The following is a 114,410-nucleotide window of genomic DNA, read 5'->3' as shown; positions in this document are numbered from 1 at the left end:
CCTGCTGGGGCTTCATCAGCGAGAAGCTGCGCTTCATCATGTTCGGGATGTTCCCGTGGGATGAGCAGTGGCGCCCGCTGGTGACGATCTGCATCATCATCGCGCTGCTGGTCGTCAGCTGCGACCGCCGCTTCTGGAAGCCGTGGCTGGGGTTGGTCTGGGCCGCAGGGCTGGCGCTGGTCGCCGTGCTGATGTGGGGCGGCGTCCTCGGCCTGACCTATGTCGAGAACACGCTGTGGGGCGGCCTGCCGCTGACCCTGATCCTGTCGGTGATCGGTCTGGCCGTGGCCTTCCCGGTGGCGATCCTGCTGGCGCTGGGTCGCCGGTCGAACATGCCCGCGGTCAAGGTGCTGTGCGTCACCTATATCGAGCTGATCCGCGGCGTGCCGCTGATCAGCTTGCTGTTCATGGCGTCGGTGATGCTACCGCTGTTCCTGCCCAACGGCGTGTCGATCGACAAGCTGCTGCGCGCGCAGATCGCCTTCATCATGTTCGCCGCCGCCTATATGGCCGAAGCCATCCGCGGCGGCCTGCAGGCGATCCCCAAGGGCCAGTACGAGGCCGCGGACGGGCTGGGGCTGTCCTACTGGCAGAAGATGCGCAAGATCATCCTGCCGCAGGCGCTGGCCATCGCCATTCCGCCGCTGGTGAACACCTTCATCAGCTTCTTCAAGGACACCTCGCTGGTCATCATCATCGGCCTGTACGACCTGCTCGGCACCGCGAAGGCCGCGCTGTCCGATCCGTCCTGGCGCGGTTTCTACCGCGAGGCCTATCTGTTCATCGGCGTGATCTACTGGGTCTTCTGCTACAGCATGTCCAAGTACAGCCAGAAGCTGGAACGCGATCTCAATCGCGGCCACCGTCGCTAGATCCACGCCGTCAAGGGAGACCACGTCACATGTCCCAGGCCATGTCCCAGGGCAACGCCAAGGCCAAGCACGTTCTCAGCGGCGAGGAAATCATCCGCTGCACGGGCGTCAACAAGTGGTACGGCGAGTTCCACGTCCTGAAGAACATCGACCTCAACGTCCAGAAGGGCGAGCGCATCGTCGTCTGCGGCCCCTCGGGCTCCGGCAAATCGACGATGATCCGTTGCCTGAACCGGCTTGAGGAGCATCAGAAGGGCACCATCGTCATCGATGGGATCGAGTTGACCAACAACCTGAAGAACATCGAACTGGTCCGGCGCGAGGTCGGCATGGTGTTCCAGCACTTCAACCTGTTCCCGCACCTGACCGTGCTGGAGAACTGCACGCTCGCCCCGATCTGGGTCCGCAAGAAGCCGAAGGCGGAAGCGGAGGAGATCGCGATGAGCTACCTGAAGCGGGTGCGCATCGCCGAGCAGGCCTACAAGTATCCCGGCCAGCTGTCGGGCGGACAGCAGCAGCGCGTCGCCATTGCGCGGTCGCTGTGCATGAGCCCGAAGGTGATGCTGTTCGACGAGCCGACCTCGGCCCTCGACCCCGAAATGGTGAAGGAAGTTCTGGATGTCATGATCGGTCTGGCCGAGGACGGCATGACCATGCTGTGCGTGACGCACGAGATGGGGTTTGCCAAGTCGGTCGCCGACCGGGTGATCTTCATGGACCGCGGCGAGATCGTTGAGCAGGACACGCCGGACAATTTCTTCTCGAATCCGAAGTCGGAGCGCACGCGTCTCTTCCTCAGCCAAATTCTAAACCACTGATCCCGGCTGCGGACCGGCGGTTACGTCCGGTCCGTCATTCGGAAACAAAACACCTCGGATCACCGTGCGCGGCGCAATGTCCTGTAGCGCTGCGCACCGGTTTGCGGTTCAATCGGTCGCCTGACGTGCTGCTCGACCGAATCGCTCACGGAGACCGAGGTTATGGACCTGCTCAGCCCCCGTCCCAGCGTTGGCCAGATCAAGCCGTACCGTCCCGTTCGCCCGCCCCGCGACGGCCGCCGGTGGATCGACCTGTCCCTGACCCACAACCCGCTTGGACCCAGCCCGCTGGCCCTCGATGCCTATTGCGAGGCGGCAACCCGCATCCACTGCTATCCCGACTGGGACCAGGATCCGCTGCGCCATGCCATCGCGCGCCGCCATTCCATCGACGCCGACCACATCGTCTGCACCGCCGGATCGGAGGAACTGATCCATTTGGTCGCCCAGGCCTTCGCCGGCCCCGGTGACGAGGTGCTGTGCCACGAGCGCGGCTATCGCGGTTTCATCAAGGCGATCCGCGCCACCGGCGCCACCGCTGTCGTCGCGGCGGAGCGCGACATGGTCGTGGATGTTGAGGCGATGATTGACCGCGCGACGGAGCGCACGCGGATCTGCTTCCTCGCCAACCCGAACAACCCGACCGGCACCTACATCCCGGCCGAGGCGGTGCAACGGCTGCGCGCCGGCTTGCCGTCGCACACGCTGCTGGTTCTGGATTCCGCCTATGCCGATTATTGCCGGATGCCGGACTACAGCGACGGAACGGAGATCGTCGAAAACTCCGACAATGTCCTGCTGATCCGCACCTTCTCCAAGATGCACGGGCTGGCCGGCTTGCGGGTGGGCTGGGGCTATGGTCCCTCCACGGTCATCGAGGCGGTGAACGCCATCCGCGGCGCCTTCAACGTCTCGCTCCCCGCCCAATTGACCGCCGCCGCCGCACTGAGCGACGCGGAGCATGAGGAGGCGACCTTCGCCCACAATGCGCAGTGGCTGCCCTGGCTGTCGCGCGAGTTGGAGCGGGTGGGGCTGCGCGTCTATCCCAGCGTCTGCAACTTCGTGCTGGCCCGCGTTCCGACCGACCCGTCGCTGGGCACCCAGGCGGTGATCGACCATCTCGCCCGCCGCGGCATCCTGGTGAAGCCGGTGGCCGACTATGGCCTGCCTGACTGCCTGCGCATCACCGTTGGCCGCGAGGAGGAGAACAAGGCGCTGGTCGTGGCGCTGGCCGAAATTCTCGGTTGAGGGCCGAGGGTTTCGAGGCGATCGGGAGACAGAGATTTTCACCGCTTTTGATGCAGATCAACGAAGCGCATATCCGTTTCCGGATAAGGTCCGTGTTGTCTCTAACCCTCCCTGTATCACTGAACCGGAGCATCCGCATGGATGTCTCCGGTTTTTCTTTGCCGGGAGGGCCGCCGGTGAAAAGCGCCGTTCCGTTGACATGCATCAACGCGGCAGGCGGGATGAGGGCGTAGACCTATGACTGTCTCTAACCCTCCCTGTTTCACAGGAGGCTCCGGTTCCGGTGCCTCCTGTTTTTTTGTCCGCGATCAGGCTGGTTTCAGGACGGCGGACGGGAGCGGTTCCAGCGCAGGATCAGCCCGAGCAGCGACAACGGCACCACCACCACGGCGCCGATCAGGATATAGGGCAAGGCCCAGCCGCCGGCTTCGACCAACAGCGCTGCGATGTCCTGTATCGTTTGCCAACTGTTGGTCAGGATGCTGGCCGGGTTGATGTTCAGAAACGACAGCACGAAGCCGACGACGAAGCACAGCACCAGCGTCCGAATGATCCAGCCCACCAAGGCCCCATCTCCCCATCGTCACGGCGGAGCTTCCGCCTCGCCCGAAGGAACGCACCGGCCCGCAAATGGGTTCCGGCATCCCGCGGTAGATGGGGCGGGGTGGCTGGGGTGGTCAAGGGGGAGGCGCGTTGACGGACGATGCCCCAGCCTCACCCCGCCAGCGGAATATGCTCCCCCGCGCTGCGCGGCAGAACGCCGTCCAGCCGGGGGTCGCGCACCTCGCGGGCGACATGGCGGGTGGGGACGAAGCCCATGCTCTGGTATAGCGGCAGCGCCTTCGGATGGTCGAAGGTGCAGGTGTTGACGAGCAGCTTCTTCGCGCCGCCTTCCCACGCCTTGCGGATGATGCTGTCGAGCACCCAGGGGCCGAGCTTGTGGCCGATGAAGTCGGGGATCAGCCCGAAATAAGCCAAGTCGGTCTCGCTGGTCCGCCGGTCCAGTTCCGCGAAGCCGGCGGGCGTGCCGTCGACATAAAGCACCCAGACCTCCACCAGTGGGTCGAGGATTGAGCGCTCCAACTCCTTGCGCGGCATGCGGCGGCGTTCGTGCCACAGCCAGGGCTCGCCCACCGTGTCGTAGAGATAGCGGTAGAAGGACCAGGTCGGCGGATTCGCCCGCAGCAGCGACAGGTTGCCTTTCGGCTGGCGCACCGGCTCGTGGGCCGGCGGCGCGGTCATCTGCAGATAGGTGACGATCACCGGCAGATGGCCCGGCCGGCTGGCGGCGGGAACGGCGGGGCGGGTCAGGGAGAAGGGTTGGTCAGCCATTTCTGCATCATCGTGACGGGCGATCTGGCATAGCCGAGACGTTCGTAGAAGGCCAGCACCCGTTGGTTGGTCTCGCGGACGAGGAGTTGGACCTTGGGCATGCCGGCGGCACCCAGCCAGCCTTCCGCCTCCGCCACCATACGGCGGCCGAGGCCGCGGCCCTGCCGGGCTGGGTCCACCGCGACGTAATAGATCCAGCCGCGGTGTCCATCCTGCCCGACCATGGCGGTGGCGACGATCCTGCCGCCGTCGACTGCGGCAAGCACCGTCGAACTGGACTTCGACAGCGCCAGCGCGAAGTCCGCCGCCGGATCGTTCCAGGGCACCACCAGCCCGCAGGCGGTCCACAGTGCCACGACGGCATCGCAGTCTTCCGCGCTGCAGGGCCGGACGGTGACGGGATCGGTCACGGTCGCCGCGCTTCGGCTTCCCGCGGTCCGGTCTCCAGCGGCAGATCCTCCCGCAGACCCCATTCGGCCCAGGAGCCGTCATAGATCGCCACGTCCGGCTTGCCGGCGGCGGCAAGGCCCAGCGCGAGGACGCAGGCGGTGATGCCGCTGCCGCAGGAGGCGACCACCGGCCGGTCGAGGTCGAGACCGGCGGCACGCGCCTTGGCAGCGATGGCGTCCGGCGGAAGCAGGGTCTTGGTTTCAGGATCGATCAGGTCGGTGTGGGGCAGGTTGAAGCTGCCGGGAATGCGGCCGCTGCGCCGTCCGGGCCAGGGCTCCGCTACCGCGCCTTCGAATCGCGGCTGGGCGCGGGCATCGGTGATCTGGTCGGCCCTCGCATCGATGTTGGCGAGAACCTGATCGGCGCTGCGGATCAGCTCCGGACGCCTGCGCGCAGTGAAGCTCGCCTGCTGTGCCGGGGCCGGCTCACCTGCTTCCGTCGGGCGTCCTTCCGCCAGCCATTTCGGCAGACCGCCGTCCAGAACCGCCACACGGTCGAAGCCGAACAGGCGGAACAGCCACCAGACGCGCGCCGCGGCGGTCGCCATGCCCGCGGTGTCATAGACCACCACCGTGTCGCCGTCGCCGATGCCCAGCGCGCCGATCTTCGCGGCGAAGGTCGCCTCGTCGGGGGCCATGTGCGGCAGCGGATGGGTGTCCGGCGCCGCCACCTCGTCGACGTCGCACAGGCGGGCGCCGGGGATGTGGCTGGCGGCGAACTCCGCCCGGATGTCGCGCTTCAGGGCCGGCATGTGCCAGGACCCGTCGAGCAGCTTCAGGCCCGGCCGGCCGAGGTTGCGGGCAAGCCAGTCGGTGGAGACGACGGGGCCGGTCAGCGGGTCAACGGTGCTGTCGCTCATGCTGCGCGTCCTTCAAGAAGCTCGGTGAATGGGCTCAGTCCTTCAGCGCGATGACGACGCGCCGGTTCTGCTTGCCCTTGTTTTCGATCTTCGTCACCTCGATTCCGCCGATCTCGCCGGTGCGGGCGACATGGGTGCCCCCGCAAGGCTGCAGATCGACGCCCTCCACGCTCAGCAGACGGACGCGGCCGCTGCCTGTCGGCGGCTTCACCGACATGGTCCGGACCAGTTCCGGCTTCGCCGCCATTTCCTCGTCGGTGATCCACTGGGTGCCGACGGGCGTGTCGGCGGCGATCAGCCTGTTCACCGCCTCGGCGATGGCATCCTTGTCCAGCGATTCGGCCGGTACGTTGAAGTCGAGCCGGCTCTTGTCCGCGCCGATCTGTCCGCCGGTGACCGATCCCGGAACGACGGCGCACAGCAGGTGCAGGGCGGTGTGCATCCGCATGTGGCGGTGGCGACGCTCCCAATCGATCACCGCCTCCACCGCGGTGCCGGGGGTGGGCAGCTCCTGCCCGTCCTCCGGCACATGGATGACGTCGTCGGCGCCGCCGTCGCCCTTCACCGTGTCCTTGATGCGGACTTCCAGCCCGTCGAAGCGCAAGGTCCCGCTGTCGCCCGGCTGCCCGCCGCCGGTCGGATAGAAGACGGTGCGGTCGAGCCGGATGCCGCGCTCGTCCACCGCCGTGACGGTGGCGACGCAGTTGCGGGCGTAGGCGTCCTCACGGAATAGCGCGTCCATGTCTCCCTGGGGCTCCCTTGGAAGGACTCAGGCCAGCCAGTCTGGCACCGGAAGATTCTTCTCACGGAGGAAGTCAGGATTGAAGAGCTTCGATTGGTAACGCTGCCCCCCGTCGCACAGGATGGTCACCACCGTGTGGCCGGGGCCGAGGTCGCGCGCCACCCGCATCGCCGCGGCGATGTTGATGCCCGAAGAGCCGCCCAGAACCAGGCCCTGCGTCTTGATCAGGTCGAAGATGATCGGCAGCGCTTCCTCATCCGGGATCTGCACTGCGTCGTCGATCGGTGCGTCTTCCAGGTTGGCGGTGATGCGGCCCTGGCCGATGCCTTCGGTGATGGAACTGCCTTCCGACTTCAGCTCGCCTTTGGTGTAGTAGCTGAACAGCGCCGCACCCATCGGGTCGGCGAGCGTGATGCGGATGTTCGGGTTCCGCTCCTTCAGCGCCAGGGCGATGCCGGCCAGCGTGCCGCCGCTGCCCACCGCGCAGGTGAAGGCGTCGATTTTGCCGCCGGTCTGCTCCCAGATCTCCGGTCCGGTGGTGGTGCGGTGCCCCTCGCGGTTGGCGGTGTTGTCGAACTGGTTTGCCCAGACGACGCCGTTCGGCTCGGTCTTCGCCAGTTCCTCGGCGAGCCGGCCGGAATAGCGGACGTAATTGTCGGGGTTGGAATAGGGGACTGCCGGGACGAGGCGCAGGTCGGCGCCGATCAGCCGCAGCATGTCCTTCTTTTCCTGGCTTTGTGTTTCCGGCATCACGATGACGGTGCGATAGCCCAACGCATTGCCGACAAGGGCCAGCCCGATGCCGGTGTTGCCGGCGGTGCCCTCGACGATGGTGCCGCCGGGGCGCAGCAGCCCGCGCTGTTCCGCGTCGCGGACGATGGCGAGGGCGGCGCGGTCCTTCACCGACCCGCCCGGGTTCAGGAACTCCGCCTTGCCCAGAATCTCGCAGCCCGTCGCCTTCGATGGCCCTTCCAGGCGAATCAGCGGCGTGTTGCCGATGGCGCCGATGAAGCCGTTGCGGATGTCCAAGACGGGTACTCCCAAGGTCTGATGTGGAATGCTGCCGATACTATCAGGGCTGCGGTCACCGGTTTCAAGATGAGGGTGTGAAATGCTGCATTGAACGCAGTTTGAATGTGAAAATTGATCGAGTGCAGGCTTCGAATGCCCCCTCCCTAACCCTCCCCCACCTTCGGTGGGAGAGGGGACTGCCGCCTTGCAAACTCTCCCCTCTACCGCCGAAGGCGGGGGAGGGAAGGGACCCATGCGCAGCATGAGAAGGGAGGGGGCAAGCACCTAGCGCACTCACCCCTGACCCAGCCAGCGCTTGCGCAGGGACTCGCGATGGCGGGCGAGCCAGCCGATGGCGATGATGGCGACGGAGTTGCGCAGGCGGTTCTCGTCCATCATGCGGATCACCTCATCCGCCGGCAGGGCCATGATGCGGATGTCCTCGTGCTCCTCCTCCAGCCCGCCGGAGGCTGCGAGGTTGCGGCTGTCGACTCGGCCGCAGAAGACGGTGACCAATTCGGTGAAGGCGCCGGGGCTGACGTAATAGTCGCAAATCTGCTCGATCTCGCGGATTTCGCAGCCGGCCTCCTCCAGCGATTCGCGGCGTGCCACCTCTTCCGGAGTTTCGCCTTCACCGACCATGCCGGCGACGATCTCGGTCATCCAGGCCGGGCCGCCCGCCGCGGCGGAGCCGACGCGGAACTGTTCGATCATCACCACGGTATCGCGATCGGGGTCGTACAGCAGGACGCCCACGGCCTCGCCGCGGTCGCAGACCTCGCGCGGCGGCAGCACGTCGGTCCAGGTTCCATCGAACTTCTTGTGGCGCAGGCGGTACACGTCGATGGTCAGGAAGCCCTTGTAGGGAGTCTTCTTGTCGAGAATCTCGATATCGGGATGGTTCATGGTCGGCACGGTCCCAGGGGATGGCTGTTGCCGGCAGGGTGCACCGCCGGAACGGAGCCGACAAGCACGCGGCCGGGTGGTGCGGTCAAAGGGTCGGATTCAGCCGCAGGAACCTCACGCGGTCGGCCGAGGGCACAGGCACCGGGGTCAAGGTGGCGCCGCGCATCACCTCCAGCGGCACGACCACGCCCGCCGGTCCCAGGCCCCAGAGCTTGCGGTAGAAGTCGGCCAGTCCGGTAAAGCGCTGACCGCCGACTCCTACGATCCGGTCACCGGGGCGCAGGCCCGCCGAGTCGGCCGGGCTGCGCGGCGACACCTTCTCCACCATCAGCTGGCCCATCTCCTCCCGCAGGGTGACGCCCAGCCAGGGCCGCGCCGGCTCCTGCCGCCGGCCGTAGGCGAGCAGGTCGGCCAGGATTGGTTCAAGGGCGGAGACGGGGACGAACATGTTGCCGGGAAGGCCGCGCCCTTCCATCGCCTCCATCACCAGAAGCGAGCCGATGCCGACCAGCCGGCCTTCGCGGTTCACCAGGGCGGCGCCGTTGAAGGCGCGGATCGGCGGGAAGGTGAACAGCGCCTCCTCCAGCAGATACTCCCAATAGCCGGCGAACTCCCGCTTGCTGACCACCTTCACGGCGGCGGCACCGCGGCCGTCGCCGCCGCTCAGCGCCAGCAGCGTGTCACCCTCCTTCACCGCCGCCGAATCGGCCAGCCGCAGCCAGGGCGCCTGGAATCCCAATTCCGCCCGCAGCAGGCCGAACCCGCTGACGGGATCGTAGGCGATCATGTTGGCGGGATGGCTGCGCCCATCGGCGGCGGTGACCTGGATCTGCGAGGCCTCCATCACCGTGTATCCGATGGTCAGGATCAGGCCGGAGCCGTCGATGACGACGCCGCTGCCCTCGCGCTCCGTTCCCAGGCTGCGGGCGCTCTGGCTGTCGGGCGGCACGACGGCGCGGATGCCGACGATGGAGCGGACGACGCGCTCCGGGTCCAGCTGCTCCGGTTCGGCCGCCAAGGCCGGGCCGAAGGCCAGAGCGAAGGCAAGGAACAGAAAGCCGGCCGCCCAGCGCGGCGCGACCGGTGTTGAGAGGACCCGCATGACACCGAACTCCCGCGCTATGGCAGGGCCAGAGGGCACCCCCGCCGCCGCGCGGCCCTGTCCGTCGCGACTCGGGTGACTCAGTTATGACATTGCGTGCGAGTCGCGGCTCATCAAGCCGTCATTCGTCTTGAGCCCGGCAGGAGGTGCGGAAACATACCGGGGCCGCCCGCTGTTGTCCTGTGCGACCCAAGAGTCATACGGAAAGGCGATATCATGCCCATCAACAGCGATCAGGACCTGGAGCGGGCGGTGCAGGAGTTCCAGCGCCTGAGCGACGCGCCGGACGAGTCGGAGGAGGGACGCCGCCGCAGCGTTCTGGACGCGGACATCAAGGCGTACTACGCCAAGTGCGCCAACACGCTCCGGCCGGGAAAGCCGCCCTCCACCGGTTGAGGGGAGGAAATGCGGCAACCGTGGCGACCGGGCGGGGCGGCCGGCAATGAGGCCGGCCATCAGAAGGAGACCGGTCCGCGATGAAGCGACTCGACACCTGCTACACCTGCCGATTCTGGGAGGGGCAGGGGCTCCGCCAGCGCGGGCCCAAGGGGACCTGCCGGCGCTATCCGCCGGTGGTTACCCCGCGCAGCCCGGAAGGCGATTTCCCCATCACCCTGTCCACCGACTGGTGCGGGGAGTGGAAACGGGTCGCCGTCGCGGCCGGCGCCGATCCGTCCGACCCCGACGGGACCATATACGACGATCTGATCGAATAGTCCGGGCGTCACCGCGGATGGGGCGGGATGACCAGGACCGGCGTGTTCTCGTAGGCCTGCGGCCTGCTGTCGGTCGCCGTCCCGTCCCAATCGGCGCTGAAGGCCAGCAGGGCCAGCAGCACCGCCGCGACGAACAGCAGGATGGCTGTCACGCAGTCGATGGTCCGTACCGGCTGTTCGCCGTTGTCGGGCGATCGACGATGGCCGGAGCCGTCGACCGGGGGGGCGGTGCGGAAGCGTTCGGACTGGAATGGCAGAAGCACGGCGAACCTCCATCGTCTGGAGACGCCCGGCCCACGACTTAGGTCCGGAATTGTTATCAAGTCTAACGCCGTGCGGCTTCGCGCGGCATTTCGCTTCCGGCAAGTCTGGATCGTCTTTTGGGTCTAGTTCTGAGTAGAGCGGACGGCCGTCGGACCTAGACCGGCCGCTTTAAACCGAATTCGGGTACTGAAGGGCCACAGTCAAGCAGCAATAGCCTGGAAACAGAAAAAGCCGGATGCGCTGGGCATCCGGCTTTTTCAATCTGGCTCCCGGTGCTGGACTCGAACCAGCGACAAGCGGATTAACAGTCCGCTGCTCTACCAACTGAGCTAACCGGGATCGGTGACCGGCCTTTCGGCGGCCGCCGTTGTTGGCGTGGCGGGTGTATAGCCGAACCGTTCGGCCCTGCCAAGCCAATTCCGACAGAAAAGCGAATTTATTTTCGGAAGGGGGTGAGCGGCCATTCCACCAGCGAAAACAAGGCCCAAACGCAAAAAGCCCCGCCGGAGCGGGGCTGTGTTCGGGCCGTTGCCTGGGGCTTTGGCTGTCGCCTGTCACTGTATCGTCAAGTTGTCAGGTATGGAGGCACGGGCGGGAATCGAACCCACGTACACGGATTTGCAGTCCGCTGCATCACCACTCTGCCACCGCGCCATCCTGACCGGCACCGGCGCGCCGTTTCCGGTGCGCCCTCGGTGTGGAGCGGTGGTATAGCGGCACGGAACGGAGCGGTCAAGGCGAATGGTGACGATTTTTGAACATCGTTGAACGTCCCGTGCGAACCTGTCCGCCGGCTCAATCCGATGCGGTCGTCCGGGGTCGGTTTTTTCCGGTTCCCGGCAAAGGCCCTACACAGCCGTGGCCTGAATCCCTGTGGCGTTGTGTTCGCCCGGCCTTTGCGGCTATATACCGCCATGGCAGGAAGCCGTCCGCTGTTCGGCTTGGTGCCGGTGTCGTCACAACACATTAATAAGCGACCGCCATGACCGATTTCGCCGCCGCACGCTATTTCATGGTCGAGGGACAGATCCGCCCCAACAAGGTGACCGATCATCGTCTCGTCGATGTCCTGTCGGAGCTTCCGCGCGAAGCCTTCGTACCTGAGTCGGCGCGCGGCGTCGCTTATGTCGACGACGATCTTCCCATCGGCAAGGGCCGCTTCCTGCTGGAGCCGATGGTGTTCGCCCGCATGCTGCAGGCGGTCGCCGTGCAGGAGACCGACCGGGTGCTCGACGTCGGCGCGGCCGGCGGCTATTCCACCGCCGTGCTGGGCCGTCTGGCCGCCTCGGTGATCGGGCTCGACTGCGACGAGGGGCTGACCGCCGCCGCGACCGCGGCGCTGGCCGGGCAGGGCATCACCAATGCCAAGGCCGTCACCGGCCCGCTGGCGGAGGGGTACGCCCAAAACGCCCCTTACGATGTCATCGTCGTCGAAGGTACCGTTCCGGAGGTGCCGGCCGCGCTGACCGAACAGCTGGCCGAAGGCGGACGCCTCGTCGCCGTGGTTCAGGGCAGCAGCAGCGTCGGAGAGGTCCGCCTGTTCCAGCGCACCGCCGGCGTCGTGTCCAGCCGCATCCTGTTCGAAGCCAAGCCGCACGCGCTGCCCGGCTTCGAAAAGAAGGCGTCTTTCGTGTTCTGACCGGTTTAGCCGGTTGGAGAGGTCTTTGAACTGAACCGTGCAGTTTACCTCTGCGCGGTTCTGCGCTACCGTCGCCGCCATCCTTGCACGAAAGTGAACACCCATGGCCGCACCGTTTGAGATCGAGGTGGAAGAGCTGGACCGTCGCCGGAAGGCCGGCGACGCGATGGTCGTCCTCGACGTGCGCGAGCCGTGGGAGTTTGCGCTGTGCGCCATCGACGGCAGCCTGCACATCCCGATGAACGGGCTTCCCGGCCGGGTGGACGAGCTGCCGACGGACCGCGACGTCGTCGTCGTGTGTCATCACGGTGGGCGCAGCGCGCAGGTCACCATGTGGCTGCGTTCCAAGGGTTTCGACCGTGCCATCAACCTCGATGGCGGCGTCGATGCCTGGGCGCGCCGAATCGACCCGAACATGAAGGTCTACTGAACATGACCGTGCGAAGCCGTTTTGCGCGCCGCTGGCTGCTGGCGACGGCCCTGACCCTGACCGCCACCATGGGCACAGCAGTGACCGGCGATGGTACGGCCCAGGCGCAGTCCCTCGAACAGGCCCTCGCCCAGGCCTATGCGAACAACCCGACGATCGGCGCCCAGCGCGCCCGCTTGCGCGCCGTCGATGAAGGCGTGCCCCAGGCGTTGTCCGGCTACCGGCCGACGGCGCGGGTCACCGCCGGCATCACGCGTTCGATGGGCGAATCGAAATTCGACGGCGGTTCGACGGGGTCCGAGGCCAATGCGAAAAGCGTCGGCGTGACCGCGACCCAGCCGGTCTACGATGCCACTGTGGCTCCGGCCGTCCGCCGCGCCGAACGGCTGGTCGAGGCGCAGCGCGCCACCCTGATCGCGTCGGAACAGTCGGTGCTGCTCGCCGCTGCTCAGGCCTATCTGGACATCGTCCAGAACCAGGCCATCCTGCAACTGCAGACCAACAACGAGCAGGTGCTGCGCCGACAGCTGGACGCCGCCCGCGACCGTTTCCGCGTCGGTGAATACACCCGCACCGACGTCAGCCAGTCCGAGTCGCGCCTGTCGGCCGCCATCGCGTCGAAGATCTCGGCCGAAGGCACGCTCCGCGCCTCCCGCGCGACCTACGAGCGTCTGGTGGGCTCGGCCCCCGGCGAGTTGAAGGCACCCAAGCCGGCCTTCCGCCTGCCGAAGAACCTGGACGAGCTGGTCGAACTGGCCCGTGCCAACAACCCCAACATCCTGTCGGCTTCCTACTCCGAGGCGGCCCAGCGCGAGGCGGTGGACCAGCAGTACGGCCGCCTGCTGCCGTCGGTGAACCTGTCGGCCAGCGGCACCCGCACCTATGATCCGGGCCGCACGTCCGGCGTCGAGCTGAACCGCTCAGACAGCGCGCAGATCACCGCCCAGGTGACCATCCCGCTCTATCAGGCCGGCCAGCCCGAAGCACTGGTCCGCGAGGCCAAGCAGACGGCCAACCAGGCTCGCCTGCAGATCGAGGAGAGCCGCCGTCAGGTGACCGAGTCGGCTGTCAGCGCCTGGCAGGCCCTGCAGACCGCGCGCGCCAGCATCGAATCCTATTCGGCGCAGATCAAGGCGGCGCAGATCGCCCTGGAAGGCGTCCGTCAGGAGGCGCAGGTCGGGTCGCGCACCGTGCTCGATGTGCTGAACCAGGAACAGGAACTGTTGAACGCCCGCGTCTTCCTAGTCCGTGCCCAGCACGACGAGATGGTCGCGGCCTTCAATGTTCTGGCGGCCAGCGGACAGTTGACCGCCGACCGGCTCAACCTGCCGGTCCAGAAATACGACCCGCAGGCGAATTACGATAAGACGCGGGGCAAGTGGTTCGGAACTTCGGTAACCGAATGAACGAAGCGGCCCGCGAAAGCGGGCCGTTTTTGTATTATGGCTTTTTTGTCATCCCTGCCCTAGGTTTGGGTCGGATTGACGTCTCGGGTTGCCACGATGAGCGATAAGGGCCAGCAAGAACCTTCGATGGAGGAAATCCTCGCCTCCATCCGGCGGATCATTTCCGAGGACGGTGAGCCGGCCAAGTCGGAAACCCAGGCGCCTTCGCCGCCTCCTCCGCCGCCACCCCCTCCGCCGCCTCCGCCGCCCCCGCCGGTGGATGAGGACGACGACGTCCTGGAACTGACCCAGATGGTGGAGGACGAGCCGGACGAGCGCCCGGACTTCGGTCAGCCGGACCCCGATCCCTGGCCCGACGAGCCGGCGTTTCCGGAGCCTTCTCCACCCCCGCCGCCTCCTCCGCCCCGTTGGGAGGAGCCGGAACCCGAACCCATGCCGCCGCCGCGCCCGGCGCGCCGGCCGATGCCGGCCTTCGACGAGTTCGAGGATGACGAGCCGCCGCCCCCGCCGCGTCCGCGCCGCCGGCCGGTCGAGGTGGATGACGGGCTGATCTCCCGCCGGACGGCGGAGGATGCCTCGCATCACCTGACCCATTTGGCGCGCGAGTTGGGCGACGACCTGTCCATCGGCCCGATGCCCATCGGCATCCGCACGGTGGAGGAGGTGGTGCGCGAACTGCTGAAGCCGCTGTTGAAGGAGTGGCTGGACGAGAATCTGCCGACGGTCGTCGAGCGGCTCGTACAGCAGGAGATCGACCGGATGATCCGGCGGTCGCAGAAGTTCTGATCCTGCCTTTCTTGAGCCCCGCCTTTCTGATCCCCGGTTGAGACGTTTCTAGCGAAAGTTCGTGGTGATGTTGGAAAAGACGTACCGGCCCGCCGAGGTCGAGGAGAAGCACTACCGCCTGTGGGAAGAGTCGGGCGCCTTTGCCGCCCAGCCGCAGGGGAACGGCAAGCCCTACACCATCATGATGCCGCCGCCGAACGTAACCGGCAGCCTGCACATGGGCCATGCGCTGACCTTCACCATCCAGGACGTGCTGACCCGCTACAACCGCATGCGCGGCCGCGACGCCCTGTGGCAGCCGGGGACCGACCATGCCGGCATCGCCACCCAGATGGTGGTGGAGCGCAATCTGGCGAAGGACGGCAAGACCCGCCACGATTTCGGCCGCGACGCCTTCATCGACAAGGTGTGGGAATGGAAGGCCGAATCGGGCGGCACCATCACCCGCCAGCTGCGCCGCCTGGGCGCTTCGCCGGACTGGCCGCGCGAGCGCTTCACCATGGACGAGGGGCTGAGCCGTGCCGTCCGCAAGGTGTTCGTGGAGCTGCACCGCCAGGGGCTGATCTACAAGGACAAGCGGCTGGTCAACTGGGACCCGAAGCTGCACACGGCCATCTCCGACCTGGAGGTCGAGCAGAAAGAGATCAAGGGCAACCTCTGGCACTTCCGCTATCCCATCGACGGGGAGGAGGGCCGCTTCATCGTGGTCGCCACCACCCGTCCGGAAACCATGCTGGGCGACACCGGCGTCGCGGTGCATCCGGAGGATGAGCGGTACAAGGACCTGATCGGCAAGATGGTCCGCCTGCCGCTGGTCGGCCGCCTGATCCCGATCGTCGGCGACGAGTATGCCGATCCGGAAACCGGGTCGGGCGCGGTGAAGATCACGCCGGCCCACGACTTCAACGACTTCGAGGTCGGGAAGCGCTGCGGCCTCGAACAGATCAACATCATGGATCGCGACGCCCGGCTGAACGACAACGTTCCCGAGGCCTATCGCGGGCTCGACCGCTACGAGGCGCGCAAGAAGGTTGTCGCCGAACTGGAAGCGCTGGAGCTTCTGGAGAAGATCGAACCGCACACCCACATGGTCCCGCACGGCGACCGCTCCGGTGTCGCCATCGAGCCGTGGCTCACCGACCAATGGTATGTCGACGCCGCGACGCTGGCCAAGCCGGCCATCGAGGCGGTGGAGACCGGCAAGACGGTGTTCGTGCCCAAGCAGTGGGAGAACACCTATTTCGAATGGATGCGCAACATCCAGCCCTGGTGCATCAGCCGCCAGATCTGGTGGGGCCATCAGATTCCGGCCTGGTACGGTCCGGACGGCACCTTCTTCGTCGAGGAGACGGAGGAGGAGGCGCGCGCTGCAGCAGCGAAGCATTACGGCAAGGACGTCGAACTGACCCGCGACGCCGACGTGCTCGACACCTGGTTCTCGTCGGCGCTGTGGCCGTTCTCGACGCTCGGCTGGCCCGACCAGACGCCGGAGTTGGACCGCTATTACCCGACCGACGTGCTGGTGACCGGCTTCGACATCATCTTCTTCTGGGTCGCCCGGATGATGATGATGGGCCTGCACTTCATGAAGGATGTGCCCTTCCGCACCGTCTACATCCATGCCCTCGTCCGTGACGAGAAGGGGCAGAAGATGTCGAAGTCGAAGGGCAACGTCATCGACCCGCTGGAGATCATCGACCAGTACGGCACCGACGCGCTGCGCTTCACCCTGTCGGCTATGGCGGCGCAGGGCCGCGACATCAAGCTGGCGGTGAACCGGGTCGAGGGCTATCGCAACTTCGCCACCAAGCTGTGGAACGCCGCTCGCTATTGCCAGATGAACGGCTGCGAGCCGGTCGCCGGCTACAAGCCGGTCGGCTTGACCCAGACGGTCAACCGCTGGATCGTCGGCGCGCTGGCCGATGCGGCGAAGAAGGTCGCCGAGTCGATCGACGCCTACAAGTTCAACGAGGCCGCCGGTGCCGCCTACCAGTTCACCTGGGGCACCTTCTGCGATTGGTACATGGAGTTCACCAAGCCGATCCTGGCCGGGTCGGACGAAGCGGCGAAGGCCGAGACTCGGGCGACGACCGCCTGGGTGCTCGACCAGATCCTGCACATCCTGCACCCGCTGATGCCCTTCATCACCGAAGAGCTGTGGGAGCAGCTGTCGCCTGCCCGCGCCAACCGCCTGATTTCGGCGGAATGGCCGGAATTCGCCGCCGACATGGTCGATCCGGCCGCGCGCGACGAGATGGATTGGGTGGTGCGACTGATCACCTCGGTCCGCTCCATGCGGTCGGAGATGAACGTCCCGCCGGCGGCGCAGATCGAGCTGAAGCTGAAGGACCCGAACGCGGTCAGCCTGCAACGGTTGGACACCCACCGCGACCTGATCCTGCGCATGGCCCGCCTGTCCAGCGTCGAGCCGCTGCAGGGCGACTTTCCGAAGAGCAGCGTGCAGGCGGTGCTGGACGAGACCACCCTGGTGCTGCCGCTGGAAGGCATCGTCGATCTCGACAAGGAGAAGGCGCGCCTGTCCAAGGAGATCGACAAGCTTGCGGGCGAGATCAAGAAGATCGACGCCAAGCTGTCGAACGAGCAGTTCGTCGCCAAGGCTCCGGAAGAGGTGATCGAGGAGCAGCGCGACCGCCGCGAGGCTGCCGACCAGGCTCGCGACAAGCTGCAGAAGGCGCTGGAGATGCTGGCCGGCTGATCGTCGGCGAGCGGTAAAGGAAAAGCCCCTCCCTCGCGACTGCGGGGGAGGGGCTTTTTGTTTTCGGCGTCCGGTGCCGGCGAGCGGGGCAGGGGCTTTGGCTCAGTGCCGCAGCAGCCCGCGCAGGCGGTAAAGCTCATCCAGGGCTTGGCGCGGCGTCAGGCTGTCGGGGTCGATTCCCGCCAAGGCCTCCTCCACCGGCGACGGTCCCGCAGGCGCCTCGGCCACCGGTTCCGCCTTCGGCGCCGGCCGCTTCAACGCGGCGCTGAACAACGGCAGGTCTTCGGCCAGCCGGTGGATCGTCGCGTTCTGGTCGCCCGATTCCAGCAGCTTCAGCACCTCGTCGGCCCGTCCGACCACGGCGGGCGGCAGGCCGGCCAGCTTGGCGACATGGATGCCGTAACTGCGGTCGGCGGCACCGGCCGTCACCTCGTGCAGGAACACCACGTCGCCCTGCCATTCTTTGATCCGCATGGTGTGGCAGGACAGCGCCGGCAGCTTGGAGGCCAGCATCGTCAGTTCGTGATAGTGCGTGGCGAACAGCGCGCGGCAGCGGTTGACGTCGTGCAGATGCTCGACGCAGGCCCAGGCGATGGACAGGCCGTCGAAGGTCGCGGTGCCGCGGCCGATCTCGTCCAGGATCACCAGGGCGCGGGACCCGGACTGGTTCAGGATCGCCGCCGTCTCCACCATCTCCACCATGAAGGTGGACCGCCCACGGGCGAGGTCGTCGGCGGCGCCGACGCGGCTGTAGAGCCGGTCGACCACGCCGATATGCGCCCGCTCCGCCGGCACGAAGCTGCCCATCTGGGCCAGCACGGCGATCAGCGCGTTCTGGCGCAGGAAGGTCGATTTACCGGCCATGTTCGGACCGGTCAGCAGCCAAAGCCGGTTGTCGGGCGCAAGGTCGCAGTCGTTGGCGACGAACGGCCCGCCATGGGCGGCGTCCAACACCGCCTCGACCACCGGATGCCGGCCGCCCTTGATGGCGAAGGCGAGGCTGTCGTCCACCAGCGGCCGGCTGTAGCGCCGCTCTTCCGCGAGTTCTGCCAGCGAGGTGGCGACGTCCAGCGCCGCCAGCGCATGCGCCGCCTGGGCGATGGCATCGGCGCGGGCGGCCACCGCGTCCACCAGCCCGGCGAACAGCTCCAACTCCACCGCCAGCGCCTTGTCGGCGGCCTCGGAGATGCGGCGTTCCAGATCCGACAGTTCCACCGTGCCGAACCGCACGGCGTTCGCCATGGTCTGGCGGTGCATGAACACCTCGCGCGCCCGGTCCGACATCAGCTTGTCGGCATGGGCGGCGGTGACCTCGATGTGATAGCCCAGCACGTTGTTGTGCTTGACTTTCAGCGACGGCACCCCGGCGATCTCGGCGTATTTGGCCTGCAGCCCGGCGATCAGCCGCCGGCTCTCGTCGCGCAAGGTCACCAGCTCGTCCAGCGCATAGCTGTAGTCGCGGGCGATGAAGCCGCCATCGCGGGCCAGCAGCGGCAGCTCCGACGCCAGCGCCTGGGTCAGCTGGTCGACCAGTTCCGAATGGGCGCCCAGCCGCTTGTCAAGCGCCGCCAGCCCGTCCGGCAGCGGCATGGCCCCGGCCAGTAGTTCGCGGATCGATCCCGCCTGCCGCAGCCCGTCGCGGATGGCGGCCAGATCGCGCGGACCGCCGCGGCCCAGCGTCAGGCGCGACAGCGCGCGTTCCAGGTCGGGGCAACTGCGCAGGGACTGGCGCAGGTCGCCGCGCAGCCGCTCCTCCGTCAGCGCAAACTCCACCATGTCGAGCCGGCGGCCGATGGCGGCGGGATCGGTCAGCGGGGCGGCGAGATGGGCGCAGAGCAGCCGCGCGCCCGCCCCCGTCACGGTACGGTCGATGGTGGCGAGCAGGCTGCCGCGCCGCTCTCCGGTCAACGTCCGGGTCAGTTCCAGGTTGCGGGCGGTGGAAGCGTCGATCTCCATCACCGCGCCCGGCCCGACGCGCCGCGGCGGCGACAGCCGGGGCACCCGGCCCTTCTGCGTCAGCTCGACATAACCGACCAGCGCACCGGCCGCCGCGACCTCCGCCCTGGTGAAGCTGCCGAAGGCGTCCAGCGTGCCGACTCCATACTGGGTCAGCAGGCGTTGCTTGCCGTTCTCGCTGTCGAAACGGGGGGTGGGCTGCACGGTCAGCCGCGACTTCCATTCTCCCCAAAGCTCGAACAGCTCCGGCGTCTGCGACAGCTTTTCGGAGATCAGCACTTCCTGCGGGTCGAGCCGGCCGAGCGCGGCACCCAGCCCGGTCCGCTCCACCGGCTGCACCACCAGTTCGCCGGTCGACATCTCCAGCCAGGCCAGCCCCAGCCCCCCGGCCGTCTCCGCCACCGCCGCCAGCCAGTTGGAGGAGCGGGAATCGAGCAGGCTGTCCTCGGTCAGGGTGCCGGGGGTGACGATGCGGATGACGCCGCGCTTCACCACCGATTTGGAGCCGCGCTTCTTCGCCTCCGCCGGGTCTTCCATCTGTTCGCAGATGGCGACGCGGAAACCCTGGCGGATCAGGCGCTGCAGGTAATTCTCGTGACTGTGCACCGGCACGCCGCACATGGGGATGTCTTCGCCCAGATGCTGGCCGCGCTTGGTCAGCGCAATGTCCAGCGCCGCGGCGGCATTCACCGCGTCGTCAAAGAACATCTCGTAGAAGTCGCCCATCCGGTAGAACAGCAGGCAATCGGGATGCGCCTGCTTGATCTCCAGATACTGCGCCATCATCGGCGTGGCGTCGGGCGGGATGACGATTTCTGCGGTGTCGGACACGGGAACCATGCGGCGGTGGATGGGTGTTGTTTCAGGGGTGCACCCTATCACGGGATATGCAGCCGCGGGATAGGCGGGATGGCCGGTGTTGGGGCAATCTGGCGCGGATGACCGGCCCCGGCTGCGTCCCCATGGCGGTTGACTGGCGCTCGCCGCCGGTCGCTACAATAGGGCAGGGCCCCGCCGGGACGCTTGCGGGGGAACCCGCGCGATCGGACGGAGCTCCGACCATGAAAATAGGGAGACGGCCATCATGACGCAAACGACCCAGGATACGGCACCCGCCGAGGTGCGGGAGGTCGTTGCCCTCTTTTCCACCCGCGCCGGCTTCAACCAAGCGGTCGACGCGCTGCTGGCCGCCGGTTTCGACCGCGCCGACCTGTCGGTCCTGGCCAGCCATGCCTCGCTGGATGCGGCCGATCAGAAGGGCAAGCCGCGGGATGAGGCGCTGACCGGTCTGGTGGGTGAGCTGAAATACGCCTTTCCCCTGACCACCGCCGGCCTGATCGCCATCGTCGGCGGCCCGATCGAAGCGGCGCTGGCCGCCCTGGTCGCTGCGGGCGTGGGCGGGGCGGCGATCAAGGATTATCTGGACGAGCTGACCAGCCACCCCAAGCCCGACGAGTTCACCCGCGCCCTGGAGGCCGGCGGCGTCATCCTGTGGGTGCGCGTCGAGACGCCCGAGCAGGAACGGGAAGCCTCCGCCCTGCTGGACCGCGAGGGCGGCGGGAATGTCCATGTGTCGGTGCGGGAGGCGTGAAGCGGCCTTTCGGCCGTCAGGCCCGCCAATAGCCCCAGACGGATGCGGGCGGCAGGTTCCGCAGGGTGAAGCCCAGCCTGCGGCCCTGCAGACCCAGCGCCGCCCGGTCCAGGGGTGAGTGTGGCATGAAGCTGTAGAGCAGGAAGCGCCCGCCGGGACGCAGGATGCGGAAGGTTGCGTCCAGCACCTCGCGCTGGAAGGCGAGCGGAAAGGTGATCATCGGGATGCCGATCACCACCGTTCCCACCTTGCCGCACAGCGATTCGCCCAACAGGTCCGGCGCCTTGCGGCAATCGTCGGCGAAGACGGTGACGGCAGGGCAGCGCTTCCGCAGATGGCCGGCAAGGTCCCGGTCGATCTCGAAGCTGAACAGCCGGTCCGCCGGGATGCCGGAGTCGAGGATCGCGGCGGTGATGGGACCGGTGCCGCCGCCGAACTCCACCACCACCTCGTCCGCGTCGCAGCGGATCTCGCGGGTGATGCGGCGGCGCAGGGACCGGGAGGATGGGGCGATCGATCCCATCGCCCAGGGATCGGCCAGCCAGCGGCGGAAGAACAGCCAGGATTCGGAAAGCGGGGCGGGTGCCGTTTGGGTCATCGGAGCCTCCCTGTGTCGGGACGGCCCGTCGGCGACCGCCCTGCTACAGCGTTGCTGCCAGAAGTTGGTGACCTGCGTATGACAGGCTGCTCGCCACCAGCGTCAGAAACACCAGTGCGCCCACCGTCAGCCCCAACCCGACTCCGATGGCGCCGCCGTCGCGCTCGATCAGGCCCAGGGAGATCAGCACCAGCGCGAAGCCCGGCAGCCAGCCGGTCAGCGGCAGCGGGATGATGCAGGTCAGCGTCAGGATGAACAGCAGCAGCCCGAACCAGCGCTCCTGGTCGATGCGGGCGAGGCGATGGAGCCGCGGCTTCAGCATCCGTTCGATCCACACCAGCCGCGGCATGGCGGCATCCAGCGTGCGGGCGGCCAGACCGGTGCCGATGGAGCGGCGCAGAAGCCAGTCGGGCAACCCCGCCCCGCGCCGGCCGAAGGCGAGTTGGGCGGTGTAGAGCACGATGGGCAGGTCGAACAGGCAGGACACGCCCAGCGGCACCGGGGCGATGGTGGGCAGCGACAGGGCAAGCAGGATGGTACCGAGCGACCGGTCGCCCAGTGCCCGGATCAGGTCGCCCAAAGTGACCCGTCCCGGCGGCAAATTGGCGCGGAAGCGGGCCAGCACGTCGGAGGTGCGTTCCTCCTCCACCTCGGCGCAGGCCGCGGGCAGGGCGATGGCGCCGTCCGGCTGCGCGTCGCGTTCCAGCGCCTCGCTTTCGAACGTGCCGCTGTCGGCGTCGTCGATGTGCCGGCGGGCGTTCAAACGCCGGCCTCCGCCGCGGCACTCTCGTAGGCTTCGAGCGCCTCCAGCCAGCTTTCCTCGGCGGTCGCCAGCTTCTTCTCCACCGTGCCGAGATCGATCTGCAGCTTCGTCAGCTTGTCCGACGGGCCGGTGTAGAGGGTCGGATCGGCCATCTTCGCCTCGATCTTGCGCTTTTCCTCGCTCAGCTTGGTCACCAGGGCTTCCGCGTCGGTCGCCTTGCGCTTCAGCGGGGCGAGGGCGGTGCGCGCCTCGGCGGCGGCGCGGCGCTGGTCCTTCTTGTTCGGGCCGGCATCGCGGTCCAGGCCGCCCTTCGCGACCGCACGGTCCGCCTTGGCGCGGTCCAGCAGGTAGCGGCGGTAATCGTCCAGGTCGCCGTCATAGGCCTGCACCGTGCCGTCGGCGACCAGCAGAAGCCTGTCGACGGTCATCTCGATCAGGTGCGGGTCGTGGCTGATGATGATGACCGCGCCGGGGAAGTCGTTGATCGCCTCGATCAGGGCTTCGCGGCTGTCGATGTCCAGATGGTTGGTCGGTTCGTCCAGCATCAGGATGTGCGGGACTTCCCGGCTCATCAGCGCCAACAGGAGGCGTGCCTTCTCGCCGCCCGACAGGCTGGCGATCTTGGTCTCCGCCTTCGCCTGGGGGAAGCCGAAGCGGCCCAGATGGGCGCGGACCTTCTCCTCCAGCGCCAGCGGCATGATGCGCTGGGTCTGCTGGATCGGCGTCAGCGACAGGTCCAGCTCCTCGGCCTGATGCTGGGCGAAATAGCCGATGCGCAGCTTGGACGACCGCCGCATCTCGCCGGCCATCGGGGCCAAGCGGTTGGCCAGCAGCTTGACCAGAGTCGACTTGCCGTTGCCGTTGGCACCCAAGAGGCCGATGCGGTCCTCCATGTCGATGCGCAGGTTGACGCGGCGCAGGATCACCTTGTCGCCATAGCCGATGCTGACCCCCTCCAGCGCGATCAGCGGCGGCGCCAGCTCGTCGGGCGGCGGGAAGTTGAAGACGACCTCGGGATCGTCCTCCATCAGCGTGATCGACTCCATCCTCTCCAGCAGCTTCAGGCGGCTCTGCGCCTGTCGGGCCTTGCTGGCCTTGAAGCGGAAGCGGTCGACGTAGGACATCATGTGTTTGCGGCGCGCCTCCTGCTTGGCGGCCATGGAGGCGAGACGCTCCTGGTTGGCGCGGCGCTGGGCCAGGAACTGGTCGTAATTGCCGCTGTAGGTGACGAGCTTGCCCTGGTCGATGTGGATCGTCGTGGTGGGCACCGCGTTCAGCAACTCGCGGTCGTGGCTGACCAGCAGGATGGTGTGCGGGTAGTTCTTCAGATAGCCCTCGAGCCAGATGGTGGCTTCGAGGTCGAGGTGGTTGGTCGGCTCGTCGAGTAGCAGCAGGTCGGGGCGGGAGAACAGAACGCCGGCCAGCGCCACGCGCATCCGCCAGCCACCGGAGAAGTCGGAGCAGGGCCGTTGCTGCGCCTCGGCGTCGAAACCCAGGCCGGAGAGAACCTGTGCCGCGCGCGACGGGGCGGAATGCGCTTCGATGTCGGCGAGGCGCGCGTGGATCTCGCCGATGCGCATCGGGTCGGTCGCCGTTTCCGCTTCCGCGAGCAGGGCGGTGCGCTCGGTGTCGGCGGCCAGGACGGCATCGATCAGGGTCGTGGGGCCGCTGGGGGCCTCCTGCGCCACCATGCCCATCCGCATGCCGGCCGGCAGCGTGACCGCGCCGGCATCGGTCTGCAGCTGGCCCGAGATCAGCTTCAGCAGGGTTGATTTGCCGGTGCCGTTGCGGCCGACCAGCGCAACGCGGTGCCCCTTGGGCACGACCGCGGTCGCGTGGTCGAACAACACTCGGCCGCCGAAGCGGAAGGTCAGGTCATTGATGTGCAGCATAGCGGCGAGGATGTAGCACGGGGACCCGCGGAATTGAAGCGGGCCCCGCCGGTTGGCACGGCTTTGTCCTCAGCGTTCCATCGTCATCGCCGGCATGCGGGCCTGGACGCCGTCGCCCTGGACGGCCGCGATCAGCGGGCGCAGCTGGGCCAGCAGGGGGCGCAGTTCCGCCACCGCGGCCAGGGCGCCGACCAGTTCGCCGCGGCCGGACATCAGCTCCATCAGCTGGTCGGTGACGGACTTCGGCGGCGGGAAGGGGGTCAGCGTCACCGCGGCGTCCGGGGACAGGCCGGCGGCGGTGCGGGCAAGCGTCAAAGCCTGTTCCTGCCCGCCCAACTCGTCGACGAGGCCGAGCTCGCGCGCCTGCGCACCTGTCCACACCCGCCCCTTGGCGACGTTGCGCGCCTGGTCCGGCGACATCCGGCGGGCTTCCGCAACCCGCTGCAGGAAATTGGCGTAGGTGTCGTCGATGATGGCGTTCAGCCGCTCTGTCCCGCTGTCGTCGAAGGGGCGCACGGGCGACCACAGGCCGGCGTTGCGGGCGCCCTGCACGCGGTCCCAATGGACGCCCAGCTTGTCGGACAGGCCGGCGACACCGAACTTGCCGGCGACGACGCCGATCGAGCCGGTGACGGTGGCGGGCGATGCGACGATGCGGTCGGCCGCCAGCGCGATCCAATAGCCGCCCGATGCGGCGGCGTCGCCCATGCTGGCGATCACCGGCTTGCCGTTCTGGCGCGCCTTGACCAGCGCCCGCCGGATCGCCTCCGACGCCGAGACGGAACCGCCGCCGCTGTCGATGCGGAACAGGATGGCGCGCACTTCCGGATCGTCGGCCGCCTCCTCGATGGCTTCCACGATGGTCTCCGACCCGGCGGCGACCTCGCCCAGCGCCGGCTTTTCGCTCTTGCCGCCGGTGATGGTGCCGACGGCGTGGATCAGCGCGATGGTCGGGCCGCTGTCGTGGGGACCCCCGGCCACAGACAGGTAATCGAACGGCTCCACCAGCTCCGCCCCGGCACCGGCACGCTTCAGCGCCGCGTCACGCGCCTCGTCGGCATAGCCGAGCCGGTCGACGAGCTTCTGGTCCAGTGCCTCGCGGCTGAGCAACGGGGCATTGTCCATGGCGGTCCGCACCGCGGCGGGGGCGAGGCGCCTGCTGGTGGCGATGCCCTCGACCATCTGGTTGGTGAGGTCGGCGACCAGCGCCTCCATCATCTGGCGGTTGGCCGGGGTCATGCCGGACTTGGTGAATGTCTCGGCGAAGCTCTTGTATTCCTCGCGCTGGGCGAATTGCGGCTGCACGCCCAACTGGTCGAAGGCGTCACGGGCGAAGGGCAGTTCCGCCGACAGGCCGGTGATACCCAGCGTGCCCAGCGGCTGCAGCCACACCTCGTCGAAGGCGCTGGCCAGCAGGTAGGAGCGGTTGCCCGGCCCACCCCCGCCATACTCCTCCGCGAAGGCGACGGCGAAGCGGCCGGAGGCGCGGAAACGCTCGATGGCCGCCCGCAGTTCCTGGGTCTGGGCGAAACCGATGCTGTCGTCGCTGAAGCGGGCCAGCACGCCCTTCACCTTGGGATCGCGCCGGCCGCCGTCCAGCGCGTCGAGCACCTCGCGCAGGGTCGTCTTGTGTTCGAAGAAGCTGCCGATCCTGCCGCTTTCGCTCTCGGCCAACGGCTTGGTCAGGTCGAGTTCCAGCACCACCGCGTCTGGCAGGGCGGGTTCGTGGCGGACGGCCAGCACCACCACCGCCACCGCCCCGGCCACCAGCAGGAAGCCGATGACGGCGAACAGTCGCACGAAGAAGCGGACGATCCTCATGATTCCAACCCTGTGTGGCCTCGGTGGTGCCGGACGAACGACGCTGGAAACCCAGCGTTAACGGTCCTGGCTGTGGTACTCGCGGTTGGGGATCATGTCCACCGCGGTCGCGACACGGTTGGACATGTTGTAGAAGCCGACCGTATCGGCAATGTCGAAGATGTCCTCCGCGCTGAATCCGACGGCGCGCAGGGCCTCGCGGTCCGGCTCGCCCACCGCCATCGGCTCCTTCGTCAGCTTCCAGGCGAAGTCGAGCATGGCGCGCTGGCGCGGTTCCAGCGTGGCGACGCGATAATTCGCGACCAGCACCTCGCCCAACTCCGGGTCGCCCGACAGCTTGCGCACAGCCTGCCCGTGGGCTACGAGGCAGTAATAGCAATGGTTGGCCGAAGACACGACGACCGCGATCATCTCGCGCTCCAGCTTGCTGAGGCCGCTCTCGCCCAGCATCAGCTCGTTGTAGAGCATGGCGAAGTTGCGCAGCTTCTTTGGCCGCAGGCTGTAGGCCTGGAGCACGTTGGGAACGAAGCCCAGCTTTTCCACGCATTTGTCGAACAGCGCCTGCATGTCGGGGTCGAGGTCCGGCTTTTCCGGCAGGGGCAGGGCCATGACGTGATCGGGCTGCGGCATCGGGCGATTCCTCTCGTTGTTGGTTGGTGCGTCTGTTTGCCCGGCGGAGGGTAACCGCCGCCGCGCCTTCTGTCTCGTGCGGCCTGAATCCGGCGGGTTGTCCTGTGCGCTTGTCTCTCGCCAACGCTGCGTGGCTGTGCAAGAAGAAGGGGTACTGAATGCGGGGATATGGCCCGCTCTACCAAGCAGATGGCGCCAACCAGATGGCGATGACCCAGCCGAAGCTCGATCTTCTGTCCGTCCTTGTGGTGGAGGACAGCAGCTTCATCCGCGCGGTCCTGACCGCCACCCTGCGCACCATCGGCATCGGCCGGGTGGAAGGGGTGGCGAGCGGCGCCGACGCCATTCGCTGGCTTGAGGAACGGCGCGCCGCCCTGCCGCCGGGGACCGCCCCGGTCGACCTGATCCTGTCCGATCTGGTGATGCCCGAGGTCAACGGGCTGATGCTGCTGCGCTGGATCCGCTACAGCCCGAAAAGCCCCGACAAGTTCCTGCCGGTCCTGATGCTGTCGGGCGCGGCCGACCGCCAGTATGTGGAACAGGCCCGCGACCTTGGCGCCACCGACTTCATCGCCAAGCCCTTCTCCGCGCACATCATCGCCAGCCGGTTGCTGTTCGCCATAGCCCGGCCGCGCCGCTTCGTTCTGGCCAAGGGGTATTTCGGACCGGACCGCCGCCGCGCCGACAAGCCGGTCGCCATGGATTGCCGGACGACTGCGCCGTCGGACATCCTGGTGGTGCACAGTGCGTCGAAGGCGCGCGGGATCGACCGCTTCCCGGTCATCTATTTCGACCTGCCCAACCGGCTGGGCGCCAAGGTCGGCATCGCCCCGCGCGACCCGGTGCCCACCCTGCCGCCGGAAGTGCTGGCCGCCGCGGAGGAGGAAATCCTTAACCGGGCCGGCGATTATGCCGTCTGGATCGGGGCGGAGGTTGAGGAGATGGGCCGTCGCGTCGACCGTCTGCCGCGGGAACCGGATGCCGTGTCCGGCCTGCTGGCCCAGGTCAACCGCTCGGCCCACGAGATGCGCGGCCAGGGCGGCATCTTCGGCTATCCGCTGATCACCCACATCGCCAAGTCGCTCTACGAGGCCACCCGCGGCGGCCTGACCGCGGTGACCGCCAACGAGCACCTGCTGTTCAAGGCCCATGTGGACGCGATCAAGGCGGTGATGACCGGCCGCGTCAGTGGCGACGGCGGCGCGACCGGGCAGCAGCTTCTGGCGTCGCTGGAGGTGGCGAAGCGGAAATACGCCAAGGCGACGGAGGTGGGGCGGGGGTGAGATCGTCCGTCAGCGACGAGCCTTCACCATGGTCGCCCAACCCCGCCCATCCCCTCACGCCGTCCGGATCTGCCCGATGAAGTTCGTCACGTCGCTGCGCAGGCTGTCGGCGTTCTGCTTGAGGGCGTCGGCCATCGCCAGAACCTCCTTCGCCATGCTTCCGGCGCGGCCGGCCTCGGTGCTGACCAGGGCGGCGTTGTGGGAGACCTGGTCGGTGCCGTCTGCCGCCTGACGGACGTTGCGGCCGATTTCCGCGGTTGCGGCGTTCTGTTCCTCCACCGCGGCGGCGACGGCGGAGATGTTCTCCTCGATGCGGGTGACGATGGTGCCGATGCCGCCGATGGCCTGCACGGTCTGGCTGGTGGCGGACTGGATCTCGGCGACCTTCGCGGTGATGTCGTCCGTCGCCTTGGCCGTCTGGCTGGCGAGTTGCTTCACCTCGCTCGCCACGACGGCGAAGCCCTTGCCGGCCTCGCCGGCCCGTGCCGCCTCGATGGTGGCATTGAGGGCGAGAAGATTGGTCTGGCTGGCGATGTCGGTGATCATCCGCACGATCTCGCCCACCTGCTGCGCGGCGTCGCTGAGATCGGCGATCACGCCGGCGGTGTGGCGCACGTCGGTGACCGCGCGTTCCGCCATATCGGTGGAACCCGCCATCTGGCGCCCGATCTCGGCGATGGAGGCGGTCAGCTCCTCCGTCGCGGCGGCCACGGCTTGGACGTTGCTGGACGCCCCTTCGGACGCGCGGGCGACCGACAGCACGTGATCTTCGGTGTCGGAGGCGATGCGGCTCATCTGCTCGGCGTTTCCGCGGAGGCCGCTGGCCGCGCCGGCCAGCCGTTCGGCCACCGATTCGATGTGGCGGTCGAACTCCTCCACCAGCCGTTCCAGCCGCTCCGCCTCGCGCAGGCGCTCGTCCTGTTGCCGCTGCTGTTCCGCGGCGAGCCGGTCGGCCTCGGCGAGGCTGAGACGGAACTGGTCCAGGCGGCGGGCCATGGCGCCCAACTCGTCGGCGCGTTCGGCCCCGGCGATGGTCAGCTCGCGCTCGCCCGCCTCCATTCGCGCCATGTCCGAGTTCAGGCGGGCGATCGGACGGGTGATGTTGCGGGCGACCAGAATGGCGATCAGCGTCATCGCCACCAGCAGCACGGCCACCCCGATGATGACGCCGGTGAGGCGGGCCATCGAGTCCCGCACGTCCCGGTTGGCAAGGACGATCAGGTTGTCGGCCACCCGCGTTTCAACGGTGCGCAGCATGTCGATGGTAACGGTGATGGTGTCGAACCACTTGCCGGCATCCACCCCCTGGTTTCCGGCGCCATAGGCGGAGGCGACGCCGATGCGGCGCATCCGTTCCACCTCTTCAACGACGCCGCCGGTGAAGGTGCGGTCGAAGAAGGCGGCTTCTTCCGCCGTCAGCTTGGCCTTCAGGCCGGACATCAACGCCTTGTATTCGCCGTTCAGTTCGATGAAGCGTTCATGCGCGTCGGCCGGGAACCGGTCCTTGCGGAAGGCGGCGCCGCCGACCGCCCGCTGCTGGCCCAAGCGTTCCTTCGCCTCCGACAGGGAGACCATGGCGTCGGCGGCGCGCAGCTGGTCGCCGTCGTTGGACATGCTGCGGGCTTGGCTGGCGGCGTCCAGCAGCTTGCGGATCATGACGGTGTAGCTCGCCACGGTCTCCAAGGGTGACTGGGTCATGGCGTTCACGCCGCTGCGCAGGCCAGTCAGCTGCGACAATGCGTCGCGGGCGGTGTTCATCGCCGCAGCCACATGGGGATCGCGGATGCGCACGGCGGCGAATTGCGGCATCAGGTTCGCCAGCTTGCCGTCCGATGCGGTCCGCACCGTCTCCATCCGCCGGCGGTCCTCGTCCAGCTTTCCGCTGAGGAACACCGACGACGACCCGCGCTCCTTCTGCAGTTCGTGCACGAGGCTGGTCATGCCGACCGACAGGCGGGTGACGGACGCCAGATCGTCGGCGCGTCGGCTCGCCTGCAACTGGTCCCACACCAGCAGCGACGATGTCACGACCACGCCCGCCATCGGAATGGACAGGGCGAGCGCCAGCTTCCGCATGACGCGCATATTGCCGAGGAGGCCGTCGGCGGCCTTCAAAAGCGAAACCATCTCACATCTCCAGCAGACGGGACCGTCTGGTCGCGTTTGGGCGCTTCTGCGACGCACCCGACCTTAGTAATATGAAGGCTAATGAGTTAAGGCACAGTTAGGTTTAACCACGACATAGTTGAGGGAATTGATTGGTCGCTCTTCCGTGCCGCCTTTCCGGCGCTTGCGCGGCGGCTTGCGGCGAAAGCACCGTCCCTGCCGCGCATCCCGCGAAATTTGCCTCGCTTCCGTCGCGTCAGGGCGGTAGAACGTCAGTCCCGGTCCGCAGGTCTCTTGGGTTCGTGGCGTGACCGGAGCGGTCTTCCGGAGCGTCCATGTCGAACAACGAATTCCATCGCATCAAGCGCCTGCCGCCCTACGTCTTCGCCGAAGTGAACGCGATGAAGGCGCGAGCTAGGGCCAACGGCGCCGACATCATCGACCTCGGCATGGGCAATCCCGACCAGGCGACCCCGCAGCACATCGTCGACAAGCTGGTCGAGGCCGTGCGCGATCCGAAGACGCACCGCTACTCGAACTCCCGCGGCATCCCCGGCCTGCGCAAGGCCCATGCCGCATATTACAAGCGCCGCTTCAACGTCGACATCGACCCCGAGACCGAGTGCATCGTCACCATCGGCTCGAAGGAAGGGTTGGCGAACCTCGCCCAGGCGATCACCAGCCCGGGCGACATCATCCTGGTGCCGAACCCCAGCTATCCGATCCATCCCTTCGGCTTCATCCTGGCCGGCGCCTCGGTGCGCCACCTGCCGGTGGGCATGGAGAATGGGGCGTCGACCGACATCGACAGCTTCATGATCATGCTGGAGCGCGCCGTGCGCCACAGCGTGCCGAAGCCGCTGGCGCTGGTGCTGAACTACCCGTCGAATCCGACGGCCGAGGTGGTCGGGCTGGACTTCTACCGCCCGATCGTGGAGTTCTGCCGCAAGCACGGCATCTACATCCTGTCCGATCTGGCCTATGCCGAGATCTTCTTCGACAACGACCCGCCGCCGTCGATCCTGGAGATCCCGGAAGCGCGCGAGATCGCGGTCGAGTTCACCTCGATGTCGAAGACCTATTCGATGGCCGGCTGGCGCATCGGCTTTGCGACCGGCAACAAGACGCTGATCACCGCGCTGGCCCGCATCAAGTCGTATCTCGACTACGGTGCCTTCACGCCGATCCAGGTCGCCGCCGCCGCCGCGCTGAACGGTCCGCAGGACTGCGTGCAGCAGGTCCGCGACATGTACAAGCAGCGCCGCGACGTGATGATCGAGGGGCTGGCCGCCGCCGGCTGGGAGGTTCCCAGCCCGAAGGCGTCGATGTTCGCCTGGGCGCCGATCCCGCCGCAGTTCGCCCATCTGGGCTCGCTGGAATTCTCCAAGCTGCTGCTGCAGCAGGCGGAGGTCGCGGTGGCGCCCGGCATCGGTTTCGGCGAATACGGCGACGGCCATGTCCGTCTGGCGATGGTGGAGAACGTCCACCGCATCCGTCAGGCGACCCGCAACATCAAGGAGTTCTTCCGTTCCAACGCCGGCGGCGTTGCGGCGAGCAAGGACCCGGCGGCCCGCGCCGCCCTTTTGGAATCCGAGAAAGCGAAAGCCTGATGCCGAACGCCCAGCAAGCCCCCCTGAAAATCGCCGTCGCCGGCCTTGGTACGGTCGGCGCCGGTGTCCTGAAGCTGCTGGACACGCAAGGTTCGCTGATCGAACAGCGCTGCGGCCGCCGGATCGAGGTGGTCGCGGTCAGCGCGCGGTCCAAGGGCAAGGACCGCGGCGTCGACCTGTCGCGCGTCCAGTGGTTCGACGATCCCGTCGCCATGGCCGCCCAGGCCGGTGCCGATCTGGTGGTGGAGTTGATCGGCGGGTCGGAAGGCCCGGCGCGCGACACCGTCGCCACCGCGCTGGAGACCGGCAAGCATGTGGTCACCGCGAACAAGGCTCTGCTGGCGGTCCATGGCACCGAGATCGCGCAGAAGGCCGAATCGCGCGGCCTGACCGTCGCCTTCGAGGCGGCGGTGGCCGGCGGTATCCCGATCATCAAGGGACTGCGCGAGGGTCTGGCCGCCAATGCCGTGTCGGAAATCCACGGCATCCTGAACGGCACCTGCAACTACATCCTGACGGAGATGCGGACCACCGGCCGCGACTTCGCCGACGTGCTGGCCGATGCCCAGGCCCTGGGTTATGCCGAGGCCGATCCCAGCTTCGACATCGACGGTGTCGATGCCGCCCACAAGCTGGCGATCCTCGCCTCCGTCGCCTTCGGCACGCCGGTCGATTTCTCCTCCGTCTACATCGAAGGCATCCGGCAGGTCTCGGCGGTCGATTTCGACTATGCCGACCAGTTGGGCTTCCGCATCAAGCTGCTGGGCATCGCACGTCGCACCGATGCGGGCGTCGAGCAGCGCGTCCATCCCTGCATGGTGCCGAAGACCGCGCCGATCGCGTCGGTCGACGGCGTGTTCAACGCCGTGGTTGCCCAGGCGGATTTCGCCGACCGCGTTCTGTTCGTCGGCCGCGGGGCCGGTGCCGGGCCGACCGCGTCGGCGGTGGTCGCCGACCTGATCGACATCGCCCGCGGGCGGTCTACGCCCACTTTCGGCGTTCCGGCCGATCGGCTGGGCGCGGCAACCCCCTCGCCGATGGAAGCCCGCCGCGGGTCGTACTACGTCCGCCTGATGGTGGTGGACCGCCCCGGTGTGATAGCGGATATCGCAGCGGCGATGCGTGACCAGAACGTCTCCATGGAGCAGTTCCTGCAGCGCGGCCGCTCGCCGGGCGAAGGCGTTCCGGTGGTCCTCACCACCCATGACACCGACGAGGCGGCCATGCAGCGCGCGCTTGCGACCATCGCGGCCAGCGACAACGTGCTGGAGCCGCCGCGGATGATCCGGATCGAGCAGTTCTAAGCCCTTCCCAAACAGGACAGTCCTGACCTGCCCCGTTTCCCAGAATAACCGAACACAGCCTTATACGACCGAAGAGTCGGGGGGAGCACACGATGTCTACGCCGTCTACGCATGTCGATCTGTCCCACATGGACCGCAACCTCGCGCTGGAGGCCGTCCGCGTGACCGAGGCCGCCGCCCTGTCGGCCTCGCTGCTGATGGGTCGCGGCGACGAGAAGCTGGCCGACCAGGCCGCGGTCGACGCCATGCGCCAGGCGCTCAACACGCTCTACATCGACGGCACCGTCGTGATCGGCGAGGGTGAGCGCGACGAGGCCCCGATGCTCTACATCGGCGAGAAGGTCGGTGCCGGCATCGGTTCCGGTCCGAAGGTCGACATCGCGCTCGACCCGCTGGAAGGCACCACCATCTGCGCCACCGGCGGTCCGAATTCGCTGGCCGTGATCGCCATGGCGGAGGAGGGCGGCTTCCTGAACGCCCCCGACGTGTACATGGACAAGATCGCCGTCGGCGCCGGCCTGCCGGACAACATCGTCGACCTGGACGAGACGCCGGCCAACAACCTGAAGGCGCTGGCCGCCGCCAAGGGCACCGAGGTGCAGGAGCTGCTGGTTTGCATCCTGAACCGTCCGCGCCATGCCGAGCTGATCGCCCGCGTCCGCGAAGCCGGCGCCCGCATCATGCTGATCAACGACGGCGACGTGTCGGGCGTCATCGCTACCAGCCAAGCCGGCACCGGTGTGGACATGTATGTCGGCTCCGGCGGTGCCCCGGAAGGCGTGCTTGCCGCCGCGGCCCTGCGCTGCATCGGCGGCCAGTTCCAGGGCCGTCTGCTGTTCCGCAACGACGACGAGCGCGCCCGTGCCGCCAAGTGGGGCGTCACCGACCTGGACAAGAAGTACAGCCTGCACGAGCTGGCGCGTGGCAATGTCATGTTCGCCGCGACCGGTGTCACCGACGGCGCCATGCTGAAGGGTGTCCGCCGCGTTCCGGGCGGCGCCTACACCCACTCGGTCATCATGCGCTCCAAGTCGGGTACGGTCCGCTACATCGAGGCGCACCACAACCTGTCGCGCAAGCCGGCCGTCAAGTAAGCCTGACAGCATCAAGCTTTTGTTTTCGAAGACGCGCGGAGGGAAACCCCCGCGCGTTTTTTTGTGCCCGCTTTGATCTGGCTCCATTTGCCTACGAAGGTTCTATCGAATTCGCGCAGGTCTGCCGCCGCCGCGCCGCAGAGGCCCTGCCATTGATTTCGCGGGTGCGGAAGGCAAAATAGCCTCATGTAATAGAGCGCCAAGCGCAGGAGATCATCATGGCCTACTCTTCGATGCAGTCAACGTCCTGTGAATTGTTTGATGTCGGAACAAAGGGAAGCACTGTCTTTCAACGTGTCGTTCATTGGGTTCGCGAACGAATTGAACTTCGTCGCGCGGAAAGTGAGCTGAACCACATGTCCGACGCCGAACTGTCCGACATCGGTCTGACCCGGGGCGAGATCCACAACGCGGTTCGTCGCGGCTATTGATAGCCGGACTATCGAAGGGCTTGCCCAAAGCGTCTGGCGCCCGGCGGTCCATCCGAGTCCCGAATGCGGAAAGCCCCGGGAAATTGCCGGGGCTTTCGCATATGCACAGGCATTAACCTTTTCTTCATCGACCCTGCCCATGCGGCACATATGCCTGGGAGGGGTTGCGCGCTGCAGCAGAGTTATGGTTAATGCAGTTTAACATTAACCCCGGTTCTGTTCTAAAATGGAAACGGGGCGCCTTCGGGAACCCCAATACTCCGTGAGAGCCGTGGTCGCATGAGTCTCATTCATCGCCTTCAGTCGCTGGAAGCGGAGCGCGACGCCGCCCGGGAGGAGGCCGAGCGCGCCAATCTCGCCAAGTCGAAGTTCCTCGCCGCGGCCAGCCACGATCTCCGCCAACCCCTGCAAGCCCTGTTCTTCCTGTCCGCGGCCCTGGCCCGCCATGTCGGCGACCACAACGGGCGCGACCTGCTGTCCCGGCTCGACCAGGGGCTGGATACCATGAAAGGGCTGCTGGACGGCTTGCTGGAGGTTTCCCGGCTGGAGGCGGGCGTGGTCACGCCGGTGCTGGACACGTTTGCCGCCAGCGAGATCACAGACGCGCTCGATTCCGCCTATGCCGAGCAGGCCACCGCCAAGGGGCTGGTCTGGCGGGTGGAGGGCTGCGAGGCCGTTCTGCGGACGGACCGCGGATTGCTGATGCAGCTGTTGCGCAATCTGGTCGACAACGCCCTGCGCTATACCGAGGCCGGCGCCATCCGCATCCGCTGCCGGGTCGATGGCGAGAGGCTGGCCATCGAGGTGCAGGACACCGGTATCGGCATCCCGCCCGAACATCTCGACCGCATCTTCGAGGAGTTTCATCAGGTCGGCAATCCGGAGCGCGACCGGCTGCGCGGCCTTGGGCTGGGGCTTGCCATCGTGCGGCGGCTGTCGCAGCTGCTCGACCATCCGGTACAGGTGCGCTCGGTGCAGGGGCAGGGCTCCGCCTTCCGGGTGCTGGTGCCGCTGGCTCCGGCCCGCCTGATCCCCACCCGCGCGGGCGGGGTGGATCGCCGGCCGGTGATCGACCGGCCGCGGCTGGCGGTGCTGGTGGACGACGACGCCGTGGTGCTGCTGGGGCTGCAAACGGTGCTGACCGAGTGGGGATTCCGCGTGGTCGCGGCGGACGGCCCCGACCGGGCGATGGACCGGCTGGAGGCTCTGGACCGGGCGCCGGACATCGTCATCGCCGATTACCGGCTGCGCGAGGGGCGTGTCGGCACGGAAGTGATCCGCCGCGTCCGTGAACGTTATGGGGAGGAGATCCCCGCCATGATCCTGACCGGCGAGACCGGCATCGACACGCTGGCCGACGTCTCCGCCCATGGCGTGGCCGTGCTGCACAAGCCCGTGACCCCGCGCCAACTGCAGGCCGAGGTCGACAGGCTGCTTCGGATCAAGCGCGTCGACGGCGTCGCCCAAATCGCCCAGTGACAGGGTCGCCCAGTAACGGGGGCGTCCGATAAGGGCGGAGGCGGTCGTGCCGCCGCACCACCAATCGATCTCAGATCAGCGCACCTTGGCGCGCCTCATCCTCCGCCCCATCGGCGGGGGCTTCTTCGTTTCCGCCATGTCCATTCAGCGCAACCTGCCCGGCTTCGGTCAGGCGGCAGACCAACCAGTCCGGCTTCAGCGGATTGTCGAACCAGCGTTCCGCCCAGCCGGCCTTCAGGCAGGCCTCGACGGTCGCCTTCTTCACGCGCTGGCCCCGTTCGTCGAACAGCGGCAGCTTGCCGCCCGGCTGGTTCAGACCGCGGCGCAGCCAAGCCCCCTGAACGTCTGACGGGGCGCTGCGGGACGGGGAACGGCGGGGCTTGGCCATGGATGGGCAACTCTTGCGGAAGCGGGATGGGGCGGGGGGTGCCGGCCCCGGCGGGGGCTGTGGCAAAGTGGGGGCATCCTACGCGAAAGCGCATCGCAGGTGCATCGAAAAGGAGGAACCCTTCCATGCCCGAAACCGGCACAGACCATCTCGTCTTCGCCTACATCACCGCGGGTTCCAGGGAGGAAGCGCTCCGCATCGGCCGCACCCTGGTGGAGGAGCGTCTGGCCGCCTGCGCCAACGTGCTGGACGGCATGACCTCCGTCTACCGATGGAACGGCGCTGTCGAACAGGCGGACGAAGCGGTGCTGATCGCCAAGACCCGATCCTCGCTGTTCGACCGTCTGACCGCCCGCGTGCGCGACCTGCACAGCTACGATACCCCTTGCGTGGTGGAGCTTGCGGTCGGGCGCGGCAATCCCGCCTATCTGGACTGGCTGCGGGTGGAGACGGCCTGATCGGCCGGGAGGCGGAAGGGGCGCGCAACCGGCACATGCCGAAACAGGATCTTGACGTCGATCAAGGTCGCGCGCTGCAGTTGACGGTACCGGTGACGCGACTTGGCCGCTCCTTCGGGCGAGCGCGATAGCCGACGCCGACCGGCGCGTCGCCGAACACCTTTATCGAGGACATCGAGACCATGGACGATTGCTCCGCACACGGCCCCACCCCCCTGTCGCTGGACGAGGCGGTCGCGCGCGTCGCGCAGGGCTACGGCGCCGTGACCGGGACGGAGGAAGTGCCGCTGCGCCAGGCGCTCGGCCGCATGCTGGCGGAGGAGGTGATGGCTCCGGTCAATGTACCGCCGGCCGACGTGTCCGCCATGGACGGTTGGGCCTATGCCGCCGATGCCGGAGAGGGGTTCCGGCGCCTCGACATCGTGGGGCGCGTGCCGGCGGGCTCCAAGTTCGAGGGAACCGTCGGACCGGGGCAGGCGGTGCGCATCTTCACCGGCGCGCCGGCCCCGGCCGGCGTCGATACGGTGGCGATGCAGGAGGATTGCCGGACGGACGGCGATGCCGTTCTGGTCCCGGCCTCGCTGAAGCGGGGCTCCAATATCCGTTCGGCGGGAGAGGACATGACGGCCGGCGCCGTCGTTCTGCACCCCGGCCAGCGGATGCGGGCACAGGAGGTCGGGCTCGCCGCCGCGGTCGGCCGTTCCAGCCTGACGGTGCGCAAGCGGCTGACGGTGGTGCTGTTCTCCACCGGTGACGAGCTGCGGGAGCCGGGGGTGCCGAAGCCCGACCATGCCATTTATGACGCCAACCGCTACACGCTGGCGGCACAGCTCGATGCGCTGGGGGTGGAGGTGCGCGATCTCGGCATCCTGCCCGACCGGCCGGAGGCCACCCGCGCGGCGCTGGCCGATGCCGCCGGCACCGCCGACCTGATCGTCACCAGCGGCGGCGTGTCGGTGGGCGAGGAGGACCATGTCAAGGCGGCGGTCAACGCACTTGGCTCCATCGACCTGTGGACGCTGGCGATCAAGCCGGGAAAGCCACTGGCGCTGGGCCGGGTCGGCGACACGCCCTTCCTGGGGCTGCCCGGCAACCCGGTCTCGGCCATGGTCACCTTCCTGCTGGTCGGCCGGCCTCTGGTTCTGCGCCTGTCGGGGGCGTCCAGCATCGCCACGCCGCGCAGTCTGGTGGTCGCCGACTTCACCTTCACCAAGAAGCCCGGCCGCCGCGAGTTCCTGCGTGCCCGGCTGGAGCGTGGCGAAGACGGCCGGCCGGTCGCCGTGAAGTTTCCCAGCGACAGCTCCGGTGTGCTGACCTCGATGGTGGAGGCCGACGGGCTGGTCGACATGCCGGCCGAGGCAACCGCCGTTCGGCCGGGCGATCTGGTCGATTTCCTGCCATTCACCGGCCTGTTCGCGTGACGCTGGAGCAGCTGCGCATCTTCGCCACGGTGGCGGAGATGCTGCACTTCACCCGCGCCGCGGAGGTGCTGCACCTGTCGCAACCGGCGGTCAGCGCCGCCATCGCCGCGCTGGAGGCGGAGCACGGCCTGCGTCTGTTCGACCGCATCGGCCGCCGGGTGGAACTGACCGCCGCCGGCCAGCTGCTGCATGGTCAGGCCCGTGCCATCCTGGCGAAGGTGGAAGAGGCCGGCACCATGCTGGCCGAGCTGTCGGGCCTGTCGCGCGGATCATTGCGGTTGGCAGCCAGCCAGACGGTCGGCAACCACTGGCTGCCGCCGCGCCTGTTGCGCTTCGCCGAGGCTTATCCGGGCATCCGCGTCGACTTGTCCATCGGCAACACCGAACAGGTCGCGGAGGCCGTGCGGGATGGCCGGGCCGAGCTGGGCATCGCCGAGGGCGCGGTGGCCGATCCGGCACTGGTCAGCGAACCGATCGAGGGCGACCGGCTGCGGCTGGTGGTGGGCGGTAGCCATCCCTGGGCAGCGCTTGGGCGGGTGGACCGCGAGGCGCTGGCTGCAGGGCGCTGGATCCTGCGCGAACCCGGCTCCGGCACGCGCGCACTGTTCGAGGTGGCGATGCGCGGCGCGGGGGTGGAGCCGGCCGGGCTAGACGTTGCGATGACGCTGCCGGGTGGCGGGGTGATCCGGGCCGCGCTATTGGCCGGCATCGGCGCGAGCGTTCTGTCGGACCTGATCGTCGCGGAGGATCTTGCCGCCGGACGGATCGTCGCGCTGGAGGGGCTGGATTTACCGGCCCGGCCATTCCATCTGCTGCGCCACCGCGACCGCTACCGCAGCATCGCCGAACGGGCGTTCGTGCGCGTCGCGGTAGGGGATATTCCCTCTCCCTCCCGGGGAGAGGGTTAGGGTGAGGGGGACGCGGTGCGGCACTTTCCCGAAAATCCAACCTGTGCTTCCCCCTCACCCCGACCCTCTCCCCGGGAGGGAGAGGGAGATCCCGGAGGGCTATCGTAAGGTGCCATCGGCACTTCGGCTTATCGCCATAGCCCGATTATCGGCGCTATAACCGGGCATTCCCGCTTCCGGTTGTAAGGCGACATGATGGTACGGCTGCTGACGCTGCTCTGGGTCCTTGCGGTGATGGCCTTCCTAGGCACTCCGGTCCGCGCCGACTACACGCCGCCGGGGGCGCTGTCCGATGCCACCGCCTATGCCAACGGGCTGCTGCTGAAATCGCCGCCGCAGCCGAAGCCGCAGGTGATCGCCGACCTGCTGAAGCAGGCGCGCGCCGCCCGCGACCGCAAGGACATGGCGGGCGCCATCCAGGCCTATGAGAAGACCATCACCCAGGGCGGCGGCTCGCCGTCGGTCTGGCTGGAGTTGAGCGCGGCCTGGATGGCGGCGACTCCGCCCAACAAGGACCGCGCGCTGCAGAGCGCCGTGATGGCCGGCCAGTTCAACCCGAAGGACGAGGAACGCGTCGCCATCCTCTGGCGCATCGCCACGCTGATGGACGAGGCTTTCGGCAAGCCGGACGAGGCGGTCAAGGCGCTGAAGTCCATCCGCGAACTGGCGCCGAAGCTGGAAGCGGCCACCCTCGACACCCAGGCGCCGAAGCTGGAGGAGCGGTTCGTCGCCATGCGCCGCAAGGCCGGGCTTGCGATGACCGGCGTCACCGTCAACGCCGAGGGCACCAGCCCGCGCGTCTGCTTCCAGTTCTCCGACAGGCTGAGTGGCAAGCAAGGCCTGCGCTTCGACGATTACGTGCGGGTGGAGCCGCCGACCAAGACCGCGCTCGAAGCGCGGGAGAACAGCCTGTGCCTGCGCGGCGTCACCCATGGCAACGGCTACACCGTCACACTGCGCCAGGGCCTGTCCGGCGAGGATGGCGTGGCGTTGAAGGCCGACGAGACCCAGCGCGTGCGCGTGCCCGACCGGCCGTCGATGGCGGCCTTCCGCGGCTCTTCCTACATCCTGCCGCGCAAGGGTGCCGACGGCATTCCGGTGGTCAGCGTCAACACCGATCGGCTGGATGTGTCGGTCTACCGCATCGCCGACCGCGCGCTGGTGTCCAACAAGTATGAAGGCAGCATCTTCAGCGAACTGACCGGCTATTCCGCCGACCGGCTGGCCCAGGAGAATGGCGAACTGGTGTGGTCCGGCTCGCTGGAGGTGAAGGGGGAGCGCAACCGCGACGTCACCGCCGCCATTCCCTTCCGGCAGGCGGTGGGCGACGACCCGAAAGCCGGCCTCTATGTCGTCACCGCCCGTCCGCATGACACGGAGGATGCCGACCGCTGGGACGCGCTGGCGACCCAGTGGGTGCTGTTGTCCGACATCGGCCTGACGAGCTTCCGCGGTGCCGACGGTTTGACCGTCTTCGCCCGCTCCTTCGGCTCGGCCAAGCCGCTGCCAGGGGTGGATGTGGCGCTGGTCGCCCGCAACAATTCCGAACTGGCCCGCGCAAAGACCGACGAGTTCGGCCGTGCCCGCTTCGCGCCCGGCTTGCTGAAGACCGGCGGCAATGCGCCCGAGATGGTGATGGCCTATCTTGGTACCGATTTCGCCATGCAGGACCTGACCGGCGCCGCCTTCGACCTCAGCGACCGCGGGGTCGGCGGGCGTCAGGCGCCGGGACCGATGGACGCCTTCGTCTATGCCGACCGCGGCGTCTACCGCCAGGGTGAGACGGTGAACCTGTCGATCCTGCTCCGCGACGACAAGACCGAGGCGGTCGACAATTTCCCGCTGACCGTGAAGGTGCTGCGCCCCAGCGGTACGGAGTATTACAGCGGCGCCCTCAAGGGGCAGGAGGCCGGCGGCTTCTTCCTGCCGCTGAACCTGACCCGCACGGCTCCGCTGGGCGGCTGGGCGGTGCTGGTCTACAGCGACCCCAAGGGCGAGCCGATCGGCCGCGGGGAGTTCCAGGTCGAGGATTTCGTGCCGATCAAGCTGGCGCTCGACCTGACCGCCAGCGCGCCGATCCTGGTGCCGGCGCAACCCTTCGAGGTGACGGCGCAGGGTCGCTTCCTCTACGGTCCGCCGGCCGCCGGCCTGGACGGCACCGCCGAGGTAGCGCTGAAGCCCGACCCGATGCCTTATCCGGCCTTCAAGGATTACCGCTTCGGCCGGGTGCAGGACAACCCGACCGAGCGGCTCGACCCGCTGGAGTTTCCCACCACCGACGATCAGGGCGTTTCGCGCATCGCGGTTACGCTGCCGGAGGTGCCGGACACCAGCAAGCCGCTGCGCGCCGACATCCGCGTCACCCTGTCGGAGCCGGGTGGGCGTCCGGTCCACAAGTCGGTGAGCGTGCCGGTCCGGCCAAAGACCCATGCGCTGGGTCTGCGCCCGCGCTTCTCCGATGGGCGCATCGGCGAGGGGGCGGAGGCCGCCTTCGACCTCGTCGCCGTGGCGCCGGACGGTAGCGCCGTCGCCAAGCCCGGCATCACGTGGGAACTGGTGGAGGAGCGGGTTTCCTTCGTCTGGTTCCGTCGCGACGGCCGCTACAGCTACAACGCCACGGTGCGCGACGTGCCGCTGGCGTCCGGCACCGTCGATGTCGCCGCCGACAAACCGGCGCAGGTGGCGCTCGGCAAGCGCGACTTCGGCCGCTACCGGCTGGAGGTGACGGACAAGGCGGCTGGCGTCGCCAGCTCCTACCGCTTCTATTCCGGCTGGGCGAGCGGTGACGAGACGGCCGACATCCCGGACAAGCTGGAGGTCTCGACCGACAAGCAGTCCTACAAGCCCGGCGAGACCGCCCGCATCCGCGTGGCGCCGCCCTTCGCCGGCGAACTGCTGGTGACGGTGGCGACCGACCGCATCTTCGACGTGCGCACCATTTCGGTCCCAGCCGAGGGCACGACGGTGGAAATCCCGGTCGATGCCGCCTGGGGTCCCGGCGCCTATGTCACCGCCACCGCCTACCGTCCGCCGGTCAAGGGCCGCGAACGCCAGCCGGTGCGCGCCATGGGCGTCGCCTGGGTCGGCGTCGATCCCTCGGTCCGCACGCTGGCCGTCACGCTCGACGCGCCGCAGGTGCTGCGCCCGCGCAGCCGGCTGGAAGTCGGGGTGAAGGTTGCCGCCGCCGATGGAGGGTCGATGGAAGACACCTATGTCACGCTGGCCGCGGTGGACGAGGGCATCCTGCGGCTGACCGACTTCGCCAGCCCGCAGCCGGAAAAGTATTATTTCGGCAAGCGCCGGCTGGGGCTCGACATCCGCGACGATTACGGCCGGCTGATCGACCCGCTCGACGGCCCCTATGGCGCCATGCGCCAGGGCGGCGATTCCAGCGGGGCCGGTCTGCCGGTGGTGCCCTTCACCGTGGTCTCGCTGTTCCAGGGGCCGGTGAAGGTGGGGGCCGACGGCACCGCCCGCATCGGTTTCGACGTGCCGGACTTCAATGGCGAGCTTCGCGTCATGGCGGTGGCCTACAGCCGTGGCCGGGTCGGCTCCGCCGCCGGGCCGGTGACGGTGCGCGATCCGCTGGTGGCCGACGCCATCCTGCCGCGCTTCCTCGCCCCCGGCGACGACAGCCGGGTGACCCTGTCGCTTCACAATGTGGAGGCGGCGGCCGGCACCTATGAGGTCGCGGTCACCGCGCAGGATGCGGTGTCGGTGGAGGGCGGCACCCTGTCCGTCCCGCTGGCGAAGGGCGAGCGCAAGACGCTGGTCGTGCCGCTGAAGGGTGTCGCCGCCGGTATCGGCCATGTCGCCGTCGCGGTGAAGGGGCCGGAGAACCTGGCGCTGAGCCACGAATACGGCATCACCGTCCGCCCGGCGCGTGCGGTGGAGACGCAGTTCGTCACCCGCCAGATCGCACCCGGCGAGAGCGTCCGCTTCGACGGGGCGGAACTGGCGACCTATCTGCCGGGGACGACCAACTGGTCGGCCAGCTTTACCACGGCGCCGCCCTTCGATGTCGGCGGCATCCTGCGGGCGCTCGACCGCTATCCCTTCGGCTGCCTGGAGCAGACCGTCAGCCGCGCCCTGCCGCTGCTGGTGGTGCGCGACGTGGAACTGGCACTGGGCAAGGACCGCAAGCCGGACGACGGCCTGGAGGCGCGGGTTCAGCAGGCGATCTCCCGCACGCTGGACAAGCAGCGCTTCGACGGCGCCTTCGGCCTGTGGGGCGCCCATGACGAAGCAGACGGCTGGCTGACCGCCTATGCCACCGAGTTCCTGATCCGCGCCAAGCAGAAGGGCGAGGCGGTTCCGGACAAGCCGCTGACCGATGCGTTGTCCTGGCTGCGTCAGCGCGCCATCGCCAGCGCAACGGAGCCGGCGGATCTGACGGTGCGCGCCTATGCCCTGCACACGCTGGCGCTGGCCGGCGTGTCGCTGCCTGGGCCGGCGCGCTACCTGCACGACACCGCGCTGGAGAAGCTGCCGACGCCGCTCGCCAAGGGCCAGCTGGGGGCGGCACTGGCCCGCATGGGCGATCAGGAGCGGGCGGCCAGCGCCTTCGACAGCGCGGTCGGCCATCTGGCGCGCGAGGACTGGCATGTCGATTACGGCTCCACCGTCCGCGACTCCGCGGCACTGGTGGCGCTGATGACCGAGGTCAACATGGCCGGCAACCGCATCCCGGCCCTGATCGACCGGCTGCCGGCCTCCGCCACCGCCGCCAACCGCACCAACACGCAGGAAAAGGCGTGGTCGGTGCTGGCCGCCGACGCGCTGCTGCGCGGCGCGCCGGCCAAGGTGGAGGTGACGCTGGGCGGCACCCGGCGCGACGGGGCACGGGTCGACCTGACCCCGACGCTGGCACAGTTGAAGGCCGGCATCCCGGTCGCCAACTCGGGCAAGGCGGCGGTGTGGCAGGCGGTGTCGCTGTCCGGCGTTCCGGTGGCGCCGCAGCCTGCCGCGCGCGAGGGGTTGCGCATCAAGCGCAACTTCTTCACCCGCAAGGGTGAGGTGCTGAACCTCGACGGCATAAAGCAGAACGACGTCTTCGTGGTGGTGCTGGAAGGCGAGGCCAATACCAAGCTGTTCCATCAGGGCATGGTGACCCACGCGCTGCCCGCCGGCTGGGAGATCGAGAACGCCAAGCTGGGCGGCGGCACGCCGGAGGAGATGCAGTGGCTGGGCGACCTCAGCTACACCCGCACGACAGAGGCGCGCGACGACCGCTATGTCGCCGCAGTGGACCTGACGGAGGACCAGCAGAGCTTCAAGCTGGCCTTCATCGTCCGCGCCATCACCCCCGGCACCTATGAACTGCCGGGCGCGACGGTGGAGGACATGTACAAGCCGCGTTTCTTCGCCCGCCAAAACACCGGGCGGATCACGGTCCATCCGGCGGAGTGACGATTGGCGCGGAGGTGGTTCCGGCAGCGTTGGGTGCGGCAGACGGGTATCGCCGCAGCCGCTGTCGCGGCTCTGTTGGGCACGGCGCTGGCGCTCGACCGGCTGTTCCCGCCGCCGCTGGACCGGCTGGCCGATCTGTCGGTGACGGTCACCGACCGCAGGGGCCAGCCGCTGCGCGTCTTCACCAACGGGGCGGGGGCATGGCGTCTGCCGGCGACGATCGAGGACGTGTCGCCCCTGTTCGTCGAGCTGCTGCTGGCCTATGAGGACCAGCGATTCGAAAGCCATGCCGGCGTCGATCCGCTGGCGGTGCTGCGGGCGGCTGCACAGAACTTGGGGGCGGGGCGGGTGGTGTCCGGCGCCTCCACCATCACCATGCAGGTTGCCCGCCTGCTGGAGCCGCGACCGCGCACCTTTACGGCCAAGCTGATCGAGGCGGCGCGGGCGGCGCAGCTGGAATGGCGCTACAGCAAGCGCGACATCCTCGGCATGTACCTGACGCTGGCCCCCTATGGCGGCAATATCGAAGGGATTCGCGCGGCCTCCCTGATGCTGCTGGGCAAATCGCCGGTGGAGTTGGACGCGGCGGAGGCGGCGCTGCTGGTCTCGCTGCCGCAGTCGCCGTCCCGGCTGCGGCCCGACCGCTACCCGGAGCGGGCGCAGGCGGCGCGCGACAAGGTTCTCGACCGTGTGGCGGAGGCGAGCGCCCTGTCGCCCAAGGCGGTGGCGGAGGCCAAGTCGCTGCCCGTGCCGTCGGCGCGGCTATCCCTGCCGGCCTTGGCCCCGCATCTGGCCGAACGGTTGCGCAGCGCCAATCCCGGCCGGGCAGAGATCGCCACCACCATCGACGGCACGCTGCAACAGGCGGTGGAGGCGCTTGGCCGACGCGCGGCGGAGACGCTGAATCCGCAGGCCGGGCTGGCGGTGCTGGTGGTGGACAACCGCGACCGCTCGGTGCTGGCCTATCTCGGCAGCCCCAACGCGCTGGACGAGACGCGCCAGGGGCCTATCGACATGGTGCGGGCGGTGCGCTCGCCGGGATCGGCGCTGAAGCCCTTCATATACGGGCTGGGCTTCGACGACGGCATCATCCACCCGCTGACGCAGATCGCCGACGTCTCCACCCGCTTCGGCGACTGGGCCCCGCGCAATTTCGACCGCAGCTTCACCGGCGACCTGACGGTGATGGAGGCGCTGCAACGCTCGCTGAACGTGCCGGCGGTTCTGGTGCTCGACCGGGTGGGGCCGCTGCGCTTCGCCGATGCGCTGCGGCGGGCCGGCGCGCGGCTGGTGCTGCCGCAGGGCACGACGCTGCCGGGCCTGCCGGTGGCCCTTGGCGGGGCGTCGATCAGCCTGTGGGACATGACGGCGCTGTACAGCGGGGTTGCCCGCGACGGGCTGGTTGGGCCTTTGCGGACCAGGACCGACGAGTCGGGTGGGGCGGAACACCGGCTGCTGTCAGCCACGGCGGCGCAGCAGGTTCGGGCGATCCTGGAAGGCTCCCCGCCGCCGCCGGGCGTGGTGCAGGCGCAGGAACTGCGCGGCAGCGGGCCGGTGGCACTGAAGACCGGCACCAGCTATGGCTTTCGCGACGCCTGGGCCTTCGGCGTGACTGGGCGCTATACGGTCGGCGTGTGGGTCGGCCGCCCGGACGGTACGCCCAGTCCCGACCATTACGGCCGCAACACCGCGGCACCGCTGCTGTTCGAGGTGTTCGACCGGCTTCCGGCCGACCGCGGCCGGCCCGCCGGCCCGGTTCGCAACGAGACTCCGCCGGAACTGCTGCGACGCCTTCGTCCCGGCGATGTCGAGATTGCCGGCTCCCGCCAGATCGATGGGCTGCGCCTGACATTCCCGGTCAGCGACATGGTTCTGGAAGCGCTGGGGCCTGACGGGAAGGGGGAGCCGATGACCCTGACCGCCACCGGCGGGCGGAGGCCGCTGTCCTGGCTGATCGACGGGCGCCGGATCGCCCAGTCGCCCATCGCGCGGGAGGTGGTGTGGCGACCGGACGGTCCGGGGCTGGTTCGCGTCACGGTGCTCGATGCCGACGGCCGCAGCGACAGCGCGACCGTCGAGATTCGCTGAGGATTAAACGATCTAGGACGCGCGGCGCAGGCCGAAGGACGCGTCGCCGCGCCGGCTCCACACCCGTGTGCGGACCCGCATCTGCTTCTGGCAATCCACAGAGCAATAGAGCGGTGCCGGCCCCCGCGACGACGGACGGACGAATGGACGGCCGCAGCAGGCGCAATGCAGCTGGCGAGTCGCGGAGTGCGGGGTGTTGGCCGGACGGGCGGAGGCGGACATGGTCACGACGAAGGTGGGTTGTTTCGGGTGAGCGCGAATATAGGGGAGCTGTGTTGCAGTTCCATGCTCGGGAAAGCTCTTAGGACTGAATGGGTAGTGGGGCTATCCGGCGGCCGGCGGCGATTGACCGCATCCCTCCGACGGCCTATCTGAAAAGGCGGAGCAATAAGCGGGAGCGTTGCGGTAGCAATGGGCGTCACCGACCGGCTGCGGAGGTTGACGGGCATGGCGGGGACGGTGGTCCTGGCGATGGCCCTGGGGATGCTCGTCCTGCTGCTGTGGCAAGGCACCGCCGTCGCCGCATGCCCGCATGACGGCTACAGCCCTTCGCCCGCGGCCAAGGCGCCGCAACACCTGCAATCCGCGGCGATCACCGACCATGCCCGGCAGGTTCCCGCCCAGTCGCAAGGATCAGGCCATCAGGAAGCAGCTCACCATGCTGTACTGCAGCCCTGTTGCGGCGGCATGGCCTGCGCCGCCATGACGGCGGTTGTGCCTGGGGGAGAGTTGGTTGTTCCGGTCGTGCTGGCGAGGTCGATGCCGGGATGGCCCGCCGGACCGTTGCGCGAGGGGCAGGGGGTGCGTCCGGACCTGCCGCCACCGCGGCTGGGATGAAGCGTTCGCGTTGTCCGCGTCCGCTCCGGGCGTGACGGCGCATTCGGTACATTCCCCCAATTCGAAATTCCGGTGTCCGCAATGACTTTTGCGCTTTCGCGCCGCCGTCTGCTGTCGACGGCCATGGCCGGCGGCTGTGCCGCCCTGCTGCCCGCCTTTCCCCGTTCCACCCTGGCCGCCGCGCCGGCCGCGGATCAGCCCGTCGGCTTGACCCCCGTTGGATTGACCATCGAGCGCCGTACGCTGGACGTGAACGGCAAGGCGGCGAGCGTGTTCGGCATCCGCCAGCCCGACGGTACGCATGGACTGGTCCTTGATCCCGGACGGCGGTTCCTGGTCGATCTCGCCAACCGGGCGGGGGAAGATGCGGTGATCCACTGGCATGGTCAGACTCCGCCCTATGCCCAGGATGGCGTTGCCGACATGAACCGCCCGACCATCCCCAACGGCGGCTCTGCAAGCTACGACTTCGCGCCGCGGACGGGCACGCACTGGATGCACTCCCACCACGGCCTGCAGGAACAGCTGCTGATGGCCGCCCCACTGGTGGTCCGAAGTGCCGACGACCTCCGTGCCGACGAGCAGGAGGTGACCATCCTGCTGCATGACTTCACCTTTCGCGATCCGGCGGAGGTTTTGGCGTCATTGACCGGATCGGCCGGCGGGACGGGGCATGGCGGTCACGGCCAGATGGGGCATGGCTCCCACGGCTCCATGGGGCACGGGTCCATGAATCACGGCGGGGCGGCTCATGGTTCCGCGGGGCATGCCATGTCCGGCGGCATGTCGATGGACCTGAACGACGTCGAGTATGACGCCTATCTCGCCAACGACCGCACGCTCGCCGACCCCGAGGTGGTCCGGGTGGAGCGGGGCGGCCGGGCGCGGCTGCGGGTGATCAACGGCGCCACATCAACCGCCTTCCATCTCGATCTGGGGCGCCTGACTGGTGAGGTGGTCGCGGCGGACGGCAATCCGGTGCATCCGGTCGCCGGCAACCGCTTTGGGATCAGCATGGGGCAGCGGCTCGACATCCGGCTGACGCTGCCCTCCGAAGGCGGCGCCTTTCCGATCCTTGCCCTGCGCGAAGGCGCGGCGCAGCGGACCGGCCTCATCCTCGCCACGGCCGGCGCCATTGTGCAGCGGGTGGCGGAACAGGGAGAGGCCGCGACCGAAGCGCTCGACCTGTCGCTGGAGCGGCGGCTCGTTGCCGAACGGTCTCTCGGCACCCGCGCGGCGGATCTGTCGGCGCGGGTGCGCCTGACCGGATCTATGACGCCCTATGTCTGGAGCCTTGACGACCGGACCTTCGGCACGCACGCGCCGCTGGTGGTTCGGCAGGGACAGCGGGTGGAACTGACCTTCGAGAACCCGTCGATGATGGCGCACCCCATGCACCTGCACGGCCATCATTTCCAGGTGGTGGCGATCGACGGCCGCCCGGTGGTGGGGGCGGTGCGCGACACCGTGCTGGTGCCGACGATGGGCAGCGTGACGGTGGCCTTCGACGCCGACAACCCCGGCCGCTGGCCGCTCCACTGCCACAACCTGCTGCATATGGCGACGGGGATGATGACGGAGGTGGTGGTCGAGGGGGCGGGGTAACGAAGGCAAAGTGCCGGTGCCCCCTCTCTTCCACGGCTTCGCCGCGGGTCCCTCCCTCCCGCTCTCGGCGGACCGAAGGTCCGTCCGATGGAGGGGGAGGGTTAGGGAGGGGGCATCCTTGGCAGTTTCAACCCTCAATAATGCGGCGGGGGTCGGTCGTCCTGCGGCGAGGCGATCGCGTACTCCGCCGCCTCCACCCGGTCGCGCATGCGCTTCAGCTGTGCGGTCAGGCGGTCGATGGTCTGGCCCTGGGCGAAGATGACCTCCGACATTTCCTCTGCCATCCGCTCGTGGTGGGCGAGGCGGCTTTCCAGGTCGGCCAGACGCTCTTCGATAAGTCGCTGTTCGAGGGCGGGATCCATGGGGCACCGGTCAGACAGTGAAAAACGGGGAGGGGCCGCAAGATGGACCATTCCCCGCTTCGGGTCGAGGTGCCTTTCTGCTCAAACCATCGCCGTGGTGCCGGCCAGCCAGCCGGATAGGCCGGTCAGCAGCAGGACGGTCAGGCTCGCCAGCCGCAGGGTCAGCGGCGCCATCGCCAGCCCGCCCATCAGCTTGTCGTTGCGCAGCAGCAACAGCATCGGGATCAGGATGAAGGGCAGGGTCAGGGCCAGAACCACCTGGCTCAAGACCAGCAGTTCATCCACCGCACCGTCGCCGGCACTGCCCAGAACCGCCAGCGCCGGGATCAGCGAGGCGCCGCGGGTGATCAGCGCACGGGTGACGGGGCGCAGGCGCAGGTTCAGGAAGCCTTCCGTCACCATCTGGCCTGCCATGGTACCGGTGGTGGTGGAGCTCTGCCCGGCGGCCAGCAGGGCGATGGCGAAGATCAGCGCGGCGGCCCCGCCGATGCTGCTGCCCAGCAGGGCGTGCGCGTCCTCGATGCCGGGGGTGCTGCCGGTGGTGACGCCCTGGAACGCGACCGCGGCGACCGCCAGGATGGAGCCGTTGACCAGACCGGCCAGCGCCAGGGCGGTCGACAGGTCGATGGTCAGCCAGCGGGCGGCCTGTCGGCGCTCCTCCGCCGTCTTCACCTCGGCCAGCCGCGAGCGGACCAGTCCGGAGTGCAGGAACAGGTTGTGCGGCATGACGGTGGCGCCGATGATGCCCAGCGACAGGTACAGCATCTCCGGATCGCGGGCCAACTCGATGGTCGGAACCAGCCCGGCCAGCAGGGCGCTGGGATCGGGGCGGGCGATCACCAACTCCCAGGCGAAGCAGACCACGACCACGCTCATCAGCGCGCCGACCACCAGTTCGGGCGCGCGGCCCCGCGCACCCGGCAGGGCCAGGATGCCAAAGGTCAGCATGGCGGAGATCACCACGCCGGCCATGATCGGAATGCCGAACAGCAGCTTCAGCGCAATGGCGCTGCCCAGCAACTCGGCCAGATCGGTGGCGATCATCGCCAGTTCGGACACGGCCCACACCGCCATCGCCACCGGGCGGGGGAAGCGGTCGCGGATCAGCCGGGCCAGATCCTTGCCGGTCGCCAGCGTCAGCCGGACGATCAGCCCCTGCAGGAAGATGCCGGCCAGACTGGCGATCAGCACCGCCGACAACAGCGCGAAACCGAAGCTCGACCCCGCCGCGATGTCCGTTGCCCAGTTGCCCGGGTCCATGTAGCCGACGGCCACCACGAAGCCGGGGCCGAGCATGGTCCAGAACCGGCGTCCGGTCGCGGGGATGTGGCGCGAAGTGTCGTTGGCGATGGTGGGGGATGCGGTCTTCACGCCGGTTGCTCCTGAACGGTCCTTGTCGGCCAGAGACTTGACCGCTGATGCAAGAATGGCCGGCCAGTTCGATAGCGTCCAATCGATGTTTATGAACATCGCAATAGGGCATGTCTATCGATATGGGGGCTCTGCCGGAGCAGGTCCAGTTCAGAACAGCCTGAAAGTCACTTCGTTCGCAGTGCAGCAGTGCCATGCGGACGAATTTTGCCGGGAACCATCCGCGGTCCTCACCGCCGGCGCGGACCGAAGCGCTTGCGCGGGGCTCCACGAAAGCCGGCGGCGGGCGGCGGCTCGCGGCGGCGGGCGCGGGAGGCCAGCGCTTCCGACAAACGCTGGCCGATGGCGTCGCGGGCGCTGCGCACGCGGTCTCGGTCGGGCAGGGCATCGGGGAACTTGCGGGACGCCCAGAAATAGAGGTCGCAGGTCCGGGACGCCGCTTCCAGCACATCGGCGCTCAGCCCGTCGAGCCGGGCCGGGATCAGGCGCGCGAGCGGCAGGACCTCCCCCGCCTCCACCGCGTCGAGGATGGCGGCGAAGACCTTGGCATCCTCCGGCTCCTCCAGATCGGCGGGGGCGAGCAGCAGCTCCAGCTTGGCGGCCAAGGCCAGCCGCCGGGCATCCAGCATCGGCGCCGCGCGGCGCAGGTCCGACAGATCGGCCAGCCGGAAGGGGGAGCCGGAAGTGGCCGCGGTGCCGAAGCACTCCACCAGCAGGCGCGTCTCGTCGCTGTCGATGTGGCTGGCGAGGCGGGCCAGCATGGCGCGGGTCGGGCGGACCGGCAGGGGGGCGTCGGCGCGCAGGCGGCGGTCGGGCGCCTCCAGCAGACGTTTCAACGCGGCGGGCGTGCCGCGGGCAATGACGCCGAAATGTCCCTCTTCGAACTGGCCGAAGCGGCCGGCGCGACCGGCGATCTGCTTCACCTCCGTCGCGGTGAGCGGGCGGACGGCGCTGCCGTCGAACTTCTCCAGCGCGGTGAACAGCACGCGGCGGCAGGGCAGGTTGAGGCCCATGCCGATGGCATCGGTCGCCACCACCACATCGGCCTCGCCGGACAGGAAACGCGCCGCCTCGCGCCGCCGCACCGCCGGGGCCAGTGCGCCGTAGATGGCGGCGACCGACAGGCCCTGTGCCAGCAGCGTGTCGCGGACGCTGTGCACCTCGCGGCGGGAGAAGGCGATCAGGGCGTCGCCGCGCTCCACCTCCGCCCAGTCCAGCCGGCGGTCGAGCATCGACAACGGGGTCTTGCGGTCGAGTTCAACCACCTCCAGCGCTTCGCCGAGATGGGCGGCGGCACGCTCCACCAGAGGGCGGACCTCCGGCGCGCCGAGGATATAAACGGTTTCGGCCGGAACGCCCATCAGCGCGGCTGTCCAGGCCCAGCCGCGCGCCGGATCGGCCAGCATCTGGATCTCGTCGATCACCGCGACCTCCACCGGGCGGTCGGGGTCCATCACCTCGATGGTGGAGGCGGTGTGGCGGGCGCCGGGTGTGCGGATCTCCTCCTCGCCGGTGACGAGCGTGGTCGGGGTGCCTTCGGCGTTCAGCCGCTCCATCACCTCCAGTGCCAGCAGGCGCAGCGGGGCGAGATAGACGCCGTCGCGCGCCTCGCGGAGGGCCGTGATGGCGCGGTGGGTCTTGCCGGAGTTGGTCGGGCCGATCACCAGCACCAGCCGGCGGTTCATGCCGCGGGCCACCGGGAACAGCCGCTCGAACCGGGAGAAGTCGAAATGACGGTCGACATAGGCCCGGCCGCGCAACTCCGCCCGTTCGCGGCGCCACTGGTCGTACTCGCGGTCCCAGCGGTCCAGCAACTCGTCGGCATCGGTCCGGTTGCGGGCGGCCTTGCCCAACCGGTCGGCGAGGCTGGGGAAGCCCCAATCTGGATCGTCGCCGGCCCGTTCAGCCAGATCGCGCAGCCGGGTCGCCACGCGGGACAACGCATCGTCCAGTGCGGCGTGCAATGCGGGATCATGGTCGAGCCGTGCCGACAGTTCGGCATCGGACAGGTCCGACAATTCCAGCGCGTCGAAGGTCCGCGACACCTGCAGCCGGATGGCCGGGGCCATGCCGGGCCAGGGCATTTCGTCGGCGCGGACGGCGCGGACGCGGGTGCGATCCTCGCAGGACAGCAACGCGGTGTGGCTGCCGGCAAGCGCGCGGCGACCCTGGGCCAGCAGTGCGTCGCGGCGGTGGGCGCGGTCGATGCGGCCGGTGATCTCCAACAGAATGGCCTCTCGCCGCTCCGCCGGGACCAGCAGGTCGCGCTTGCCCTTGGGCAGCGGCAGGCCGAGCGGCACCAGTCCGCGCGCCTCGGCATCAGGCATCCGCAGCACGCCGGCGGCCCCAAGCGTCGTCACCTCCGGATGGGCGACGGCGAGGTCGTGGACCAGATGCGGGTCGGTCGGCAGCTCGGGAATCTCGTCGGTCATGCGGCTTGTCCGGAGGCGATATGGTGCAGCACGATGCCGCTGGTGGTCGCCACGTTGAGGGAATCGAAGCCGCCGGCCATCGGAATGCGAACGCTGCGGGCACGGGCCAGCAATGCTTGCGGCAGTCCCGGTCCCTCAGATCCGAACAGCAGTGCGGCGCGGCGGGGCGGGTTCAGGGCGGCGAGCGTCTCGGCACCGGCGGGGCTCAGCGCCACCGCATCGAACCCGAACCGGTCGAGCAGGGCGAGCGGGTCCTCGCCGACGCCAAGCTTCGCGGTCGGCACCAGCAGCGTCGCCCCCACCGAAACACGGATCGCCTTGCGGTAGAGCGGATCGCAGCAGCCGGGATCGAGGATCACCGCATCGGCGCCGAAGGCGGCGGCATTGCGGAAGATGCCGCCCATGTTGTCGTGGTTGCCGATGCCGAACAGCATCACCACGCGGGCGACCGGGCCGCAGGCGACCAGCAGATCGGTCGCGCTCGGCACCTCGGTCTTCTCTCCCACCGCCAGGATGCCGCGATGCAGGGGAAAGCCGGCGATGCGGTCGAGCACGGGCTGGGTGGCGGTGTAGACGGGAGTATCGGCGGGAAGTGCCGCCAGCATTGGCTCCAGCGCTTCCACCCGCTTGTCGGCGATCAGCAGCGAGCGGGCGCGGTAGCGGGTGGACTGCACGAGGCTGCGCACCACCACCGCCCCCTCGGCGATGAACAACCCGTCACGGCCGACGAGATCGCGCTCCCGCACGTCGCGGTAGGGTTCGATGCGCGGATCCTCGGGGTCGGTGATCGGAGTGATGATGGGCAAGGAGAGCACTCGGCAACTGGGGTGTGTGCCTACTTAGTGCATATGGAGGCGGCTTTCCAATGCCGGGGCGGACAGGGCGGTGCCGATCCTCCCCTTCCCTAGGCATACCCCCTTGCCGATGCTCAAGGCCCTGCTCATGTTGCGATGCAGCATAGGCGAGCGAGGACGTGCCGACATGACCATGATCCGCAAGCTGTGGAACCGCGTGTGCCGCAAGCCCGCAACCGAACGGCAGGTCACGCCGGCCAAGTCGGAGGAACCGCTGGAACAGCCGGGGCTGGGGTCGATGCGGGCCCTGCCGCCGCCCAAACCGACGCTGGCGCTGGCGTTGCAGGGTGGCGGGGCGCATGGGGCCTTCACCTGGGGCGTGCTCGACCGGCTGCTGGAAGAGGATATCCGGCTGGTCGGCGTCAGCGGCGCCAGCGCCGGGGCGATGAATGCCGCGATGCTGGTGCAGGGCTGGACACGAGGCGGATGCGCGGGAGCGCGCGCGGAACTGGCGAATTTCTGGGAGCGGGTGAGTGCGGCTGGGCGGCTTGGACCGATCCAGCCGAGCTTGACCGACCGGCTGCTCGGCCGCTGGAACGTCGACCATGCGCCGGGATCGCATATGGTGGATTGGGCAAAGCGCTGGATCACCCCCTACCAGACGCAGTCGGCGGATTTTCACCCATTGCGCGGGCTGTTGGCAGAGATGGTGGAACCGGAGCTGATCCGGCGGAGCGGTCTGCGGCTGTTCGTCAGTGCCACCAATGTGCGCAGCGGCGCCCTGCGCCTGTTCGACGAGACGGAGGTCGAGGTCGATCATCTGCTGGCATCGGCTTGTCTGCCGCACCTGTTCCGCGCTGTGCGGATCGGCGGGCAGGATTACTGGGACGGCGGTTACCTTAGCAACCCGCCATTGTCGCCGCTGGCCGAGGCCTGTCCCGGTGCCGACCTGCTGGTGGTTGCGATCAATCCACTGACCTGCGCCACCACGCCGGAGGATCCTGCCGGCATCGCCGCCCGCCTGAACCAGATCACCTTCAACGCCGCCCTGCTGCAGGAACTGCGCTGCCTGTCCGCGCGCGCCGATGCCCCGCGCCTGCATCTGATCGATGCCGACGAACATCTGCAGGATCTGGGCGTCTATTCCAAGCTGATGACCGACTGGACCTTCCTGAACTGGCTGCGCGATGCCGGGCGGGAGGCCGCGGATCGCTGGGTGGAGCAGAATCTGGGGCGTGTCGGCACCGAAAGCTCGGCACGGACGCCCGCCCTCGTGTGACCCTCACTCCGCCGGGTGCTGCTGCGCGTCGGGGTCGGTGTGCGCGAACCAGCGCTTCATCCTGCGCGACAGGCCGTCCAGATAGGTCAGCGCAACCGGCACCACCAGAAGCGTCAGGATAGTGGAGGACAAAAGGCCGCCGATCACCGCGTGGGCCATCGGCGCCCGTTGCTGCGCGCCCTCGCCGATGCCGAGCGCCAGCGGGATCATGCCGAAGATCATCGCCGCGGTGGTCATCACGATGGGGCGCAGGCGGATGATGCCGGCCTCCACCAGCGCGTCGTGCAGGTCGGCGCCGCGCTTGCGCGCCTGGTTGGCGAAATCGACCAGCAGGATGGCGTTCTTGGTCACCAGACCCATCAGCATGATGAAGCCGATGGCGCTGAAGATGTTCAGCGTCGATCCCGCCACCAGAAGTCCCAGGAACACGCCGACCAGCGACAGGGGCAGCGACGCCATGATGGCGAGCGGCTGCAGGAAACTGCCGAACTGCGAGGCCAGGATCAGGTAGATCAGGATGACGGCGAGCGCCAATGCCTGCGCCGCGTAGCTGCTGGTCTCCGCGATGTCCTTGGTGGAGCCGCCGAAGACGATGCGGTAGCCGGGCGGCAGCTCGATCTTTGCCAATGCCGCCTGCAGCTCCCGCCCGGCATCGCCGGCGGCGCGGCCCTGGACGTTGGCCTGGACATTCACCTCTCGCTGCAGGTCGCGCCGGTTGATCTGCGAGGCGCCCAGCGTCGTCACCACCTCCGCCACCTGGGACAGCGGGATCATGCGGGGCGTGCCGTTGGCGTCTTTTCCACCGGAGAAATAGATGCGGTCGAGGTCGGCGCGGCCGGCGCGGTCGCCTTCGGGCAGGCGGACCAGCACGTCGTAGCTCTCGCCGTCCGGCGCCTTCCAACTCGACACCGTGTCGCCGGCAAACAACGGGCGCAACGTGTCGGCCACCTTGGCGGTGCCGATGCCGAGGTCGCTGGCGATGTCGCGTTCCAGCCGGACGGCCAGCGTCGGCTTGGCCGCCTTCAGCGTGCTGTCGACATCGACGAAGCCTGGGATGGCGCGCATGGCGCCGATGACCTTCTGCGACAGCCGGTCCAGTTCGGCGATGTCGCGGCCCTGCACCGACACCTGGATCTGCTTCTGCACGCCGCCGACGCCGGGGATGGCGATGCCGATGGTGACGCCGGGGATCGCCGACAGCCGTTCGCGCAGCAGCGGGGCGAGATCGTTGGGGGACCGCTTGCGCTGCTCGATCGGGGTGTAGCGCAGATAGATGCTGCCGCGGTTGTGGCCGATCGATACGCCGGTGTTGACGGTGCTGTAGGTGTAGGCGATCTCCGGGAATTCGCGGATCGCCGCCTCCACCTGTTTCGTCTTGGCCGTGGTGGTGGCAAGCGAGGAGCCGACCGGGGTCTCCACCTCCACGATCTGCTCGCCGAGGTCGGCAGCCGGCACGAACTCCACGCCGATGCGCGGCACCAGCAGGAAGCTGCCGAAGAAGATCGCCAGCGCCGCGATCGCCACCAGAAAGCGGCGGCGCAGGCCCCAGCGCAGCAGCCGGCCGTAGCCGTGCGAGACGGCATTGAACCCGCGCTCGAACCAAGCCGCGAAGCGGCCGAAGATGGAGCGGCCATGTTTGCCGTGCGCCGCCGGGTCGTACCACACGCTGGACAGCATGGGATCGAGCGTGAAGGACACGAACAGCGAGATCAGCACCGCCGCCGAGACGGTGATGCCGAATTGCAGGAAGAAGCGGCCGATGATGCCGCCCATGAAGGCGACCGGCAGGAACACCGCGACGATGGTCAGCGTGGTCGCCAGCACCGCCAGCCCGATCTCCGCCGTGCCGTCGAGCGCGGCTTGCCGGTGGCCCTGACCGCGGGCGAGGTGGCGCATGATGTTCTCGCGTACCACGATGGCGTCGTCGATCAGGATGCCGATGGCGAGCGACAGGGCCATCAGCGTCATCATGTTCAGCGTGAACCCCATGGCCGCCAGCATGCCGAAGGTGCCCAGCACGGCGACCGGCAGGGTCAGCGCGGTGATGACCGTGCTGCGCCAGGATCCGAGGAACACCATGACGATGAGGATCGTCAGGATGCCGCCCTCGACCAGGGTCTTCTGCACGTTGCTCAGCGAGTTGGTGATCCCGCGGGAGCTGTCTCGCACCACCGCCAGCGTGACGTCGGGCGGCAGCGAGCCGTTGGTCCGCAGATCCTGGATCGCCGCATGCAGGCCGCGCGCGACCTCGACGGTGTTGGCACCCTGGACCTTCACCACATCCACCGCCAGCGCCGGGTTGCCGTTCAGCATGGCGGCGGAGTCCTGCTCCTCCTGTCCGTCGATCACCTCGGCGACCTGGCCCAGCCGCACCGGGCTCTCGCCGCGGCGGGCGACGATCAGGTCGAGAAGGTCGAGCGGGTTGCGCACGCGCCCTTCCACCTGCACCACGCGCTCCCGCCCCTGGCCGGTGACGGTGCCGGCGGGGACGTCCTGGTTCTCGCCGCCGACAGTGGCGATCACCTCGTCGACGCCGACGTTGAGGGCCTCCAGCTTCTCCGGCTTCAGACGGACCAGGATCTGGCGCTTCACCCCGCCGGCGATGGTCGCCTTGCCGACGCCACGGACATTCTGCAGCCGCTTCAGGATGATCTGGTCGGTCAGCGTGGTCAGGTCGCGCAAGGACCGCAGGTCCGACGTCACCGCGAGGGACAGGATGGGCTGGTCGTCCGGATTGAAGCGGGTGATCTGCGGATCCTTCACCTCGTCCCGGAAGGTTGCGCGGATGGCCGAGACCTTTTCACGCACATCCTGCAGCGCCTGGACCGAGGAGGTCTTCAGGTCGAACTCCGCGATCACCACCGACTGGCCTTCGTAGGAGCGCGAGGTCAGCGTCTTGATGCCGGCGATGGTGTTGATCGCATCCTCGACCGGGCGGGTGATGTCGGTCTCCACCGTCTCCGGGCTGGCGCCGGGATAGCTGGTGCTGACCACCACCACCGGGAAATCCACGTCGGGAAACAGATCGACGCCCAGTCGGTTGTAAGAGAAGAGGCCGAGCACCATCAGCGCCACCATCATCATGGTGGCGAAGACCGGGTTGTCGACGCTGATGCGGGTGATCGGCATGGCGCTGTCCGGTCCTCAGGAGCCGGTGGCCGTGCGGGCGACCGCGACGGCGCGGCCGGCGGTCAGGCCGGGCAGGTTGCCGGTGACGACCGGGTCGCCCGGCGCCAGCCCCTCCACCTGCACCAGATCGCCGCGCGCCCATTGGGCCACCCGCGTGACCGGGCGGCGGACGGTGCGGCCGTCGACGATCACCAGAACGAAATCGCCCTGGTCGTCATGACGGATGGCGACCGGCGGCACCGCGATGGCGCCCGCAGCCTCCGCCACCAGAACCTCGCCGCTGGCGAACATGCCGCCGCGGAGCGCACCGTCCCTGTTGTCGACCGTCACATAGACCGGGATGGCGCGCGATCCCGCCCGCGCCATCGGATTGATGCGGGCGACGCGGCCGGCGAATTCCCGCTCCCCGAAGCCCTCGACGCGAAGCCGGGCGGTCTGACCGACGGCGAGCTTCGCCACCTGTTCCGCCGGGACGGTCGCCTCCACTTCGACCCGCGCCAGGTCGACGATGGTGAACATTGCGGCGTTCACCGCCAGATTCTCTCCTGGATTGACCGAGCGGGTGGCGACCATTCCGTCGATCGGGCTGACCACCACCGCGTCGCGCAGGGCCTTGCGCGCCAGCTCCACCTGGGCGGCCAGCGCGTCCACCTGCGCCCTCTGGAAACCGAAGCTGCTTTCCGCCTGATCCAGGCTGGTGTCGGAGACGATGTTGTTGCGGTTCAGCGTGCGGTTCTTTGCCAGCGTCTTCTCGGCCAGGACCAGCTGGGCGCGGGCGCCCTCCAGATTGGCCTGCTTTTCGTTGAGGCGGGCAGCGAGTTCCACCGTTTCGAAGCGGGCCAGCACTTCGCCCCGGCGGACGGCCTGCCCCTCCCGAACCGGCACCTCGGCCAGCCGGGCCGCCACCTCCGCCTTGACTGCCGACTGCTCCATCGGAGAGACGGAGCCGCTGAGGCGGACGGTCTCGGTCAGCGCACGCGGGGCGACGGCCGTCACCTCCAGCGCCGACAGTTCCACGGGACGCTCGCCGGCGGGCACGGCCGGGGCGGCGGGTGTCGCTGCCGGGCCCTGGGTGCGCCACAGGACCAGCCCACCGACCGCCACCAGCAGAACGACGAGCCAGCCGAGCCACTGGAAGCGCCGCGGGCGGGGCGGGGGAGGAGCGTCGTCTTGCGGTGAGGGGCGGTGCGGCTTGAGCGGCTGGGGGGCCGGGGGAACTGTCCGTTGCGGGGCGGTCATCATGCTCGATCCAGTTCGGCCAGGCCTGCCCGGTCATCAGTATCGACGCCGGCAATGTCGGTGCCGGTTGAGGGCGCGGCCGTCGCTCTCCATTAAGGGTGGCGCCGATGTTCCGTCAAGGTTCCCATTGTCGCGGCTTGTGACGGAACTGTCCTGTTCGAAGGGACAGCGAACATAGGCATACAGACATTTGCCGAAAATCCTAATTGCCCACCTGAGAACAAGGGATCAATAGGGCTTTTTTGGGGCATCTTCGGGACAGGATTCGGAAAACGGTCGCGTTGTCGCTTGACAGGCGTGGGCTATACATCGAAAAGCGATCCAACTCTTGTTCTGCCCGCGCCAACAGCACGGAAATCCCCTCGTGGTAAAACTGAACCTCGCGACGATCAACGCCGCCGGAGCTATGCTGTGCCTTGCGCTCGGCCTTGCCGGCTGTGCCACCGAAGCGCCGCAGGTGCAGACGGCACCCCCTGTCGAAGCAGCCTACGTCCCCGATCCGAACGATCCGCTGTCTCGCTGGGTACCGCTGATCCGAGAGGCGTCCCAACGCTACGATATGCCGGAGAAGTGGATCCGCGCGGTGATGATGCGGGAGAGCAATGGCCGCGCCACCAGCCGCAACGGCAAGGTTCTGACCAGCTCCGCCGGGGCCATCGGCCTGATGCAGGTGATGCCCGGCACCTATGAGCTGATGCGGGCGCAATACGGTCTTGGTTCCGATCCGTCCGATCCGCGCGACAACATCATGGCCGGCACCGCCTATCTGCGCGAGATGTACGACCTGTTCGGCGCCCCGGGATTCCTTGCCGCCTACAATTGCGGACCGGGTTGCTATGCCCAGCATCTGGCCGGCAAGCAGCGCCTGCCGCGCGAGACCAAGCTGTATCTGGCCGCGCTGACCCCGGTGCTGCGCGGCTCCGCCCCCCGCGAGCCGTCGCTGGCGGCCGGCGCGGGCGCCATCGAGATCGCGGTGGTGCCGGACGACGCGCCGAAGCCGCGCGGCGGCCAGCCGGCGGCCCCGGCTCCGCAACAGTCCGAGCCGGCGCCGGTCGTGGTCGCCTCCGCCGAAGCGCCGCCGTCCCGCGCGGTCGAACCGCGTCGCATGGAACCGCGCCCGGCGGAACAGAAGGCCCTCGAACCGGTGGCCGCTCCGGTCCCGGCACCTGCGCCGGTCGTTGTCGCGTCGCTGCCGCAGCCGGCCGCCGCACCCGTCATACCGGTCCAGGTGGCCAACGCCGAGCCGCGCCCGGCTTCGTCGACTCATCGTGTCAGCCCGCAATTCACCACCCAGGTCGCCGAGGCCCTGCTGCCTCCGCAGTCGGTCGGCAAGGGGGAACGCGTGGTCATGCGCTTCGTCTCGCAGCGCGCCGACGGCTGCGGCAGCCTCGCCGGCCGCGACCGGGCGTGTGTGGCGTTGGCCGACGCACAGTAACGGGGACGGACATGGCAAGGGCGGGCGTGCAGCCCCGCCCCGTGGTCGGGAGAGGGCGGATCGCGTATGCGATTCCGCCCTCAACCTTGAGCGGAACATTTTTTACCCTCTTGCGGTCGGATTTGATCCGCATCACTTACGGGTCGCCTCGTCACTGGCATAACGGTGTGATGGACCGGTCCGAACACACATCCAGCCCATATCCGCCTTGCAGCTGCTGCGGCGAAGAGGTTCTGCTTGGCGAGCCCATGTATTGGACGCCGGAGCGGCCGGGACATGTCTGGCACGATCTCTGCGCCCAGCGGGAAGGGCTGCTGCCGGCCAGCCCCAAGCCGGTCCGCGGCAGGCGGCGCGGCACGAAGCCGGGCACCCGGTCACAGGCCGCCGAACCGCTGTTCTGAGGTGGGCGAACAGGTCGGGTTACGACTACCCCACGTCGCGGTGAAGGTGATCAAGTCCTCAGCCGGTAAAGGTCGATCACCTCGTCCATGTAGACGGGCAGCTGGTTCGGGTCGGATTCCTCCTGTCTGACCACTGCGAAGCGCCTGCGCGACTCTTCGCGGCTTCTGGACAGCAGGGCAGGGTCGGCGGCCAGCGCAACCGCCCGTCCGACGAATGTGTCGCCGTCGCCGACGAGGAAGCCCGGCCCGGCGATGCTCGCCACGTCGCCACCGTCGAAGGCCAGGATCGGCAGGCCGGATGCCAGCGCTTGGGCTGCACTGCCGCCGCCGCCTACACGTTGGGGATTCAGGAAGACATCGCAGATCCGAAGGAGCGCGCCGATGCGCTCGACATGGCCGAGACAACGGAGCCGCGCCGCATGGCGGGAGGCGGCGAGACGGCCCAGCAGCGCATCGACGGTTCCGGCGAACAGAACCTCGCCTTGCGGGACCGCATCCAGCACCCGTTCCAGCAGGGCCAGGAACGCGGCATCGACCTCCGCATCCAGCCGGTTTCCGACGACCACATACAGGAAGGCATCGTCCGTCGCACCGAATTCGGCTCGCGTGGCCGCACCGTCATCCTCCCGCAGCGCCATTCCCCGCCGGAAAGGTCGCCAGGAGCGGGCAAGCCGCCCATCGCCCGGCGGCGCCGCCCGGCCGCCGTAATCCAGGACGATGTCGGCGAGCGAGACGGTCTGGCCGCTGGTCGTCGGAATGCACAGCAGCGGCCTTGCGGAGGCCAGCAGATCGGCGACGATCACCGATCCGCCGAAGGCGATCACCAGATCGGGATCGAACTCCTCCACCGCCGACAAGAAGCCGTTGAGCTTTTCGGCGGTGATGCCGGGCGCGGCGGAGGACAGGAGGCGAACGGTCTCGTTGCCGAACCGGACAGTCTGGTCGCCGGACAGGCTCTCTTCCACCGCGGCGGCGAAGGGTGGGATGAAGGGACTGTAATAGCGGTCCGGCATCATGTTGGTGTTCAGCACCAGGACCGTCCGGCCCAAGTCCCGCTGCAGCCTGACTGCCTGGGCCAGCAGGGAGCGCGAGGGCGGGTGCTGGTCGGACAGGAACTGGTTGGTGACCATGACGACCCGGCCGGTCGCCGGTCTGCCCGCCGGTCTGGCTGCCGGTGCCAAACCCAGCCGAAGGGAAATCTGCGTCAGGAAGCGCTCATAGAACGGCAACACCTGCCCGGCCACGAAGTCCGGGACGGACCCCATATCCATGCGCATCAGGAACAGCTGGCGCTGCATGCTCCAGTAGATCTGGTTGATGCCGTCCATCGGTGCCAGATCGAGCACATTGTCCAGCATATCGAGAATGCGCGAATAGCGGCGCAGATCGCCGGAAACATAGGCCAACGCCGATTCCCGGAGGATGGGGTCCAGATCGGCCGTCGCATGGTCCAGCGCCGCCATCGCCTCGACGTCGCTGCCGAGGCCGGCGGCACGCGCGGATTCGCAGGCTGCGGAAATGTCCTTAAGCGCTTCTCCGGTTCCGGCCGGCCCTCGCAGGCGGGCGATCAGTTCGCTCAGGATGGCGGTGCGTAAACCGGACTCTTCCATCTTGCGCTCCTTGGACATGCGCACCGAAGCGTCGGCTTGGCGGGAGACGACGGTGCCGGCCGACCTGTGGCACCGCCCGGACAGCATGACGGCCCGGCGGGTTGATCCGCCGGGCCGGTGTCAGTGCCTTACCCGCCTCACTCCCACTCGATGGTGCCCGGCGGCTTCGACGTGATGTCGTAGACCACGCGGTTGACGCCGCGGACCTCGTTGACGATGCGGTTGGACACGCGCGCCAGGAAGTCGTGGGGGAAGGGATACCAGTCGGCGGTCATGCCGTCGGTGGAGGTCACCGCGCGCAGGGCCAGCACATGGTCGTAGGTACGGCCGTCGCCCATTACGCCCACGGTCCGGACCGGCAGCAGAACGGCGAAGGCCTGCCAGATCGCGTCGTAGAGGCCGGCGTTGCGGATCTCCTCCAGATAGATCGTGTCAGCCTTGCGCAGGATCTCCAGCTTCTCCGGGGTGATTTCGCCGGGGACGCGGATGGCGAGGCCCGGGCCGGGGAAGGGGTGGCGGCCGATGAAGGCCGGCGGCAGGCCGAGCTCGCGGCCGAGAGCCCGGACCTCGTCCTTGAACAGCTCGCGCAGCGGCTCGACCAGCTTCAGCTTCATCCGCTCCGGCAGGCCGCCGACATTGTGGTGCGACTTGATGGTGACGGAGGGGCCGCCGGTGAACGACACGCTCTCGATCACGTCGGGGTAGAGGGTGCCCTGGGCGAGGAACTCCGCACCGCCGATCTTGTGGCTCTCCTCGTCGAAGACCTCGATGAAAAGGCCGCCGATGATCTTGCGCTTCTGTTCCGGGTCGGTGACGCCGGCCAGCTTGCCCAGGAACAGGTCCGACGCCTCGCGGTGGACCAGCGGGATGTTGTAGTGGTCGCGGAACAGCCGCACGACCTCCTCCGACTCGCCGGCGCGCATCAGGCCGGTGTCGACGAAGATGCAGGTCAGCTGGTCGCCGATGGCTTCGTGGATCAGCACGGCCGCGACCGACGAATCGACGCCGCCCGACAGGCCGCAGATCACCTTGCCGCTGCCGACCTGGGCGCGGATCTTCTCGATCGCCTGCTGCTTGAAGGCGGCCATGGTCCAGTCGCCCTTGATGCCGGCGACGCGGTGGACGAAGTTCGCCAGCAGCTGGGCGCCGTGCGGGGTGTGGACCACCTCCGGGTGGAACTGCACGCCGTACATGCGGCGCTGGTCATTGGCGATGGCGGCGAAGGGGGCACCGTCGCTGACCGCCACGGCGCGGAAACCGTCGGGCAGCGCGGTGACGCGGTCGCCGTGGCTCATCCACACCTGCTCCTTCGACCCGACCTCCCACAGCCCGTCGAACAGGGCGCAGGGCTCCTTGATCTCGATGAAGGCGCGGCCGAACTCGCGATGGTCGGAGCCGGAGACGTTGCCGCCCAGCTGCTGGCACATCGTCTGCTGGCCATAGCAGATGCCGAGCACCGGCACCTTCAGGTCGAACACCGCCTGCGGCGCCCGCGGGCCGTTCGCCTCGGTGACGGAGGCCGGGCTGCCGGACAGGATGATCGCCTTCGGGTCATACTCGCGGATGCGCTCGTCGCTCATGCCGAAGGGGTGAATCTCGCAATAGACACCGCTCTCGCGCACGCGGCGGGCGATGAGCTGGGTGACCTGCGATCCGAAATCGAGAATGAGGACGCGTTCGGCGGAAAGGGAAGCGGCGCTGGACATCGGCGAATCCTGATGCGTGGGGACTCAAGTCCCCTCACTACCGCACCTCCGGCCCCGCCGACAAGCGTGCAAGCGGCGTCAGGTCGCGCCAGCCATAGGCGATTTCCACCAGATCGGTGTCGGCGAAGCGGATCGGCCGTTCCGCCACCTTGATCCCGCCCAGCCGCTCGTAGAACCAGCGCGACGGGTTGTCGCGCAGGCACCACACCGCGGCGGAGCGGATCCCGGCGGCCAGGAAGCGGTCGGCCATCGCCGCCATCAGTCGCCGCCCGATGCCGTAACCCTTTGCGTCATCGAGAAGATAGAGCGCATGGAACTCCCCCGCATGGCCCTGCACCGCGACCCGCCGCGTGCCGAAGGAGGCGATGCCGATGATGGTATCGGGCGCCGCGATCAGGCCGGCGACATCGACCGCGACGAAGGCGCCCTGGCCGGGGCCGCGCGTTTCGGCGATGGCTGCCCAGCGCTGCGCGGCGGGCGGCTCCGAGAGGTTGACCAGGAACTGCGCCGGGATCAGGCCTGGATAGGTGGACCGCCAGCTCTGCACATGGACGCGGGCCATGCCGGCGGCGTCCGTTGCGCGTGCCTGGCGGATTGCGACCGTGGTGTCCGTCATCGACCGACCCTCCCGTGCAGCCTCTGTACCAACAGTTTGGATTGCCCATGCAGGAAGTCCAGCCGGAAAAGGAGGCAGGATTTCGACGCTGCCGATGCAGCCCTGCGGTGGTTGCCGCCCCCGCCCGGTTGTCATCGCTGTGCAACGGGGGTAAACAGCCGGAACCTGTTCCGGCGGGTGCCGCGTTCGACCCCATCGACCGCGGCGGCCCGCCAGTCCGCCCCAAGCGCCATGCCGGCGCCGGGCGGGGCTCCGGAGACCGGACACCGCATGTATTCCTCGCCTACGCTTTCCCGTTACATCGGGCGGCAGTTCATCGTCTGGTTCTGCCTGCTGATGGTAATCCTGCTCGCCATCGTGCTGCTGCTGGATACGGTGGAACTGCTGCGCCGCGCCGGCAGCAAGCCGAACGTCACCTTCGGGCTGGTGATCCAGATGGCTCTGCTGAAGCTGCCGGAAATCGGCCAGCAGATCTTCCCCTTCGTCATCCTGTTCGCGGGCATGTTCACCTTCTGGCGGCTGACCCGCAGCGCCGAACTGGTGGTGGCGCGCGCGGTCGGCGTGTCGGCCTGGCAGTTCCTGATGCCGGTGATGTTCGCCGCCGCCGCCATCGGCGTGGTGAAGGTGACGCTGATCAACCCGGTCGGAGCGGTGTTCGTCGCCAAATACGAACAGTTGCAGGACCGATACCTGAAGCTTCAGTCGAGCACGCTGAACATCTCCCGATCCGGACTATGGCTGCGCCAGACCAACGAGAAGGAGCAATTCTTCATCCATTCGGAACTGGTGAACCCGGTGACCTTCGAACTGTCGAACGTCATCGTGTTCCTGTTCGACGCCGACCAGACCTATCTCGGCCGTATCGACGCCCCCAGCGCCGTCCTGAGGGACCGCAAGTGGGAATTGCAGGATGCCATCCTGAACCGGGCCAAGAAGGATCCGGAGCTGCTGGACACCTACACCATCCCGACCGAACTGGACATGACGACGATCGAGGAGAGCTTCGCTCCGCCGGAGACGATCTCCTTCTGGGAACTGCCGCGCTTCATCCACACGCTGGAGACGACGGGCTTCCCCGCCGTGCGCCATCGGCTGCATTACCAGTCGCTTCTCGCCCAGCCCTTCCTGTTCCTGGCGATGGTGCTGTTCGCCGCCGCCTTCTCTCTGCGGCTGCCGCGGCGGGGCGGCACCATGGCGATGGTCACCGGCGGAGTGCTGACCGGCTTCGTGCTGTTCGTGATGACCGACGTGGTGCGCACCTTCGGCATGTCGGAAACGATCCCCATCGTCATGGCTGCCTGGAGTCCGGCCGGAATCAGCCTGCTGCTGGGCACTGCGGCGCTGCTGCATCTGGAGGACGGCTGAGACGCGGGGCCGCGGATCCCATGCCGGGAAGGGTGGGTCCATTCGCCGCAAAGCGCGGGATTATCCCTGTCGGTCATAATTCCGCCCCGTTGGTTTTGCACTGAAAGGGCGAGGTCCGATTCCGTTTGCATGGGGCACCGGCCCCACCGTAATAACGGGCGACCCGTTTTTGGAGCTTGAGCACCATGTCGAGTTTGCGAGCCGTCCGGACCACCGTCGCCGTGGCGACCGCCTGCGCGCTTCTGGCCCTGCCCGCCGCGGCGCAGTCCAGCAAGGCCGCCGCCGGTGCCGCGGCGCCGAGGACGGGCGACGAATCCGCCCGTCCGGCACGGGCGCCGGGGGCGGAGGGCATCGCCGCGGTCGTGAACGACGAGGTGGTCTCGGTCTCCGACGTGAACGCCCGCATCCGCATGGCCCTGCTGAATGCCGGCACCGCCGGCAACGCCGACACGATCCAGCGCCTGACGCCGCAGGTCATGCGCCTGCTGATCGACGAGCGGCTGCAGATGCAGGAGGCCAAGCGCCTGGGCATCACCGTTTCGCCCGCCGAGATCGACGAGGCGATCAAGCGCATCGCCGAACAGAACCGCCTGAACGGCCAGCAGCTTCAGGACATGCTGAAGCGGCAGAACGTGCCCGTCTCCACCCTGAAGGACCAGATCCGCTCGCTGCTGGCTTGGCAGAAGGTGATGCAGCGCCGCATCCGCCAGGAGGTCGTCGTCGGCGAGGACGAGATCGACGCGGCGATGGAGCGGCTGAAGGCCAACATCGGCAAGCCCGAATATCTGGTCGCCGAGATCTTCCTGGCGGTGGACAGCCCCGACCAGGACGACGAGGTGCGGCGCAATGCCGACCGCTTGGTCGAAGAGGTGAAGCGCGGCGGCAATTTCGCGGCGCTGGCCCGTCAGTTTTCGCAGTCCGCCGGTGCCGCGTCGGGCGGCGACCTGGGCTGGGTGCGCAGCGGCGAGCTTTCGCCGGAGGTCGACAAGGCGCTGTCCGGCATGCGCGGCGGCCAGCTTTCGGCGCCCATCCGCACGGCCACCGGCTATCACATCCTGCTGGTGCGCGGCCAGCGGCCGTTCGGCAGCAGCGGCGGCGAGGTGCCGATGCCGGCCGCCCAGCCGGCGGCCCCCCGTCCGCAGCCGCGGCCCGACGTGGCCAAGGCCACGGTCAACATGAAGCAGATCATCATTCCGATCGAATCCCCGGATCAGGCAAAGGCTGTCAAGGAGCAGGCGGAAAAGCTGCGGAAGTCGATCAAGAGCTGTGGCGACTTCCAGGCCCGCGCCAAGGAGACCGGCATGCCGGAATCCGGCGATATGGGCACCATGCGGGTCAAGGACATGGCGCCGGGGTTGCAGAATCTCGCGCTCGGCATCCCGCTTGGGCAGGCCAGCCCGGTGCTGATGAGCCAGGCCGCCGCGGTCATCCTGATCGTCTGCAAGCGCGACGTGCCGATGATCCAGCCGCCGCCGCAAGCCCAGCCGGCCCCGCCGCCGCCGCCCGCGCCGACTCCGATCCAGGAGGCCAAGCTGCCGGGTCGCGACGAGGTGGAACGCGACCTGATCAACGAGCGGGCCGAACTGCTGTCGCGCCGGTACCTGCGCGATCTGCGTCGCACCGCCTTCATCGAGACGCGCCTGTGACGGCCGCCCTGCCGAACAGCCTGCCGCTGGCCCTCACCATGGGTGAGCCGGCAGGCGTCGGCGGGGACATCACTCTGAAGGCCTGGGCGGCACGCCATGAAGCGGCGGTGCCGCCCTTCGTCGTCCTGGACGATCCCGACCGGCTGAGCGCGCTGGCGGCGAAGCTGGGAATGGCGGTGCCGGTCCGGGAGGTCGCAAACCCCGGCGACGCGGTGGCGCTGTTCGATCGAGCCTTGCCCGTCCTGCCGGTGCGGCTCGGCGACCCGGTCGTCGCCGGCACTCCCGACCCGGTGAACGGTGCCGCGGTGATCGCCAGCATCGACCGTGCGGTCGCCCTGGTGCAGGCAGGGCAGGCCGCGGCCGTGGTCACCAACCCCATTCAGAAATCGTCGCTCTATGCTGCCGGCTTTCGCCATCCCGGCCATACCGAATATCTTGCGCATCTGGCCGGCCTGACCGAAGAGCCGATCATGATGCTGGCCGCCGCCGATCTGCGGGTGGTTCCCGTCACCATCCATGTGTCGGTGCGCGATGCGGTCGATCTGCTGACATCGGAGGCCATCGTCCATGCCGGCCGAGTCACCGCGGCGGCGCTGGCGCGCGACTTCGGCATCGAGCGGCCGCGGTTGGCCGTCGCCGGTCTCAATCCCCATGCGGGGGAGGGCGGGGCGATGGGGCGCGAGGAGATCGACATCATAGCGCCGGCCATCGCAACCTTGCGCGCCGACGGCATCGACGTGTCCGGTCCGCGTCCGCCCGACACCATGTTCCACGCCGCCGCCCGCCGCGGCTATGACGCCGCGCTGTGCATGTACCATGATCAGGCGTTGATTCCGGTGAAGACGGTGGATTTCGACAGCGGCGTGAACATCACGCTGGGCCTGCCCTTCGTCCGCACCTCGCCCGACCACGGAACGGCGCTGGACATCGCCGGGACCGGGGCGGCGAACGCGACGAGCCTGATCGCGGCGCTTAGAACCGCGGAGGACATGGCGCGGAACCGACGGAAGCCGGCCATCCCCTGAACGCCGTCTCCCGCAAAAGAAAAAGGAGCGCCGGTGCGCTCCTTTTTTCATGCCGTTTTCCGTACCCGTATCAGCCGCGGTCGTCCGGATCGTACATCGTCGGGCCGCTCTGGTGGTCGTGGTTCGACGGCGCCTGCTCGCGGTGATGATGGGTGCGGGCGATGAAGGGCGCCAGCTCCTGCAGTTCGATGAAATTGTCGGCCTGACGGCGCAGTTCGTCGGCCACCATCGGCGGCTGCGAGCGCACCGTGCTGACGACGCTGAAGCGTACACCCTTGCGCTGCACCGCCTCCACCAGCCGGCGGAAATCGCCGTCGCCGGAAAAGAGCAGGATATGATCGACATGGTCGGCCATCTCCATCACGTCGATGGCCAACTCGATATCCATGTTGCCCTTGATTTTGCGCCGGCCGGAGGCGTCGGTGAACTCCTTGGTCGGCTTGGTCACCATGGTGTAGCCATTGTAGTCGAGCCAGTCGACCAGCGGACGAATCGGGGAATACTCCTGATCCTCGACGAGCGCGGTATAGTAGAAGGCGCGCACGAGTCGCCCTTCCCCGGCAAAGCCGTCCCGCAACCGCTTGTAATCAATGTCGAAGCCCAATGATCGCGCGGCGGCATAAAGGTTCGCGCCGTCTATGAAAAGAGCGAGGCGCTCTTCCTTGTAAAACAACTTGCTGACATCACGCGGCAAAGTCGAATTGCGCTCCAATGCCATAATCCTTTCATCGCTGATTGTGGAAAATTGACGGAACTTGCGCAAAAAGCTCGCGTTCCAGTTTTGAAATCTAGTGTATCATGCGCAAACATACAAGGGGGCAACGCTTACTGACTGTGGCTACCCATCGTTTCGGCAGGACGCCAGTCAGTTTGCGGCTGTTCCTCTGACGCAATGCAGCAGCGCTGTCGTTCGCGCTTGCACCTATCGGGCCACATCCATATAGTCTAGAGCCTCCTATGAATCCGGAGTTCGTCTGGCATGGCCCGCGTTACCGTTGAAGATTGCGTCCTGAAGGTTCCGAACCGTTTCGAGCTGGTCATGATGGCTGCCCAGCGCGCCCGCGAGGTCGCGAGCGGCGCTCCGCTGTCGATCGACCGCGACAACGACAAGAACCCGGTCGTGGCGCTCCGCGAGATCGCGGACGAGACGGTGTCGCTCGAGTATCTGAAGAATGCCCTGATCAAGGGCCACCAGAAGCATGTCGAGCCGGACGAGCCGGAAGAAGAAATCGTCGAGTTGATGGCCGGCGAAAACGATTGGGCCGCCCGAGGCAACAATTCGCTGGGCGATGAAGATGGCATGAGCGAGAGCGACGGCGAGGAGTTGGGCGAGGACGACGACGTCGCTGCCGACATGGACGCCGAGCCGGGCGCCGGTTTCGCCATGACCGAGGATCCCGACGGAGACCTCTGATTCTGGACAACGACCGCAGGACCTGGAGGGGGCGCAACGTCCCCTTCCCGAAGAGAAAGGCGGGGAGCATCCGGCTCCCCTTCGGTTCGAACAGAACCACCACGAACACTTCTGAGGCGCCGCGCGCGCCGGGTCGGGCCGCATGATCCGGCAGTACGAGCTTGTCGAGCGCGTCAAGGCGTATGATCCCAACGCCGACGAGGATCTCCTCAACCGCGCCTACGTCTATTCCATGAAGGCGCATGGATCGCAGACGCGTGCGTCGGGCGATCCCTACTTCCTCCATCCGCTGGAGGTCGCCGGCATCCTGACGCAGATGAAGCTGGACGCCGGCACCATCGCCACGGCGCTGCTTCACGACACGGTCGAGGACACCGTTGCCACGCTCGAGGACATCGAGCGGGTGTTCGGCAAAGAAATCGCCCGTTTGGTCGATGGCGTCACCAAGCTGTCGCGGCTGGAGTTGAACAGCGAACAGGCCAAGCAGGCGGAGAATTTCCGTAAGCTGGTCATCGCCATGTCGGAGGACATCCGCGTCCTTCTGGTGAAGCTGGCCGACCGGCTTCACAACATGCGCACGCTGTTCCACTTGAAAAAGCCGGAAAAGCGCAAGCGCATCGCCCGCGAAACCATCGAAATCTACTCGCCCTTGGCCGAGCGCATCGGCATGCACAAGATCAAGGACGAGTTGGACGACCTTGCCTTCGCGGAGCTGAACCCGGACGCGCGCGACAGCATCCTGGCCCAGCTGGCCCGCCTGCGCAGCGAAGGCGAGAATCGCGTCCAGACCATCATCACCGAACTGCGTGAGCTGCTGGCCTCCGAAGGGCTGCCGGACGCGACGGTGTCGGGGCGCGAGAAGTCGGCCTATTCGATCTGGCGCAAGCTGCAGCGCAAGAATGTCAGTTTCGAGCAGCTGTCCGACATCATGGCCTTCCGCATCACGGTCGGCTCGGTCGGCGAATGCTATCAGGCGCTGGGCGTCGTCCACGCGCATTATCCGGTCGTACCCGGGCGTTTTAAGGACTACATCTCCACGCCCAAGCCCAACGGCTACCGCAGCCTGCACACCGGCGTGATCGGTCCCGGCCGCAACCGGATCGAGGTGCAAATCCGCACCCAGGACATGCACGAGATCGCCGAATTGGGCGTCGCTGCCCACTGGGCCTACAAGCAGGACCACCAGCCGCGCCCGAACGGCGGCGAGTACCGCTGGCTGCGCGAACTGCTGGACATTCTGGAGCACGCGCAGAAGCCGGAAGAGTTCCTGGAACACACCAAGCTGGAGCTGTTCCAGGACCAGGTCTTCTGCTTCACGCCGAAGGGCGACCTGATCGCGCTGCCGCGCGGCGCCACGCCGGTCGACTTCGCCTATGCCGTCCATTCGCAGGTCGGCGACCATTGCGTCGGCGCCAAGATCAACGGCCGCATGCTGCCGCTGCGCACCCAGCTGCAGAACGGCGATCAGGTCGATATCGTCACCTCCAAGGCGCAGACGCCGGTTCCGGGCTGGGAGCGCTTCGTCGTCACCGGCAAGGCCCGCGCCCGCATTCGCAAGTTCCTGCGCACCCAGCAGCGCGCCCAGTACATGGAACTGGGTCGCGGCATGCTGATGCGACAGTTCAAGTCGGAAGGCTACGAGTTCACCGAAAAGGCCCTGGAGGCCGCCACTAAGATCTTCCAGCAGCCCACGGTGGACGACCTGATGGCGGGTGTGGGCTCCGGCCTGCATTCCGTGCGCGAGGTCTTCCACGCCGTTTTCCCTGGGCACAAGGCCCAGACCGCCCCCGCCGTCCGCGAGGTGGAGGAAAGCACGCCGAAGCCGAAGGCGAAGGCACGCAAGGAATCGGCCCTGCCGATCCGCGGCCTGATCCCCGGCATGGCCGTGCATTATGCCCGCTGCTGCCACCCGCTGCCGGGAGACCGCATTGTCGGCATCGTCACCACCGGCAAGGGCGTGACGATCCACACCATCGACTGCGAGACTCTGGAGAGCTTCCACGAATCGCCGGAACGCTGGATCGACGTGTCGTGGGAGACCGGGCCGGATTCGCCGGAGGAGCATGTCGGCCGCATCAGCGTCGTCATCGCCAATGAACAGGGCTCGCTCGGCACGCTGTTCACGGTGATCGGCAAGAACCAGGGAAATGTCATCCATCAGAAGATCACGAATCGCAGCACCGACTATTTCGAGCTGCTGATCGATATCGACGTGAAGGATGCCAAGCACCTGACCAACATCATGGCCGCCCTGCGTGCGACCCCGGCCATCCATTCGGTGGAGCGGGCACGGGGACGCTGAACACTCCGTCATTCGACGGTGAAATCCCTGTCATCCGCAGGTGAATCGGTCGGTTCGGCGTGACGGAACGCCGGCGCACCGCTATATAGACGGAATCGCTCCCGCCCGTTCCGGTGGGCGGCGACGCTTTGGAGTCCGTGCATGTCCCGTTTCCTGCGCCTCGGCGTGAACATCGACCATGTGGCGACCGTCCGCAACGCACGCGGCGGGATGCATCCCGATCCCGTGCGTGCGGCAAGGCTCGCCATCGAGGCCGGGGCCGACGGGATCACCGCCCACCTGCGCGAGGACCGGCGCCACATCGTGGATCGCGACATCGAGCGGCTGATGGCCGAGATCGACCGTCCGCTGAACTTCGAGATGGCGGCGACCGACGAGATGCTGGCGATCGCGTTGCGGCACAAGCCGCACGCCGCCTGCCTCGTCCCGGAAAAGCGCACCGAGGTGACGACGGAAGGCGGGCTGGACGTGATCGGCCAGTACGACCATCTGGTGCGCCCGGTGGGGGAGCTGAGCGCCGCCGGCATCCGCGTCTCGCTGTTCATCGATCCGGAGCCGGCGCAGCTCGACGCCGCCAAGCGGCTCGGCGCTCCGGTGGTCGAACTGCACACCGGCGCCTATTGCGACGCCGTCGAGCCGGCGGAGCGCGAGGCCGAGCTGGCGCGCATCGTCCGTGCCGCGGCACATGCCGAGGCGATCGGGCTGGAATGCCATGCCGGCCATGGCCTGAGCTATGACACCGTCGGCCCGGTGGCGGCGATCCAGACCATCGTGGAGCTGAACATCGGTCATTTCCTGATCGGCGAGGCGATCTTCGTCGGTCTGACAAACTCCATCGCGCGCATGCGCAAGGCCATGGACACGGCGCGAGCCGCGGCGGCATCCGCATGATGATGTCCGGCACCATCCTCGGCATCGGCAACGACCTGATCGACATCCGGCGGGTGGAGAAGTCGCTGGAGCGCTTCGGACAGCGTTTCATCGACCGCATCTTCACCGAGGTCGAGCAGGCCAAGTCCGAACGCCGCGCCGGTTCCGCGGCAAAGAACAACGCCCGCGCCTCGACCTACGCCAAGCGCTTCGCCGCCAAGGAGGCTTGCTCCAAGGCGCTGGGTACCGGCTTCCGCGACGGGGTGTTCTGGCGCGACATGGGGGTGGTCAACCTGCCGTCCGGCCAGCCGACCATGCGCCTGACCGGCGGGGCTCTGGCCCGGCTGGAGGCGATCACGCCGCCGGGCATGCGCGCCCGCATCCATGTGACGCTGACCGACGAATACCCGATGGCCGAGGCCTTCGTCGTCATCAGCGCCGAACCGATTGAGTCCGCCACCATCGAGGCCACAATGCCCACCAATACGGCGACCCCAGAATGACCTTTCAGAAAGAAACGGCGTCCAACGCCAAGAGCAAGGAATCCGGGTTCGTCGAAACCGTGAAGACGGTGTTCTTCGCGGTTCTGATCGCTTTCGGCGTGCGGACTTTCGCGTTCGAGCCCTTCAACATCCCGTCGGGGTCGATGATCCCGACATTGTTAATCGGCGATTACCTGTTCGTGTCGAAGTTCAGCTACGGCTACAGCAAATACACGGTCGGCTTCGGCCTGCCGCTGTTCGAGGGCCGGATCCTGGGCTCTCAGCCGGAGCGGGGCGACGTGGCGGTGTTCAAGCTGCCGCGCGACAACAAGACCGACTACATCAAGCGCGTCGTCGGATTGCCCGGCGACAGCATCCAGATGATCGGCGGCATCCTGCACATCAATGGACAGCCGGTGAAGCGCGAGCGGATCGAGGATTACGTGACCACGGATTCGCTGGGCCGCAGCATCCGCACCGCGCAGTTCGTCGAAACCCTGCCCAACGGCCGCAGCCACCGCATCATCGAGGAGTCGGACAACGGCCCGCTCGACAACACGCCGGTGTTCAAGGTTCCGCCCGGCAACCTGTTCATGATGGGCGACAACCGCGACAACTCGCTGGACAGCCGCGTGCCGTCGCAGGTTGGCTTCGTTCCCATCGAGAACATGGTCGGCCGCGCCGAATTCCTGTTCTTCTCGCTCGACGAGGGCACGCGCTTCTACGAGATCTGGCGCTGGCCGGTCGATCTGCGCTTCAGCCGCCTGTTCAACGGAGTCCGGTAAGTGTCCACCGTCACCAATGCGCCCGCCGACGCGGGGGCCGGCTCCGAAACCGAGACCGATGGCGCCGTCCAATCCGCCGATGTGGCGGAACTGGCGCGCGCGCTGGGTCATGAGTTCGCCGACCTGTCGCTTTTGCGCGATGCGGTCACCCATCCCAGCCTGATGGGGCTGGAGCGGGCCGGCCGCAAGTCGCACAAGGGGCCGGGCATCGCCTATGAGCGGTTGGAGTTCCTGGGCGACCGCGTCGTCGGGCTGGTCGTCGCGCAGTGGCTGCTGGAACGCTATCCCAACGAACGCGAGGGCGCGCTCGCCAAGCGCCATGCCGCGCTGGTGCGCCGGGAATCGCTGGGCCGCGTCGCCGACACCATCGGGCTGGGCGCCTATCTGCGCCTGTCCCCGGCGGAAGCGTCGAGCGGCGGGCGCGAGAACCGGACGATCCTGGGCGACGCTTGCGAGGCGGTGCTGGGCGCCATGTATCTCGACGGCGGGCTGGAGCCGGTGACGCGCTTCGTCCGCCAAGCCCTGGCGGGCGAGATCGACAAGGCGACGCCGCCGCCGCTGGACAGCAAGACGACGCTGCAGGAATGGGCGCAGGGGCGCGGCAAGCCGTTGCCCCGTTATGAACTGATCGAACGCAGCGGCCCGGCGCACGAGCCGCTGTTCGTGGTTGCGGTGCATGTAGCGGGAATGGAACCGGTCAGCGGTTCCGGATCGTCTAAGCGCATCGCGGAAAAGAAGGCTGCCAGCACATTGCTGCGCCAGGTAGGAGTGCAAGTCGATGACTGACGGTCGCGACGACATCGACAAGACCAAGAGTGAGACGCCCAGTTCCGAAGCTCCGGAGCCGAAGCCGGAATCCCAGGAGTCGAAGTCCGTGAAGGACGACGAGGCGCTGGACCAGGAGGACGGCGACGTCGAGGGTGAGGACGCCGAAGAGGGCGACTTCGAAGACGAAGATTATGAAGACGGCGACTATGAGGATGACGATGAGGATGCTCCGCGCGGGCAGCCCATCTCCGTCCTGCCGCCGCTGCCGACGATGCCCGAGCATCCGCGCTGCGGCTTCATCGCCCTGGTCGGCGCGCCGAATGCCGGAAAGTCGACGCTGCTGAACGCAATGATCGGCAGCAAGGTGTCGATCGTCAGCCCGAAGGTGCAGACCACCCGCACCCGCGTGCTGGGCATCACCATCCAGGGCGACGCCCAGATGATCTTCGTCGACACCCCCGGCATCTTCAAGCCGAAGCGCCGGCTGGACCGCGCCATGGTGGCGGCGGCCTGGCAGGGGGCGGAGGACGCCGATGTCATCGGCGTGCTGTACGACGTGTCGCGCCGGTCGATCGACGAGGACACCCGCAGCATCGTCGCCCGCCTGAAGGAGCAGGGGCGCGAGGCGATCCTGATCCTGAACAAGATCGATCTGGTGAAGCGCGACGTCCTGCTGGGCATCGCCGACGCCTTCCGGCAAGAAGGGATCTTCTCCGATATCTTCATGGTGTCGGCCTTCACCGAGGACGGCGTCGCCGACCTGAAGCAGTTCCTGGCCGATCGCCTGCCGGAAGGGCCGTGGCACTTCCCGGAAGACCAGATCTCCGACATGCCCATGCGTCTGCTGGCGGCGGAGATCACCCGCGAGAAGCTGTTCCTGCAGCTTCACCAGGAGCTTCCCTATTCCGCCACGGTCGAGACCGAGGTGTGGGAGGAGTTCGAGGACGGCTCGGTAAAGATCTCGCAAGTCATCTTCGTGCAGCGCGAAAGCCAGAAGGCCATCGTGCTGGGCAAGGGCGGCCAGCGGATCAAGGCTCTCGGCTCTGCCGCGCGTGGCGAACTGCAGGGAATGCTGGAGCGCCGCGTCCACCTGATCCTGTTCGTGAAGGTGCGCGAGGGCTGGGTCGACGATCCGGAACGCTATTCTGCCTGGGGCCTCGACTTCGGGGCTTCGTAATGAAAAAGGCCCTCTCCCGACCGGGAGAGGGCCATTTCCTTTTGGTCGGCGGCGGCCGGTGGTCTGGCCGGTGGCCTCAAGCGGCCAGCAGACGCAGGTGGCCGTCGAAATCGTCGAGTGCGCGCATGAGGTCCATCATCGCCTGATCGGCCTGGGCGCGGGCGAAGGGCCATGCGTCGTCATCGGCCAGATGAGCGGCCTCGATGCGGGCGATGGCGCGGTTGTTAAGGCCGCGGAGACGGTCGAGGGTGCGCTCCCACGTCTCGCGCCGGTCGCTGTCCGCGCGCTCCACCATCGACCGGAGGGTCTCCATCCGGTCAGTGGCACGAAGGACGAGATCGCGGCTCAGCGTGTCGAAGGCGTGCCGGTTGCGGCGGCTCATGAAAATCCTCCCTTGATCCTCAACCGTTTCAGACGTCCCGGTCGGACAGAACGATAGCGCCGGACCAATGCTGCAAAAACGCATCGGAAGCGCAGGCGGCACAGCCCGTTTGGGAGATGGCCGCGATGCGGTTGCGAAATACGTGAGCAGTTGCGGAACGGCGTGCTGAATCCAAATCCCGCCGGGCTGCCCGATCCTTTAGGGACAAGGCAAACCCGGTGGCCGAGGAAGTCTTCCTGGTTGGATTGCGTTTCCTCCAGGGCCGGTTTCATCCGGCCCATTGGCTTTTTTATACGCCGACATTTTGACGACGTTCTTTTGTTTTGGTGACGCTTTTGTGCCGGATTGGGTGTGTCGGGTCAATCCGCCCAAAAATCATAGACGGGGCGCATTCTGTCGCAGCCGAAAGGCGAGGTTGTAGACCCGGTATCGACCTGAAAGTCGGAAGTGGTAGAGCTTGCGATAACGCAGTTTGCCCGGTGGCCGTTACTCAACAGTGATTATTCGGCCGCGATTGCATAGGCTGGAACGGCTTCGGCATTGGCCGGTTCGGGCACCGCCGTGCCGCAGCAGGGGGCCGGAACGGCGGTCGCGGCGATGGTGGCGGCCTGCTGGGCCATGGCGGCGCGATGTTCGCTGGCCATGCTGCGCATCATCGGCACGCATTTTCCGCACTGGACCTGGCAGTTGTGATGGCGGAACACCGAGGCCGGGTTGGTAGCGCCATTGTCCAGCGCGGCCTTGACCTTCTTGTCGTTCAACGCGTGGCAGATGCAGACGTACATAAGCCCTCGGCGATCGGCGGTGTGAGAAGATTGTCCTGAACCCAGGATTACCTGAGACTGAGAATCGTTGTCAACGCCTGCTTTGCGAACCAGTCGCATATAAGAGGTTTCGAGACGCTTTGTCACAGCCCCCTTCGCGTCACCGCGAAAGTGTCAGGCCGCATCCTTGCGCTTGCATTCGCCGGCCGGCAGCGGTAGCCCCTGGGGAATGGACGACAGCACCCCCCAAAGCACCTCCGCTTCCCTGCCGCAAGCCGCTCCCGGCGCGGTGGTGACCCCGCTCGGCCAGACGGTCTATCTGGCAGCCGACGGCTTTCTCGACGATCTGGTGGCGGAACTGGGGGAGGTCGCAGCGGTCGACGGCCGGCTGGTCTTCGTCGACGGCCCCGCGAGGCCCGCGGCCTGGGCGCAGAACATCTGGTACGATCCGGTGCGCATCGAATTCACCTCGATCAAGAGCGGGGCGAAGGCGTTGCGCGGTATTCAGCGCAATTGGGCGCTGTGGTCGCAGCGGCATCACCGCCGTGCCGCCCTGATCCAGGAGAACCTGCCGCACGTCTCGGCCAAGCCGGTGATCTTCCCGTCGCCGCTGCCGACGGCGCCGCTGGGGTCTTGGACGCTGACCGACGAGTCCACCATCATCGCCGCCGCCCGTTGTGCCAGCCCCTTCCGCAACGGCGAGGTCACCTTCGTCGAGAACCGCACGGCTCCGCCCAACCGCGCCTATCTGAAGCTGTGGGAGGCCCTGACCCTGTTCGGGGAACAGCCGGGGCCGGGCGATCGCTGCCTCGACCTCGGCGCCTGTCCTGGCGGCTGGACCTGGGTGCTGCACGAGTTGGGCGCGTCGGTGGTCAGCGTCGACAAGGCGCCGCTTGATCCGGCCATCGCTGCGCTGCCGCGGGTGGAGATCCGCCAGGAAAGCGCCTTCGGCCTGAAGCCGGCGACCGTCGGCCCGGTCGACTGGCTGTGCTGCGACGTGATCTGCTACCCGACCCGCCTGTTGCGGCTGGTGAAGGAGTGGATGGACAGCGGACTGGCCAAGCGCTTCGTCTGCACGCTGAAGTTCCAAGCGGAAACCGACCATGAGACCGCCCGCGCCTTCGCCGCGATCCCCGGCGGCAGGGTGCTCCACCTCCACCACAACAAGCACGAACTGACCTGGATGTGGCCGGCGAAGTGAGCGCCGGCGTTCACGCCAGCGCCCGCCCCTCGGCGAAGCCATAGCTGACGTAATGCTGCTTGGCGCCGGCGACGCTGCCGCCCACGGCGGCGTTGACGTCGGGATTGGCGGCCAGATAGGCGGGGGCGTTGAAGCCGGCGAGGGAGCGGCCCTCGAAGCGTCCATTGACGATGTAGTGCAGTTCCGCCGCCTCCCGGTTGTCGCCGTAGGCGGCGATCAGGTCGGCGTTGCCGGCCTGATAGGACAGCGTGTCGAACAGCGTCGAACTGCGGCCTTCACGGTTGCCGATCTCGATGTAATGGCGGGTCGCGGCTCCGACATCGCTACCGAAGGCGCTCAGCAGGTCACCGTAGCCGGCCAGGTAATTGTAGGGATTGAAGCCGGTCAGGCTACGCCCCTCATAGACGCCGGAGCCGATGAGATGCTGCGTTGCCGCGGCGGCGTCGGTGCGGAAGGCGCCGATCAGGTCGGCGTTGGACGCGATGTAGCGAAGTGGGTCGAAATTGCCGGACACGCTGGCCGACAGGGCGGTGCCGGTGTCGGAGAAACGCAGGTATTCGACGTTGGTCAGCAGATCGACGCCGTCGGCGCCGCTGACGACGTAGCGGCTGGCGTCAAGCTGTTGCACGCGATACTGCGACCGGCTGCCGCTGAACACCACGGTATCGGTGCCGCCGCCACCGTCCAGCACATTGCCCAGCCTGTTGACGGTGAATGTGTCGTCGCCGCTTCCGCCGACCGCCAGTTGGACCGTGGTTCCATAGGCCAGCGCCAGGAAGGTCGTGCCTCCGGCGCTGCTGAACGCGCCCGACCGCAGATCCAGCGACAGTGCTGCCGCCTGCGCGCTGCCGTTCAGCGTGTTGCGGCCGTTCGGGTCCCACAGCGTGGTGAAGCTGCCGGTGTTCAGCACATAGCTGCTGTCCCCGGCTCCGGCGGCCATGTTGGGGCCGTAGAGATATTGGATCGCCGCGATGTCGTAGAGGCTGGGCCCGGTCAGGTAGGTCCCCGATGGCAGCGCGCCGTTTGCGACATAGGACATGATGCTGTACGCGTAATTGTCCGTCGCCGACGGAAGATAGGGCCCCTCGGTTCCAGTGCTGTCGCCAGCGTCGTAGTTGCCGGGATGCTTCAGGCCCAGCGCGTGGCCGATCTCGTGGACGACCGTCATGTAGGCATAGCTTCCCGCCGTCGGGTTAACGTTGCCGATGCTGTCGTTGGCGAGGAAGACGTCGCCTCCCTGCGGTGAGGGGAACGGATAATAAGCATAGGCCGCGGTGATGCCGTTCTGGCGGTTGGTGCCGAACCGCATGGTGGCGCCGGAAGCGTCGGACGTCTCGACGAAGCCGATGTTGGCGACGCCGCTCCAGGCCGCAAGCGCCTGCCGGACGGCGGCGCGTTGTTCATTGTTCATCGTCGCGAAGCCGGCGGCGTCCGCATCGGCCACCTGCCGAGAGCTTGTCGCGAAGCCGTAGGTGACGGTGACCGCCCCGCCGACGGAACTGCCGTCCAGAACGGCTCCGCCGGTACCCCAATGCGGCGCTCCGCTGGTCAGAAGGGCGGAGATGTAGTCGGTCAGCACGGGCTGGCTCATGGATGCTTGGCTCTTGCGAGGGAAAGGGAAGGGGCGACGGGACCGGGCGCCGGTCAGGCGCGGCGTAGGGCCAGTTCGATTGATGGGCGGAGCATGGACGCCGCGGCATAGCCGATCTCCACCGCCTCCGCCGCGCGGTCGAACTCCAGAATGCCGATATGGGCCAGCCTCGGCGCGATGAGAACGTCCGGCGGCTCGCCGGCCAGACGGGAGCGGGTGATGCGGTCCTGCATGATGTCGATGGAGCCCGCCATCACCTCCAGCGCGTTAGGCATCTGCTTGTGGGCGTGGGCGTCGTCGATCTGGTCGGCCAGGAACTGGGTGCGCCGGCTGGGCTTGCGGCCGAGCCAGGTGGAGATCTGGCTGGTCAGATGCGACAGCGCCGGGGAGCCGGCATCGCCGCCGGCCACCACCGCCTCCGGCATCGGGGCCGGAGCCTTGGCGGCGGGCTTGCCGTTCGTACGCCCCCCATTGGCGCGGCCATTGGGGCGGCCGAGCGGGGACAATTCGCTGTTCAGGTTCACCGCCACCACCACGTCGGCCCCCAGCGCCCGGCAAAGCGACACCGGAACCGGGTTGACCAGAGCGCCGTCCACCAGCAGGTGATGGTCGCGCCGCACCGCAGGGAACAGGCCGGGCATGGCGGCCGACGCCATCACCGCCGACATCAGCGGCCCGTCGCGCAGCCAGATCTCGCGCCCCGTCGACAGGTCGGTGGCAACCGTGGCGAAAGGCAGCCGCAAATTCTCGATCAGGATGTTGCTGCGGTCGTTGTCGAAGCGGCCGAACGCCTTTTCGGCGGCGACCAGCCCGCCGCGCCGGAAGGTGAGATCGATGATGCCCAGCATGCCGAGCCAGCCCATCTTCTGCGCCCAGGCCTGAAGCTCGTCCATCTGGTCGGTCAGATAGGCGGCTCCGACGGCGGCGCCGATGGAGGTCCCGCAGATGACGTCCGGTTCGATCCCGCTCTCCTCCAACGCGCGCAGGACACCAATATGCGCCCAACCCCGGGCTGCCCCGCTGCCCAGCGCAAGCCCGATCTTCAGGTCGGTTCCCTTCGCCATCCGCATCCCCCATCGGTGCCGCCCGGCCGACCCCGGCGGCTTGGTCTAGAGCGTATCATCTAGGAATTGCCTGCGGGTTACGGAAGCGGCCGTAAGAGGCACGCCACCGGCGCACCGATCATCGCCGCGCGGGTGCTGGGCAATGTCGAAATTTTGGCCGATCTTTGACCTGAATCATCGGCCGAGACACGGCGACTGTGGCATTTCTGTGCCAGTTCGGTTGGAAGAATGCTTCTGTGCTGGGTGTTAACCATGCATCAACTGGACCCGGTGCAGTTTCGTTGCGTTGCAGTGTAGTTCTCGAAACCGGAAGGTCTGTCATGGCCGACGAACTGAAAAGCTTCAGGAAAGATTGGAAACGCTGGTCGCCGGCGGAACGGCTGGTTGCCGTCACCATCCTGGTCCTGATCGCCCTGCTGGGCGCGCCGGCTGCCGCCGGCCTGTTCTGATCACCCGCTCTGCCCACCCGCTGCGGTCGCTCATCGGTCGGTCACGGGTGGCTCACTCTGTGGCGAACGGGCCACGGCTGCGCTCCGGCAGGGCTGTCTTTACGGGCTCTTAACCCTCGCGCCATAGGCTTGGTCGGCTCGGACAGTTCCTGGGACGGTTGGGCGCCACAAGCGGTCGGAGCGTTGCACCTCCACCCTGCGGCACCGACGGGCGCTCGCTGGAGGGCGCCGACCGGGGAGGATCCGGCATATTCCGCCAAGGCCCTGGCCCCTCTCGCTGGACACGCCCGATGACCTTCTCCGCCCATTCCGCCGTGACGGAACAGAAGCTTCTGAGACAGCGCCTCGACGCCGCCTTCGCCGAGGCCGCCAAGCCCCTGTCGCGGGACGAGGTGACGGACATCCTCCGGACCATCCTGGGCAGCATGGATGGCGACATCTCCGCAACCGACCTGCGGCTCTACAAGGAGGTCGTCGACCTCGCCAAATACATCGAGACGGCCAAGCAGGAGATCGCGGCGCTCCAGCCCGCGGAAATCCGCGACGAACATATCCGCACCGCCACGGACGAACTGGACGCGGTGATCGGCGCGACGGAGAAGGCGACCTTCGCCATCTTCGACGCCTGCGACGCCATCGGCGCCATCGCCGGGCAGTCGGATGCGGAAACCGCGGCCAAGCTGAACGACCAGATCACGGCGATCTACGAAGCCTGCAACTTCCAGGACATTACCGGCCAGCGCATCAGCAAGGTGGTGCGGACGCTGAAGCACATCGAATCGAAGGTGGACATGATCGTCGCCGCCTTCGGCAGCGAAGTGCGCCAGAACCACGCCCCCCGGCTGGCCAAGCTGGCGGCGGAGGATGCCGAGGCCGCCGTCCATTACGAACCGATGAGCGCGGAGGAGGCGGACCAGCAGCTTCTGCATGGGCCGCAGCTGCCGGGCAACGCCATGGACCAGGACGAAATCGACCGCCTGCTCGCCAGCTTCGACTGACGCCATGCTGGCCGGCAAACCCTCCAGTGGGCTCACCAACGGTCGGACGACCCAAAGCCGCGGAGCGGGTCCGGCAGGCGCCGGGCTTGTGACGCTGCGGGCCGGCCGTGGGGGCGGGGGCCTTGGGGGCGGGCAGGAACATGCCAATCCCAACAACGGCAGCATCCTGCTTCTGCTGTCGCTGTTCCTGCTGCTGCTGGTCTTCTTCATCGTGCTGAACGCCCATTCGGTGCACACCGTGCAGAAGGTGAAGGCGGTCGCCGCCTCGCTGGAGCGGACCTTCCCGAGCTTCGTCATCGATCCGCGCCTGCGCGATGGGACGGATCCGGTGGCCTCGCGCGCCGGGACGGTCTTCGCGGTGCAGCGGCTCGACGGCGTCGGCACGCTGTTTGCCACCGAAATTGCGGTCGCGAAGGTTGAGGTGGTCGCTCCCGGCCAGCTGCTGGAGGTGCGTCTGCCCGCCGACGACCTGTTCGTCCCCGGCACCATGATGCTGCGGCCGGACCGTCAGGGCCTGATCGACCGGATCGCCGACGCGCTGCGCCAGTCGCGCCAGGGCGAGCGGGTGGAACTGGACGCGCTGCTGGGCATCGGCCCGACGGGAACGCCCAGCCAGCCGCCGGGACCGGTCGCCCGTGCCGGCGCCTTGGCACGCGCGCTGATCGCCGACGGAGCACCGGCCCGCAACGTCACCGTCGGAATCGAGCGCGGCGAGCCGGGCGGGGTGCGTCTGCTGTTCTCCCTGCGCTGGGACGAGGATGGGACGGCCAGGCGCAGGCCGGAGGTGCGGAAATGATCCGCGTCCCCAACATATCCGGCAGGTCGGGAGCCGAGGATCGCGGCGGACAGCGCAAGACGCTGTGGCTGATCAGCTTCACGGACCTGATCTCCTTGATGCTCGCCTTCTTCGTTCTGATGTATTCGATGAGCGAGCCGGAGGCCGAACGCTGGACCCGTCTGGCGAAGGGCGTGGCGGACTCGATTCCCGCCGCGCGGTCCACCGCCGCCGCACCATCCGACCGGCCGGCCGATCCGTCGGCAGCCTTCAACGCGCAAGCGGTGGAGCAGCGGGCGGCGATTGACCTGCATTATCTGGCGGCCCTGCTTGGCAGCCAGCTGCGGTCGAATGCCGAGTTGTCGGTGGTCGATGTCCGGCGTGAGGACGACCGCGTCGTCATCCGCCTGCCGGGGGAACGGATGTTCGACCCGACCGGTGCCGCCTTCACCGAGGAGGGGCGGCGGGTTCTGTTCCTGCTTGGCGCCGTCATCGGCCGCATCGGCAACCGGATCGAGCTGGTCGGCCATGCGGAGCGCGAGGACCCGGCCGGCGGTGTGGCCTGGGAAAGGGCGCTGACCAGGGCGGTCGCCGTCTCCGCCGCGTTGCGGGAAACCGGCTATCGCCGCGATCTGGTAGCGCGGGCCGTGATGATGCCGGTCGAAGGGGCTGGCGGCGGACGCCTGCCGGTGGATATCGTGGTGCGAGAGGAAGGAGCGGATTGAGGTGACTGACCGGTCGGCATATCGGAGAAAGCGCTGGCTGCGCGGCTGTGCCGCCGCGGTGGCGCTGCTGGCCGTGCCGGTCCTGCTGTCCCCTCTGCCGTCCGACGCAGCTACCGTGCCGGTGCGTGGCGGCACCCACAAGGAATTCGGACGGCTGGTCTTCGACTGGCCGGCCAAGGTGGACTACACCGCATCGGTCGAGGGGGAGCGGCTGGTCATCGCCTTCGCCGAGCCCATCGACGCCCAACTGGACCGTCTGGTTCGGGCGCTGCCCGATTATTTGGCCGGCGGCCGGGTGGAGGCGGACGGCAAGACTGTCTCCTTCGACCTGAAACGCCCGGTTTCGCTGAAGAGCTTCCGCAACGGCAACGCCGTCGCCATCGACCTGTCCCCCGCCGCGGCCCAACCCGCTACAACGCAACCTGCTGCGACGGCGTCGTCAGGAACGGAACCGGCAAAGGCGGAGGCTGCCAAGCCGGTGCCGTCCGCCGGCCGGGTTCGGGTGCGGGGGGCGGATCAACCTGACCAGAGCCGCCTGACCTTCGACTGGCCGTCACCGGTCGGTTATTCGGTCAAGCGCGACGGGGCGGCCGTGACGGTCTTCTTCGAAAAGGGCGGCGCCGCCGACCTGTCTGCAGTGACCAAGGCGAAGCTGCGCAACATCCAGAACGTGGAGTCCTACCGCCAGGCGGACGGTGCGTTGGCCGTTACCCTGGCCGTGCCGCAGGATGCCGAGGTCAGCGACAGCGCGTCGGGCAAATCCGTGATTCTGTCGGTCGGCAATCCGGGATCGCGTGCCGGGCTGCCGAAGACCGAAGCCGCGCCTCCGGTCGCGGGATCGCAGGGGGCGATACCGCCGCAGGGCGGCCAGGGAAGCAGTCAAGCGCCTGCCGCCGACGGGCCGATCGTTGCGTCGACGACGACCAGCCGCTCGGCCACCGCCGCCAATGCGGCGACCGCGACACCCGCCGCCACCGCGGCCGCTGGCGCTCAGCCGGCACCTCCGGCGGAAGCCAAGGCGGCACCGACGACACCGACGGATGCCAAGGCTCAGCCGGTGGCCGGACCCAAGGGGCCGGTTCTGACCTTCGAGACCGGCGGGCCGTCATCCATCGCGGTTTATCCGCGCGCCGGTCAGCTCTATGTGGTGTTCGACCGGCCCATGCCAATCGGCGCCGGCAAGCTCAGCGGTCCCGGAGCGGAGCTGATGGGGGCGGTGGAGCCGGTGCCGGCGACCGGCGGCAGCGTGTTCCGCACCAAGATCGGTCCGATGGTCTGGCCGACTGTGGAGCGGCAGGGCACGACCTGGCGCATCCTGTCCTCCGGCCGTCCCGCCAACATGGGCAGCGCCGGCGACCTGCGGGTCGAGCCCGATCCCGATTTCCTGCTGGGCGCCCGGCTGCTGGTTCGCGCCCCCGACGCGGCCAACGTCGTCCAGTTCGCCGATCCCGACGTCGGCGACCGCATTCAGGTGGTGCCGCTGCCCAGCCCGGGGCGCGGCCTGCCCGAGCCCCACCGCTATCCGGATCTGGAGGTCATGCCCTCCTACCAGGGCGTTGTGGTGCGGCCGATCTCCGACAATGTGACGGTTCGCGCGATCAAGGAGGGGGTGGAACTGACCACCGCCGGCGGCCTGCACTTGTCGCCTGCCGCCGATGCCGGCAATCCCGCAGTGGCACCGCCACCCGCCGCCATGCCCGTCCCGGCACAGCAGTCGGCGCCGCAGCCGGTGCCGGCCCAGCTTGCCGCCGCCCCGCAGCCCGTCCCGCCGACCGGCGGTGCTTCGTCCATGGAGCCGCCGAAGGCGCAGCCCGCGCAAGGTCAGGCCCAGGCGCAGGGTCGCCGACTGTTCAACCTGCCGGCCTGGAAGCACGGCGATCTGGACAACTTCACCCAGGCGCGCCAGGACCTCCAGCTTGCCGTCGTCAACGCACCGGAGTCGGAGCGGGCAAAGGCGCAGCTCGACCTCGCCCGCTTCTATTTCGCCAACGGTTTCGGTCAGGAGACGCTGGGCCTGCTGGACGTGCTGCAGCAGAACCAGCCGGACCTGGAGGGTTGGCCGGAATTCCGCGCGCTGCGCGGGGCCGCCCGCGTGCTGGCCGGCGACCTGGAGGGCGGCGAGGCCGACCTGTCGATTCCGTCGCTGGCCAATAACCCGGAAGCCAATCTATGGCGTGCCGCCATCGCCGCCGACCGGCGCGACTGGCCGAAGGCGATGGCCGGGTTCAAGGCGTCGGGCCAGATCCTGAACGGCTACCCGGAACCGATGATCGGCAAGCTCGGCCTGCGGGCGGCGGAGGCGGCGCTGGAGACGCGCGACACCGCCACCGCCAAGCGGCTGTTCGACCGCGTGATCGAACACAGCGGCCCGGAACAGGAAGAGAATCCGCAGACACAGTATTTGCGCGGCCTGCTCTATGCCCAGACCGGTGAGACCGATCAGGCGCGCGAGCAGCTGACCGCCGCCTTCAACAGCTACGACCGCTTCTATCGCGCCAAGGCCGGGCTGGCGCTGACCAACCTTGAGCTTTCCGAAGGCAAGATGTCGCCGACCGCAGCGGCGGAGCAACTGGCCGGTCTGACCTTCACCTGGCGCGGCGACGACCTGGAGATGCAGATCCGCTCGCGCATGGGCGAGGTGCTGATCGCCGGTGGCGAATATGCCAAGGGCTTCAACACCATGAAGGAAACGGCGGCCCTGGTCGCCGACACGCCGCGGGCGGAGGCGATCACCAGGGAGATGTCGCGCATCTTCGCCGACCTGTTCAAGGACGGGGCGCAGCGCCTGCCGACCTTGGACGCGCTGCAGCTCTACGACCAGTTCCGCGAATTGACCCCGGTGGGCGAGGCCGGCGACGAGATCATCCGGCAGTTGGCGGAGCGGCTGATCTCCATCGATCTGCTGAACCGGGCCGCCGACCTTCTGCAGCATCAGGTGGAATTCCGCCTGTCCGGTCTGGACAAGGCGCGGATCGGTACGCGGCTCGCCTCCGTCCGTCTGCTCGACAACAAGCCGGAAGAGGCGCTGAAGGCGCTGGAACTTTCGAACATCGCCGGGCTGCCGGCCGATCTGGCGGCCGAACGGCGGCTGATGCAGGCAAAGGCGCTGGCCGAACTGAACCGTGGTGAGGAGGCGATGCAGCTGCTGGCGCAGGACGACAGCGGCAATGCCAATCTGCTGCGCGTCGACATCGCCTGGAGGGGCCAGAAGTGGGATGCCGCGGCGCTGGCCCTCAACAAGGTGATCGGGCCGCCGCCGGGGCCCGGCAAGCCGCTGGACCCCAACATGTCGCAGCTGGTGCTGAACCGTGCGGTCGCGCTGGCGCTCGCCGGCGACGGAAACGGGCTGAACCTGCTGAAGAAGGACTTCGAAGGGTCGATGAAGGGCGGGCCGAACGAGGATGCCTTCCGCATCCTGACCCGCCCCGAACAGGCGATGGGTCTGATCGACGTGGGGACCATCCGCTCCCGCGTGGCGGAGGTGGATATGTTCAAGAAGTTCCTGAAGGAATATCGCGGCGGCAAGCAGTCCGCGGACAAGCCGACATCCTGAGGCGGCGGGACGCACCCTGCGGGGGGACGGACCCGTCCCGCCGCCCCTTCCGCGCCGTTACTTCGGCAGCAGAACCTTGTCGATGACGTGGACCACGCCGTTCGACTGCTGGACATCGGCGATGGTGACACGGGCCATGTTGCCCGACGCGTCGGCGACCATCACGGCATCGCTGGTCTGGGTGAAGGTCAGCGGCATGCCTTCCACCGTCTTCAGCATCGCCTTGCCATTGCCCTTCTTGATGTCGGCCACGAGATCCTTGGCGTCCAGCTTGCCGGGCACGACGTGATAGGTCAGCACCTTGGTCAGCTGGCCCTTGTTCTCAGGCTTCAGCAGCGTGTCGACGGTGCCGGCGGGCAAGGCCGCGAAGGCGTCGTTGGTCGGGGCGAAGACGGTGAAGGGGCCCTTGCCGTTCAGCGTGTCGACCAGCCCGGCGGCCTTCACGGCGGCGACGAGCGTGGTGTGGTCCTTCGACTGGGACGCGTTCTCCACGATGGTCTTGTTGGGGTACATCGGCGCGCCGCCGACCATCTTCTCCATGGCGGCATTGGCGCAACCGGCAAAAAGAAGGGTGGCGATCGCCACGGTGGCAACCTTCTTCATAGCATTCCCTCTTGTCGGTGAAGGTCCGCTTCCCGCGGACACACCACCGTTACGGGGGAGGCTTCCGGTCAGATCACAGCTGTTCTCCGACGAGGTGCCGATTTTCTTTTCTCGAAGGAGGTAGGTCTTTCGGATTTCTGTTCCCCCGACCGTGCGGCGGACAGGGGGAACAGCGGATTTGCCGGCCCTATAGTTGCACCTGCGTGCCCAACTCCACCACGCGGTTGGGCGGCAGCTTGAAGAAGTCGGTGGCGCTGACCGACGTGCGGGACATCACGACGAACAGCTTCTCGCGCCACAGCGCCATCTGCGAGTTCATCTGCGGGATCAGCGTCTCGCGGCCGAGGAAGAAGGAGGTCGCCATCACGTCGAACTCCAGCCCGAATGCCTTGCACAACCGCAGCGCCTTCGGGATGTTCGGCTCCTGCGAGAAGCCGTAGCGCACGGTGATACGGTAGAAGCCCTCGGCCAGCCCTTCCACCACCACGCGGTCCTTGGCGGGAACGCGCGGCACGTCCTCCACCACCACCGTGACGAAGACGATGCGTTCATGCAGGACCTGATTGTGCTTCAGGTTGTGCAGCAGCGCGATCGGCACGGTGTTGGAGCTGGAGGTCATGAAGACCGCCGTGCCCTTCACCCGAAGGATGTCGGAGGACTTCGCCTGCCGCTTGATGAAGGCGTCGAGCGGCAGCGATTCCTCTGCCAGACGCATGGTCAGCACGGCCCGGCCGCGACGCCAGGTGGCCATCAGGCCGAGCGTCAGGACGGCGATCACCAGAGGCACCCAGCCGCCATGGGGGATTTTCACCGCATTGGCGGCGAAGAAGGAGATCTCGATGGTCAGGAACACGGCTCCGACGCCGAGGCAGAGCGGCAGGCTCCAGTTCCAGCGGCGTCGCGCCACCACCAGGAACAGGGTGGTGGTGATGATCATGTCGCCGGTCACGGCGATGCCGTAGGCCGCCGCCAGACGGCTGGAGGACTGGAACAGCACCACCAGCCCCAGCACGGCGGCCAGGAGGCCCCAATTGGCGCGGGGGATGTAGATCTGCCCCTCCTCCTCGTTGGAGGTATGGCGGATGTCCAGGCGTGGGCAGAGGCCCAGTTGCACAGCCTGCCGGGTCAGGGAGAAGACGCCTGAGATCACCGCTTGGCTGGCGATGACGGTGGCGGCCGTGGACAGGCCGATCAGGGGGTAGAGCCCCCATTCCGGCGCCAACAGATAGAAGGGGCTGCGTACCGCCGACGGATCGCTCAGCAGGAGGGCGCATTGACCGAGATAGTTCAGCAGCAGCGCCGGCAGCACCACGGCCAGCCAGGCCACTTGGATCGGGCGGCGGCCGAAATGGCCCATGTCGGCATAGAGCGCCTCGCCGCCGGTCACCGCCAGCACCACGGCGCCCAGCACCAGGAAGCCGGCCACGCCGTGGTTGGCGAAGAAGGACAGCGCGTGGAGCGGGTTGAAGGCGACCAGGACGCCCGGCTGCTGCACAACCTCGACCAGCCCAAGGATGCCGAGCGTCGAGAACCATGCCAGCATGATCGGGCCGAACAGCGCGCCGACGCGCGAGGTGCCATGGCTTTGGATGGCGAACAGGGCGATCAGGATGGCGACCGTCAGCGGCACCACGACCGATTCCAGCGCCGGCTCCGCCACCTCCAGGCCTTCGACCGCGGACAGCACGGACATCGCCGGGGTGATCATGCCGTCGCCATAGAACAGCGCGGCGCCGAACAGGCCCAGCGCGGTCAGCAGGGTCAGACGGCCCGACGCATCCGGCCGCGTCTTCGACGCCAGCGCCAGCAGGGACAGGATGCCGCCCTCGCCCTTGTTGTCGGCCCGCATGACGAAGCCCACATACTTCACGGTGACGACCATCACCAGGGCCCAGAACACCAGCGACATGATGCCGAGGATGTTGTCGGGGGTCAGTGCCAGCCCATGCTCGCCGCCGAAGCATTCGCGTAGCGTGTAGAGCGGGCTGGTGCCGATGTCGCCGAAAACGACCCCGAGCGCGCCCAGGGTCAGCGTCGCGAGCTTGCCGGTGTCTGGCGGCGCGGCCTTCAAAGCGGTGTCAGTCATGCAGTGGTTGCGGTCCGAGGTTGGTCCGTCGTTGCGATGGCGCCCGGTGCGACGGTGACGGCACCGACTGTCGAACCCCGGTTGGGCGGTCGCGACAGGTCGGAGCCGTCCGGCGGTCCGGCCCCCTTGCCGGTTCCCCGCCTACGCTCATCGGCTTCCTCATACGCGTTTACGACGGCGGATGCCAGCGCGCGCTTGCGCGGCGAAGCCCAGGCGCGGGGGATGCGACGAAGTGCGCAGGGCAGTTCGCGCTCTGCGTGTGTCTTCCGCCCCTATCCGTTCCTCAGAGCGTGCCGAAACTGCGCGCCAGCGATCCGGCGATCAGGTACCACCCGTCGACCAGCACGAAGAAGATGATCTTGAACGGGATGGCGACCATGGTCGGCGGCAGCATCATCATGCCCATCGACATCAGGATCGACGACACCACCATGTCGATGATCAGGAAGGGCAGGAACAGCAGAAAGCCGATTTCGAACCCGCGCTTGATCTCCGAGATCATGAAGGCTGGGACCAGGACGTGCAGCGGCATGTCGGAGGGCTCCGGCACCGATTGGATGCGCGCCATGTCCATGAACAGCCGCAGATCCTTCTCGCTGGTGTGGTTCAGCATGAACTCGCGGAGCGGCGCCACCGTGCGGCGGAACGCCTCCATCTCGTCGATTTCCTGATTGATCAGCGGCTGGATGCCCTGGTTGTAGCTGCGCTCGAACACCGGGGCCATGACGAAGAAGGTCAGGAACAGGGCCAGCGACATCATCACCGTGGTTGGCGGCACCTGCTGCACGCCCAGCGCGTTGCGCAGGAAGGACAGCACGATGACGATGCGGGTGAAGGCCGTCATCATGATCAGGATCGAAGGCGCCAGCGACAGCACCGTGATCAGCGCAACCATCTGGACGATGCGGCCGGTGGCGGTGCCGCCGGCATCGCCCAGATCGAAGGTCAGGCTCTGCGCCAGGGCCGGCCCGGCGCTGATGCCGACGAAGACGCCGATGGCAAGCGACAGCAGCAGCCCGGCGGAGAGCGGCTTCCAGCGACCCGTGAGGCGACGGAGGACCGCTATCATTGCGGCTGGCTCCCCGCCGCGACTGCGGCGGCGGGCGGGGCGGCGGGCGGGGCGGCGGGCGAAGCGGCGGGTGCCGTGTCGGCCGACTTGGCCAACGCGCTGTCGAAGCCGCCGGCCGGCGCGCTGTCGATCAGCAGGTCGCCGTTGGCGCTCAGCAGGATCAGATGCTCGCGGTCATCGCGGCGGATCAGAACCAGCCGTCGCTTGGCGTCGATCGGCAGCGCCTCTACCACGCTCAGCCGGCGCTGGCGGGCGCGGCCGCGCACGGTGCCGCTGGCCATGCCGACGCGGCGCATCACCCAGGCGACGACCATGATCAGCGCCACCACGAAGAATAGCGCCATCAGGAAACGGATATACTGGTCGAGATCCATGGGAGCGGCAGGCTTTCTCTAATCAGGGCAGTTCGTCTGTGCGGCCGGGGCCGGTACGCCCATAGGCGGCGGCGGCGCGCTGTCGGGCGGTGTGCGGATCGTCGCGCCCCGCCAGTGCGGCGGCGATGGAATGCTCACGCTTGGCCTGCTGGTCGGCCAGGGCGGCAGCCAGTGGATCCAAGGCGGCGACGAGGTTGCCGAGCGGGCCGAGCAAGGCCCGCGCCTCGCTGTGCGGCATCCCCTCCGCCTCGGCGCAGAGGCGGGCGACGCGGTCCTCCAGCCCGGCAAGGTCGATCAGCACGCCGGCTTCCGCCTCCGCCCGCGCCTCTTCCAGGGCGGCACCGAGGCTTGCCGCCCGTTGGGTGAGTTCTGCGACGGAAAAGGCATCCTGAGGAGAGCGGGGAGGGGATGGCGGACGGGTCACGGCTTGTCCTCCATATGCGTGGCGGCCATGGGCTTGGCAGGTTCTTCCGGCTGCGGTTCCGGCGGCAGGGTGCCGTTCGCGCGGTAGACGTAGGCAAGGACCTCGGCCACGGCGGCGATGGCCTCCACCGGAATGTCGCTGTCGACCTCGATCGCCGACAGGATCTCCACCAGATCGGCATCCTCGCGCACCTTGACGCCGTTGGCGAAGGCGACCTCCAGGATCTGCTCCGCGACCGTTCCCTTGCCGGTGGCGACGATCCGCGGCAGGGTCTGGGTCCCCAGTTCGTATTTCAGCGCGACGGCAACCGGACGCCGCGCAGGCATGGGCCCGGACGGGCGCGGTGGCGTACCGGCCGGCTTCGATGCGGGGGAGCGGGACTGCGCGGACAAAAGGCGGCCTTTTCAAGGGGTCCTTCCTGGCCCGCATCCTGGACCGGTAGGCTTAACGAACTGTAAAGGCGGTCCGCCGGTGCGACTGGCGATTGCCGGGATTCACTCTTCGTTAACGCAAACCGGCGACGATTGGGAGTGCGGCCTTCCAATGGCTATTCTGCCGGAGGTTTGGCGTCGGTCGTTTTGCGTCGGTCGGCGTGACCGGAGGCATCAAGGACGGGATCAGGGCCATGGACCTCGGAAATCTCGGCATCTTCAAGCTGATGTCACGCAAGATGGACTGGCTGACCCAGCGTCAGGAAGTCATCTCGCAGAACATCGCCAACGCCAACACGCCCGAGTACAAGAGCCGCGACCTGAAGTCCTTCAGCTTCCGTGACGCGCTGAGCGACAACCGGCGGCTGACCCCGGCGGCCACCGATCCGTCCCATCTGGCCGGCACCCGCGGTCCCGGCGGCCTCGCCAAGGAACAGAAGGTGCGCGACCCGTACGAGACGGCGCCGGACGGCAACAACGTCGTCCTGGAAGAGCAGATGATGCGGATGGGTCAGAACGCGATGGATTACCAGACCATCACCAACCTGTACAAAAAGCAGGTCACGATGATCAAGTCGGCGATCCGCTCCGGCGGCTGACCGGCTTTGTTTGCGGTCGTTTAGGGTTTGCGGGCGTTCGAGGAGGCTGTTGCTATGGATCTCTACAAGTCGATGGCGGTATCCGCCTCGGGCCTGAAGGCTCAGGGCACGCGCCTGAAGGTCATTGCGGAGAATCTGGCCAACGCCAACACCACGGCGGAAACGCCGGGCGATCTGCCCTATCGCCGCAAGACGGTGATCTTCAAGAACGAGCTGGACCGGGCGATGGACGTGGACAAGGTCCGCGTCGCCAAGGTCGGCGTCGACAAGGGCGACTTCCAGCGCCGCTACGACCCGTCCCACCCGTCGGCCGACGCCGAGGGTTACGTCCTGCTGCCCAACGTCAATTCGCTGGTCGAGGCGATGGACATGCGCGAGGCCCAACGCAGCTACGAAGCGAACCTGTCGGCCATCGATACCGCGCGCCAGATGCTGACCCGCACCATCGACATTCTGCGCGCCTGATTTCTCCCGTCCCATCGCTCCATCTCCCTGACCGACCGGAACCGCCGCCATGATCAATCCGCTGAACGCCGCTGCGGCCTACGCCACCACCGCCGCCAAGACGACTGGGCCCGGCCTTGCCGCGCGCGACGGCGCCTCCTTCGGCGATGTGCTGGAACAGGCGGCCAAGGAGACCATCGGCACCTTGAAGAAGAACGAGGACATGTCGGCGCTCGCCTCCGTCGGCAAGGCCGACCTGAACGAGGTGGTCCAGGCCGTGACCAACGCCGAGGTGACGCTGCAGACCGTCACCGCCGTTCGCGACAAGGTTCTGAACGCCTATCAGGAAATCCTGCGCATGCCGATGTGACGGTTGGCCGTCCTTCACAACCGCATCGAAGCAGCCTGCACCGAAGCAACCATCGTCATGAGCGAGACCGAAGTCATCGAGCTTTGCCGCACCTCGATTGTCACACTGGTGATCGTGTGCGGGCCGATTCTCGTCATCATGATGCTTCTCGGCACCGTGATCTCGATCTTCCAGGCCGTCACGCAGATCAGCGAACAGACCCTGGCCATGGTGCCGAAGGTGATGCTTGTTTTCGGGCTGAGCATCCTGCTGATGCCCTTCATGCTGGGCAAGCTGACCGAGTTCTTCGAGCATGAGGTTGCCGACCGCATCGTCGCCATCGGCGTCGGCGCCCACGACAATGGCGGCGCACCCTTCACGCCGGGCACCGGCATAACGCCGGCCCCGGCGCCGACCGCGGCCGCGGCGGGCGGATGAACGTTCTTCAGCAGCTTCTGGGCGAGCAGATCTTCGTCTGGATGTTGGTCTTCCTGCGGGTCGGCACCGCCTTCAGCGTGATGCCGACCATCGGCGACGCCTTCATCACCCCACGCACGCGTCTGCTGTTCGCGCTGGCGGTCAGCGTGCTGGTGGCGCCGGTGATCCGGCCGCAACTGCCGCCAATGCCCGGCGGTCCCTTTCAGCTTGTGGTGCTGGCGGCGGGCGAGATGACAATCGGCATCTTCCTCGGCACCATCGCGCGGCTGCTGATGGGAACGCTGGAAGTCGCCGGAACCATCATCAGCCTGCAGAGCGGCTTGGCCAATGCCCAGATCTTCAACCCGGCGCTGGCCACTGCGGGCTCGCTGCCGGGCGCGCTGATGGGCTGGCTGGGACTGCTCCTGCTGTTCGTGACCGACCTGCATCATCTGCTGATCATGGCAGTGGTCGACAGCTACGTCACCTTCACGCCGGGAGCGGCGATTCCGGTGGACGACATGGCGAACGTGATCGGGCAGCTGGTGTCGAAGACCTTCCTGCTGGGGGTTCAGATGTCCGCCCCCTTCCTGATCACCGGCATCCTGTTCGCGCTGGCGCTCGGGCTGCTGAACAAGCTGGCGCCGCAGGTGCAGGTGTTCCAGATCTTCACATCCGTCCAGGTGCTGTTGGGACTGTTCCTGTTCGCACTGACTCTGGGCGCCATGATGCTGTTCTGGCTGTCGCGGTTCGAATCGAGCTTCATCGAGCTGCTGAAGCCGCTGTAGAGGGAGGACGCCGATGTCGGAAGATGCGGACGAATCCTCCAAAACAGAGGACCCGACATCCAAGAAACTGGAAGAGGCCCACAAACAGGGCCAGTTCGCGATGACCCGCGAGGCCGCGAACTGGTTGATGGTTGCGGCGATGCTGGTCGTGCTGGTCGCCATTCTGCCCGGCACGATGAAGGGGATGGTCTTCCGCCTGAACTACTACTTCGAGAACCTGGATCAGATCACCTTCGACCGCGCCGGGGTCGGTGCGCTGCTGTTCCGAGTGATGGCTGATGCCATGTGGGCCCTGTGGCTGCCGATCCTGCTGTTCGTCGTGGCCGGTGTGCTCTCGACCCTTGGGCAGATCGGCTTCAATGTCTCCTGGAAGCTGATCGAACCGAAATTCTCCAAGCTGAATCCGCTGCCCGGTCTGATGAACCTGTTCAAGGCCAACCAGGGGGTGGAGCTGTTGAAGAGCATCGCCAAGCTGGCGGTGGTCGGCGGCGTCGCCTACATGGCGCTGAAGCCGATGTTTGGGGCTGTGGAAACCTATATCGGCATCGACATGATCGCGATGCTGCTGCAGATCGACAGTCTGGCGCACCGCCTGCTGATCTGGGTCCTCGTCGTCCTGACCTTCATCGCCGCCGGGGACTTCCTGTGGCAGAAGACCCAGTTCGACAAGAAGATGAAGATGACGAAGCAGGAGGTGAAGGACGAGCACAAGCAGGCCGAGGGCGATCCCGTGGTCAAGGGCCGCATCCGCCAGCTTCGCTTCGAACGCGCGCGCAAACGCATGATGGCCGCCGTGCCCAATGCCGATGTGGTGGTCACCAACCCGACCCACTTCGCGGTGGCCCTGAAATACGATCCCAGCCAAATGGGCGCGCCGCTGGTGCTGGCGAAGGGTGTGGATCAGGTCGCCTTCAAGATTCGCGAGATCGCCGAATCGAACAACGTCCCGGTCATAGAAAACCCGCCTCTCGCCCGTGCGCTCTATGCCGCATGCGATATCGACGAAGAAGTTCCATCCGAGCACTATCGGGCGGTCGCCGAAGTCATTACCTATGTCTTCAAGCTGAAAGGGCGGTCGCTGCGCAACTGATGCGCGCCTGGAACGGTTGACGGCACCGGGTGGGACGACTGACCTTCGTGCGCTGTGACATTGGGGGCTTGGGGTTCTGGTGCCTGGAGATCTGGTGGACGATTCGACTTCCCTTTCCGACACCGCACGCAACGCAGTCAACCGCGCGGCACCGTCCGGCGGGCCTTTGATGCTGCTCCAGTACTGTCTGGCGCCGGCCGGGCTGCTGGTCCTTGCCGCCGGCCTGCTGCTGGACCGGGAAGAGATCGGATGGACGGGAGCGGTGCTGGCGGCAGCGGGCGTCGCCCTGCTGATCGGCCGCAGCATCGCCGTCGTCCGGCGGTCGGCGCGCATCGGCGCACTGCTGGGCGGGGCGCTGGAAGGCATGCCCGCGGGCCAACTGGTCTGCGACGGTGCCGACGATGTGGTCTTCGTCAATGCCGCTTTCCGCGAGCTTGCCGGCTGGCGCCGCGGTGAACGGCCGCTGGATGCGCTGGCACGCCAGTTCTCCGACGATCCCGACAGCGCGCGCGAGTTCCGCCGCCTGCGCGAACGGGTGCGGGCGGGAGCCGCGGCGTCCGCCGAACTGGCGATCCCGGCGCTGGACCACAATCCGCCGGAATGGCGCAAGGTTCAGGGCCAGCCGGTGCCCGGTTTTGCCGGCTCCGTCCATTGGCGGATCGAGGACATCACCGCGCGGCGCGAGTTGGAGCATGTGATGCTGCGCGAGCAGGCCAAGCTCGCCGATTTCATGGAACATGCGCCGGTCGGCTTCTTTTCCGTCGACCAGAACGGCCAGTTCCTGTTCGTCAACGCAACCCTGGCCCAATGGCTGGAGGCCTTTCCCGGTGATCTAACCGATGGGGAGGCATGCCTCCACGGTATCCTGGCCGCTCCGCCGCAGTCCGCGGCACCATACGATCTGTTCGACCATGGCGGCGGCGAGCAGCGCGGCGAACTGACCATGGTGGGGCTGCGCGGCCGCCGGTTCCAGGTGGCGGTGGCACAGAGCGTTGTGCATGCCGACGACGGGACGATCCACACCCGGTCGGTGGTGCGCGATCTGTCGCCCGAACGGGAATGGCAGGAGGCTCTGCGCCAGTCCGAACAGCGGTTCCAGCGCTTCTTCGAGGATGCGCCGATCGGCATCGCGCTGGTCGACGAGACCGGCCAACTGACGGAATGCAACGAGGCCTTTCTGGCGCTGATCGGCAGCGAGGCCGGCAGCGTCATCAACCGCCCGATGGCCGACCTGATCGTCCCGGCGGAGCGCGAGGCGGTGACCGCCCGCCTGAAGTCGGTCCAGGGCGGCGCCGATCCGGCCCATCCGCTGGAGGTCCGGCTGTCCGGCGGCCGGGAACTGACGGCCCAGCTCTATGCCCGGCGCCTTGCCAACCCGGTGCGCACGGATGGGCGCGGCGAGGCCGAGAAGAACGGGCAGGCCGATAAGAATGGGTTGGGTGTCGGCCTGATCCTGCACTTCATCGACATGACCGAGCGCAAGAGCCTGGAGGCCCAGTTCGCCCAGTCGCAGAAGATGCAGGCGGTCGGCCAGCTGGCCGGCGGCGTCGCCCACGACTTCAACAACCTGCTGACGGCGATGATCGGCTTCTGCGACCTGCTGCTGCTGCGGCACAAGCCGGGCGACCAGTCCTTCAGCGACATCATGCAGATCAAGCAGAACGCCAACCGCGCCGCCAACCTGGTGCGGCAGCTTCTGGCCTTCTCGCGCCAGCAGACCCTTCAGCCGCGCGTCATCAACGTCACCGATGTGCTGGCGGAGTTGGCGAACCTGCTGCGCCGGCTGATCGGCGAGAACATCGAATTGAAGATGATCCACGGCCGCGACCTGGGGCTGGTCAAGGTCGATCAGAACCAGCTGGAGCAGGTCATCATCAATCTGGTGGTCAATGCCCGCGACGCCATGGCCGGCGGCGGCAAGCTGACCATCAACACCACCAACTACATCGTCACCCAGCCCGAACGGCGGGAGCATGAGACGGTGCCGCCCGGCAGCTACGTCTCCATCGACGTGATCGACACCGGCTGCGGCATCGCGCGGGAGAATCTGCAGCGCATCTTCGAGCCCTTCTACACGACCAAGGAGGTCGGGTCGGGCACCGGGCTCGGCCTGTCGACCGTCTATGGCATTGTGCGGCAGACCGGCGGCTTCGTGCTGGTCGATTCGGCGGTGGGGGAGGGGACGACCTTCACCATCCTGCTGCCGCACCATCAGGGCGAACTGCGCCCCGTCGATACGGCGGAGCCGCGTGAGCGCCGCGGCAGCGACCTGACCGGCACCGGCACCATCCTGCTGGTCGAGGACGAGGACGCGGTGCGCGTCTTCTCCGCCCGCGCGTTGCGCAACAAGGGCTATCAGGTGCTGGAGGCGAAGAACGGAGAGGCGGCGCTGCAGCAGATCGAGACCAACGGCGCGTCCATCGACCTGCTGATCACCGACGTGGTGATGCCCCAGATGGACGGTCCGACGCTGGCCCGCCATGTCCGCAAGCTGCGCCCGGAGATGCGGGTGATCTTCATCTCCGGCTATGCCGAGGACCGTCTGGGCGAGATCGACGGCGTCGAAGTCGCCCATTTCCTGCCCAAACCCTTCTCGCTGAAGCAGCTGGCCTCCAAGGTGAAGGAGGTCATCCGCGACGCGCGGTGAGGGACCGGTGGAGATACAAATTCGTTCGCGAAAACGGGCCCGGAAATCCCCCGTAAAATAGGAACGCACAGGCAACATCAGCCCTTGCAAATGAGAACGAAGAGAGTACATTCAGCCTCGTTGCAAGAGCGCCGACCGTGTGTTCTAAGAGAGGGGTACCGGGCATGTCGTCCGCACAGCTTCGTTTGGTCGAGAAGGATTCCATGGACAAGCAGAAGGCGCTCGATGCCGCCCTGAGCCAGATCGAACGTGCGTTCGGCAAGGGCTCGATCATGAAGCTCGGCGCCCGTGAGAACTCGGTCGAGACGGAGGTCATTTCCACCGGCTCCCTGGGTCTCGACATCGCGCTGGGTATCGGCGGCCTGCCGAAGGGCCGCATCATCGAGATTTACGGGCCGGAAAGCTCGGGCAAGACCACGCTGGCGTTGCACGCCATCGCCCAGGCCCAGAAGGCCGGCGGCACCTGCGCCTTCGTCGACGCGGAGCATGCGCTCGACCCGTCCTATGCCCGCAAGCTGGGCGTCAACATCGACGAACTGCTGATCTCCCAGCCGGATGCCGGCGAACAGGCGCTGGAGATCGCCGACACGCTGGTGCGCTCCGGCGCCATCGACGTGCTGGTGGTCGACTCGGTCGCCGCGCTGGTGCCGCGCGCCGAGTTGGAAGGCGAGATGGGCGACAGCCATGTCGGCCTGCACGCCCGCCTGATGAGCCAGGCGCTGCGCAAGCTGACCGGCTCGATCTCCAAGTCGAACTGCCTGGTGATCTTCATCAACCAGATCCGCCTGAAGATCGGCGTGATGTTCGGCAACCCGGAGACGACGACCGGGGGCAACGCGCTGAAGTTCTACGCCTCCGTGCGTCTCGACATCCGCCGCATCGGCTCGATCAAGGACCGCGACACCGTCGTCGGCAACCAGACCCGCGTCAAGGTGGTGAAGAACAAGATGGCCCCGCCGTTCCGCGTGGTCGAGTTCGACATCATGTACGGCGAGGGCGTGTCGAAGGTCGGCGAGCTGCTCGACCTGGGCATCCAGGCCGGTGTGGTCGACAAGTCGGGTGCATGGTTCAGCTATGACGGCACCCGCATCGGCCAGGGCCGCGAGAACGCCAAGACCTACCTGCGCAACAACCCCGAGATGGCCGATGCGATCGAGGCCAAGATCCGCGGCAACGCCGGTCTGGTCGCCGACGCCATGATGGGAACCCCGGAAGCCGACGGCGAAGCCTCCACTCCGGAGTGACGACAGCGGATATCGGATGAAAGGCCCCGCCTCCCGAAAGGTAGGCGGGGCCTTTTGCTTTGAAGAGATGTCGGCTTCGATGCCCCACCTTAATCCTCTCCCGCTCTCGGCCGGCCGAAGGTCGGTCTGATCCAGAGAGAGGGGACTACCGCCGCCATGCAAGCTCCTCCCTCTCCCACCGAGGGCGAGGGAGGGGGCCACCGCGACACCCTAGCGCCGCAGATCCCTGTCCAGATTCGGCTCCGCCAGGTCGCCGCTCAGGCGGGCGCGGTAGACCTGGACGGCTTCCAGCACGCGCTGGACGTAGTTGCGGGTCTCCGAGATCGGGATCAGCTCGATCCAGTCGACCACGTCCACCGCCTCGGTCCGCGGATCGCCGTAGGTCTGCAGCCACTGGCGCACGCGGTTCGGCCCCGCGTTGTAGCCGGCGATCGCCAGCACCCAGGAGCCGTTGAAGCGGTCGATCAGCTCCGACAGATAGGCCGAGCCCAACATGACGTTGTAGCCGGGATCCGACGTCAGCCGGGCTTGCGTGTGCTTCAGGCCGAGCTTGCCCGCCACCAGCTGCGCCGTGGACGGCATCAGCTGCATCAGGCCGCGGGCGCCGGCCGACGACACGATGGTGGGGTTGAAGGTGCTCTCCTGCCGGATGATGCCGTGGACCAGCGCCAGTTCCGGCGCCGCCGGCCGGGCGTCGATCATCGGATAGCCGGCCTCGACCAGGAATACCTCATTCTGCGCGGCGTCCTTGGCAGCGGCGACGGCGAGATCGCGGCGGCCGACCTCGCTCGCCAGCCGGGCGGCCAGCACGTAGTCGGCCGGGGACTTTGCATCCAGACTGATGCGGCGGACGAAGCTGCCCAGCCGCTCGTCGGTGCTGCCGCCGATCTCCGCCAGCAGGCGGGCGAGGCGCACCACCTCGCGCCGGTTGAAGGCGGAGGTATCGGCGCTGGACACCGACGGCGGCGGCGGCAGGGTCACCGCACCGTTGGAGACATGGCGGAAAGCCAGTTGGCCGTAGAAGGTGGTGGGGTAGGTGGCGGCCTTGGCGTACCAGTCGCGGGCCGGTTCCGTCTGCCCCAGCGCCTCCGCCGCCCGACCGCACCAGTAGGCGCCGCGCGCCTTGCTGATGGGGGCCGATACGGAGCGGTAGAGCTTGTGGAAATGGGCGAATGCCTCCGACGGCTTGTCGAGGAAGCGCAGCGCCAGGAATCCCGACAGGAACTCCGCGTCGGCGAAGGCGCTGCCCTCGCTCATGCCGTGGGTACTGACCAGACGGTAAGCGAGGTTGAAGTCGCCGCGCTCCATGGCCCGGCGGGTCAGCAGATGGCGTTCCGACCACCAGCCCTGCGGACGGCCCAGATCGGTGCCGGCCCGGGTCATGATCTCCAGCGCGCCGGCATCGTCGCCCTTGCGGCGCAGATAGCGGGCGCGGTCGAACATCAGGCCGGGATCGTCGCGCAGGGCGGGGGCGACTCGGGACAGCGCCGCGTCGGCGCCCGGACTGTCGCCGTCCAGGGCGATGCGCGCCTCGATCAGCGTGTCATAGGCCTCGTCGAAAAAGGGCAGCATCCGGCGCACCGGTGCGTCCTGTCTGGCCCAGAGCAGCCGGTCGATGCGCGCCTTGTGATCCAGCGTACGCAGATAGGGGGTGTAGTGGGCGAGGAAGGTCGCCTCCTCGTCCGGGGTGAAGGTGGCGTCGGCCCACTGCTTGCGGATCAGGCCGGTCGCGCGCTCCACGCTTCCGGTGGCGATCAGCGCATCGGCGTAGCGGACGAAGCCGTCGTTGGTCTGCGGCGGCGACTGGCGGAACCACTCCACCACCTCGGCCGGCGGGATGTCCGGCATCGCCAGTTCGGCCTGACGGCGCAGAGCCGCCATGTTGGGCCAGTCCGGATTGTCGCGGATGAAGGCCGTGATGTCGGCGAAGCTGCCGCCGCCGGGGTTGGCGAGCGCCATCCAGCGCAAAACCTTCGCCGGTAACGGGTCCTGCGCGCGGGACGCCGTGGCGAGCGCTTCGGCCAGCCGGTCGTTGTCCGCCAGCTTGAAAGCCTCGCGATAGACGGCGATGTCCTGGGCGCTCAGCGCCGCGGCGGGCAGGGCGCCGGGAACCGCGGCGATAAGGGTGAGGAGACCCGCGAAAACAGCGGTCCGGGCGCTCTTGCCGAGGGCGGCGGGGAGGGATAATGTGCGCAACTCTTTTTTCCAGCTAAGCCGACTGAGGAGGCAGCCATGTTCCACGGTTCCATCGTCGCCCTTCTGACTCCGTTCAAGGGCGGGAAAGTGGACGAGAAGGCCTTCCAGTCCTTCGTGGAGTGGCAGGTCGCCCAGGGCACGCACGGTTTGGTGCCCTGCGGCACCACCGGCGAGTCGCCGACCCTGTCCCACGAGGAACACAACCGCGTCGTGGAGCTTTGCATCGAGGCGGCCGGCGGCAAGGTGCCGGTGATGGCCGGCACCGGTTCCAACTCGACCGACGAGGCGATCGCGCTGACCCGACATGCCAAGCAGGCCGGCGCGCAGGCAGCGCTCGTGGTCACGCCCTACTACAACAAGCCGTCTCAAGAGGGTCTCTACCAGCATTTCAAGGCGATCCATGACGCGGCGGATTTGCCGATCTTCATTTACAACATTCCCGGCCGCAGTGTCGTGGATATGTCTGTGGCGACGATGGCGCGGCTTGCAAAGCTGCCCAACATCGTCGGCGTGAAGGACGCGACCGCCGATCTGTCCCGCCCGTCCCGCCTGCTGCAGGAGGTCGGCCCCGACTTCATCCAGCTGTCGGGCGAGGACGCCACGGCGCTGGCCTTCAACGCGCAGGGCGGCGTGGGCTGCATCTCCGTCACTGCCAACGTGGCGCCGGCGCTGTGCTCCGCCATGCAGACCGCCTGGGCCAAGGGCGACCTTCGGGAAGCATTCCGCCTGCGCGACGTGCTGTCGCCGCTGCACGACTCGATGTTCGTCGAGACCAGCCCGGCCCCGGTGAAGTTCGCCGCCAGCCTGTTGGGCCTCGGCAGCGACGAGGTGCGCCTGCCGCTGGTTCCGGCGTCCGACACCGCCCGTGCCGCCGTGCGTGGAGCCATGACCAAAGCCGGCCTGTTGTCCTAAGCGACGGAACGGGCCGTAGAGGAGAGAGACTTGGCGACGCGCGAGGAAGCGAAAAAATTTGCGGCGCAGAACCGCCGCGCGCGGTTCGACTTCTTCATCGACGACGTCCTCGAGGCCGGCATCATGCTGACCGGGTCGGAGGTGAAGTCATTGCGGGGCGGTCGCGCCAGTGTGAACGAGGCCTATGCCGGCCTGAAGGGCGGGGAGCTGTACCTGTTCAACGCGTACATCCCCGAGTATCTCCAGGCCGGCCGCGTCGATCAGCACGAGCCGAAGCGTCCGCGAAAGCTGCTGGTCCGCCGCCGCGAGCTGGACAAGCTCGCGGCCGGCATCAAGCAGAAGGGCGTCACGCTGGTGCCGATGTCCGTCTACTTCAACGACCGCGGCATCGCCAAGGTCGAGATCGGTCTCGCCACCGGCAAGAAGAAGCACGACAAGCGCCAGAACGAGAAGGAACGCAGTTGGCAGCGCGACAAGGCGCGGCTGATGCGCGACAAGGGCTGATTAGGTGGCACGTTTAGACAACCGGGCCACGGACCGCGACCAGACCGTCGCCGCCGTGGCCGCCGAAGCCCTGTCCGACATCCGGCCGCAAGGCCGGATTCTCGTCGCTTTCGACAGCGACGGCGCCATCGCCGAGGCTCTGCGCGACGGCGGGGCGGAGGTGGTGGTTTGGAACCGGCTCGCTGTCGGCGGGCAGGCCGCCACGCCCTGGCCGGCGGAGGGACCGTTCGACGGCGCCGTGCTGCGCCTGCCGCGCGGCTGGGCCGGGTTCGAAATGGCGTTGCATGCGCTGGCCTCTCGCCTTGCCCCCGGTGCTCCGCTGTGGATCGCCGGCGGCAACGACGAAGGCGTGACCAGCGCGCCGAAGCATCTCGACGGGCTGGCCGGAGACGCGGAGACGTTGATCATCAAGCGGCGCGCCCGGCTGCTGCTGACGCACCGCACCGATGTTCCGGCCAAGGGGGCGCTGGAGGATTGGCGGCAGACCGTCACCCTGACACTGCCGGACCGGACGCTGGAATTGGTGTCCTACCCCGGCCTGTTCGCCCACGGCCATCTGGACGCCGGCACCGAATGCCTGCTGAAGGTGCTGCCGGAGGTGGCCGCCGGAACACGGGTGCTGGATTTCGGCTGCGGTGCCGGGGTGATCGCGCGGGCGGTGCGGGAACGTCAGCCGGAGGCGCCGCTGACCCTGCTGGACATCGACGCGGTGGCGCTGCACGCCGCCCGCCAGAATGTGCCGGATGCCGAACTGGTGCTGAGCGACGGGCTGACGGGGCTCGGCACCCGCGAACGCTTCGGCCTGATCCTGTCCAATCCGCCGCTCCACCGCGGCAAGGACGAGGACTTCGGCATGCTCGACGCGCTGGTGGCGGGGACCAAGCAGTATCTGAAGCTGCGCGGCACCCTGGTGGCGGTGACCCAGCGGACGGCCGGCGTCGGCAAGCTGTTCAAGGCGGCCTTCGGTCACAGCGACATGCTGCTGGAGACCACGCAGTTCCAGGTGTGGGCGGGGACGCCGAAGTAGAAGGGCATCGGCCGGCGAATGCCTCCTCCCTAATCCTCCCCCGCCCGGCGGGGGAGGATCAAGGTGGGGGGCTAACCCCGCAAGCCTCAAGCCGTCTCCCGCTCCACCGATAACGCGCGCGGCAGTTTGAAGACGATGTTCTCGGTCGCGGTGCGCAGTTCCTCCACCGTTACGTCGAATCGCGCGCGGGCGGCTTCGATGACCTCCTCCACCAGCACTTCCGGGGCGGACGCGCCGGCGGTGATGCCGAGCCGGGCGACGCCGGCCAGTGCGCTCCAATCGATCTCGGCGGCGCGCTGGACCAGCTGGGCGGCCGGGCAGCCGTGGATCTTCGCCACCTCCACCAGACGCTTGGAATTCGACGAGTTCGGCGCACCGAGAACCAGCAGCGCATCCACCTTCGGCGCGATGGCCTTCACCGCCGCCTGACGGTTGGTGGTGGCGTAGCAGATGTCCTCTTTCTTCGGACCGGCGATGGCGGGGAAGCGGGCCTGGAGCGCGGCCAGGATCTCCGTCGTCTCGTCGACCGACAGCGTGGTCTGGGTGGCGTAGGCGAGGTTTTCCGGATCCCGGACTTCCAGCGTGGCAACATCGGCCACGCTCTCCACCAGCACGACGGCTCCGTCCGGCAGCTGACCCATGGTGCCGATCACCTCCGGATGCCCGGCATGGCCGATCAGGACGATCTGACGGCCGTCCTCGAAATGGCGTTCAGCCTCGCGGTGGACCTTGCTGACCAGCGGGCAGGTGGCGTCGAGATAGAACAGGCCGCGCGCCTCCGCCGCCTGCGGCACCGATTTCGGCACGCCATGGGCGGAGAACACCACCGGGCGGCCATCCGGCACCTCGGTCAGTTCGTCGACGAAGACGGCGCCCTTGGCTTCCAGGCTCTCGACCACAAATCGGTTGTGGACGATCTCGTGCCGGACATAGACCGGCGCCCCGAAGCGGTCCAACGCCGTCTCGACGATCTGGATCGCCCGGTCGACGCCGGCGCAAAAGCCGCGCGGAGCCGCCAGCAGGATCGTCAAGGGCTGGAGGGCCGGGGAATTGGTGGTGGTCATATGCGCTGTTCCGCCCTTGCGTAGAATACGTGCCCTAAGGTGGCCCTGTGCCGAACCGTCGCAAGGGATAGAACCCCCGCGCGGTCTTGTGCCGGTCAAGCTGGGACACTAAAGTCGCGGTCCAACAGCCCGTTAACCGATCAGGCCGAACCGATGGACCGCCGCGACCGTAATATAGGAACCCCCGCCCGGAAAAGCCTGCTGGCGTCCCTGATGCGTAAGAGCCGCCCTGCGCTGCTCGCCGCCGGGGCCGTTGCGGTGCTGTCCGGCTGTTCCGGCCTGGGACCGAACGACCCGGCGGACGCGGCGCTGGCCTGCCCGAAGGTCAACATCGTCCGTGACCTGCAGGAGGTGACGGTCTTCCGCCCCGGCGGCAAGGATCTGACCGATCTGGAGTCGCGCGCCGCCCTGGTCGATTACACCGGCAACTGCGAATACACCAGCAGCGGCGTCACGGTGAACGTGAACGTCTTCCTGGTTGCCGAGCGCGGCCCGGCCTTGCCGGGCAACACCGCCAAGTACCAGTATTTCGTGGCGCTGGCCCAGCCTGACGACACGTTGGTGTCGAAGGCCTATTTCGACACCGACGTGACCTTCGTCACCGGCCAGCCGCGCGCCGGCACCAGGGAGGAACTGGCCCCGCGGATCCCGCTGCCCAAGGACGCCAACGCCAAGGACTGGAAGATCTATCTCGGCTTCCAGCTGACGCCGGAGCAGTTGGAGTTCAACCGGACGCAGATGAAGAAGTAAGGCGGATCGTTAGCATGCGTCGTCGGCCGTCATCCCGCGAAGACGGGAATCCATTCGTATCAAGTGCTTGGTCCGAAAGTCTGGATCCCCGCCTTCGCGGGGATGACGGTCCGCAAAAGCCCGGCAATCTCGCCGGATCCGTCGATTGACAAACCTGTCTATTCGCGACAGTGTGCCGCCATCACGCCGATGATCCCTCGCGGGAGAGATCGCTTTCGAGACATCCGGGAACGGGTAGCCTCGCAGGCGGCGCCGAAGGAGCAACCGCCCCCGGAAACTCTCAGGCAAAAGGACCGCAAGGGGATAAGGCAACTCTGGAAAGCAGCCTCGGCGCTCACCCGCCGCGACTCACCGAAGGAGTAAACCGGGTGTCCGGCTCGACCGGACGGCGGTGAATCTCTCAGGTCCAAGACAGAGGGGGCAGCTTCCTGCACCGATCCCGGTGCGGGCGCTGAAACCTTGTCGGAGGACCCGCGTGACCGAGGCCGCAACCGCTCTCAAGACCACCCCGCTGCACGCGCTCCATGTCGAGCTTGGCGCCCGCATGGTGCCTTTCGCCGGCTATGACATGCCGGTGCAGTATCCGCTGGGCATCCTGAAGGAGCACCAGCACACCCGCGAGAAGGCAGGGCTGTTCGACGTGTCCCACATGGGGCAGGTCCGCCTGACCGGGGCCGACCCGGCCGCCGCCCTGGAAACGCTGGTCCCCGGCGACATCAAGGGACTGGCGCAGGGCCGCATGCGCTACACGCTGTTCCTGAACGAGCAGGGCGGCATCCTCGACGACCTGATGGTGACCAATGCCGGCGACCACCTGTTCCTGGTGGTGAACGCCGCCTGCAAGGAGCAGGACGTCGCACATCTGCGCGAGAAGCTGGCCGGCAAGGCGGAGGTCGAACTGCTGGACGATCTGGCGCTGATGGCGCTCCAGGGTCCGATGGCCGCCGAGGTGATGGCCCGCTTCGTGCCGGAAGCCGCCACCATGAAGTTCATGAGCTACCTGTCCGCCACCTTCAAGGGCGTGCCGGTGATCCTGACCCGCTCCGGCTACACCGGCGAGGACGGCTACGAGATCTCCTGCGACAAGGCCGATGCGGAGATGATCGCCCGTGCGCTGCTGGCCGAATCGGAGGTCGAGGCGATCGGGCTGGGCGCCCGAGACTCGCTGCGGCTGGAAGCCGGGCTCTGCCTGTACGGCCACGACATCGACACCACCACGACGCCGGTGGAAGGCGCGCTGGAATGGACGCTGCCGAAGCGCCGCCGCGCCGAAGGCGGTTTCCCCGGCTATGACATCATCCACCGGCAGCTGACCGAAGGCGCCACCCGCCGCCGCGTCGGCATTCAGCCGGAAGGCCGCCAGCCGGCCCGCGAGCACACGGAAATCCGGGACGCCAACGGCACCCTTATCGGCGAGATCACCAGCGGCGGCTTCGGCCCGACCGCCGGGGCGCCGGTGGCAATGGGCTATGTCGACATTGCGAACTCCGCGGTGGGCACGCCGCTGACGCTGGTTGTGCGCGGCAAGCCGCTGCCCGCCCGCGTCGCCGCCACGCCCTTCGTGCCGCAACGCTATTACCGGGGCTGATGCCTCGGCATTACCAACCACAAGCAACCGTATTGAACAGGGGCTCCTTCAGATGACCAAGAAATTCACCAAGGACCACGAGTGGGTTCTCGTCGAGGGCGACATCGCCACCGTCGGCGTCTCCGACTTTGCGCAGAGCCAGCTGGGCGACGTGGTGTTCGTCGAACTGCCCGAAGCCGGCCGCGAGCTGGAGCAGGGCAAGGAAGCCGCCGTCGTCGAATCGGTGAAAGCCGCCAGCGACGTCTATGCCCCGGTGTCGGGCACCGTCATCGAGGCCAACCAGGCCCTGGTGGACGACCCGTCGATGGTCAACAGCGCCGCCGAGACCGACGGCTGGTTCTTCAAGATCCAGTTGAAGGACGCCTCCGAACTGGATGCCCTGATGGACGAAGCGGCCTACAAGGCCTTCGTGGAGGAATCCCACTAACATGCGCTATCTGCCCCTGACCGAGGCCGACCGGCAGTCGATGCTGGAGGCCATCCGCGCAACATCGGTCGAAGACCTGTTCCGCGACGTTCCAAAGTCGGCCCGTCTGGCCGGCCCGATCGGGGGCTTGCCCAACCATATGGGCGAGCTTGAGGTCGAACGGCTGCTGGGTTCCATGGCGGCCAAGAATGTGCCGGCGGGGAGCGTGCCCAGCTTCCTCGGCGCCGGCGCCTACCGCCACCATGTGCCCGCCACCGTCGACCATCTGGTCCAGCGCGGCGAGTTCCTGACCGCCTATACCCCGTACCAGCCGGAGGTGAGCCAGGGCACGCTGCAGGTCCTGTTCGAATTCCAGACCCAGGTCGCCCTGCTGACCGGCATGGATGTGGCCAACGCCTCCATGTATGACGGCGCCACCTCCTGTGCCGAAGCGGTGATGATGGCCAACCGCATCACCCGGCGGAAGAAGGCGATCCTGTCCGGCGGCCTGCACCCGCATTACCGCGACGTGACCACCACCGATGCCCGCTTCATCGGGTTCGAGGCGGTGGCCCTGCCGGCCGCCCCGACCGGCGGCGAGGATCTGCTGGCGCTGGTCGACGACAAGACGTCCTGCGTCGTCGTGCAGAACCCCGACGTGTTCGGCCATGTCCGCGACTACACCGATCTGGCCGCCGCCTGTCAGGCCAAGGGCGCCCTGCTGATCGTCGTGGTGACGGAGGCGCTGTCGCTCGGCCTGTTGACGCCGCCCGGCGACATGGGCGCCGACATCGTCGCGGCGGAAGGCCAGTCCTTCGGCAACGCGCTGAACTTCGGCGGCCCCTATGTCGGGCTGTTCGCGGTGAAGGACAAGTATGTCCGCCAGATGCCGGGCCGCCTGTGCGGCGAGACGGTGGACGCCGACGGCCGCCGCGGCTTCGTGCTGACGCTCTCCACCCGCGAGCAGCACATCCGCCGCGAGAAGGCGACCTCGAACATCTGCACCAACTCCGGCCTATGCGCGCTGGCCTTCTCGATCCATGTCAGCCTGTTGGGCGAGGCGGGGATCACGCAGCTGGCCCAGCTGAACCACACCAAAGCGGTCCAGATGGCCGACAAGCTGGCGGCGGTGCCGGGTGTACAGGTGCTGAATGACGGCTTCTTCAACGAATTCACCGTGAAGCTGCCGAAGCCGGCCGCAGCGGTGGTCGAGGAACTGGCCAAGCGCCGCATCCTCGGCGGCGTGCCGGTATCGCGCCTCTATCCTGGCGCGATGGAAGACCTGCTGCTGGTCGCCGTCACCGAGACCAACACCGACGCCGACATGGACGCCTTCGCGGCTGCCTTGACCGAGGTTCTGGCATGAGCATGAACAACCAGGGCCGTCCGTCGGCCATCCCTGCGAACTCGGGCGCTTTCGACGGCGTGACCGGCACCGTCACCGGCAACCGCGGCCTGCAGATCGAAGAGCCGCTGATCTTCGAACAGGACAGCGCCGGCCGCACCGGTGTCGACCTGCCCGACGTGCCGAAGGTGGCCTCGCGCCTGGGTGCGGTGAAGCCGCGCGCCAAGGTGGGGCTGCCCGGCCTCGCCGAGCCGCAGGTGGTCCGCCACTACACCCGGTTGTCGCAGAAGAACTACGCCATCGACAGCGGGTTCTATCCGCTGGGCTCCTGCACGATGAAGCACAACCCGCGCCTGAACGAAAAGATGGCGCGGCTCCCCGGCTTCTCCGACGTGCATCCGCTGCAGCCGGTCAGCACGGTGCAGGGTGCGCTGGAACTGATGGACCAGCTGGCCCATTGGCTGAAGACGCTGACCGGCATGGCCGCGGTGACGCTGGCGCCCGCCGCCGGTGCCCATGGCGAGATGTGCGGCATCATGGCGATCCGCGCCGCGCATGAGGCCAAGGGCGACAGCGGCCGCACCAAGATCCTGGTGCCGGAAAGCGCCCACGGCACCAATCCGGCGACCGCCGCCGCCTGCGGCTACAGCGTCGACGCCATCCCGGCGACCGCCGACGGCCGCGTCGACCTGGAGGCGCTGAAGGCCAAGCTCGGTCCCGACGTGGCCGGCCTGATGCTGACCAACCCCAACACCTGCGGCCTGTTCGAGCGCGACATCATAGCTATCGCCGACGCGGTGCACGAGGCGGGCGGCTATTTCTACTGCGACGGCGCCAACTTCAACGCCATCGTCGGGCGGGTGCGTCCGGCCGATCTCGGCATCGACGTCATGCACATCAACCTGCACAAGACCTTCTCCACCCCGCATGGCGGCGGCGGTCCGGGGTCGGGGCCGGTGGTGTTCGCGGAGTCGCTGGCACCCTACATCCCGGTGCCTTACGTGACGCATGGCAAGGACGGCTTCGCGCTGGTCGAGAATGCCGGCGAGGGCCCGGCCTTCGGCCGCATGAAGGCCTTCCACGGCCAGATGGGCATGTTCGTCCGCGCCCTGTCCTACATGCTCAGCCACGGTGCCGATGGACTGTGGCAGGCATCGGGTGACGCGGTGCTGAACGCCAACTACGTCATGGCGCGGCTGGAGGACGTGATGACGGCCTCCTTCGAAGGGCCGTGCATGCACGAGTGCCTGTTCGACGACCGCTTCCTGAAGGGGACGGGGGTCACCACGCTCGACATGGCGAAGGCCCTGATCGACGAGGGCTTCCACCCGATGACCATGTATTTCCCGCTGGTCGTCCACGGTGCCCTGCTGATCGAGCCGACCGAGACGGAAAGCAAGGCCAGCCTCGACCAGTTCGTCGAGGCTCTGCGCGCGCTGGCCGAGCGGGCGAAGTCGGGCGATGTGACCTACTTCCAGGCCGCTCCGCGCCTGACGCCGCGCCGTCGCCTGGACGAGACCGCTGCGGCCCGCAAGCCGGTCCTGCGCTGGACCCCGCCGGTCGTGGCGGAGGCTCTGGCGGCGGAGTAAAAACTCCCTCTTCCCCCTGGGGAGAGGGGCGGGGTCCGCGAAGCGGGAAGGGTGAGGGGTGATTCAAGGAACCAAGTGCCGGAACCTTGGATCACCCCTCACCCTTCCCACGCCTTCGGCGCGGGTCCCTCCCTCTCCCGGTGCGGGAGAGGGAAACCTCACAGCTCATTTGTCGGTCTTGTCTACGTACTTGTCGGCCTTCTTCTGATCCTCGGCGGCCTCGCGGGACATTTCCTCGCCGATCTTCGGATCGATGCTCTTGGCTTCCTCGATCAGGTCGCGCGCCTTGCGGGCGTCGCCGTCGGCGGCCTTGTCCAGGGCCTGTTCGGCCAGATCGTGGGCCTTCTTGTGTTCCGGGCTGTCTTCGTGGCGGGTTGCCATGGGAATTTCTCCTGAGCTGGGCTGTGTCTGAACGGGTCGTTGTCCAACAGGTCCCATCCGGCCAAGTTCCGGCCCCCGCAGCGCACAAAATTTTTTGAAGAGCATGGAATAGGGAAGTCGGTCTGTCCGTTTGTGCTGACGTCCGGTGGCGAACGGCCACCCTGCAACAGGGCAACGCGAACTCCCCATGAGCAACCCGAAGAACTCGATCCGGCGCGCAGCCATCGCCGCCGCACTGCTGGCCGTGACCGCCGGCCACGCGTCCTTCTGGTCCTGGCGCAATGCGCCGACGCCGGTGGAGGCGGAGCCCGGACGTATCGAATCCGTATCCTACTCGCCGTCGGGCCGCAGCTACGATCCCAACGATCAGCCGGTGGTGCCGCGCAAGGAGATCGAGAAGGACATGGCCGCCATCGTCGGCTTCGCCGATGGCGTCCGTACCTACTCCACGCTCGGTTCGCAGGGCGAGGTCCCGGAAATCGCGATCTCCAAGGGCCTGGACGTCACGCTCGGCATCTGGTTGAGCGAGGACAAGTCCCGGAACGAGCGCGAGATCCTGCACGCCGTCGCTCTGGCCAAGGAATTCCGCGGCATCAAGCGCATCATCGTCGGCAACGAGACGCTGCTGCGCGCCGAACTGACCGATGCCGAACTGGCCGCCTACATCAAGCGCGTGCGCGCCGCCGTTCCCGCCACCATCAAGGTCGGCACCGCCGACGTGTGGTCGGAGATGATCAAGGCCGACGCCACGGTGAAGGCCTCCGACTTCATGGGCGTCCACGTCCTGCCCTACTGGGAAGGCGTGCCGGCTTCCGATGCTCTGACCTGGATCCGCGACCGTCTTGACACCGTGCGCAAGTCGCACCCGGGCAAGCCCCTGTTCGTCGGTGAGGTCGGCTGGCCGTCGGGCGGCGAAAACTTCCACGACGCCTACCCGACGCCGGAAGCGCAGGCCGCCGTCGTCCGTGGCTTCGCGGCGGAAGCCAATGCACTTGGGATTCATTACAACGTCGTCGAGGCTTTCGACGGCATCTGGAAGTCGACCATCGAAGGCTCGCCCGGCCCGACCTGGGGCGTGCTGGACGCCGACCGTCAGCCCAAATGGGCGATGACCGGCGCCGTCGCTGCCTCCTATGGCGAGCGGGTCGGTGCGGGCGTCGCCCTGGCCGTCGGTCTTGCCCTGTCGGCCTTCGCAGTGTTCCGCCGCCGGACCAACGCCGGCTTCGCGCTGGCCGCCTCGATGGGCGCCAACATCATCGGCTTCGCCATCGGCTCGGCGGTTGCCGGTGCCTTCGCCGAGTACCTGACCTTCGGTGCGGTCACCACCTGGGGCTCCGCCTTCGCGCTGGGCGCCCTGATGATGAGCGTCGCCTTCGCCGATCTGGTCGACGTCGCCCGCCGTCT

Annotated in this window: 100 protein-coding genes, 2 tRNA genes and 1 riboswitch (2 of these 103 running past the window's edge); of the genes, 60 read left to right on the top strand and 42 right to left on the bottom strand. The window is 67.7% G+C overall.

Annotated elements, in window-relative coordinates:
* The 3 genes from FZ983_RS01065 to FZ983_RS01055 all read left to right on the top strand — a co-directional run.
* Positions 1–872, top strand: partial view of an amino acid ABC transporter permease gene (locus FZ983_RS01065; protein WP_149221793.1) — the 3' portion only. Its footprint begins 235 nt before the window's first position; only the last 872 of its 1,107 coding nucleotides appear in the window; the start codon falls outside the window, past its left edge; it ends in the stop codon at positions 870–872.
* Between the two features lie 29 nt (positions 873–901).
* A complete protein-coding gene (locus FZ983_RS01060; RefSeq protein WP_282186983.1) occupies positions 902–1,690 on the top strand; it encodes an amino acid ABC transporter ATP-binding protein in 789 nt (262 codons plus the stop codon).
* 162 nt (positions 1,691–1,852) lie between these two features.
* A complete protein-coding gene (locus FZ983_RS01055) occupies positions 1,853–2,938 on the top strand; it encodes a histidinol-phosphate transaminase (RefSeq protein WP_149221792.1) in 1,086 nt (361 codons plus the stop codon).
* 319 nt (positions 2,939–3,257) lie between these two features.
* On the opposite strand, the gene FZ983_RS01050 is transcribed toward FZ983_RS01055, so the two are convergent.
* The 8 genes from FZ983_RS01050 to FZ983_RS01015 all read right to left on the bottom strand — a co-directional run bounded on the left by FZ983_RS01050 (position 3,258) and on the right by FZ983_RS01015 (position 9,340).
* On the bottom strand, positions 3,258–3,500 hold the full coding sequence (locus FZ983_RS01050; protein WP_247883515.1) for a hypothetical protein: 243 nt from the start codon (positions 3,498–3,500) through the stop codon (positions 3,258–3,260).
* A 152-nt stretch (positions 3,501–3,652) separates the two neighbouring features.
* On the bottom strand, positions 3,653–4,270 hold the full coding sequence (locus FZ983_RS01045; protein WP_149221790.1) for a GNAT family N-acetyltransferase: 618 nt from the start codon (positions 4,268–4,270) through the stop codon (positions 3,653–3,655).
* Positions 4,246–4,680: a GNAT family acetyltransferase gene (locus FZ983_RS01040; protein WP_149221789.1), complete on the bottom strand. Its 435-nt coding sequence runs from the start codon at positions 4,678–4,680 to the stop codon at positions 4,246–4,248. The genes FZ983_RS01045 and FZ983_RS01040 overlap by 25 nt, the downstream gene beginning before the upstream one ends.
* A complete protein-coding gene (locus FZ983_RS01035) occupies positions 4,677–5,579 on the bottom strand; it encodes a rhodanese-like domain-containing protein (RefSeq protein WP_149221788.1) in 903 nt (300 codons plus the stop codon). Before FZ983_RS01035 ends, FZ983_RS01040 begins: the two co-directional genes overlap by 4 nt.
* Before the next feature lie 34 nt (positions 5,580–5,613).
* Positions 5,614–6,321 carry an alanyl-tRNA editing protein gene (locus tag FZ983_RS01030; RefSeq protein ID WP_149221787.1) on the bottom strand — a complete coding sequence of 236 codons (708 nt, stop codon included), beginning with the start codon at positions 6,319–6,321 and terminating at the stop codon, positions 5,614–5,616.
* A 27-nt stretch (positions 6,322–6,348) separates the two neighbouring features.
* Positions 6,349–7,350, bottom strand: coding sequence for a cysteine synthase A (locus FZ983_RS01025; protein ID WP_149221786.1), 1,002 nt, complete (start codon positions 7,348–7,350; stop codon positions 6,349–6,351).
* A 276-nt stretch (positions 7,351–7,626) separates the two neighbouring features.
* Entirely contained in the window at positions 7,627–8,238 is a 612-nt protein-coding gene (locus FZ983_RS01020; RefSeq protein ID WP_149221785.1) for an NUDIX domain-containing protein, read from the bottom strand.
* Between the two features lie 85 nt (positions 8,239–8,323).
* The gene (locus FZ983_RS01015) at positions 8,324–9,340 is read right to left on the bottom strand and encodes a S1C family serine protease (RefSeq protein WP_149221784.1); all 1,017 of its coding nucleotides are present in this window, start codon (positions 9,338–9,340) and stop codon (positions 8,324–8,326) included.
* A gap of 216 nt (positions 9,341–9,556) precedes the next feature.
* Here FZ983_RS01015 and FZ983_RS01010 point away from each other — a divergent pair, with 216 nt between their 5' ends.
* Positions 9,557–9,736, top strand: coding sequence for a hypothetical protein (locus tag FZ983_RS01010; protein ID WP_014247878.1), 180 nt, complete (start codon positions 9,557–9,559; stop codon positions 9,734–9,736).
* Positions 9,737–9,816: 80 nt separating this feature from the next.
* Positions 9,817–10,056 carry a hypothetical protein gene (locus FZ983_RS01005; protein ID WP_149221783.1) on the top strand — a complete coding sequence of 80 codons (240 nt, stop codon included), beginning with the start codon at positions 9,817–9,819 and terminating at the stop codon, positions 10,054–10,056.
* Positions 10,057–10,064: 8 nt separating this feature from the next.
* Here the strand turns inward: FZ983_RS01005 and FZ983_RS01000 are convergent, their stop codons facing one another.
* The 3 genes from FZ983_RS01000 to FZ983_RS00990 form a co-directional block, all read right to left on the bottom strand.
* The gene (locus tag FZ983_RS01000; protein ID WP_149221782.1) at positions 10,065–10,319 is read right to left on the bottom strand and encodes a hypothetical protein; all 255 of its coding nucleotides are present in this window, start codon (positions 10,317–10,319) and stop codon (positions 10,065–10,067) included.
* A gap of 264 nt (positions 10,320–10,583) precedes the next feature.
* A tRNA-Asn gene (locus tag FZ983_RS00995) sits at positions 10,584–10,659 on the bottom strand.
* Positions 10,660–10,900: 241 nt separating this feature from the next.
* Positions 10,901–10,974, bottom strand: a tRNA-Cys gene (locus FZ983_RS00990).
* 328 nt (positions 10,975–11,302) lie between these two features.
* On the opposite strand from FZ983_RS00990, the gene FZ983_RS00985 reads away from it, so the two are divergent.
* The 5 genes from FZ983_RS00985 to FZ983_RS00965 all read left to right on the top strand — a co-directional run bounded on the left by FZ983_RS00985 (position 11,303) and on the right by FZ983_RS00965 (position 17,297).
* Complete coding sequence (locus tag FZ983_RS00985; protein ID WP_149221781.1) at positions 11,303–11,959, top strand: protein-L-isoaspartate O-methyltransferase; 657 nt, start codon at positions 11,303–11,305, stop codon at positions 11,957–11,959.
* Between the two features lie 103 nt (positions 11,960–12,062).
* Complete coding sequence (locus tag FZ983_RS00980) at positions 12,063–12,389, top strand: rhodanese-like domain-containing protein (protein ID WP_149221780.1); 327 nt, start codon at positions 12,063–12,065, stop codon at positions 12,387–12,389.
* A gap of 2 nt (positions 12,390–12,391) precedes the next feature.
* Positions 12,392–13,795: a TolC family outer membrane protein gene (locus FZ983_RS00975; protein WP_149221779.1), complete on the top strand. Its 1,404-nt coding sequence runs from the start codon at positions 12,392–12,394 to the stop codon at positions 13,793–13,795.
* Between the two features lie 96 nt (positions 13,796–13,891).
* The gene (locus tag FZ983_RS00970; protein WP_149221778.1) at positions 13,892–14,581 is read left to right on the top strand and encodes a DUF2497 domain-containing protein; all 690 of its coding nucleotides are present in this window, start codon (positions 13,892–13,894) and stop codon (positions 14,579–14,581) included.
* Positions 14,582–14,648: 67 nt separating this feature from the next.
* Entirely contained in the window at positions 14,649–17,297 is a 2,649-nt protein-coding gene (locus FZ983_RS00965) for a valine--tRNA ligase (protein ID WP_188092221.1), read from the top strand.
* A gap of 102 nt (positions 17,298–17,399) precedes the next feature.
* Here FZ983_RS00965 and mutS read toward each other — a convergent pair whose 3' ends face one another.
* Entirely contained in the window at positions 17,400–20,093 is a 2,694-nt protein-coding gene (mutS, locus tag FZ983_RS00960) for a DNA mismatch repair protein MutS (protein ID WP_149221776.1), read from the bottom strand.
* A gap of 244 nt (positions 20,094–20,337) precedes the next feature.
* Between mutS and FZ983_RS00955 the strand changes: the two genes are divergently transcribed.
* Positions 20,338–20,844 carry a hypothetical protein gene (locus FZ983_RS00955; RefSeq protein WP_149221775.1) on the top strand — a complete coding sequence of 169 codons (507 nt, stop codon included), beginning with the start codon at positions 20,338–20,340 and terminating at the stop codon, positions 20,842–20,844.
* Between the two features lie 16 nt (positions 20,845–20,860).
* Here the strand turns inward: FZ983_RS00955 and FZ983_RS00950 are convergent, their stop codons facing one another.
* The 5 genes from FZ983_RS00950 to FZ983_RS00930 all read right to left on the bottom strand — a co-directional run bounded on the left by FZ983_RS00950 (position 20,861) and on the right by FZ983_RS00930 (position 26,548).
* The gene (locus tag FZ983_RS00950; protein WP_149221774.1) at positions 20,861–21,442 is read right to left on the bottom strand and encodes a phospholipid methyltransferase; all 582 of its coding nucleotides are present in this window, start codon (positions 21,440–21,442) and stop codon (positions 20,861–20,863) included.
* A gap of 43 nt (positions 21,443–21,485) precedes the next feature.
* Entirely contained in the window at positions 21,486–22,205 is a 720-nt protein-coding gene (locus FZ983_RS00945; protein ID WP_149221773.1) for an exopolysaccharide biosynthesis protein, read from the bottom strand.
* On the bottom strand, positions 22,202–24,097 hold the full coding sequence (gene abc-f / locus FZ983_RS00940; RefSeq protein WP_149221772.1) for a ribosomal protection-like ABC-F family protein: 1,896 nt from the start codon (positions 24,095–24,097) through the stop codon (positions 22,202–22,204). The genes FZ983_RS00945 and abc-f overlap by 4 nt, the downstream gene beginning before the upstream one ends.
* Positions 24,098–24,166: 69 nt before the next feature.
* A complete protein-coding gene (gene sppA / locus FZ983_RS00935; RefSeq protein WP_149221771.1) occupies positions 24,167–25,918 on the bottom strand; it encodes a signal peptide peptidase SppA in 1,752 nt (583 codons plus the stop codon).
* 57 nt (positions 25,919–25,975) lie between these two features.
* Positions 25,976–26,548: a peroxidase-related enzyme gene (locus FZ983_RS00930; protein ID WP_149221770.1), complete on the bottom strand. Its 573-nt coding sequence runs from the start codon at positions 26,546–26,548 to the stop codon at positions 25,976–25,978.
* Positions 26,549–26,706: 158 nt separating this feature from the next.
* Between FZ983_RS00930 and FZ983_RS00925 the strand changes: the two genes are divergently transcribed.
* The gene (locus tag FZ983_RS00925; protein WP_247883514.1) at positions 26,707–27,831 is read left to right on the top strand and encodes a response regulator; all 1,125 of its coding nucleotides are present in this window, start codon (positions 26,707–26,709) and stop codon (positions 27,829–27,831) included.
* A 54-nt stretch (positions 27,832–27,885) separates the two neighbouring features.
* On the opposite strand, the gene FZ983_RS00920 is transcribed toward FZ983_RS00925, so the two are convergent.
* Positions 27,886–29,958: a nitrate- and nitrite sensing domain-containing protein gene (locus tag FZ983_RS00920; RefSeq protein ID WP_149221769.1), complete on the bottom strand. Its 2,073-nt coding sequence runs from the start codon at positions 29,956–29,958 to the stop codon at positions 27,886–27,888.
* A gap of 314 nt (positions 29,959–30,272) precedes the next feature.
* On the opposite strand from FZ983_RS00920, the gene FZ983_RS00915 reads away from it, so the two are divergent.
* From FZ983_RS00915 to FZ983_RS00895, 5 genes are all read left to right on the top strand, one after another.
* Positions 30,273–31,547, top strand: coding sequence for an LL-diaminopimelate aminotransferase (locus tag FZ983_RS00915; protein ID WP_149221768.1), 1,275 nt, complete (start codon positions 30,273–30,275; stop codon positions 31,545–31,547).
* Positions 31,547–32,851, top strand: coding sequence for a homoserine dehydrogenase (locus tag FZ983_RS00910; RefSeq protein WP_149221767.1), 1,305 nt, complete (start codon positions 31,547–31,549; stop codon positions 32,849–32,851). The genes FZ983_RS00915 and FZ983_RS00910 overlap by 1 nt, the downstream gene beginning before the upstream one ends.
* A gap of 92 nt (positions 32,852–32,943) precedes the next feature.
* A complete protein-coding gene (gene glpX, locus FZ983_RS00905; RefSeq protein WP_188092220.1) occupies positions 32,944–33,945 on the top strand; it encodes a class II fructose-bisphosphatase in 1,002 nt (333 codons plus the stop codon).
* A gap of 218 nt (positions 33,946–34,163) precedes the next feature.
* Positions 34,164–34,376: a DUF1127 domain-containing protein gene (locus FZ983_RS00900; RefSeq protein ID WP_149221766.1), complete on the top strand. Its 213-nt coding sequence runs from the start codon at positions 34,164–34,166 to the stop codon at positions 34,374–34,376.
* Positions 34,377–34,655: 279 nt separating this feature from the next.
* Positions 34,656–35,855: a hybrid sensor histidine kinase/response regulator gene (locus tag FZ983_RS00895; RefSeq protein ID WP_149221765.1), complete on the top strand. Its 1,200-nt coding sequence runs from the start codon at positions 34,656–34,658 to the stop codon at positions 35,853–35,855.
* 70 nt (positions 35,856–35,925) lie between these two features.
* Here FZ983_RS00895 and FZ983_RS00890 read toward each other — a convergent pair whose 3' ends face one another.
* Positions 35,926–36,243 carry a hypothetical protein gene (locus tag FZ983_RS00890; protein ID WP_149221764.1) on the bottom strand — a complete coding sequence of 106 codons (318 nt, stop codon included), beginning with the start codon at positions 36,241–36,243 and terminating at the stop codon, positions 35,926–35,928.
* Positions 36,244–36,368: 125 nt separating this feature from the next.
* On the opposite strand from FZ983_RS00890, the gene cutA reads away from it, so the two are divergent.
* The 7 genes from cutA to FZ983_RS00850 all read left to right on the top strand — a co-directional run bounded on the left by cutA (position 36,369) and on the right by FZ983_RS00850 (position 48,969).
* The gene (cutA, locus tag FZ983_RS00885) at positions 36,369–36,701 is read left to right on the top strand and encodes a divalent-cation tolerance protein CutA (protein WP_149221763.1); all 333 of its coding nucleotides are present in this window, start codon (positions 36,369–36,371) and stop codon (positions 36,699–36,701) included.
* A 182-nt stretch (positions 36,702–36,883) separates the two neighbouring features.
* Complete coding sequence (gene glp, locus FZ983_RS00880; RefSeq protein WP_149221762.1) at positions 36,884–38,122, top strand: gephyrin-like molybdotransferase Glp; 1,239 nt, start codon at positions 36,884–36,886, stop codon at positions 38,120–38,122.
* Complete coding sequence (locus FZ983_RS00875) at positions 38,119–39,030, top strand: LysR family transcriptional regulator (protein ID WP_149221761.1); 912 nt, start codon at positions 38,119–38,121, stop codon at positions 39,028–39,030. Before glp ends, FZ983_RS00875 begins: the two co-directional genes overlap by 4 nt.
* Positions 39,031–39,222: 192 nt before the next feature.
* Positions 39,223–44,439: an alpha-2-macroglobulin gene (locus FZ983_RS00870; protein WP_149221760.1), complete on the top strand. Its 5,217-nt coding sequence runs from the start codon at positions 39,223–39,225 to the stop codon at positions 44,437–44,439.
* 33 nt (positions 44,440–44,472) lie between these two features.
* On the top strand, positions 44,473–46,527 hold the full coding sequence (pbpC, locus tag FZ983_RS00865; protein ID WP_247883513.1) for a penicillin-binding protein 1C: 2,055 nt from the start codon (positions 44,473–44,475) through the stop codon (positions 46,525–46,527).
* Positions 46,528–46,938: 411 nt separating this feature from the next.
* A complete protein-coding gene (locus FZ983_RS00855; protein ID WP_188092219.1) occupies positions 46,939–47,364 on the top strand; it encodes a hypothetical protein in 426 nt (141 codons plus the stop codon).
* 81 nt (positions 47,365–47,445) lie between these two features.
* Positions 47,446–48,969 carry a multicopper oxidase domain-containing protein gene (locus FZ983_RS00850; RefSeq protein WP_149221758.1) on the top strand — a complete coding sequence of 508 codons (1,524 nt, stop codon included), beginning with the start codon at positions 47,446–47,448 and terminating at the stop codon, positions 48,967–48,969.
* Positions 48,970–49,103: 134 nt separating this feature from the next.
* Here the strand turns inward: FZ983_RS00850 and FZ983_RS00845 are convergent, their stop codons facing one another.
* The 4 genes from FZ983_RS00845 to FZ983_RS00830 all read right to left on the bottom strand — a co-directional run bounded on the left by FZ983_RS00845 (position 49,104) and on the right by FZ983_RS00830 (position 53,940).
* A complete protein-coding gene (locus tag FZ983_RS00845; RefSeq protein WP_063634677.1) occupies positions 49,104–49,331 on the bottom strand; it encodes a SlyX family protein in 228 nt (75 codons plus the stop codon).
* An 81-nt stretch (positions 49,332–49,412) separates the two neighbouring features.
* Entirely contained in the window at positions 49,413–50,702 is a 1,290-nt protein-coding gene (locus FZ983_RS00840; RefSeq protein WP_149221757.1) for an Nramp family divalent metal transporter, read from the bottom strand.
* Between the two features lie 230 nt (positions 50,703–50,932).
* The gene (locus FZ983_RS00835; RefSeq protein WP_149221756.1) at positions 50,933–53,134 is read right to left on the bottom strand and encodes a helicase-related protein; all 2,202 of its coding nucleotides are present in this window, start codon (positions 53,132–53,134) and stop codon (positions 50,933–50,935) included.
* Positions 53,131–53,940, bottom strand: coding sequence for an RNA methyltransferase (locus FZ983_RS00830; protein WP_149221755.1), 810 nt, complete (start codon positions 53,938–53,940; stop codon positions 53,131–53,133). Before FZ983_RS00830 ends, FZ983_RS00835 begins: the two co-directional genes overlap by 4 nt.
* Before the next feature lie 175 nt (positions 53,941–54,115).
* On the opposite strand from FZ983_RS00830, the gene FZ983_RS00825 reads away from it, so the two are divergent.
* The gene (locus tag FZ983_RS00825) at positions 54,116–55,207 is read left to right on the top strand and encodes a patatin-like phospholipase family protein (RefSeq protein ID WP_149221754.1); all 1,092 of its coding nucleotides are present in this window, start codon (positions 54,116–54,118) and stop codon (positions 55,205–55,207) included.
* Positions 55,208–55,210: 3 nt separating this feature from the next.
* On the opposite strand, the gene FZ983_RS00820 is transcribed toward FZ983_RS00825, so the two are convergent.
* Both FZ983_RS00820 and FZ983_RS00815 read right to left on the bottom strand, forming a co-directional pair.
* Positions 55,211–58,336 (bottom strand): efflux RND transporter permease subunit, encoded by a 3,126-nt coding sequence (locus tag FZ983_RS00820; RefSeq protein ID WP_149221753.1) that lies wholly within the window; start codon positions 58,334–58,336, stop codon positions 55,211–55,213.
* A 15-nt stretch (positions 58,337–58,351) separates the two neighbouring features.
* The gene (locus FZ983_RS00815; RefSeq protein ID WP_247883512.1) at positions 58,352–59,578 is read right to left on the bottom strand and encodes an efflux RND transporter periplasmic adaptor subunit; all 1,227 of its coding nucleotides are present in this window, start codon (positions 59,576–59,578) and stop codon (positions 58,352–58,354) included.
* 361 nt (positions 59,579–59,939) lie between these two features.
* Here FZ983_RS00815 and FZ983_RS00810 point away from each other — a divergent pair, with 361 nt between their 5' ends.
* Both FZ983_RS00810 and FZ983_RS33930 read left to right on the top strand, forming a co-directional pair.
* On the top strand, positions 59,940–61,010 hold the full coding sequence (locus FZ983_RS00810; protein ID WP_247883511.1) for a lytic transglycosylase domain-containing protein: 1,071 nt from the start codon (positions 59,940–59,942) through the stop codon (positions 61,008–61,010).
* Positions 61,011–61,258: 248 nt separating this feature from the next.
* Positions 61,259–61,411 carry a hypothetical protein gene (locus FZ983_RS33930; RefSeq protein WP_188092218.1) on the top strand — a complete coding sequence of 51 codons (153 nt, stop codon included), beginning with the start codon at positions 61,259–61,261 and terminating at the stop codon, positions 61,409–61,411.
* Positions 61,412–61,461: 50 nt separating this feature from the next.
* Here FZ983_RS33930 and FZ983_RS00805 read toward each other — a convergent pair whose 3' ends face one another.
* Genes FZ983_RS00805 through FZ983_RS00795 form a run of 3 tightly spaced genes read right to left on the bottom strand, consistent with a single transcriptional unit; the run spans position 61,462 to position 65,343 of the window.
* On the bottom strand, positions 61,462–63,108 hold the full coding sequence (locus FZ983_RS00805; protein ID WP_247883510.1) for a glycosyltransferase: 1,647 nt from the start codon (positions 63,106–63,108) through the stop codon (positions 61,462–61,464).
* A gap of 50 nt (positions 63,109–63,158) precedes the next feature.
* Positions 63,159–64,727 carry a glutamine-hydrolyzing GMP synthase gene (gene guaA, locus FZ983_RS00800; protein ID WP_149221752.1) on the bottom strand — a complete coding sequence of 523 codons (1,569 nt, stop codon included), beginning with the start codon at positions 64,725–64,727 and terminating at the stop codon, positions 63,159–63,161.
* A gap of 37 nt (positions 64,728–64,764) precedes the next feature.
* Positions 64,765–65,343 (bottom strand): GNAT family N-acetyltransferase, encoded by a 579-nt coding sequence (locus FZ983_RS00795; protein WP_149221751.1) that lies wholly within the window; start codon positions 65,341–65,343, stop codon positions 64,765–64,767.
* Between the two features lie 270 nt (positions 65,344–65,613).
* On the opposite strand from FZ983_RS00795, the gene lptG reads away from it, so the two are divergent.
* From lptG to pdxA, 3 genes are all read left to right on the top strand, one after another.
* On the top strand, positions 65,614–66,708 hold the full coding sequence (gene lptG / locus FZ983_RS00790; protein WP_149221750.1) for an LPS export ABC transporter permease LptG: 1,095 nt from the start codon (positions 65,614–65,616) through the stop codon (positions 66,706–66,708).
* A gap of 185 nt (positions 66,709–66,893) precedes the next feature.
* Positions 66,894–68,354: a peptidylprolyl isomerase gene (locus tag FZ983_RS00785; RefSeq protein WP_149221749.1), complete on the top strand. Its 1,461-nt coding sequence runs from the start codon at positions 66,894–66,896 to the stop codon at positions 68,352–68,354.
* On the top strand, positions 68,351–69,379 hold the full coding sequence (pdxA, locus tag FZ983_RS00780; protein WP_149221748.1) for a 4-hydroxythreonine-4-phosphate dehydrogenase PdxA: 1,029 nt from the start codon (positions 68,351–68,353) through the stop codon (positions 69,377–69,379). The genes FZ983_RS00785 and pdxA overlap by 4 nt, the downstream gene beginning before the upstream one ends.
* A gap of 70 nt (positions 69,380–69,449) precedes the next feature.
* Here the strand turns inward: pdxA and FZ983_RS00775 are convergent, their stop codons facing one another.
* A complete protein-coding gene (locus FZ983_RS00775; RefSeq protein WP_149222424.1) occupies positions 69,450–70,097 on the bottom strand; it encodes an NYN domain-containing protein in 648 nt (215 codons plus the stop codon).
* 261 nt (positions 70,098–70,358) lie between these two features.
* Here FZ983_RS00775 and rpoZ point away from each other — a divergent pair, with 261 nt between their 5' ends.
* The 7 genes from rpoZ to era all read left to right on the top strand — a co-directional run bounded on the left by rpoZ (position 70,359) and on the right by era (position 77,177).
* Positions 70,359–70,793 carry a DNA-directed RNA polymerase subunit omega gene (gene rpoZ / locus FZ983_RS00770; protein ID WP_149221747.1) on the top strand — a complete coding sequence of 145 codons (435 nt, stop codon included), beginning with the start codon at positions 70,359–70,361 and terminating at the stop codon, positions 70,791–70,793.
* 142 nt (positions 70,794–70,935) lie between these two features.
* Positions 70,936–73,095, top strand: coding sequence for a bifunctional (p)ppGpp synthetase/guanosine-3',5'-bis(diphosphate) 3'-pyrophosphohydrolase (locus FZ983_RS00765; protein WP_149221746.1), 2,160 nt, complete (start codon positions 70,936–70,938; stop codon positions 73,093–73,095).
* A gap of 141 nt (positions 73,096–73,236) precedes the next feature.
* On the top strand, positions 73,237–73,986 hold the full coding sequence (locus FZ983_RS00760) for a pyridoxine 5'-phosphate synthase (RefSeq protein WP_149221745.1): 750 nt from the start codon (positions 73,237–73,239) through the stop codon (positions 73,984–73,986).
* Entirely contained in the window at positions 73,983–74,468 is a 486-nt protein-coding gene (gene acpS / locus FZ983_RS00755; protein WP_149221744.1) for a holo-ACP synthase, read from the top strand. Before FZ983_RS00760 ends, acpS begins: the two co-directional genes overlap by 4 nt.
* On the top strand, positions 74,465–75,232 hold the full coding sequence (gene lepB, locus FZ983_RS00750; protein ID WP_149221743.1) for a signal peptidase I: 768 nt from the start codon (positions 74,465–74,467) through the stop codon (positions 75,230–75,232). The genes acpS and lepB overlap by 4 nt, the downstream gene beginning before the upstream one ends.
* Positions 75,233–76,018, top strand: a complete 786-nt coding sequence (gene rnc / locus FZ983_RS00745; protein WP_149221742.1) for a ribonuclease III — start codon at positions 75,233–75,235, stop codon at positions 76,016–76,018. It abuts the gene before it with no gap.
* Positions 76,019–76,271: 253 nt separating this feature from the next.
* Entirely contained in the window at positions 76,272–77,177 is a 906-nt protein-coding gene (era, locus tag FZ983_RS00740) for a GTPase Era (RefSeq protein ID WP_044550586.1), read from the top strand.
* A gap of 76 nt (positions 77,178–77,253) precedes the next feature.
* Here era and FZ983_RS00735 read toward each other — a convergent pair whose 3' ends face one another.
* Together FZ983_RS00735 and FZ983_RS00730 are read right to left on the bottom strand one after the other, a co-directional pair.
* Positions 77,254–77,559: a hypothetical protein gene (locus tag FZ983_RS00735; protein WP_149221741.1), complete on the bottom strand. Its 306-nt coding sequence runs from the start codon at positions 77,557–77,559 to the stop codon at positions 77,254–77,256.
* Between the two features lie 500 nt (positions 77,560–78,059).
* On the bottom strand, positions 78,060–78,344 hold the full coding sequence (locus tag FZ983_RS00730; protein WP_149221740.1) for a (2Fe-2S)-binding protein: 285 nt from the start codon (positions 78,342–78,344) through the stop codon (positions 78,060–78,062).
* 208 nt (positions 78,345–78,552) lie between these two features.
* Between FZ983_RS00730 and FZ983_RS00725 the strand changes: the two genes are divergently transcribed.
* On the top strand, positions 78,553–79,524 hold the full coding sequence (locus tag FZ983_RS00725; RefSeq protein WP_247883509.1) for an SAM-dependent methyltransferase: 972 nt from the start codon (positions 78,553–78,555) through the stop codon (positions 79,522–79,524).
* Positions 79,525–79,534: 10 nt separating this feature from the next.
* Here the strand turns inward: FZ983_RS00725 and FZ983_RS00720 are convergent, their stop codons facing one another.
* Both FZ983_RS00720 and FZ983_RS34970 read right to left on the bottom strand, forming a co-directional pair.
* Complete coding sequence (locus FZ983_RS00720; RefSeq protein WP_149221739.1) at positions 79,535–81,115, bottom strand: M10 family metallopeptidase C-terminal domain-containing protein; 1,581 nt, start codon at positions 81,113–81,115, stop codon at positions 79,535–79,537.
* A 53-nt stretch (positions 81,116–81,168) separates the two neighbouring features.
* Positions 81,169–82,179 (bottom strand): patatin-like phospholipase family protein, encoded by a 1,011-nt coding sequence (locus FZ983_RS34970; RefSeq protein ID WP_149221738.1) that lies wholly within the window; start codon positions 82,177–82,179, stop codon positions 81,169–81,171.
* 320 nt (positions 82,180–82,499) lie between these two features.
* On the opposite strand from FZ983_RS34970, the gene FZ983_RS34965 reads away from it, so the two are divergent.
* The 5 genes from FZ983_RS34965 to FZ983_RS00695 all read left to right on the top strand — a co-directional run bounded on the left by FZ983_RS34965 (position 82,500) and on the right by FZ983_RS00695 (position 88,679).
* A complete protein-coding gene (locus FZ983_RS34965; protein WP_255542855.1) occupies positions 82,500–82,628 on the top strand; it encodes a hypothetical protein in 129 nt (42 codons plus the stop codon).
* Between the two features lie 290 nt (positions 82,629–82,918).
* Positions 82,919–83,626, top strand: coding sequence for a protein phosphatase CheZ (locus FZ983_RS00710; RefSeq protein WP_149221737.1), 708 nt, complete (start codon positions 82,919–82,921; stop codon positions 83,624–83,626).
* 88 nt (positions 83,627–83,714) lie between these two features.
* On the top strand, positions 83,715–84,422 hold the full coding sequence (locus tag FZ983_RS00705) for a hypothetical protein (RefSeq protein WP_247883508.1): 708 nt from the start codon (positions 83,715–83,717) through the stop codon (positions 84,420–84,422).
* Complete coding sequence (locus FZ983_RS00700) at positions 84,419–85,126, top strand: flagellar motor protein MotB (RefSeq protein ID WP_149221735.1); 708 nt, start codon at positions 84,419–84,421, stop codon at positions 85,124–85,126. The genes FZ983_RS00705 and FZ983_RS00700 overlap by 4 nt, the downstream gene beginning before the upstream one ends.
* A 1-nt stretch (position 85,127) precedes the next feature.
* A complete protein-coding gene (locus FZ983_RS00695) occupies positions 85,128–88,679 on the top strand; it encodes a tetratricopeptide repeat protein (protein WP_149221734.1) in 3,552 nt (1,183 codons plus the stop codon).
* A 57-nt stretch (positions 88,680–88,736) separates the two neighbouring features.
* On the opposite strand, the gene FZ983_RS00690 is transcribed toward FZ983_RS00695, so the two are convergent.
* From FZ983_RS00690 to FZ983_RS00665, 6 genes are all read right to left on the bottom strand, one after another.
* Positions 88,737–89,282: a fasciclin domain-containing protein gene (locus FZ983_RS00690; RefSeq protein WP_149221733.1), complete on the bottom strand. Its 546-nt coding sequence runs from the start codon at positions 89,280–89,282 to the stop codon at positions 88,737–88,739.
* Between the two features lie 187 nt (positions 89,283–89,469).
* Positions 89,470–91,368: a potassium transporter Kup gene (locus tag FZ983_RS00685; protein ID WP_149221732.1), complete on the bottom strand. Its 1,899-nt coding sequence runs from the start codon at positions 91,366–91,368 to the stop codon at positions 89,470–89,472.
* Positions 91,369–91,651: 283 nt separating this feature from the next.
* Positions 91,652–92,437, bottom strand: a complete 786-nt coding sequence (gene fliP / locus FZ983_RS00680) for a flagellar type III secretion system pore protein FliP (RefSeq protein ID WP_149221731.1) — start codon at positions 92,435–92,437, stop codon at positions 91,652–91,654.
* Positions 92,434–92,811 carry a flagellar biosynthetic protein FliO gene (locus tag FZ983_RS00675; RefSeq protein ID WP_149221730.1) on the bottom strand — a complete coding sequence of 126 codons (378 nt, stop codon included), beginning with the start codon at positions 92,809–92,811 and terminating at the stop codon, positions 92,434–92,436. Before FZ983_RS00675 ends, fliP begins: the two co-directional genes overlap by 4 nt.
* A 22-nt stretch (positions 92,812–92,833) precedes the next feature.
* A complete protein-coding gene (locus FZ983_RS00670; protein ID WP_149221729.1) occupies positions 92,834–93,235 on the bottom strand; it encodes a hypothetical protein in 402 nt (133 codons plus the stop codon).
* On the bottom strand, positions 93,232–93,561 hold the full coding sequence (locus FZ983_RS00665; protein ID WP_188092217.1) for an EscU/YscU/HrcU family type III secretion system export apparatus switch protein: 330 nt from the start codon (positions 93,559–93,561) through the stop codon (positions 93,232–93,234). The genes FZ983_RS00670 and FZ983_RS00665 overlap by 4 nt, the downstream gene beginning before the upstream one ends.
* Before the next feature lie 299 nt (positions 93,562–93,860).
* Here FZ983_RS00665 and flgB point away from each other — a divergent pair, with 299 nt between their 5' ends.
* The 8 genes from flgB (at position 93,861) to recA (ending at position 101,244) form a co-directional block, all read left to right on the top strand.
* Positions 93,861–94,265, top strand: coding sequence for a flagellar basal body rod protein FlgB (gene flgB / locus FZ983_RS00660; RefSeq protein ID WP_149221727.1), 405 nt, complete (start codon positions 93,861–93,863; stop codon positions 94,263–94,265).
* Between the two features lie 54 nt (positions 94,266–94,319).
* On the top strand, positions 94,320–94,730 hold the full coding sequence (flgC, locus tag FZ983_RS00655) for a flagellar basal body rod protein FlgC (RefSeq protein WP_149221726.1): 411 nt from the start codon (positions 94,320–94,322) through the stop codon (positions 94,728–94,730).
* A 49-nt stretch (positions 94,731–94,779) separates the two neighbouring features.
* The gene (gene fliE, locus FZ983_RS00650; RefSeq protein WP_149221725.1) at positions 94,780–95,079 is read left to right on the top strand and encodes a flagellar hook-basal body complex protein FliE; all 300 of its coding nucleotides are present in this window, start codon (positions 94,780–94,782) and stop codon (positions 95,077–95,079) included.
* Positions 95,080–95,136: 57 nt separating this feature from the next.
* Complete coding sequence (locus FZ983_RS00645) at positions 95,137–95,496, top strand: flagellar biosynthetic protein FliQ (protein WP_014247800.1); 360 nt, start codon at positions 95,137–95,139, stop codon at positions 95,494–95,496.
* Complete coding sequence (fliR, locus tag FZ983_RS00640; RefSeq protein ID WP_149221724.1) at positions 95,493–96,263, top strand: flagellar biosynthetic protein FliR; 771 nt, start codon at positions 95,493–95,495, stop codon at positions 96,261–96,263. The genes FZ983_RS00645 and fliR overlap by 4 nt, the downstream gene beginning before the upstream one ends.
* Positions 96,264–96,276: 13 nt before the next feature.
* Complete coding sequence (gene flhB, locus FZ983_RS00635; protein ID WP_149221723.1) at positions 96,277–97,353, top strand: flagellar biosynthesis protein FlhB; 1,077 nt, start codon at positions 96,277–96,279, stop codon at positions 97,351–97,353.
* A gap of 94 nt (positions 97,354–97,447) precedes the next feature.
* Entirely contained in the window at positions 97,448–100,000 is a 2,553-nt protein-coding gene (locus FZ983_RS00630) for an ATP-binding protein (RefSeq protein ID WP_149221722.1), read from the top strand.
* Between the two features lie 164 nt (positions 100,001–100,164).
* Positions 100,165–101,244 carry a recombinase RecA gene (gene recA, locus FZ983_RS00625; RefSeq protein ID WP_149221721.1) on the top strand — a complete coding sequence of 360 codons (1,080 nt, stop codon included), beginning with the start codon at positions 100,165–100,167 and terminating at the stop codon, positions 101,242–101,244.
* Positions 101,245–101,454: 210 nt separating this feature from the next.
* Here the strand turns inward: recA and FZ983_RS00620 are convergent, their stop codons facing one another.
* The gene (locus FZ983_RS00620) at positions 101,455–103,440 is read right to left on the bottom strand and encodes a lytic transglycosylase domain-containing protein (protein ID WP_149221720.1); all 1,986 of its coding nucleotides are present in this window, start codon (positions 103,438–103,440) and stop codon (positions 101,455–101,457) included.
* A gap of 36 nt (positions 103,441–103,476) precedes the next feature.
* On the opposite strand from FZ983_RS00620, the gene dapA reads away from it, so the two are divergent.
* From dapA to FZ983_RS00605, 3 genes are read left to right on the top strand one after another with little or no spacing between them, the layout of a single operon-like run.
* Entirely contained in the window at positions 103,477–104,352 is an 876-nt protein-coding gene (gene dapA, locus FZ983_RS00615) for a 4-hydroxy-tetrahydrodipicolinate synthase (RefSeq protein WP_149221719.1), read from the top strand.
* Between the two features lie 30 nt (positions 104,353–104,382).
* Complete coding sequence (gene smpB, locus FZ983_RS00610; RefSeq protein ID WP_109074785.1) at positions 104,383–104,856, top strand: SsrA-binding protein SmpB; 474 nt, start codon at positions 104,383–104,385, stop codon at positions 104,854–104,856.
* A 4-nt stretch (positions 104,857–104,860) separates the two neighbouring features.
* Positions 104,861–105,883, top strand: coding sequence for a methyltransferase (locus FZ983_RS00605; RefSeq protein ID WP_149221718.1), 1,023 nt, complete (start codon positions 104,861–104,863; stop codon positions 105,881–105,883).
* An 86-nt stretch (positions 105,884–105,969) separates the two neighbouring features.
* Here FZ983_RS00605 and ispH read toward each other — a convergent pair whose 3' ends face one another.
* Positions 105,970–106,947: a 4-hydroxy-3-methylbut-2-enyl diphosphate reductase gene (gene ispH / locus FZ983_RS00600; protein WP_149221717.1), complete on the bottom strand. Its 978-nt coding sequence runs from the start codon at positions 106,945–106,947 to the stop codon at positions 105,970–105,972.
* Between the two features lie 213 nt (positions 106,948–107,160).
* Between ispH and FZ983_RS00595 the strand changes: the two genes are divergently transcribed.
* The 5 genes from FZ983_RS00595 (at position 107,161) to gcvPB (ending at position 112,625) form a co-directional block, all read left to right on the top strand.
* Positions 107,161–107,697, top strand: coding sequence for a lipoprotein (locus FZ983_RS00595; RefSeq protein WP_149221716.1), 537 nt, complete (start codon positions 107,161–107,163; stop codon positions 107,695–107,697).
* 190 nt (positions 107,698–107,887) lie between these two features.
* A riboswitch (glycine riboswitch) is annotated at positions 107,888–108,003 on the top strand.
* 169 nt (positions 108,004–108,172) lie between these two features.
* On the top strand, positions 108,173–109,285 hold the full coding sequence (gene gcvT / locus FZ983_RS00590) for a glycine cleavage system aminomethyltransferase GcvT (RefSeq protein ID WP_149221715.1): 1,113 nt from the start codon (positions 108,173–108,175) through the stop codon (positions 109,283–109,285).
* Positions 109,286–109,337: 52 nt separating this feature from the next.
* On the top strand, positions 109,338–109,712 hold the full coding sequence (gene gcvH / locus FZ983_RS00585; RefSeq protein ID WP_149221714.1) for a glycine cleavage system protein GcvH: 375 nt from the start codon (positions 109,338–109,340) through the stop codon (positions 109,710–109,712).
* A gap of 1 nt (position 109,713) precedes the next feature.
* Positions 109,714–111,057, top strand: a complete 1,344-nt coding sequence (gene gcvPA / locus FZ983_RS00580) for an aminomethyl-transferring glycine dehydrogenase subunit GcvPA (RefSeq protein WP_149221713.1) — start codon at positions 109,714–109,716, stop codon at positions 111,055–111,057.
* Positions 111,054–112,625, top strand: a complete 1,572-nt coding sequence (gcvPB, locus tag FZ983_RS00575) for an aminomethyl-transferring glycine dehydrogenase subunit GcvPB (protein WP_149221712.1) — start codon at positions 111,054–111,056, stop codon at positions 112,623–112,625. The genes gcvPA and gcvPB overlap by 4 nt, the downstream gene beginning before the upstream one ends.
* A 165-nt stretch (positions 112,626–112,790) precedes the next feature.
* Here the strand turns inward: gcvPB and FZ983_RS00570 are convergent, their stop codons facing one another.
* Positions 112,791–113,006 (bottom strand): hypothetical protein, encoded by a 216-nt coding sequence (locus tag FZ983_RS00570; RefSeq protein ID WP_014247592.1) that lies wholly within the window; start codon positions 113,004–113,006, stop codon positions 112,791–112,793.
* 187 nt (positions 113,007–113,193) lie between these two features.
* On the opposite strand from FZ983_RS00570, the gene FZ983_RS00565 reads away from it, so the two are divergent.
* Positions 113,194–114,410, top strand: partial view of a glycosyltransferase gene (locus FZ983_RS00565; protein WP_149221711.1) — the beginning only. 1,429 nt of this gene lie beyond the right edge of the window; 1,217 of the gene's 2,646 nt are visible here — the first part of the coding sequence; it begins with the start codon at positions 113,194–113,196; its stop codon lies off the right edge, out of view.

The organism is Azospirillum sp. B21 (assembly GCF_008364825.1).
Classification (GTDB): Bacteria; Pseudomonadota; Alphaproteobacteria; order Azospirillales; family Azospirillaceae; genus Azospirillum.
The sequence above is the reverse complement of the archived record's forward strand: the minus strand, read 5'-3'. Positions and strand labels throughout refer to the sequence as shown.

What these genes read in the sequence shown, in the direction of transcription:
- FZ983_RS01060 (WP_282186983.1), top strand. Translation starts at nt 902, where the DNA reads ATGTCCCAGGCCATGTCCCAGGGCAACGCCAAGGCCAAGCACGTTCTC.
- FZ983_RS01055 (WP_149221792.1), top strand. Translation starts at nt 1,853, where the DNA reads ATGGACCTGCTCAGCCCCCGTCCCAGCGTTGGCCAGATCAAGCCGTAC.
- FZ983_RS01045 (WP_149221790.1), bottom strand. Translation starts at nt 4,270, where the DNA reads ATGGCTGACCAACCCTTCTCCCTGACCCGCCCCGCCGTTCCCGCCGCC.
- FZ983_RS01035 (WP_149221788.1), bottom strand. Translation starts at nt 5,579, where the DNA reads ATGAGCGACAGCACCGTTGACCCGCTGACCGGCCCCGTCGTCTCCACC.
- FZ983_RS01030 (WP_149221787.1), bottom strand. Translation starts at nt 6,321, where the DNA reads ATGGACGCGCTATTCCGTGAGGACGCCTACGCCCGCAACTGCGTCGCC.
- FZ983_RS01020 (WP_149221785.1), bottom strand. Translation starts at nt 8,238, where the DNA reads ATGAACCATCCCGATATCGAGATTCTCGACAAGAAGACTCCCTACAAG.
- FZ983_RS01015 (WP_149221784.1), bottom strand. Translation starts at nt 9,340, where the DNA reads ATGCGGGTCCTCTCAACACCGGTCGCGCCGCGCTGGGCGGCCGGCTTT.
- FZ983_RS01010 (WP_014247878.1), top strand. Translation starts at nt 9,557, where the DNA reads ATGCCCATCAACAGCGATCAGGACCTGGAGCGGGCGGTGCAGGAGTTC.
- FZ983_RS01005 (WP_149221783.1), top strand. Translation starts at nt 9,817, where the DNA reads ATGAAGCGACTCGACACCTGCTACACCTGCCGATTCTGGGAGGGGCAG.
- FZ983_RS00985 (WP_149221781.1), top strand. Translation starts at nt 11,303, where the DNA reads ATGACCGATTTCGCCGCCGCACGCTATTTCATGGTCGAGGGACAGATC.
- FZ983_RS00980 (WP_149221780.1), top strand. Translation starts at nt 12,063, where the DNA reads ATGGCCGCACCGTTTGAGATCGAGGTGGAAGAGCTGGACCGTCGCCGG.
- FZ983_RS00975 (WP_149221779.1), top strand. Translation starts at nt 12,392, where the DNA reads ATGACCGTGCGAAGCCGTTTTGCGCGCCGCTGGCTGCTGGCGACGGCC.
- FZ983_RS00970 (WP_149221778.1), top strand. Translation starts at nt 13,892, where the DNA reads ATGAGCGATAAGGGCCAGCAAGAACCTTCGATGGAGGAAATCCTCGCC.
- FZ983_RS00965 (WP_188092221.1), top strand. Translation starts at nt 14,649, where the DNA reads ATGTTGGAAAAGACGTACCGGCCCGCCGAGGTCGAGGAGAAGCACTAC.
- mutS (WP_149221776.1), bottom strand. Translation starts at nt 20,093, where the DNA reads ATGGTTCCCGTGTCCGACACCGCAGAAATCGTCATCCCGCCCGACGCC.
- FZ983_RS00955 (WP_149221775.1), top strand. Translation starts at nt 20,338, where the DNA reads ATGACGCAAACGACCCAGGATACGGCACCCGCCGAGGTGCGGGAGGTC.
- FZ983_RS00950 (WP_149221774.1), bottom strand. Translation starts at nt 21,442, where the DNA reads ATGACCCAAACGGCACCCGCCCCGCTTTCCGAATCCTGGCTGTTCTTC.
- abc-f (WP_149221772.1), bottom strand. Translation starts at nt 24,097, where the DNA reads ATGCTGCACATCAATGACCTGACCTTCCGCTTCGGCGGCCGAGTGTTG.
- sppA (WP_149221771.1), bottom strand. Translation starts at nt 25,918, where the DNA reads ATGAGGATCGTCCGCTTCTTCGTGCGACTGTTCGCCGTCATCGGCTTC.
- FZ983_RS00930 (WP_149221770.1), bottom strand. Translation starts at nt 26,548, where the DNA reads ATGCCGCAGCCCGATCACGTCATGGCCCTGCCCCTGCCGGAAAAGCCG.
- FZ983_RS00925 (WP_247883514.1), top strand. Translation starts at nt 26,707, where the DNA reads ATGCGGGGATATGGCCCGCTCTACCAAGCAGATGGCGCCAACCAGATG.
- FZ983_RS00920 (WP_149221769.1), bottom strand. Translation starts at nt 29,958, where the DNA reads ATGGTTTCGCTTTTGAAGGCCGCCGACGGCCTCCTCGGCAATATGCGC.
- FZ983_RS00915 (WP_149221768.1), top strand. Translation starts at nt 30,273, where the DNA reads ATGTCGAACAACGAATTCCATCGCATCAAGCGCCTGCCGCCCTACGTC.
- FZ983_RS00910 (WP_149221767.1), top strand. Translation starts at nt 31,547, where the DNA reads ATGCCGAACGCCCAGCAAGCCCCCCTGAAAATCGCCGTCGCCGGCCTT.
- glpX (WP_188092220.1), top strand. Translation starts at nt 32,944, where the DNA reads ATGTCTACGCCGTCTACGCATGTCGATCTGTCCCACATGGACCGCAAC.
- FZ983_RS00900 (WP_149221766.1), top strand. Translation starts at nt 34,164, where the DNA reads ATGGCCTACTCTTCGATGCAGTCAACGTCCTGTGAATTGTTTGATGTC.
- FZ983_RS00895 (WP_149221765.1), top strand. Translation starts at nt 34,656, where the DNA reads ATGAGTCTCATTCATCGCCTTCAGTCGCTGGAAGCGGAGCGCGACGCC.
- FZ983_RS00890 (WP_149221764.1), bottom strand. Translation starts at nt 36,243, where the DNA reads ATGGCCAAGCCCCGCCGTTCCCCGTCCCGCAGCGCCCCGTCAGACGTT.
- cutA (WP_149221763.1), top strand. Translation starts at nt 36,369, where the DNA reads ATGCCCGAAACCGGCACAGACCATCTCGTCTTCGCCTACATCACCGCG.
- glp (WP_149221762.1), top strand. Translation starts at nt 36,884, where the DNA reads ATGGACGATTGCTCCGCACACGGCCCCACCCCCCTGTCGCTGGACGAG.
- FZ983_RS00870 (WP_149221760.1), top strand. Translation starts at nt 39,223, where the DNA reads ATGATGGTACGGCTGCTGACGCTGCTCTGGGTCCTTGCGGTGATGGCC.
- FZ983_RS00855 (WP_188092219.1), top strand. Translation starts at nt 46,939, where the DNA reads ATGGGCGTCACCGACCGGCTGCGGAGGTTGACGGGCATGGCGGGGACG.
- FZ983_RS00850 (WP_149221758.1), top strand. Translation starts at nt 47,446, where the DNA reads ATGACTTTTGCGCTTTCGCGCCGCCGTCTGCTGTCGACGGCCATGGCC.
- FZ983_RS00845 (WP_063634677.1), bottom strand. Translation starts at nt 49,331, where the DNA reads ATGGATCCCGCCCTCGAACAGCGACTTATCGAAGAGCGTCTGGCCGAC.
- FZ983_RS00835 (WP_149221756.1), bottom strand. Translation starts at nt 53,134, where the DNA reads ATGACCGACGAGATTCCCGAGCTGCCGACCGACCCGCATCTGGTCCAC.
- FZ983_RS00825 (WP_149221754.1), top strand. Translation starts at nt 54,116, where the DNA reads ATGACCATGATCCGCAAGCTGTGGAACCGCGTGTGCCGCAAGCCCGCA.
- FZ983_RS00820 (WP_149221753.1), bottom strand. Translation starts at nt 58,336, where the DNA reads ATGCCGATCACCCGCATCAGCGTCGACAACCCGGTCTTCGCCACCATG.
- FZ983_RS00815 (WP_247883512.1), bottom strand. Translation starts at nt 59,578, where the DNA reads ATGATGACCGCCCCGCAACGGACAGTTCCCCCGGCCCCCCAGCCGCTC.
- FZ983_RS33930 (WP_188092218.1), top strand. Translation starts at nt 61,259, where the DNA reads ATGTATTGGACGCCGGAGCGGCCGGGACATGTCTGGCACGATCTCTGC.
- FZ983_RS00805 (WP_247883510.1), bottom strand. Translation starts at nt 63,108, where the DNA reads ATGCTGTCCGGGCGGTGCCACAGGTCGGCCGGCACCGTCGTCTCCCGC.
- guaA (WP_149221752.1), bottom strand. Translation starts at nt 64,727, where the DNA reads ATGTCCAGCGCCGCTTCCCTTTCCGCCGAACGCGTCCTCATTCTCGAT.
- FZ983_RS00795 (WP_149221751.1), bottom strand. Translation starts at nt 65,343, where the DNA reads ATGACGGACACCACGGTCGCAATCCGCCAGGCACGCGCAACGGACGCC.
- lptG (WP_149221750.1), top strand. Translation starts at nt 65,614, where the DNA reads ATGTATTCCTCGCCTACGCTTTCCCGTTACATCGGGCGGCAGTTCATC.
- FZ983_RS00785 (WP_149221749.1), top strand. Translation starts at nt 66,894, where the DNA reads ATGTCGAGTTTGCGAGCCGTCCGGACCACCGTCGCCGTGGCGACCGCC.
- FZ983_RS00775 (WP_149222424.1), bottom strand. Translation starts at nt 70,097, where the DNA reads ATGGCATTGGAGCGCAATTCGACTTTGCCGCGTGATGTCAGCAAGTTG.
- rpoZ (WP_149221747.1), top strand. Translation starts at nt 70,359, where the DNA reads ATGGCCCGCGTTACCGTTGAAGATTGCGTCCTGAAGGTTCCGAACCGT.
- FZ983_RS00765 (WP_149221746.1), top strand. Translation starts at nt 70,936, where the DNA reads ATGATCCGGCAGTACGAGCTTGTCGAGCGCGTCAAGGCGTATGATCCC.
- FZ983_RS00760 (WP_149221745.1), top strand. Translation starts at nt 73,237, where the DNA reads ATGTCCCGTTTCCTGCGCCTCGGCGTGAACATCGACCATGTGGCGACC.
- acpS (WP_149221744.1), top strand. Translation starts at nt 73,983, where the DNA reads ATGATGATGTCCGGCACCATCCTCGGCATCGGCAACGACCTGATCGAC.
- lepB (WP_149221743.1), top strand. Translation starts at nt 74,465, where the DNA reads ATGACCTTTCAGAAAGAAACGGCGTCCAACGCCAAGAGCAAGGAATCC.
- era (WP_044550586.1), top strand. Translation starts at nt 76,272, where the DNA reads ATGCCCGAGCATCCGCGCTGCGGCTTCATCGCCCTGGTCGGCGCGCCG.
- FZ983_RS00735 (WP_149221741.1), bottom strand. Translation starts at nt 77,559, where the DNA reads ATGAGCCGCCGCAACCGGCACGCCTTCGACACGCTGAGCCGCGATCTC.
- FZ983_RS00730 (WP_149221740.1), bottom strand. Translation starts at nt 78,344, where the DNA reads ATGTACGTCTGCATCTGCCACGCGTTGAACGACAAGAAGGTCAAGGCC.
- FZ983_RS00725 (WP_247883509.1), top strand. Translation starts at nt 78,553, where the DNA reads ATGGACGACAGCACCCCCCAAAGCACCTCCGCTTCCCTGCCGCAAGCC.
- FZ983_RS00720 (WP_149221739.1), bottom strand. Translation starts at nt 81,115, where the DNA reads ATGAGCCAGCCCGTGCTGACCGACTACATCTCCGCCCTTCTGACCAGC.
- FZ983_RS34970 (WP_149221738.1), bottom strand. Translation starts at nt 82,179, where the DNA reads ATGGCGAAGGGAACCGACCTGAAGATCGGGCTTGCGCTGGGCAGCGGG.
- FZ983_RS34965 (WP_255542855.1), top strand. Translation starts at nt 82,500, where the DNA reads ATGGCCGACGAACTGAAAAGCTTCAGGAAAGATTGGAAACGCTGGTCG.
- FZ983_RS00710 (WP_149221737.1), top strand. Translation starts at nt 82,919, where the DNA reads ATGACCTTCTCCGCCCATTCCGCCGTGACGGAACAGAAGCTTCTGAGA.
- FZ983_RS00700 (WP_149221735.1), top strand. Translation starts at nt 84,419, where the DNA reads ATGATCCGCGTCCCCAACATATCCGGCAGGTCGGGAGCCGAGGATCGC.
- FZ983_RS00690 (WP_149221733.1), bottom strand. Translation starts at nt 89,282, where the DNA reads ATGAAGAAGGTTGCCACCGTGGCGATCGCCACCCTTCTTTTTGCCGGT.
- FZ983_RS00685 (WP_149221732.1), bottom strand. Translation starts at nt 91,368, where the DNA reads ATGACTGACACCGCTTTGAAGGCCGCGCCGCCAGACACCGGCAAGCTC.
- fliP (WP_149221731.1), bottom strand. Translation starts at nt 92,437, where the DNA reads ATGATAGCGGTCCTCCGTCGCCTCACGGGTCGCTGGAAGCCGCTCTCC.
- FZ983_RS00675 (WP_149221730.1), bottom strand. Translation starts at nt 92,811, where the DNA reads ATGGATCTCGACCAGTATATCCGTTTCCTGATGGCGCTATTCTTCGTG.
- FZ983_RS00665 (WP_188092217.1), bottom strand. Translation starts at nt 93,561, where the DNA reads ATGCCTGCGCGGCGTCCGGTTGCCGTCGCGCTGAAATACGAACTGGGG.
- flgB (WP_149221727.1), top strand. Translation starts at nt 93,861, where the DNA reads ATGGACCTCGGAAATCTCGGCATCTTCAAGCTGATGTCACGCAAGATG.
- flgC (WP_149221726.1), top strand. Translation starts at nt 94,320, where the DNA reads ATGGATCTCTACAAGTCGATGGCGGTATCCGCCTCGGGCCTGAAGGCT.
- fliE (WP_149221725.1), top strand. Translation starts at nt 94,780, where the DNA reads ATGATCAATCCGCTGAACGCCGCTGCGGCCTACGCCACCACCGCCGCC.
- FZ983_RS00645 (WP_014247800.1), top strand. Translation starts at nt 95,137, where the DNA reads ATGAGCGAGACCGAAGTCATCGAGCTTTGCCGCACCTCGATTGTCACA.
- fliR (WP_149221724.1), top strand. Translation starts at nt 95,493, where the DNA reads ATGAACGTTCTTCAGCAGCTTCTGGGCGAGCAGATCTTCGTCTGGATG.
- flhB (WP_149221723.1), top strand. Translation starts at nt 96,277, where the DNA reads ATGTCGGAAGATGCGGACGAATCCTCCAAAACAGAGGACCCGACATCC.
- recA (WP_149221721.1), top strand. Translation starts at nt 100,165, where the DNA reads ATGTCGTCCGCACAGCTTCGTTTGGTCGAGAAGGATTCCATGGACAAG.
- dapA (WP_149221719.1), top strand. Translation starts at nt 103,477, where the DNA reads ATGTTCCACGGTTCCATCGTCGCCCTTCTGACTCCGTTCAAGGGCGGG.
- ispH (WP_149221717.1), bottom strand. Translation starts at nt 106,947, where the DNA reads ATGACCACCACCAATTCCCCGGCCCTCCAGCCCTTGACGATCCTGCTG.
- FZ983_RS00595 (WP_149221716.1), top strand. Translation starts at nt 107,161, where the DNA reads ATGCGTAAGAGCCGCCCTGCGCTGCTCGCCGCCGGGGCCGTTGCGGTG.
- gcvH (WP_149221714.1), top strand. Translation starts at nt 109,338, where the DNA reads ATGACCAAGAAATTCACCAAGGACCACGAGTGGGTTCTCGTCGAGGGC.
- gcvPA (WP_149221713.1), top strand. Translation starts at nt 109,714, where the DNA reads ATGCGCTATCTGCCCCTGACCGAGGCCGACCGGCAGTCGATGCTGGAG.
- gcvPB (WP_149221712.1), top strand. Translation starts at nt 111,054, where the DNA reads ATGAGCATGAACAACCAGGGCCGTCCGTCGGCCATCCCTGCGAACTCG.
- FZ983_RS00570 (WP_014247592.1), bottom strand. Translation starts at nt 113,006, where the DNA reads ATGGCAACCCGCCACGAAGACAGCCCGGAACACAAGAAGGCCCACGAT.